The organism is Rhizobium lentis, assembly GCF_017352135.1.
GTDB classification, from domain to species: Bacteria; Pseudomonadota; Alphaproteobacteria; order Rhizobiales; family Rhizobiaceae; genus Rhizobium; species Rhizobium lentis.
Window position 1 is genome coordinate 57,672 of sequence record NZ_CP071458.1, and the last position, 115,343, is coordinate 173,014.

Sequence of the window (115,343 nt, forward strand, 5' to 3'; positions counted from 1 at the left end):
TCTGGTCTGCATCCTCTCAGCCGCATCGAAATTAAATGCGTCGATGGCGTCCTTGGGGCCGGCCGGCCGGCTCTAAGAACAGGTCCGTCAAGACAATTGGGGCGATCTCGTGAGGCCTTGATCGATAAGGATGGCAAAAAACGTAATGAAGGATGTGGCGGTCGTCCTGCTTGCGCGCAAAGATGGCCCAGCACGGGATGAGGGGCGCAGGGCTCCGATAGTGACTGACAGCCTGCTGTCCGTCGGACCCAAGCGGCTCGGGAGGTGGTGAACCGCTTGAACACTCTGAGGGTAATACTGCAATGCAGAACATTGAAGTCCCGCGCTTGCACCGCGCACATATCTCGGCCTGCAAAAAAAGGATAGTCTTGGCGAACCCGGCCTATCCGACCATTCACATGCAGTCAGACTCAGGCCTGCAGGTTGTCCGCAGACATCTTGCCGGACTTGCGATCCTTTACCAGCTCATAGGTAATTTTCTGGCCGTCGTTGCCGGCCGCGCATGCCGGCCCGCTCCACTGCGGAAATATGGACGAACACATCGGCGCTGCCGTCGTCCGGCTCGATGAACCCGAAGCCCTTCGTTGCGTTGAACCACTTTACCGTACCGGTCGCCATGACGTCTTCCTTTGATCAATCGCATTGCCGAAGCGTGCTCGGCTGACACTTTTTTTGCGGGCTGCACTGATAGACGCTTCTTGCCGCGGGGAAAGCCCATACTCACCGTCGAGGTGTCCCGGTACTCCTCGCTCTATCGCCGCGACGATGGTGCTACTTGTTACCTCGTTGTTTCACCCGGATGCTGATCGGACCGCCCTCGGCCTGGCGAATCTCGAACTGGTTCGTCTTGCGGATAAGATCGCTGAGTTTTCGGAAGCCGAATGTACGCGGGTCGAAATCCGGCGCCAGGTTCAACAACTGCTTGCCGACGGTGCCCAGGTTGACCCAGCCGTCATCGCTATCCTCCTGGGACAGTACCTTCTTGATCAGCGGCACGGCCGATGTTGCCGGCTGCAGCGGCTTGTCGGTGGAAGCAGTATTCTGCTCGTCCTTGATCGTGCCAGGAAGCAAATTTTCGGTATAGACGAACCGCCGGCAGGCCTGGCGAAAACTTTCCGGTGTCTTCTGCTCGCCGAAGCCGAATACATCGACACCCTGTTCACGGATCCGGGCGGCAAGCCGCGTGAAATCGCTGTCCGAGGACACCAGGCAAAAGCCGTCGAACCGACCGCTGTGCAGCAAATCCATTGCATCGATGACCAAAGTGATATCGGAAGCATTCTTTCCCGTTGTATACGCGAATTGCTGCTGCGGGATAATCGCGTGCTTTGCGAGTACGTCCGCCCAACCCTTGGAGCGCGTGCCGGAAAAATCACCGTAGATGCGACGCACGCTCGCCTCCCCGATTTTGGCTACCTCTTCGAACAGCCCGTCGGCGATTTTAGCGGATGTATTGTCCGCATCAATCAGAACAGCCAGGCGCGGAGATCGAGTTTCAGACGGCATTGCTCTTCCTCATTTTTAAAACGGTCTCGAAGGCCAGCAGAGCCTGGCTCGGACCAGGCAAGCAACTTCATTTAACTCGCCCATCGGACCGAGCGAAAACCTGCCTCGTCGGATGATGTCAGTAGCCGCCAGCCGAGTTGATCTACCCTTCCCCGCTCCAGCATCCGCCGATCGCAAAACCCTGACAGCTGTCAGGGTTTTGACCAGCCGACCACAAGCATAGGCAACCAACTATCCCGTCCTGCGATTGCTATCGCCATCGACCCGAAGCAGCGCCATAAGCGCCGGGCCAAGTGAAAATTCGCCCCGTGCCGCCTTCCGTGTCAGGTCTCGCAGATATCCGCCAGGCGAGTTGATGTGCCCTGCCCGCTCAAGGATGCAGGCGATCGCCGTGGCCGCACTTTCCGGCCCCATCACCTCGCAGGCCTCCTGATAGGCTGACGGGCTGACGCCCAGCATCGACCGGACGACCACCGCTGCACCCATCATCTCGCGCCAACTTCCGATCGTACCGCCCGGGCCATATATCGCGATCTCGGGGCAAGCCCGCATCACCATGCCAAGTGGGAAATTCCGGACGGGCTCCCGCTTCGGCCGATCATCGTCCACCGGCTTTGCGCCCTGCTCGTTTTCAGAGCTAGGTTCAAATTCAGTGATGGATTCGGTGTTTGAATTCTGTATGTGACGCCCATTTTGGTCACCATTGGTGCTATTATTTTCGTCTTTTTGCTGCATTTCCAGGATGTTGACAGCCTCCTGCAGCAAGAGCTCCATCTCGTCCAGGATTGAATTCACATCACTGAGGGTCGGAGAGCGCGGAATCCTGCCTACGAGACCGATGTACATCGCTTCGATGCTTTCCCAGTTGCCTGACGCACCTTCCTCGATCGCGGCAGAAATGAGCTTTCGAACGTCACGCCGGCATATCGTCAAATTTTCCTTCGCCCGACGGAGGGCGAAACGATCTGCAACGACCTGTTGTGCCATCATGGCAAGCTCATCTGTTCGCATGAGCAACGGTGACAGATCAAAGCCGAATGCGCTATCGATCGCACCCGCCTTGTCCTTCCGGGCGTAGCGCTTTCCATTCGCGCTGTCCTTCCGCACGATCAGTCCTGCCTCAACGAGAAGGGCCAGATGTCTGCGAAGGGTAGCGCCGGCGATACCGTGCGCCCGAAGCGTCAATTGTGTGTTGGACGGAAAAACGATGAGCTGCGCATCCTGGCGCAATTCGGTGTCTGGATGAAAGCTCAGGAGCGCGTCAAGGACGGCCAGGCTGCGATCCTGCAGGCCAAGCAGCTCCCTTGCTTCGGATGCGTCCCGAAAGACTTTCCATTTGTCTGCTGTCTTGCCCGGCTTGATCTTACTCGTCTCGATCTGCCGCTTCACCAGGGCAAGCGTCGCCGGCCGCCGCCCAAAGGGCGTCGTCACACTTCCAATCTGCATTTTCTTCACCTTCAAAAAGGCAAAAGAAACCTGCTCACCAAATTACGGTGCCAAAGACTCTTGACTGGGATTCGGGGAAATGCGATTCTCTAGTTGTCACACATTGAGAGAGGCTTCCACGACGGCAACGTTTGGGGGGCCTTTTTCTTTTGCAGTTCGTCCTTTTTTATCTCCAAACCCTGACAGCTGTCAGGGTTTCTCGTCTTCTCGCAGGCGGACAAAGCGCTCCGTTAGCGCTGGGAGCTCCGCTTCAACAAACTTCAAAAAGTCGACCCCGAGTGAACCCTCAGCCGAAATTCGAACCTCTTTCGAGGATATCAACAGGGCGCCAAGCTTCGTTCCGCTCTTGTCTGTAATCGGGCTTGGCTCTCTCCGACCAGCCGATACTGGCTTGATGGCGTTCAATGCACGCTGAAACCTTTGATCGGACGTCTCAACCGCATCGCCCCTCCTAACCAGTGCTGCCCTCAGGGCATCGAGCGCTCCCGTGTCGCCCGCAACCGCCTTGGCAAGGTCGAGCCAACGTGGCCGCCCGATCTTCGGCGCTCGCCCAATGGCCTCGATGATATCCGCGGGAACGATCCTGTAGACATTCCGCATCCGAGCCAGTTCTGCGTCCTCGATCGAAAGCGCAGCGTAGATGTGCCGAGGCTTGATCCCCGCATCATCCATTCGGGAGGCAAACAGCGCGCGCTCGATCCAGGTGAGGTCTTGGCGACCCGCGTTTTCGATGCCTTGTGCAAGAACTAGGTCGAGGTCGGAAATCTCGACTTCGAGAGCGCGAACAGGCCTGTCAAGCTGCATGGCAGCGAGCCAGCGTCGATGACCGTAAACGATCTGATAGCGACCTGGGGACGAAGGGTGTTTGCGAACCTGGACGGGAACCTTTTGCCCCTCAGTCTCGATCGATCGTTTGAACGCCTCGAAGCTCGTTGCGTCATCGTCCGGCAGTCTGTCCGGATAGGGGGATGGGTCGATGAGCGACGGATCCAACTCGCGAACCGAACCACCGCCTGACTCCACGATAGCCTTCAAGCGATCTCGCTCTGTTCGAATGTCGTCGATTGCTCGGTGTGCAGCACCGATCACACCTGCTCCGACACGATTTCCGGGAACCGGGGCAGCGGCCTGCGACGGCTGCTGTTGATCCGCAGCCTGATCGCTTTCCAGCTCTGCGGAAAGCAACCCGAAGCTGGCGACAATCGACTTGCGAGGGGATTTGCTCATGTCCGCCCCCAGCTCTCATTGACGAGGCGAACAATCGCCTCGTTCACAGCATCTACCGCCTCGCGGGCACGCTTGTGAGTATCGCGTCCGATCTGTCCTAATTCGAGCTCGTATACCGAGCGTTTCGCCAAGCCGGCTGCTTCAACGGCGGTGCTTTCAATGGCGGTCGGCAATAATACATCGGAGCCGAACAGGTGCCGAAGCATCGCAACGACTTGCGACTGCGGCGCGTCATTGGGGTCGTGTCGTGTAACCAGATACCGGATGAAGTCCTGGTCCAACTGAGCGCCGCTCTCGTTCAGAACACTAATCAGATCACCCATCATGAGAAGGAACTGGCTCATTGACGCGACGTCCAGCATGGCTGGGTGGACCGTAATGATCATGCTAGTCGCGGCGTATATCGCGCTCAAGGTCAGAAAGCCGAGGGACGGCGGAGTGTCGAGAATCACAATGTCGTAGTCCGCCTCGACTTCCAAAAGGGCGAGTTTCAGCCGCTCAAAGAAGATTGCGCCGGAGCTGGACTTGTTCGCCAAGATCCGTGGCGTTTCGTGCTCATACTCCATGACTTCAAGATTGCCAGGAATGAGGTCGATGCCATCGAAATATGTCCTGCGAATTATATGGCGGATGGGACGACGCTCGGCGTCATCGTAACGCAAAGCGGCATAGATCGTTTCATTCGACCCGACATCAACTTCTGGCTGAGCACCGAACAAAGCGGACAAGGATGCTTGCGGGTCCAGGTCGAGTGCGAGGACGCGATACCCATGAAGTGCGAGATAGTGGGCAAGGTGGACACAGGTTGTCGTCTTCGCGCTGCCGCCCTTGAAGTTGGCTATCGCAAGAACCTGGAGGTGCTCCCCGGCACGACGACGAGGAAGGAATCGCAAGGCGTCTGCAGGTTTCTGCATCGCGAACAATTCACGCAGTTCATTGATCTGGTCCAGTGTGTAGACGCGATGGTTATTTTCCAGCCTACTGGGAATCGGCCCACGTCCTTCGGTGGACATGAGCTTCAGGGTGGAATCGGGTATAGACGTCAGCTTCGACACTTCGTTGGTCAGAAAGGGACGCAGGGTCTTTTCCGATTTTGGCGGATACATACGAGTTCTGAGCTGCTGCAATTGCCCGGACAGAAGCCCGGCATGGCGCATGATTTTGCTGCCGGCATCTTCCTTCGAGCCAACACTTGCTTCTACTCGGTTTGCTATCGCCATCTGTCCCTCTTGGCGGCTTTTCGCCGGTTTACCGGCCATTGCCCGCTAAAAATAGAACACGATTCTCCGAACTGGTCCAGAGGTTTAGGGTTAACAAAAGGTTAACGACCGGGGACAATCTGCATAAGGCTGTTCGGATTTTTGCTTTTCCGCTCCGGGAGTTAGCCTCAAATGCCCGGCTCCCTGATCCCGGAATGTTCTCCTGTGAATCCTACAAATCCAAACAGTGTAGCAGCAAGTGGATTAGGCGGCTCTGTAGCGCCGCACCCCTTATGAGCCGCGACTCACCTCGCTACGTGCATGTTGGATCTTACAACTGCCCTCCGATTCCAAACTGTGCTGATTTCCCGCCGACCAACAACGACGGAGAAAGATCATGCGGGCTCTCGCGCTCTCAACACCCCGGACGATCCAAGAGGCGCATCTCCTACACATCCACTATCAGCTTCGTGCTCGGGTCTTTTCCGATCGCCTGGGTTGGGAAGTCGATGTAACGGCGGGGTGCGAGTCCGATCGTTTCGACGCGCTTCGGCCGACCTATATTCTCGCCATCGCAGAGACCGGCGAATTGGCGGGGTGCGCAAGGCTTCTTCCTGCGCTCGGACCGACAATGGTGGCCGACGTTTTCCCGTCGCTGCTCCCCGACGGCCAACTCAAGGGGCATGCCGCGATGATCGAGAGTTCTCGCTTCTGTGTCGACACGGCTCTCGCGGAGGGGAGGGGCGCCGGCTCGGTCCATGAAGCGACGCTGACCATGTTCGCTGGCATCATCGAATGGTGCGTGGCAAATGGGTACACTGAGATTGTTACTGTGACCGATCTTCGGTTTGAGCGCATCCTCGCCCGCGTGGGGTGGCAGCTGCATCGTTTAGGCGAACCCAAGAAGATCGGCGTGACGACGGCCGTAGCGGGCACGCTGGCCGCCGACGCAGACATGTTCCTCAGGCTTCGCCCCTCCAACTACCGTTCTGAACTCGCCCCCTGTCAGCCAGGCAGCGTAAGGAGAAATCCGTGAACCAGCTTCGCTCTCACCCTCGGCTCGTCCGCAAACTTCAGGAGGCGCTCGGCGACCAGCTTTGTGTTGCCCTGGACGACGCGAACGTCGTCGAGATCATGCTTAATCCGGACGGAAAGTTGTTCATCGAACGGCTCGGTCACGGCGTTACGCCCGCCGGCCAGATGTCGTCGGCTGCAGCGGAGATGGTGATCGGTACAGTGGCGCACGCGCTTCAGTCAGAGGTCGACACGGAGCAGCCAATCATCTCCGGCGAGCTGCCAATCGGTGGCCACCGCTTCGAGGGTCTATTGCCCCCCGTCGTCGCCAAGCCTGCCTTCACGATTCGACGCCGGGCATCACGCCTCATTCCGCTCGAAGACTATGTTCGGACCGGCGTGATGACAGAATACCAGGCCGCCACGATCCGCAGTGCCATTTCCGCGAAGCTGAACATCATCATTTCCGGCGGAACGGGCTCGGGCAAAACGACGCTTGCGAACGCAGTGATCTACGAGATCGTCAACTCTGCGCCAGAGGATCGCATCGTCATCCTTGAGGATACCGCGGAAATCCAATGCGCGGCCGAAAACGCGGTTCTCCTCCATACCAGCGATACGATCGACATGGCCCGGCTCTTGAAGAGCACCATGCGCTTACGCCCCGACAGGATCGTCGTGGGCGAAGTCCGCGACGGCGCGGCCCTTACATTGCTCAAGGCCTGGAACACCGGTCACCCTGGCGGCGTGGCGACCATTCACTCGAACACCGCCATGTCGGCGCTACGCCGTCTTGAGCAGCTCACGGCCGAGGCAAGTCAGCAGCCGATGCACGAGGTCATCGGAGAGGCCGTCGACCTGGTCATCTCGATCGAGCGGACGCCGCGCGGCCGGCTTGTTCGCGACATCATCCAAGTCGAGCGATTCATCAACGGACAGTACGAGATCGAATCCGATCAACTCACCGACGAACAGGAGGCGCGCCATGTCGCGTAAGCATACCCTCATCGCCGCCGCGCTCGTGGCGGCGCCAATCGTTCTTGCCTCTGTCGCGCCGGCGCTCGCCAGTTCCGGCGGCAGCCTCCCATGGGAAGGGCCACTGCAGCAGATTCAGGAATCGATAACCGGCCCGGTCGCGGGTGCGATCGCGCTTGCAGCCGTGGCCATTGCCGGCGGCATGCTCATCTTCGGCGGCGAGCTCAACGATTTCGCACGGCGCCTTGTTTACGTCGTTCTCGTCGCCGGCATCCTGCTCGGCGCCACCAACATCGTCGGCCTGTTCGGTGCGACCGGCGCTTCGATCGGGCTACCCGACGAGCAGGTCACGTCAATTGGTTCGAACGGGGGAGGGGAGGGAGATGATGGCTGAGTCCGTGTCCGGCTTGCGACGCAATCGCATCCATCGTGCCCTCTCGCGCCCAAACCTTCTAATGGGCGCGGACCGCGAATTGATGCTGATCACCGGCCTTGCGGCCGTCATTCTCATCTTCGTGGTTCTCACGGTCTATTCGGCGCTCTTCGGCGTCGCCGTCTGGATCGTCATCGTCGGGGCGCTCAGGATGATGGCGAAGGCCGATCCGCACATGCGGCAGGTCTATATCAGGCACATTTCCTACAAGCCCTATTACAAGGCGACCACTTCGCCGTGGCGACGGTATTGAGGAGGCGGCCATGGTAGCTCTCAAACGCTTCCGGGTGACCGGCCCATCCTTTGCCGATCTCGTTCCCTATGCCGGCCTTGTGGACAATGGTGTCCTCCTCTTAAAGGACGGAAGTCTGATGGCCGGCTGGTACTTCGCGGGACCGGACTCCGAAAGCGCGACGGACCTCGAGCGCAACGAGTTGTCGAGGCAGATCAATGCCGTTCTGTCGCGGCTCGGAAGCGGGTGGATGATCCAGGTCGAGGCCATCCGCATTCCGACGGTCGACTATCCCACAGAAGACCGTTGCCATTTCCCGGACCCGGTGACCCGCGCGATCGATGCCGAGCGTCGGGCGCATTTCGCGCGCGAGCAGGGGCATTTCGAGAGCAAGCATGCGCTGATCCTGACCTACCGGCCACTTGAGTCCAAGAAGACTGCACTCAGCAAATACATCTACTCGGATGAGGAAAGCCGGAAGAAGTCCTACGCGGACACGGTGCTCTTCGTGTTCAAGAACGCGGTGCGTGAGCTTGAGCAGTATTTTGCCAACACACTTTCGATCCGGCGAATGGAAACCCGCGAAACACTTGAGAGGGGAGGGGAGCGAATTGCCCGGTATGACGAGTTGCTCCAGTTCGCCCGGTTCTGCACCACCGGCGAAAGCCATCCAATCCGGCTTCCCGACGTTCCCATGTATCTCGACTGGATCGCCACCGCGGAGCTTGAGCACGGACTGACGCCAAAGGTCGAAAGCCGTTTCCTCGGCGTCGTTGCGATCGACGGTCTGCCGGCCGAAAGCTGGCCGGGTATTCTGAACAGCCTTGATCTTATGCCGCTGACCTATCGGTGGTCGTCACGAGCCAACGATCGGAAACCATCGATCTGGGGGAGGCTGGACCTCACGTCCGATGAGCACGCGCTCGCGGAGAGAGCGCCGAAAGAGCTGTCGGCCGTTGCGGGTGACAATGACCGACCTTGACGTCTCCTACGCGGCCGCTCTCTCGTCGGCCTGAATGGGCTGGAGACCGTGCAGGAAGCTGACAGCACGCTGGGCATGCGCCGCAGCTTGGAAGATAGCCCGCTTGTCGTCAGATAGAACCTTCAGCCACGAGTCCAGGTAAGACGCATGGTCCGGCCGTGGCTCCAGCTCCGGTGCGATCCCGAGATCGGCGCATAGGAAGCAACTCCCGAGCTCCGCAATCAGCTCTTCGCGAGCCCGCTCGGTCTTGTCCTTCGCATAGCGGCTAAGATCGCGATCGACGCGATCGGGGCGCGCAGTCCAATGGCAACTTTCGTGACTGAGCGTGGCCACGTAGGACGCCGCGTCGCGGAACGTTTCGAACGGCGGCATCTGGATGTGGTCCGTGATAGGGGAATAATAGGCCTGCGCTCCACCATGGCGGATGACAGCGCCCGTGTTGCGGAAAAAGCAATCGGCGTGCTCGATGTGCTCGATCGCATCGAGCACCGGGGTCGGTGGGTGACGATAGTGTTCGGGCAGTCCGTCGATCTGCTCGATGTTGAACACTGTGTAAGCCTTCAAGAATGGGATTTCTCGATCGACTTCTCCACCACTGCCGTCCGCCTCGGACTTGGTGAACCGGCTGGCGAAGACGACCGTCGAACCGGTCTCGCCCTTTCGCACCGCCGCCCCCAGTTCAAGCGCCTGCTTGAAGGTCATCCACATGGGTGAAGTGAAGCCGCGCGCCATCCCCTCCGACCATAACAAGAGAATGTTCATGCCCGAATAGGGCTGACCGTTGTGGCGCAGCGGCCGGGTAATCCGGCCATTGGTGTTGGCCGCATGCCATGGCTTCATCCAGGGTTTTACGCCCTTTTCAAGGTCGGCTATGATTCTATCCGTGATCCGCGCATAGATGTCGGCGCGTTCGCCTTCGGCTTTCTTGCTCATGTCGTGATCCTCCGTTTGGAGGCCGCCCCGATCGCGACCCCGTCGCGGAGGTCCGAAGGCAGGAGCGATCAGGTGGTCGGCCGCACCGGAACGGCCGGAACGGAGTGAAGGACGGCAAAGCCGTTGTGGCAGACCGGCGGCTCCTGCAGGACCGCCAACAAGGACGAGGCCGCGTGACGGGCAGGGCTCTTGTTTTTCCTTCTGTTGACATGGAAAAGGCCGGTCCCAAAGGAACCGGCCCAAGGATCAGTGAGAGGGAGATGGCGGAGCCGAAGCTCCGCCGGAAGCGCCTCAACCGAGAGCCGCCATCTGTGCCTCGGCCGCCTTGCGGTCGAGCGACTGGCCTGGATTGTCGACCGGGCGGTCGAAAGGCTTCCAGGCTTCGCCGATGACGTGGCGATAGGCTGCGACTGCGCCCTCGGCGGCCATCCGCAGCGCGTGGGACTGTATGCCCATGTCGGCAGCGAATTCGCGTTTGCGCTGGGCGGCGCTGTCGTAACCCACCGGGCCATCGAGATCCTCGTCGCGGGGATCGTTTGCCGATTTGGCGGTCGCGTCTCGGGCTTCGGAGACTGCTCGACTGTAGAACTGGCCGGCGCCGTGCGCCGAGCCGACATACGCACCGACGATACGCTGGAGATGGATCTGCATCGCCTTCTCACCGAGACCGTCCGAGAGGCTGTCGGCGGTCTCAATGATCAGGCGCTCGTGGAGTTCACGGATGCCATCGCTGTCGACTACAGCGGTTCCGAAACTCTCAGCGATCAGCATTGCCTGCGCAGTGTCCGGGCATGTGAGCCTGACCATTTCGAGGGTGGTACCCTTGCGGAGCGGCACGACGCGGGCGGCAGGTCGAGTGGTTGCGGGCTTGGCCATGGGATCTTCCTTTCGTGGTTTCACCGAAGCGGCTTCGGCCCCTGCCGGTCTGCCCTTCGATGCGGTCGACAGGAACCGGCTAAGGACGGGCGCTTTCACAGGTCCGGGACGGCCGGGCGAGCGAAACGGGTTTGCGGACAAGCGGGGTAAAGCCCTGCGAAGGACGCGAACCCGTTTTGCGAGGGAGGCTGCACCGGCCGCTTCGCGGCGCGCCAGCGGCCTTTAAACGACCGGCCGCCGGTTCAGACCGCAGCGAAAACGAAGGGCAGACCGGCGGGGGCGGGCTATGGCTCCGAACCCCCGGAGGAGAGAACCTCTTGCGAGCGACAGCCCGCATCCCTTCCTCCAGCTCGGACCGGCCGCCACGAAAGCCCCCATACGGTCGGACTCACGCCGCCGCACGCCCTGCGACGGTCCCCATGGCGTCGAGCAGTTCATCCGAACAGTCTGCCGGTGAAGTGCCCGGAGCTCGCGGCTGTGCTCGGCCTGTTCGAACATCCGTCCTTGAAATTCCGTCTCATCCGCAACGGCGCCATGATGCGAGTAGAAGTCGTCGCGCTTAAGCTCGGAAAGCGGCCGTGACACGCGCCAGGCGCTGATAGAGCCGATTGGGGCGAGGTCGTAAATCAAAGACGCGGACATGCGTATTCTCCTGTTTTGAGGTGAGGAAACAAAGCCGCCGCCGGTGATGGCCGGCGGCGGTATCGATCAGTACGGAGTTGTGGGGCAGGGTTACTCGGCCGCAATTCCGTAAGCGGTATCGGGATCCTCAGTGCCGGTGTCAGCGTCGGCTTCATCCAGCTCTTCGAGCTCGGTGTCGGCTGCGTTGCCTCCGACCTCGCCTTCCGGATCATGGGGTTTGTCGACCAATTCGGCTTCGATCGAGGGATCAGACTCACCGTCGGCACCGTCCTCGATGCCGCCCATCGGCCCGTCGGCGGGTGCATCGTCGTCATCGCCCCCATGCTCCATGTTCTTGGCCAACCATTCGCCCATCTTCACGTCATCGGGTGCGAAGAGGCCAGACGGATGCACGAAACCCTCTTCCTTGAAGTGCTCGACAAGGGCAGCCCGGGTGTCCCTGACGCGCGGGCGGGGAGCGACACTCCTACCGCCGCAGGACGCTTCCAGTGCCGGACGCGATAGGCACGCGAGGAATTGCTCCGTGCCCATGTTCGGAAGATAGGTGTCGGCGCCTATGGCATCGCCGGCGATCCGGGCGACAATGCCGCTGTCCGTGCGGTTGGTCCGCGCCGACAGTGCGTCGATCAGGGTCGACCTGGCCACGACACGAAGCGTATCTGTATCGAACTGCAGCTTGCCGCTTTCACCGATCAGCCGGACGGCGTGCCGGGCGAAACGCTTGGAGCCGTAGAGATGGTTGGAGGTTTCGGAGCCGGAATCGACCGAGACGTTCTGCCCGGCGAATGCGAGGACGAGCAGCGCCAAGAGGGTATCGTCTTCGATCGGCGCTCGTGCCAGTGCCTCGTGCAGAGCGTCTGTGCGGAAATCGCCGATCATGTCGAGGCCGTTTCGGGTCACGTCGGGACGGGTCTTCCCTGCAACGTCGATGGCCTCGTTCGTGTCCTCGCCGCCGGGCGCGGTCGGATCGCCCTTTCGCTTCGCCTTCTTGATCTCCGGCAACCGGAAATGGGCGGACTGCACCTTGCCCTCACGATCGAGATACATGGCGGTGCAATCGCCTTTGCCGGGCTTGCCGTAGATACGCTCCGCCTTCGGCGGCAATTGGGGTTGGCCCCAATTGTTGAGCTCGACGATGGAGCCCTCCTTGGGAAGATTGCTACTCATCCATTCCTGCTGCGCACCGAGGAATGCTTCGACGTTGGTGGTGTAGCGGTTATCCTCGTCAGCCGGTCCGAACAGGTCTTCTGCCCACTCGATGCCGTAGGCCCGGCGGAGATCATCGCCGAAACTCGCATCGCGCGCGAACATGCGGGTCTTGGTGAGGCCGTTGGCGATCGCCCACCAGGATGCTGTCTCACCCTTCTTCGGCTTGTGTGCCTTCCAGACTTCCTTCTGCTCGTCGAGTGACGCTGCGGAAATCGGGCGAAGCTGCTGCTCGCTCGGCATGTCGCCCTTGGCCATGTGATCTAGCATCGCAGGCAGCACACTGGCGAGCAGACGAAGCTTGCGGATCTGTCTGACCGGCAGGGCCAGCGCAATCGCAATAGCTTCCTCGGTCCAGCCGAGAGCAACGAGGCGCTCGATGCCGCGCCATTGATCGACGGGGTTGAGCGGTTCGCGCGCGATGTTTTCGATCATCGAACGCATCGCGCCATTATCGTTGGCCGCCTCGACGACGATAACATCGATTTCCTCGATGCCGGCGGCGATGGCCATGCGGGTGCGCCGGTGACCGGCTTCGATGACATAGCCGTTGCCGCCGGCTTCGGCGAAAATGACGGGCGGCTGGATGACGCCGACGGCCTTGATGGTCGCAAGCAGCAGCGCGTCGGCCTGGGGCGTCGACTGCGACTGGCGCGTATTGTCGGGATTGTCCTTCAGCGCACGCGGATCGACCTTCATGAGTTGCATGGGAGTGTTCCTTTCCGGGGATGCGGACGCGGCCTCCTGCCGGTCCTTCCTGTCTTCATTTTTTCCTGAAGACATCTCCCGGAGCGCAAAGCGGCCTGACCGGCGCAACTGCGGGCGAGCTGCCCTGCCGCGAAGGACAAGCGGGGCTAACAGCCTTGCGAAGTACGAGTGGCCGGGCTGCGTAGGCCGCGGTTGAGCGCCAGCGGCGACGGGAGGACCGATCTGCGACCGGTTTTTCTTTCACCCTCTTTCCTGTTTTTTCAGACGGGCGATCCCATGCGAAGGTCAGAATTCGGGTTGAGCGGGAACAAAAAAATGGGCCGTCGGAAGAACCGAGGCCCATGAAGTGTGAAGGTTATTTAACCTCCAGAGGGGAACAGCCGTTGCGGCGGCACTGGGAGGAGACCGCCATGTGCATCAGCTGTGTGCACTATGATGATATTTTGATCAGATGGAAAACATTTATTGTGCAATGCACCTATGCACATGCTGCACTGCTTCCAAAATCAGGCTGACTCCCTGGCAGAGGCCCCTGCCTCGCGCGCCTCGGCCGCGAGTTCCGCCTCAACCTCCCGGAGCTGGCGACGCTTTTCGGCCAGCTCACTCGCGAAGGTAAAATCGCCACCCTGACGGGACTGGTAGGAAGCAAGACGCCGGCGCGCTTCCTCCAGCCGCTGGCGATAGCGTTCCCGCTCCCCGTCGAAATCATCCAGCGCATGCTCGAGGCGGAAGACGGCGCCGATCGGCGTCACCGTGACGGCGAGATCGATCTCGTAGTCCGCGCCCGTGCGCTGAAGCATGGTGGTGTAGCGATAACCGTCAGACTTGCCGAAGCGCTCGCCATCGTAGACGAGATCGAAGCCACCAATGGAGGCGACGACGATCTCGCTCTCCTGTTGAAGCTGGACGAGGGTGAGGATTTCCTTCATCAGCGCGCGGCCGGCTTCCTTTCGCTCGTCGTATGAAACGCCTGTGACGGTCATCGTAAAGGCATCTCCCGCAGTCGGAACCAGCCGCGCGATGTCCTTGCCGATCTCGCCGATCCGCCGGAGCGATACCTCGATGTCGCGTTCGGCGTCCCGGACCTGGCGGCGCACCGCGAACAGGTCGTCATCATGGGCGGCGCGCAGCCGTTCGAGCCGAGCGATATCGGCTTCGAGCCCGGCCTTCTGCATCAGGCGCTCGTCGCCCGAGGCAATCGCCTTGGCCATGGCAAACTGGTTGGCCTGGCCCTCCCCAAGGTCGTCCAACCTGCGGATCGAGATGTCGCCGGAAAGGGCGGCGGCGATGAAGCGAGCCTTGCGCTCGTTGTTCTGCCACATCGCAGCATCAAGTGACCCTCGCGTGGCGTAGGCGAAGACGTCGACGACATCGTGCTGATTGCCCTGGCGTACGATCCTGCCCTCGCGCTGCTCGATCTGCGATGGGAGCCACGGCACGTCGAGGTGATGCAGCGCCTTCAACCTGAGCTGGGCGTTGACGCCAGTGCCCATGGTCTCAGACGAGCCGATCAGGAAGCGAACCTTGCCCGAACGGACGTCACCGAACAGTCGCTGCTTGGCCTCGGTCTTCTTGAAGTCCTGCATAAAGGCGATTTCCGACGCGGGCACGCCTAGGCGGATCAGTTCGTCACGAATCCAGCGGTAAGCGGAGAAGCCGCGCGTCTTCTCGACATTGATGGTGCCGAGATCGGAGAAGATCATCTGCGCCGCGCCTGGAAGTTCATAGGGCTTGCCGTCCGGACGAAGATAGGTGTTTTCGCTCGTTTCCGTCCAGATGCGAAAGGCGTTCTCGATGAGGAGATTGAGCTTGTTGTCCGGCTCGTCGTCGTTTGCCGGAATGACCAGGCGCAGGTCGATCGCCGCGTGTCGGCCGTCGGTGATGACGGACAGCAGGATATCGTCGCCGGGCTGCGCTGGCCCCTCTCGCATCTCAATCGCCTTGATGCGGCTGTCGAGGATCTGCTGATAGAGTTTGAAGGCCGGCGTCGGTTGCGCCGTCAGGATCTGCCGCCGTCCGGTCGAGACGTCCGGAACCTTGACATATTGCTTCAGGTCCTCCGGCATCACGACGTCGGCGAACGAGCGGAACATCGCGATCAGCTCCGGCACGTTGACGAAGCTCGCGAACCGGCTCACCGGCTTGTATTTGCCCGACGGCTGGATTTCGAGTTCGGTCGTCGTGTCGCCGAAGGTCGAGGCCCAGGCGTCGAATTCGTGAAGCCCGCGTTCGCGCAGCGCCTCGTGGCCGAGCAGGCGCTGGATCGAGAACATCTCACCGAGAGTGTTGGTGATTGGCGTGCCGGAGGCCAGCACGAGCGCGCGGCCGGGATTCTTGGTCTCGATATAGCGGGACTTGATATAAAGGTCCCAGGCCCGCTGCGATCCGTTCGGGTCGATGCCTTTCAGTGTCGACATATTGGTCGCAAAAGAGAGTTTGCGGAATTCCTGCGCCTCGTCGACAATGATCTGATCGACGCCAATTTCCGAGATCGTGAGAAAGTCGTCCTTGCGGGTTGAGAGCGCTTCCAACCGCTCTTGCAAGCCTTCCTTCAGGCGCTCGAGCCGCTTGCGCGACACCCGATCCTCGCTGTCCACCTTGGTCAAAAGCTCCTCGTAGAGCTCCAACTCTTCTTGGATCATGTGGCTTTCGAACGCCGACGGCACGGCGATGAACCTGAAGGCCGAATGGGTGATGATAACAGCATCCCAGTTGGCCGTGGCGGCTCGCGACAGGAAACGTGCCCGCTTGTCTTTGGTGAAGTTGGTTTCGTCGGCGACGAGGATACGAGCGTTCGGATACAGCGCCAGGAACTCGCGCGCCGCCTGTGCGAGGCAATGGCTTGGCACGACCAGCATCGCCTTGGCGATTAGGCCGAGCCGGCGCTGGTCCATGATCGCGGCTGCCATCGTCATCGTCTTGCCGGCGCCGACAGCATGGGCGAGATAGGTCGAGCCGGAGGAGATGATCCTCCAGATTCCACGCTTCTGGTGCCCATACAAAACAAAGGCGCCGGAGGCGCCGGGAAGCTTTAGATGGGAGCCGTCGAATTTTCGAGGCGCGAGGTTGTTGAAGCGGTCATTATAGACCCGCGCAAGCCGGTCGGTGCGGTCTGGGTCAGTCCAGACCCAGTTCTGAAAAGCCTCCTTGATCTTTTGCAGCTTGTCGCGCACTGCTTCCGTGTCGACGACATTCAGAACGCGGCGTTCACCGCCAACATCCTTGAACACGTCGAAGATCTGCGAAATCCGGCTGTTCAGCGCGTCGGCCAGCAGTTCGCCCGCATGACGGCGGCTTGTGCCCCATTCGGAGGTGCCGCCGGCGCTATAGGCAAACTGGCGTGCCTCGACGGTCCATGACCCGAGTTCCGGCATATGGTGAATCCTGATGTCCACATCCATCGTTTGCTTGACGAAGGCGACGACATCGGCAGCCGGAATCCAGGGTGCGCCGAGACGGGCGGTGATATCCGACGGTCGGAGGTCGGCAGGCTGGACGTCCTGCAGCGCTCGGACATTGCGCTCAAACGCCGGATCGAGCGCAGCCGCCGCTTCGGCGACCGTGAGCTTCGTGCGGACCGGGCCGGAGAGATAGGCGTCGGAGGTCTGCCAGGAGCCATCCGCGGGATCGCGGAAGATGGCGTCACCGAGTTCGTCGATCACAGCATCCGGATCACGGTGCAGCAGCTCGGCAATATGCTCGGGATCGACGCAGCCACGCTCGTTGAGAACGACGGCGAGCGCGTCGGCAGCCGAAGTTATGACCGGCGGCGCGGGAGGAGAAATCACCCGCTCGGTGAAGATCGGACCAGGCTTCGCCGTATCGGTTTCGAGGTCGTAGTCCTCGATCGAGGCCACCAGCCAGCAATCGGGATCGTCCAGGAACGGCTGGAGATTCGGCCGACGATGGGTTTCGCGGACCTCGCCGCTTTCCTCGTCCTCAGAGATCGAGACCGTTGTGTGGTTGATCGGCCCGAAGTCGCGGATGAAACTCGACCAGGCGATACGCAGCCGAACCTGCAGATCGCGCCACGGCTGGTCGCGTTCCTGCGCTTTCAGCACCTCGCGGACGGCGTCGCGGATCGGAATCAGCTTCTTGATGATCCGGACATGTTTTTCGGACAGGCCTTCGCCTGACCTGCCTTTTCGCACCGAAACCGCGAGCGGGGCTCCGTCGATCATTTGCATGAGACCGTGGCGGTTATTGAGGAAGAAGCTGCCCTCGCGGACCTTGTCGTTGGCGGGGCGGAGGTCGACGATCTCGCCCAACTCCTCTTCCAGATCAATGTCGACCGACGTCGGCTCGCCGTCATACCGATCCTCAGGGAGAAGAGCGATCACGGCCTTCATTGCCGTTTGCAGGTCTTCACCGGCGCGTGGCCGGCATGTATAGGTCTCGCCGAACGGGCCAGACGTTGAGGCGTGCTCGCCGAGCACGAAATCCGGGTGCCGCGCGAACCAGCGGTTTACGCGGATCGCCCCCTCGTCGGATGTCGCAGGACGAACCTCTTCGAGTTCGAGCCATGACAGATCACCCTCCGGCTCGCCGGCCTTGCGCTTGCGAAAAAACAGGATGTCCACGACCACATCCGTGCCAGCGTCGCGGCGGAAGCTGCCCTCGGGGAGGCGGGCCGCTGCGATCAGATCGGCAGACCTGGCGATATGCTCTCGCGCTGTGCTGTCCACCTTGTCCATCGTGCCGCTGCTTGTCACGAACGCGGCGAGTGCACCGGGCTTCAAGAGATCGATCGACCGGGCAATGAAGTAGTCGTGCAGCCGCAGACCGAGCGGACGGTACTGCCGGTCCGACCGAACTGTTCGATCGGAGAAGGGCGGATTGCCGATCGCGAGATCATAGATCGCGTTGAGATCGGTGCGCGCGAAGTCGGCGTTGATGATGCGTGCCTTCGGCTGAAGAAGCCGGACAATGCGCGCTGTTACCGGATCGAGTTCGACCCCGGTGACATAGCTTGTGTCACGGAGCGCCGTTGGCATCAGCGCCGGAAAAAGGCCCGTGCCGATTCCCGGCTCCAGCACGCGGCCCCCGCGCCATCCGAGCCGCCGCAAGCCCGCCCAGATCGAGCGGACGATGAACTCGGGAGTGAAGTGAGCATATTGGATGCCACGCGCGAGCGAAGCATAATCGGCGTCGGTGACGGCGCTTTCCAGCGAACTGCCGAGGTCACCCCAGCCTTCCTGGAAATCGACGTCGCCTGGACGCCGGAACATGCCGTTTGCGAGTTCCGATGCGCCAAAACCGGTAAAGCGGATCAGTTTTGCCTGTTCGTCACTGGTGGCGGGTCGATCCTGCTTTTCGATTTCGTTGGCGGTCAGGATGGCCACAAGGTTCGCCTTCGCCCTTTGCTTCCAGTCGATCGCAAGTCCACGATCGCCATTGTCGAGATAGAAGTTACCCCGCAGGCCGTGTGTCCGCGGCGCCGGCTGCTTCGCAACTGGTGGAGGCAATGCCGGCGCAGGGGAGGGCGGCGGCGGATCGGGATCGTCGTCGTTGGCGGCGAAACCGCCAAACGCGGTGACGCCCAAGCCAAGGCCGGACGACAACGCGCTGCTTACAAACATATCGAGGGTGAAGGGATCGTTGGACATTGAAGACTCCTTTTCGAGGATATGCGCCATCGCCCGCAGGACAGGTCCCGCGGGCGATGGCGGATGAATGAGGTGAGGAATTTGGATCTGGTTCGTCCGGCTGCAGCGATCGCCAGCTACGAGCGCGTGACTACGGAGAACTGCATGGTTTCCGACGTAAACTGCGCCCGCAGATGCGTGGGTTCCGGGGTTGTGGAAAGCATGGCTTCCAGGCTCGCGCCGGCGATGAAGACTATCCCGTCGTCTCCCTCGAAATACCGACGCTTGTAATGCCAGCAGTCCGGATCGGTCTGCGGATCGCACTCAGCGTCCTTTGACCTTCTGCCGGTTTGCCATTGGACAGCAGATAGACGCCTTCGTCGCCGACGATCCACAGACCTGGCCGTTCGACCCGGGAGTAGACCATAGTGGGGGTTGCGGAAGCCGCCATTGGCTTCCGCGTCGGTACGTCCGTGCACGATCACCGCACTGACCTCGACCACGCTGAAAGTGAACATGGCCTCCCCCTCACGCGGCGATCTGGGAGGGAAGGTGGCGAAGATGCACCGGCAGCTTCGCAGCAGTCTCCCCGTCCGTGAGTTCGTCGAGCAGCTTCAGCAAGGTGCCTTCGTTGCCGCCATAGAGTATGACGGTGCGCTTGCCGCGAGCGGACTGCGGCCACTCGTCTCCGGCATAGCCGCGGTAATCGCCGGCAGTGATGCTCCAGATATGCTCGAGCCGCTCTTGCCGCGTCATCGCCCGGACCGCTCGGCTTTCGCGCTCGATGATGGCGACGCGCATCGTTTCGACGGATGCCTTACCGGAAAGATCGCAGTAGCCATGGAAATATCGGATGGACGCCTCGATCCTGAGCGCGAAGAATACTGATGTCACCGAGCCAGTCATGAACTCGCGCATCGCAAACGTGGATCCTCGGATCCACAATGGTGGAAGGACCTCGAACATGTAGTCATGTTCGGTCTCGCCGATCTCGAACCATTCGCCCGAGTAGAACGGCGCGGCATCACCATCCCAACGCTTTGGGCGCTCCGCGTGGCGGTCAAACATGCGGAACATCTGTTGGCGGCTTGCGACGCCCTGGAAAACCTTGGTGGTTGCGGGAGAGGGGATCATCTGCGGCTCCTTGCGCGTTTTCGGACCGAAGTGCGGCGCCGTCCTATCGACCTCGCCATCCCCTTCAGTCCTTCATGACCCCTTGCCTGGCGCCGGCATCGCGACTGGCTGGGTCAAGGGCCGGCTCAGCCGGGCGAAGCCTCCCTTGACGCGGGCGGTGCGAATGCGGCACGCTTCCTGCCTTTCTTTCCCCCTTTTCTTTCTCCCTGACCTTCAGGGTTTCGTTCCAGTCCTCCTCGGCCGGGCGCAACCGGGTCCACTCGCAACCGGCATCCTCGGCAAGCGACCGCAATCGCGTGGCAAACAGATCCCCTTGTGCATTGGCGTCCGTCGCAGCGACCAGCCGGGCGTCCGGTCGGGAGGCCAATTCCCGCAGCGCGGCTTGCGTGGCCGGCGACCACCCGCCGCCGGTGCTGAGATAAAGCGTGCCGTCATGCAACCCTTCGATTGCCGCAAGGCTCATGGCATCGATCGCAGCTTCCGTGACGGCCAGGCGCAACGCAGTATCCAACCCTAGACGGAAGAGAACCTTCGCTCCTCCAGAGGCGAAGCCACGGTATTGCGGTCCGCGCGCCTCCCATCCGGTCACCACGCCGGCATTATCCGTATGCGCTGCCCATATGCTGCCACGCGGGCCTTCCCGAAGAAGCCCCGCTTTGATCGCCTCACAGAGTATAGGTGGTGGCAGCCGGCGCTCGCCGTTGAGGTAGCGCCACGTCGATGAACCGGGCCATGGGCTGCGGCGCGCTTGCCAGCGCTCGACAAGAGAGAGGTTGCATCCTCTATCGCGGCTCGCAGGCTGCCACTCCGGTTCCGTGATCTCGAAACCAACGAGATCCGCAACCCTATCGGCGCCTTCGAGAAAACCGACATGATCGAGATGCTCGACAAGCCCGAAGACATCGCCTTTCGCATCGCTGAGCGGATCAAACCATCCGCGCCCCTCATGCGCGACGATGACGATTTCACCACCACGGCGAAACTTGACTGCCCGCCGGGTGCTTTCCTTGATGTCGATGGCGAACCTCGCCTGTTCAAGAACGGCCGCGCAGCTCACCTGCTCACGCAGCTCCTCTATCTCTCTTCTTTTCATTTTGCTCCCGATCGCACTGCGATCGGCCTCCATTGCCTTTCCTTGCCCGTCGCTTCGTGGGCACCGTTCGGCCCACCGCGAAGAGCAAAGACTGCAAGGGCGCGGCTGGCAATTGTCGGATCATGCAATGCACGGCCGCGGCGAAGCCTCCCTTGCGGCCTGCTGCTCGCAAGCGGCACGCCAAAGGCCGGCTCGATGCGCCGGCCAGGGGAAAAATTCATGAGCGATCTCAAGGTCGTCGTCGGCATCGATCTCGTCAGAGGGAAAGACGCTGTATTCACCCTCGACTTCAAGGACGGTGACCGGACCATCAGGTCATGGGAGCTGGAAGGCGCGGGACTGTGCGAGGAAATGATCGAGCGAGTTTAGAAGGGCTCCAGTGGGAGCGGGCCAATTCCCGCTCGATGGCTCCTCAAAGGCTCGGGACGGGCGCGATCACCGCGCCGCGGAGCGGCAGCGGCCGCAGCTTGCGAGCGGACCTTTCAGCGTGTTGTTCGTGGAATCCGGAACTCGGCAAGGACCCATCACAACCGCGCGGATTGGCTTGCTTTCGTGGTCACCTCGGTTCGGCTGCGTTCCGCCGAACGCAGGAGCCATTCTCTCCGTGTTTTCAAACCGATGGCGCGATCTTGCTGCGGGCCTGACGTTGCCAGAACGATGCATTTGCAGGCAGCATGCAAGGCGAGGTGAAAGCGTCCGGCGCCCGCAACCACACTGCGATCAGCCTGATCGCGCAAGCTTCACTTTCTCAAGCGCCTGTTCCACTGATTCGGCGTTGAGCGATTTAACCGCACGCTCCACGCACGCCTGAATTTCAGCGGTATCCTTTCCCTCGATCAACGCGATATCAGCCACAGTCCAGCCTCTCGATATCCAATGGAGACAGGTTCGTTCAAACGGCGAGAGCATTGCTATCTTCATGGGGCGCTGGTTCCACTCAGCTAAAGCCCAGCAGGTTTGCGGAAAACATCGACCTTACCATTGGAGAACCTGTGCAAATTTGATCCGAAATCGCCATGACCGCTTGCCTCAACTTCAACTCAAACTCGGGAGTCAACACCACGAGATCTGCGTCGTCTTCAGGTACAAGCCGACCTTTGTGCTCAGCATGCTCATAGCCTTTGCGGGTTCCGCAAGCGGAGGCTTATTCGTCAGAGCGATCGAGGCTGCGATGACGCGCGTGGCTGCCTCGGCAAGGCAGCGCCGCGACCAAAGCTGAGCTCGATATCGTAGATTGAGGGGAGTGACCCTCGAATCGAAGCGGCGGGCAATTTCGCCCTCAGCTCGATGGACTATTTCAGGGACATAGTCGGACAAGCCGCACGCGACTGTGACGACGACTTCGGAGTCCTCGGCGCGCAAAGCCGCACCGGTGGCAGCGAAGTCTTTCGCTAAGCGATCGAGCAATCTGGCCGCAGCTTCTGGAATTTCGTCGATCTCACGGCGCATGTTCGTTTGCACGGTGGCCTGCATGATAGGATCCTGTCTTGTAAGAGAGCGGTCAGTTTCGAGAAAGGTGAGCTCGCTGACAAAACCTTCGGCATCGCCTCGAAAAAGTGAGCGGGTGAATTCGATTGCACGGCCCGAAGCAAGATAGGCGACGCGCTTTGTCAAAAGACCAGCCGTTCCAATCGCGACGCCAAGCAAGGTGGCGTCCGGACCTTCGATGTTGGATGCGAAAGTGCGCTGGATCGCACGAACGGGTCTGAAGTTTGCGTCCGCGAGTGTGTTGCAGATAGAAGAGGTAACGGCACGAGCGTGGGGCAGGAACTCCGAGGAAATGCATGTGCGTTCGATCGCAAGCGGCTGGCCCGCCGAGCTCCGCAAGTGGGTGATGCGCACGACGTGACTGTCGCCTGACAAGCCGAGTGTCATCATCTCCTCTGGTGCGGGATGAGACGTGCTGCGCCCGATGCACTCGACTTTCGTGTCCGATCCACGCCAGGAAATGTCACCCGTCAAAGAGTTAGCGCATAACGGAGGCCGATCTGCGCGCACCGCCGATCCGGCAACGAAGGTTCCTGAGCCGCGCCGGCGGACCAGAAAGCCGTCTTGGACGAGATGGTCGATTGCTTTGCGGACCGTTACACGGCTAACGCGGACATGTTCAGCGAGGTCTCGTTCGGGATAAAGAACGTCGCCCTCTTTGAGTTTACCCGACAGGATCGCCTTTTCAAGCGCCAGGCGAAGTCTATGGTAGAGCGGGCCGGCGCCCTTGATGTCTATGCCCCATCCTGGAAGCATGGCCGCAAGCCTGTCGCTCATTCGATCGCTTTCAGATGCCCGAAGCGCGACACAGCCAGGGCCACGGCCCCGCTCAGTGCATCGCCTTCGGGCGTTACCAATAGACTTTGATGCCGTGCAGCGATCCAGGACGAATACAGCGGCCCCAATCCCCCGAGCAGGCAAATCTTCTGCGTTCCTCGCGCGACTAGACGATCAAGTGCTTCGTCAACTGAAACAGCAGCTTCTTGCAACAGGCGCGCGGCGACGGCATCGCCCTGTTTCATGTGCTCGAATACGCGCGGCGCATAGCGGCCGAAGGCGCCGGGCTTTGCCTGCCGCGCAAACTCGACGATATTGCGTGGGTCATTTTTGAATTCGGCAAGGACGGAGGCGGTCATCGCGGACATGTCGTGAATGCCGTCATATGCGAGCAGCGTTTCTTGCAAAAGCGCATGTCCAATACGAGCGCCGCTGCCGAGGTCGCCCACAGTAAAGCCCCATCCGCCGACGTAGGTCACCGTTTCGCAGTGGCGGGAAATGTAGATCGTGCCTGTTCCTAAAATGGCGACGGCTCCGTCTTTATCACCAAGCGCGCCTTGTAGCGCGATCAGCCCGTCTGACTCGATGTCCGCCTGGGCGAAGGGTAGCCTGTTTTTCACGTAGTGAACGGCCTCGCCGACATTATTGCCCGCGACCCCAAGTACTGCACGCGCCGAGGCGATGCTACGCGCATTGATGCCAGCTGCGTAGAAAGCCGCGTGGGTCGCACTGGCAATGTTGTCGAGGGCCGTATCCGGATCGGAGAGAATGTTGGCTGGCCCGGCTTGAGCCCGCGCAAGGATACTCCCGTTCGCACCGGCGACTGCAGCACGGCAGCTGGTGCCACCGCCGTCGATTCCGATTAGGTAGACAGTCATCCGCGCTTTCCTTCAGGAGGTCATCTGACACAGCGTCGATCGCCTTCGGGCCGCACCAGCTGCGCGCATCTTGTTCGTACGTACGTCGCACAAACATACCGGATTGTCAACTGGAAACCGGCTAGAGAGAGTATGGGCGACCCAGCTGAAGGAACCCGTAATGCCTTTCGACCTGAATCCTTTCCCCGTCGCGAGTAACCGGCATGCAATTTGGGAAATGCTCGTGCGCAAAGACGTCGGCGGCTTCGTCGCCCAGGATTGGAAGATCTTTGCTCCGTCGTTCAAGTTTGAAGGATTGTGCGGGACGGCCTCGTGTCGAGGCAGGCGCTATCCAAAAACAGCCATGGCACCGAAACTTTGATCTGGATCAACTCGCGGTCCCGGCGAAATTGGTAATCATCAAGCCGCGCCGGAAGAAATCGGGATAGCCGAACCCGCAATCGCGGCGTAATCGTCTGGGGTATGCCCAGCATGCGCAGCCACATCATGGCACACGCGGATTTTGAAGGGATCAGGAAATGGACGTTGCACGCAGTAAGGTTTCCGACGCCGGCGCTCCCGTCGCTTGCGCTTCCTGCCAAGCGCGGCACGGCGTCGTCTGCGGCGCGCTGTGGAGCGGCCAACTCCGAGAGCTCGGCCGCCAGTCGCTGCGCCGCACGGTCGATGCTGGCTGCGAGATAATCGCTCAAGGGTCGGAAAGCTCTTTCTATTCGAACATCATGCGCGGGGTAGTAAAGCTCTGCAAGGTGATGCCGGACGGGCGCCAGCAGATCGTCGGCCTGCAATTCGCCCCCGATTTCGTCGGCAGGCCCTTCGTGCCCGAAAGCATGCTGTCGGCTCAGGCTGCGACCGACGCCGAAATCTGCGTCTTCCCCCGCGACCTGCTCGACCGCATGATATCGGAGACGCCGAAGCTGCAGCGCAGCCTGTACGATCAGGCGCTGAAGGAGCTGGATGCGGCGCGCGAATGGATGCTGACGCTCGGCCGGCGCACCGCCGAGGAGAAGGTCGCAAGCCTGCTCCACCTCATCGCCACCCACGCCGAACCGCAGACCGCCACGACCACCTCTTTCGACCTGCCGCTGTCCCGCGCCGAGATCGCCGATTTTCTCGGTCTGACCATTGAAACCGTCAGCCGCCAGTTGACCAAGCTGCGCAAGAGCGGTGTCATTCGCATCGAGAACTTTCGACATATCATCGTCCCCGACATGGATGAGTTGGAGCGGATGATCAGCGCATAGAACGGGATCAGCTGCCGAATTCGGGGTCAGCGCGTGATCACGACGCGGGTATTGGCGAGGCCAGCCTGTGCGCCAGCGAGAAGAACTGGGCGGCATTGTCGGAGTGCAGGCGAACGCAGGCATGCGAGGCCGGCCGGCCCAAGCGCTTAAGGTCGAAGGTGGCATGAACGGCGTAACCGCCGTAGGCGATCGAAATTGGCTGAATGGGTATCCTGCTGGTGAAATTTGCAGTACCGTTCACCAGATCGATCAGCCGTTAGATGACTGTCGCGCTACCACCTTGCCAACTACAAGGTGGTCTGAAACGTCGTTGGCCAACAGTCGCCGGCGAGGATTTCTGCCTGTTGGAGGATCTCCGCCTATTGATTGACGGCACCGACGTAGCCGACAGATTCTTTCGTCTCGACTGTCCATCCATCTGGACCGCGGAACTGTTCAGGGGTCAACGCTGCTACCTTTGTCACGACGTAGTGGAGGATTGTCGAGGGTAAGCGCATTCGCCATCATGCGCTTTTCCTCTCGCGCGCCTCGGCGACCATCTCCTCGAGCCTAACAGCAACACTGTGAGCGCGGCGATAGTAGGCGGATTCTGGAATCCCATACCGGTCCATTGGCGTCTCGATGTTGAGCGGAGTCTGATAAGGAGTTGCGGCGATCGCCGAGGTGATCGTGTGCCAATCTAATCGTCCGTCGAATGGCAAGAGATGGTTATCCATTGCTCCGAAATTGTCGTGAATGTGAGTAGCGATGAGGCGATCCGCGAAACGCTCTAGCACGCTGAGCTTGCCTGGCTCGATCAGTTCCCAGTGGCCACAATCGAAGCAGACGCCGATGAACTCCTTGCCGTATCGAACGAACAGCCGATCATAGAGGTTGAGGAAATTCTGAGCGTTGGCGCAAAGGAGAGTTTCCGCGGCAATCTGGATGCCCTTTTCGACGCAGTAAGGCCTGATCTCGTCGAGAGACTGGAAAAGGGGGTCGAAGAACGCTCGTTCGGCGGCTTCGCTGCCGAAGACGTTGTCGTTGATATCGATGTGCAGAACAATATTGGGGGACTGGAACGCGGCCGCCAGGTCGACACGGTTACGCAACAGCTCGACTCCGCTGCGGCGCTGCCATTCATGCGGCGACAGGAAGTCCTTGCGCGTCTCCATCGCGAAAGGGCCAGGGTTTTTGTGGCCGATCTCGGTGATAGGATTGCGGCCATTGCTGCCATGAACCGAGTGCACTTTCAGCCCAGCATCGGCCACGATCCTGCTTGTAAACTCAATCTCGGCGTCGGCCAGCCAGTACGAACTGCCGGAGTCGGGATTCCAGTTGATGTGTGTGAAGCCAGCTTCCTTGATGAGGGTCAGCGAGTTGCGAATGCCTTCGTCGTACCAACGCTCCTGGTGCGGCCAATGCCAGACGGTGATGCAGGTATCCAATGGATCAGTCTCCGGTTCTACAATGTTGTGGTTTCTGGACCTTTGCCAAGGCCGATGCGCTCGGCCAACAGAATGATCGCCAGTGAAAACGCCATGATCAGAGTGACATAGACAAGATTGAGCGCGGCCTGCTCAGGATCGACAGACAGCGAGCTGTCTACGATTGCAATCGGCAGCGGTTTGTTGTTGACGTTGTATAGAAACGCCGACAGGGGGTATTCCGACAGGAGATCGTTGAAGGCCATCCCGGCGACGAGGATTACAGTCGGCGCCACAATCGGCAGAATGATGCGGCGATAGCGATAAAGACCAGTGGCGCCCATCGAGCGGGCCGCCTCGTTATAGGCCGGATCGATTCCTACGAAGGCTGCCCGCAGGAACCTCACCATAAGCGGCAAGGCGACGATGGCGTAGCCAATCGGCAGGAGCCAGTAGCCGCCGAGGAGGACTGCGTTTCCAACGAGCGGGTTTGGCGTGTCGAAGGTGACGATCAGCCCGACAGCGAGCAGAATACTAGGAACTACCCATGGCAGGAAGAAAGTGATGTCTAGAAGGCGCGTCAGCCAACTGCGCCGGCCAAGAATAACCGGGACAGCAAACAGCGTAACGACCAGCGCCGCCGATACCGCGGCAAGGCTCATCACTATGGAGTTGAAGAACGGAAGAAAGGCAGTGCCTTCGGTAAAGACGCGGGCATAGTTCTTCAGGGTCAGGCTGGATGGGATCACTTCGATGCCGATGCTCGCGGCCGGGGCGAAGGAGAAGAGTACGACAAGAGCGATCGGCACCGCATAAATAGCCACAAGAAGATAGGCAAAAAAATGTAGCACTGTATTGCCGATCGGGCTGCAAATTTTGCGTAGCTGGATGGGCGCAGTCGCTTTCGCGCCGCCGACATAGGAGCCGCGCGCTTCGTAATATTGAGACAGCAGGATAAGCGCCATGAGACACAGTCCCATCATAAGCGCCAGTAAGGCGGCCATGTCGGGACGGCGCAGGCTGTTCAGAGTCAGCACCATCTGGCTCAGCATGTGGAAATCGCGACCGCCCAGCACCTGAGGGGCGGCGAAAGAGCTGATCGCGGTGTAAAGGGTGAGAAGGGTGACAGCGAGGAGCGTCGGCATGATTGCGGGCAGTACCACACGCCACAGGATCGTATATTCCCAGGCACCCATACTGCGCGCGGCTTCGATGGTTGCGTAGTCGACGCGGCGCATCGCAGCACGCAGAAAAAGATAGTAAAAGTTGGTCATCAGAAAGGTATGCGTGAAGAGCACGCCAAACCAGCCGATGAACCAGTCTTGCGGGAGGCTGGAAACGATCGCCTTCACCAGATGTGTCACCGCACCGCCGGGACCATAGGTGAAGTTATAGCCCGCCGCCGCAACGACACCGCCGAAGACCAGCGGCGTTGCATAGGCGATTTTCAAGAGTGCGCGACCGCGTACGTGAAAATATTCAAGGACGACCACCTGGAAAATCCCGACAATGGTCACCGTGACCATGGTCGCTGACGTCATCCAAACCGTGTTCCAAAGGGCAGCGCGCACTCTTCGTGATCTTGAAAGTTCGCTTAGGGTCTGACCGACCACCAGGCTGCCGTCCCTGAAAAATGCCGTTTGAAGTGACGCGACGAGCGGCAGTATCAGGAAGGTGACGACGATCCAGATCAGGGCCGCCAACCCGATCCAATAGACTACGCGCTCGACGGCAGCCGCGCGGTTCATCTGTCCGCTTCCTCGAAGATATGCACCGAGCCCGGCCGGATCGTCCAGGACACGGTCTCACCGATTTCGGGTAACTCGTGCCCCATCCTGGCGGCCGAAATGAAGTATCCGCCGGTATCCAGGTCGATACGGCTGTGGGCGCCAAGGAATTCCACATGACGGACGGTCGCCGGCAACCCGGCTGGTATCACTTTCCCAACGAGTACATCTTCGTGGCGAACAAAAATGCGCCCCCGAACGTCGCTGCCCAGGATTTGCCCGGCAAGCGGCGTGGGCAGTTCGTTGGCGGTGCCGATGAACTCGCAGATAAACGGCGTCGCCGGCTCTCGATAAAGAGTACGTCCGTCACCGATCTGTTCAACGCCACCGTTCGCCAGCACGACGATCGTGTCGGACATCGTGAGTGCATCTTCCTGATCATGCGTGACAAAGACTGCCGTGAAGCCAAATTCCTGCTGGAGCCTCTTGATCTCGCGGCGCATCGTCACTCGCACCTTGGCGTCGAGATTGGACAATGGTTCGTCGAACAAAAGCACCTTGGAGCCCGCGACAAGCGCGCGCGCAATCGCGACCCGCTGTTGTTGCCCGCCTGACATGGTCGCTGGCTTCTTGTGCAGCTGCTCCGTAATCCCGGATGTTTCGGCGATCTGGGCGACGCGCTTGCCGATCTCGCTCTGCGGCATCTTCGCCACACGCAAAGCAAAGGCGATGTTTTCGAACGCCGTCATCGTTGGAAACAGCGCATAGTTCTGGAATACCATACCGACATTACGGCGCTCCGGCGGCTCGTTGGTGATATCTTTTCCTTCAAGAATAATCCGCCCGCTCATGACCGGATGAAAGCCGGCGAGGGTCCTTAGAACGCTGGATTTGCCGCTGCCGGAGGCCCCGAGCAGAGCAACGAACTCTCCTTCGTGAACCTCAAGCGAGAGGTCGCGGATGACCACCTTGTCGCCATAGCCAATATGCAGTTTATCGATGATGAGGATCGGGGTCGGCATGATCATACTCCTGTGAAGCCTGGCGATCTGTGTCGCCCGGTCCTGCATCCTCACCGGATTTCAAGCTCGATCTTCTGCAACCAGCCGTCCAGTTTGGGCGCGACGGCATCCCAGTCGATAGGCTGCGCCTTGACTAGTTCCGCATTCGCCTGCACCTCTGGCGGTGATTTCGCCAGCGCCGCCGGTAGCACCGGAACCTGACCGAACTTTTTGGCGTAGCCGGCCATGACATCGGCAGAGCCGAACCAGTCGACGAATGCCTTTGCCTGCTCCAGCTGATCGGTTCCCGCCATGATCGCCACGCCTTCGGAGATGACGGGCGTGCCACCTTCCGGGTCAATGACCTTGACTTGCATGCCGAGCTCCTTGGCGTCTTTGATGACGCCGCCGAACCAGTTCAGATTGATGATCGCACCGCCCGATTTGAAGGCTTCTTTGCGCGCATCGGCGTCATCGACAACGATGGCGTTCGCATAGAATGCGCCAAGAAAATCCCATCCAGCCTGAGTGACTTCGCCCTTGTCGTCGAGGAACCGGGCCAAGATGCCGGCAAGATAGACCCTTGTCGTCTGCCAGGCGGTGTTGCCGATGACGTATTTGCCTTTGTATTCGCCCCTTGTCAGGTCCAGCCAGCTTTTCGGCGCCCGCTCAGCGGCAAGCTTGTCGGAATCATAGGCGATGACAACCGGTGTGCTCCAGAATTTGTAGACAATGCCTTCTTTGTCCTTGTATTGCGCAGGGAGGTCCGCTGCCCAGGCTGGTGTGTATGGTTGGAACAGGCCGTTCTTTTTGAGCAGAGCCATAGACGTGTCGACCATGCCGAGTACGACATCGGCCTGGGGGTTGTTCTTCTCGGCGACCAGCCGATCAAAAAGTTCTCCTCCGGGTGCGCGCAGAAACTGCACATCGTGACCGGCGGCTTTAGCCTGGTCGATTATCCACTGAACGTTCTCTTCTCCCTGAGGTGAATAGACGACAAGACTATTGGCCAAGGCCGGAGAGGTGACCGCGATCAGGACGGCTGCGAGGGTCAATAAACGTTTGATCTGATGCATGGTGTTCCTCTCGTTTCAGTTTGGCCGGTCATCCCCGGCTTGGCGCCTTATTACCGGAGCTACATGACAGTTTAATTACATTGCGTAATTTAATATATATTGCAATAGCTCTTTGGCTACTAACGATTTGAGGCACTCTTGGAACCAATGGACCTTTCACGGAACGAACGACGACTGGTCGAACTGATTTTCGTGGGCAAGAAGATTGCGCGCGTCGACCTGGCCGAACGGTCCGGCATGACAGGCGCTTCTGTCACTCGGCTGATAGGTCGCTTACTTGAGATCGGACTTCTCATCGAGGTGGTCGAGCGGACCGGCGCCCAAGGCCAGCCTCGGCGCTTGCTGAGCTTGCGGGCTGACCGGTATCTTTCCGCGGGGATAACATTCTCGGTCTCCCGAATGGAGGTAGCAATTGTTGATCTAGCAGGTAAGATTCTTACCTCCCGATCAGTCGACATCGAGACCAGCACGGCTTTGTCTGTGGCAGGCGCCGCGCAGGCTGCTATCGCGGCGATGCTGACCGACCTGGGTACGCCTAAGGATCGCCTTCTCGGGGTCGGCTGCTCTGTGCCCGGCAATTTCGGCACGATGTCGAACATCCTCAAGGCCCACAGCTTCTTCCCGGCTTTCGATGATGGTGAGGTGGACCAAGCTTTTAAAGCGACTTTCGAAGCGCCCTATTACATCGAGAATGATGGAACAGCTGCAGCGCTCGGAGAGTATGTGTTCGGCGGACGCATCCCGCAGCCTGATCCGATGTTCTTCATTCACATTGGACACGGTGTCGGGGGAGGGGCGGTTATCGACGGACGGCCGTACCGCGGTGTCAATGGAAACGCCTGCCTGCCCGGAGTTCTCTACCCGTACGACCAGCCGCGCCCATCCGGCCAAGACCTTTTTGCCACCCTCAACGGTGCCGGCTTCGCCATCCACGACTTCATCGACCTCGATCGGTTGCCAGATAGCGCCGAAGCGGCGTTAGAAATCTGGGTTGAACGCGCCGGAAAGCAGCTCAGCGAGACGGTACGTGTAGCAACGGCGATGTTCGACCCCGCGCTGATTGTCCTTGGGGGACGGCTGCCAGAACTCGTGACAGACAGGCTGGTACGCGCAATTTCCAGTCAGCCAATCCTTGGCCCGTCGCGCGGTTTGGAGGCTGCCGCAGTCGAGGCCTCTCGACTTGGCCCTCGCGCCGGCGCGATCGGGGCGGCCTGCATTCCGTTCTTTGCCTCTCTCTTTTCCGCCGCCGTCGCAGACGATGGCAGTCCTTACCTTAACGGTCGCAAGCCCAAATCCCGACCTTAGAAAATTTGATTGCGCGCCTGAGTCTCTTTAAGAAGTCAACCGGGGCAGGCCCAGGCGCGAACCGCACCTTGCAGGTCCGCAAGCCCTTCCTTGCAGATCGGTGCCGCTACAAAGCCTCAAATGACCAGCTTGAGGTGGCTGGATAAAACCAGACCCGCGGCGCCGCGCAGAGCCGTATGGCCTTCGCCGATACCATTCACCGTGATCGATATCTCCTGACCAGGTCTCTTCACCACCAGTTGCTCGACATGCTGCCTGATCAGCTCTGCTGCCTTCAATCCGCCTCCGGCGACGTCTCCATGAAGGACATAGGAGTTGAGGGAGAGTGTTTGCTGCAGATTGACGATGCCGAAGGCTACGTTCCGCGTATAACGGTCGAGAAGCTCCTCTGCCGCCTTCGAGCCTTCGTCTGCTTCCTTGACAAGCCTGGCACAGGTGACGCTCTTGGGATGCGGAAAGCTCAATCGGGCGGCTTGTTTTCGTAACCAAGGAAGGGCAGCGACGGTCTCCCAGCAGCCGTGCTTTCCGCAATTGCAAAGGGCACCATCGATCTGCACCACGCTGTGACCGAGCTCGCCGCCGGATCCGGCGAGTCCACGATAGACCTTGCCGTCGATGAAGAAGGCGCCGCCGAGAACCTCGCCAGTATAGACTGCTGCGAAATTTTGTTGGCCGCGACCGGGTCCGAACCATCTGTCCCCAACAAGCAAGGCACGGGGGTGGTGATCGATGACAACCGGAAGAGAGAAGCGTTCTTGTAGTATTGCTACGAGGGGAAGTCCCGTTAGAACGGGAGCAAGGTTGACGGTAAGAATGGTTCCATTGTCACTGTCGATCATTCCAGCCGAGGCCACGCCAATGCCGAAAGGCGCCTGTTGGGCCTGAGACAGTGTGGCAGTAAGCGTCTCCGTCATGACCGCGATGAATGCTTCTGTGTCGCCATGCGTATCAAACTCAGCTTTCGCAACGGCCTTGATCTCACCGGTTAGCGCCACGAGGCATGTTTGTATCGTGCCGGGCAGAAGGAGGACTGCGCCAAGCATCGGTGCATCGGGGTTAAAATAAAGCGGACGAGCCGGCTTGCCGCCTTTGACGTCGGAAGGTGACGCATCTCCCTCAACAAGAAGCTGGTCTTCGATCATCGGCTGCACAATACCGGTTATCGTGGTCCGGTTGACACCTGCAAGTCGAGCGAGATCTGCCCGGCTTTTGGGTCCGTTATCATATAAGGCCTGAAGGACGCGACCGCGGTTTATCGCGCCAAGTGCCGATTGGGAGACAAGTGTCACGTTGCCGCCGTTCTCGCCGGCGGCGACTTCTCTGCTTGCAGGGGTGCGCTGGCCCAACGAATAGGACGGCTGGCTCTCAAACTTCAATTCTCTTCTCCAATCTACCGGATCCTTTTAGCCCGTACATTATCGAACGGCCATACAACATAAGGCCCTTTCCGGTGATGCAAGCAGGACGTCGATGACAACCGCGGTACAGCGCAGAAATTTTCGCCGCGACAACTTCTTGACACTAACATAAGTTTGTGCGAGGTACAAACTAACTGCTTACAAAAAGCACATTAGGGGTAACAATCTCAGTATCGACAAGCGGAAGCCCAGGGCTGCGCTGAAGGGCCGGGGTTGGGATACGAAGCAACTGAGGAGGCTGTTTATGACAATCGATATCGGAAATATGTCGCGACGTGACCTGCTGAAAAGCGCTTCCGTCGCAGCTCTTGTGGCTGGCGCGGGATCATTGGCCGTGCCACGGCGAGGGGCGGCACAGGATGCGAACACGGTGCGCGTCCTGTCCGTTGAAGACCCATTCTTTTTCTCAATGAAGGCGCTGGTGCCAGAATACGAGAAGGAAACCGGCATCAAGGTGGAACTGGAAAGCCTCTCGTATGACGCCCTTCAGTCGCGCCTCGTCTCTGCCTTTGTCGCCAAGACCTCCGACGCCGATGTCATCGTTGTCGACCAGATGTGGCTCGGGCAGTACCTCGACAATGGCTGGATCATCTCGCTGAATGATTTTATTGCCAAGGACAACGAATTCGACCTCTCAGACTTCATCCCGGAGGTCCTTTATTCCTCGAATATGTGGCGCGGCCAGGTCGGCACATTGCCGGTCGCCGCCTATGCCCAGGGGGTTATGTACCGCAAGGACGTCTTTGACGAACTCGGCATTGCAGCGCCGCCGACCGAGACGTCGGAAGACTGGACCTGGACGAAATACGTCGACACCCTGAAGTCGATGGAAGGCAAATCATTTGGCGGCAAGCCGCTCTTCCCAACCGTCGTTTGCGGTTCCCAGCCGTCGCCGATCGTCCACATGTTTACGCAGGTCTCAGCAAGCCACGGGGCGAACTGGTTCAAATCGTTCCCGACCGCCCCGTGGGATTTCTCCCCGCAGTTGACAAGCCCGGCCTGGATCAAGTCTGTCGAAGTCTACAGGCAGCTCTACAAGCTGTCTCCGCCTGAAGCCATCAATTATGTCTGGTTCGACGCCGGCACCCGTTTCGCCAAGGGCGACATCGGCATGTTCTATTGGTGGACCCCGTACTTCTATCTGATCAAGAATTCCGGTTACATGACCGGTAAGAAATCGGACGTCATGGAGAAGTATGCAACCGCAGCCTTGCCGAAAGCTGAGGGCGTGCCTCAGACGGTCAGCCTCGGTGGCTGGAGCCTTGGCATCCCGTCCAGTTCCGAAAGGCAAGAGGCAGGCTACGCCTTCATCAAATGGGCGACCTCGAAGGCCACGCAGAAGAAAATGGCTCTTTGGCCGGACCTCAACTACCAGTTCTCCGACTTTGCGCGCGTTTCGCTCTATCAAGACGAGGAAGTCAAGGCGATCTATCCCTACCTCGATGTGCAGTATGCGATGATGAAGCAGGGCAACGGCAAGGTCACACGCCCGCCGGTCCCGGGTTACACGGCTGTCGAAAGTGTGCTGGGCCTGACCTTGAACCAGCTATTGACCGGAACCGAAGAGCCGAAGACCGGCCTCGAGCGCGCCAACAGCCTGTTCGAGAGCATCCTGAAGGGCAATCTCATGATCCCTTATCAAAGGGACAGCTACGCGGATTCTCTTGACGGGGCCAAAGCCCTGATCGCCAAGAAGTAACAGAGTTCTCCTCGGGCCGGCGCGACAGCGATCGCGCCGGCATCCACTTGAAGAAGAACTGGATCTGGCAATGCACACGACAACTGTTCGCTCTCCGCGAGCCTTCGGGCCTGCCCGGAAGAGCTTTATCCGACGAAACCTGCCATACTTGCTGATTGCGCCTTCGGTGGTGATGCTGCTCGCTCTGATCGCCTACCCCTTGCTGTTTGCCCTAAGATCGAGCTTCTACTTCTGGAACCTGCAAATCGGCCCGGAGCCGCTCCAGTTCGTTGGCTTCGAAAATTATGTGCAGGCCTTCAACGCATTCGACTTTCGCGCCGCGCTCACCAATACCCTGATCCTGTCGATCCTTGGCACGGCACTTGAATTCATATTCGGCCTGGCGATTGCACTCATTCTGCTCAAGGCACTGCCTGGCATGAACATCGTGCGGGCCCTGCTGATCTTGCCCACCACGATCGCGCCCATCGTCGTCGGCTTTTTGTTCCGCTACCTCTATGATCCCGGCGGTGGACTGTTGAGCTGGCTGTTGCAGTCGCTCTGGCTCCCCGTTCCCGCTCAGGGAATTCTTGGCTCGCCATCGACAGCACTCGCGGCCATCCTCTTCGTCGACATCTGGCAGTGGACGCCGTTCTTTGCAATCGTTCTCTATGCGAGCCTTTTGGCCGTGCCCGACGAGATTTTGGAGGCCGCACGCCTGGATCGCGCGTCTGCATGGACGATCCTGATGCGGATCAAGCTGCCGCTGATCAAGCGCACCGCAATCATTATCGTCATGCTGCGCTTCATGCAGATCTTCAACACCTTCGACACAGTGCTTGTGCTCACCCGCGGCGGACCGGGCACGTCGACGCGCACCCTTGGATACTCTCTCTACGAACAGGGCCTTGTCAACTTCAACATCGGCCTGGTCAGCGCCATGACCTGGATCACCGTGCTGATCGTCAACGTCATCGTTGCCCTCTACGTCTTCTTCGCGTTCCGAAACGAGGAGTGGTAAAATGTCCCGCCGCCACACGAGCTTCAACACGGCACTCACCTACGCCGCCGGCCTCCTCTTCCTGGCAATCTTTGTCGGTCCGATTCTGTGGTTCATCGCTCTTGCGATCCGGCCGGCCGAGACGGCATTCACCATGCCGCCGCAACTTACCTTCGAACCCAATCTCGATGCTTTCCGGCACATCCTCGTCGATCCGGGTACCAACGCGCCGCAACTGGTCAACAGCCTCATCGTCGCAATCGGTGCTGTGCTACTCAATCTGCCCTTTTCGGTTCCTGCGGCCTATGCGTTGTCCCGTTTCAAGCTCCGCGGCAAGAAGAACATCATGTTGTGGTATCTCGGGCTGTTGATGGCCCCGCCGGTCGCGTTCCTGATCCCGTATTTCATCCTCATCACGCGCATCGGTCTGCAGGGTTCCTATTTCTCCATGATCCTGGTCCTGCAGACGCTGACGATCCCGTTTTCCGTCTGGTTGATGAAGAGTTTCATCGATGAAGTGCCGGTGGAACTGGAGGAGGCTGCCCGGGTCGACGGCGCCCGCTGGTACACGATCATGTTGCGGATCACGCTGCCGATCGTTCGTCCCGGCATCATTGTCACCTCGATGTTCGCCTTCGTGTTCGCATGGAACAATGCCGCTTTTCCGCTGGTGCTGAGCTCACGCTCGACCGCCACTCTTCCGATCGGAACACTTGGATATTTCGCAACGAGCGGAGTGACCTGGAACTACATCGCCGCCGCAGCAGTGCTCGCGATGATACCTCCGATGATCATCTTCCTTGTTTTCGATCGATACGTCGTACGAGGCCTCACCTTTGGTTCGGTGAAGGGCTGAGCTTTCCCTTTATGAATGGAGTAATGAAATGAGCAGACTGCGAATGGGCGTCATTGGCGCCGGTCTTTGGGGCGGCAATCACGCCCACACCTTTAATGTCTTGCCGGAGACCGAGCTGGTCGGCGTCTGCGACCTCGATGAGGGCAGGGCGCTGAAGATGAAGGAAACCTACGGCGCAACGCGGGCCTTCACCGATTATCAGAAGCTGATCTCCAGCGATCAGATCGATGCGATCTCGGTTGCGACACCCGACTTTACCCACACGCCGATAATCCTCGCCGCTCTGAAAGCTGACAAACACGTGTTGAGCGAAAAGCCGCTTGCGACGACGGTGAGTGAAGCCGAGGAAATTGCGGCGGCTGCCGCAAAATCCAAGGGCAAGCTGATGATTGATTTCCACAACCGTGTGAATCCGATCCTCGCCCAGGTTCGCGACATGATTCAGGACGGTCAGATCGGCTTGGCAAAGCACGGGACCGCGCGTCTTTCGAATACGACATTCGTTCCATTCGAAATGCTGAGCTGGGCTGCAAAGTCTTCGGCACTCTGGTTCCTGGGAAGCCACCTCGTCGATGTCCTGCGTTTCATTCTCGCAGACGAGGTCGTGCGTGTTTATTCCGTCGCCCGCTCTGGGACACTGTCTGCCGGCGGCGTGGATACGAAAGACTTCCATGCGTCGATCCTTGAATTTTCCAAGGGCACGGTCGTGACCATGGAGAACAGCTGGATCCTGTCGCGCGACAATCCCTCGCTCGTCGATTTCAAGGTCGAGTTCGTTGGTGAAAAGGGCCAGATCCAGGCAGACCCGACCCATAGCGGCGGCCTGCGCCGTATCGTCGACGGCGGACTGAAATACAATGACTACATCGGCATAACGCCAACCGGCGCGACGCGTATCGGTGGCTTCGTGTTGGAATCCATCGCTCGCTTCGTCGATAGCGTGGTGCGTGATGCTCCTCTGCTGGCAGATGCACAGGACGGTCTGGAAAACACCAAGATCCTGGCGGCGATCGAACAATCGGTCGCAAGCGGCAAGGCTGTGAACATCGGCTAATGCCGCACCCAAAAGCTCGGGGCAAATCCGTGCGAACAGTTCGGCTTGCCTCGCCCAAAAATACTGGGAGTAGATAAAAATGGCGTCCATGACCTTTGATGGGATAGGCAAGACCTTTCCGGACGGAACCGTTGCTGTTGCGAATGTAAGTTTTTCGGTCGCGGACGGAGAATTCGTCGTTTTGGTCGGCCCGTCGGGTTGTGGCAAGTCAACTTTATTGCGGATGGCTGCGGGTCTTGAAACGCTCAACAGCGGTCGGCTGCTCATGGATGACGCCGATGTCACCGAGACCGAGCCACAGGACCGGGATATTGCGATGGTTTTTCAGAACTACGCGCTTTACCCTCATATGACCGTTTACGACAACATGGCTTTTGGCTTGCAGCAGCGCAAAATGCCCAAGGACAAGATTGACAAGCTGGTGCGCGATGCAGCCGAAATGCTTGATCTCGCGCGCTATCTCGAGCGCAAACCGGGGGCATTGTCTGGTGGTCAACGCCAACGCGTGGCGATGGGTCGAGCGATCGTTCGCCATCCCATGGCCTTCTTGATGGACGAACCTCTTTCCAACCTGGATGCCAAGCTCCGCGTGCAGATGCGCGGTGAACTGAAGCTGCTTAATCAGCGGCTCGGCGTCACAACCCTTTATGTGACCCACGATCAGGTCGAGGCTATGACCATGGGCGATCGCGTGGCTGTGCTGAAGCCGGTGTTTAACGGACAGCAGAGTAATCTTCAGCAGATCGACACGCCGCAGAAGCTTTACGACAAGCCGTCCAATCTGTTCGTCGCGGGGTTCATCGGTTCGCCCGCCATGAATTTCGTACGCATCGAGCTGACAGCGGAAGCCGGGACGCTGAAAGCTGCGATTACCGGGACGAATATATCCTTCGCCATCCCCGCCCAGCCAGCATTGTCGGTCTTTGCCGGGCGACAAGTCATTGTTGGAATTCGCCCGGAGATGTTCAAGGTTTGTCCCGAGGCCGAGGCGTTGTTCAATGAGCAGATCCCGGTTGCCGAAGCGCTTGGAGCCGACACTTTCGTGTTTTTCGACATCGCCTCACCGCCGGTCAATATCAACGATGCTGAGGATACTGAAGACTTTCCCAACAAGGGTAAGAACCGGCTTGTGGCGCGTATACCACCGGCGCTGACACCTCGACCCCATCAGGTGCTGCCATTGACAGTCGACCTGGAGAAATTGCACTGGTTCGACCCAGTAACGGGGGCTGCGATCCGCGACTGACAGAACGTGCACGAAATATCGCCAGCTGGGGTTTCAACTCTTTTCTCCTGCCCTCCCAGGCAACTTGGCTGTCGTCGATTACGAGGTCGGCGGCAGCCATTTTTTTAAAACTCGAGACATCAAACCATCAGAATCTGAACATCCATCCGCCGTAAGTGACACCGAGCTTAGAGGAGTGGCCCGTGAAACACATTTCCATTGTCGGTAAGTTCTTTATCATCATGGCCGTCTTTGGCGTCATGGCACTCGGTCTGACGTTCTATCAGAGCCGGCAAATGTTGAAAGTTAACGACAGCTATCAGGAGCTTCTCGACAAAGATGCATCTGCAGCACTTCGCTTGACCCAGTCGAACCGAAGTCTGGAAATAGCGCGTGCCAGCATCAGCGACATGGTGATGACGCGGTCGAAAGAGGCGAGGGCGCGCGCAGAATTTGGCTTGAATGACGCACGAGAAAACTTCGTCAGGTTCATGGATATGGCGATTGCCGCAGTTCCTGAGCAGAGCGAACTGCCGAAGTTGAAGGCGGATGGATTCTCCGTCCTGACCGATACGTGTGGTGCAGCCATCGCTGTTGGTCGCGGCGCAACTAGTGAAGCCGAGCTTGCCATGGTGCAGCAACTCTATCTCACTCTTTGCCAACCCGCCTTTGCTGCCATCTCACCGAGATTCACATTCGTCACGGAAAAACTCGCTTCGGACGCAGAGCAAAAGCGTGCTGACGTTTCAAGCGTTGTCCGTGACACGTCTGTGCTGAGTTTGGGAACAGCTATTGTGGCCCTCTTCGCTGTCTCGTGTTTCGGCCTTCTCGCAATTCGCTCCTGGTTGGTCAAACCGATCAAGCAGATGGTTACGACGATGAAGGTCATAGCCGACGGCGATCTTACTTCGACTGTTGAGGGAACGATTCGCCGCGACGAGATCGGATCGATGGCCCGGGCAGTACAGATCTTCAAGGACAACGAGTTAAGGGCGCGCGATCTCGGAAAGGATGCAGAAACAAGTCGTGGCGCAAATGAGATTGAACGTGCGCGTCTCGCCGAGACCGAGCGTCAGCGAGCGCGGGATATGGCGGAGGCAACGTCCGGGCTTGCAGAGGGCCTAAGGCATCTCGCCGACGGGAACCTCGTGTTCAGCCTCGACGACAAGTTCGCCGAGGACTTCGAACCGTTGCGGGCGAACTTCAATGCTGCTGTTGCTCAACTCGCTGAGAGCTTGAGAGCTGTGTCGAACGCAACCGAATCGATAGATGATGGCGCGCAGGAAATCAGTTTGAGCGCGCAGGACCTGTCACGCCGCACAGAGCACCAGGCTGCTTCACTGGAGCAAACCGCCGCCGCGCTGGATCAAATTACCCAGAACGTCGCCAGTTCCTCAAAGCGCACAGCGGAGGCGCGACATGTTGCGATCGAGGCAAACAAGTCGGCGCGCCACTCCGGGGGAGTGGTCTCCAGCGCTGTCGCGGCAATGCAACGCATCGAACGGTCATCCTCGCAGATCTCCAGTATTGTCGGGGTCATCGACGAAATCGCGTTTCAGACCAATCTTCTGGCGCTCAACGCAGGCGTCGAGGCGGCACGATCCGGCGAGGCAGGAAAAGGTTTCGCAGTGGTTGCCCAGGAGGTGAGGGAGCTTGCTCAACGCTCTGCGCATGCAGCAAAAGAGATCAAGGATCTTATCCTCAAATCGGTTGATGAGGTCAGCAGTGGCGTCAAGCTGGTCCGCGATACCGGCGAGGCGCTCAAGATCATCGTGGACCAGATAGTGCTGATTAACACTCAGCTTGATGCCGTCACGGCCGCTTCCAACGAGCAGTCCGCAACCCTTTTTGAGGTCAACCGGACAGTCAATCGAATGGATCAGGTTACGCAGCAAAATGCAGCCATGGCCGAGGAATCCACGGCTGCAAGCACGGCACTTGCCCTTGAGGCAAAACAGTTGCGCGGGATTGTGGCGGAGTTTCAGATTGAGAATGCACTCTCTGAGCAGCAGACCAGTCAAAGCAACCGTGAAACAGCGTCAATATCTTTGCCAGCACGCCGGATGCTGGCAAAGGTCGCGAACGAACTCGGCAAAGTGAGTGACGGTCGAGTTGCAGATAGATCCCGGCAATGACCGCGGACCTCCCGCAGGAACGTATTGCGGATGTCCTTAGATGACGAAATTCAGCAATTCAGAAAGAAGCAGACTGGCGGCACCGCGTAAAGCCGCCAGGCATTCGCTATCTTCGAAAGCAAGGGCAATTTCATCGCCCGGGCGATGGAATACCAATTCCCGGAAGCTTTCCTGGATTAAATGAAGCATGGGGTTTCCCCCTCGTACGATGTCGCCGTGAATAACGATAAAATTGGGCGCCATGAACTGCTGGAGGTTCGCCAGGCCGACCGAAATGTTGAACGCGTAGTCGCGAAGTAATTCTCGTGCGCCTGGGACGTCGTCGTTGGCCAGAGTCAATAATCGGCTCACATCCAGGGAGTGCGGTTGTGGCAACCGCCTAACCTTGGCCTCGTCCGTTAACCACTTCGAGCCGGCGATTGTTTCCCAGCATCCACGTCGGCCGCACTGGCATATCCGACCTTTGATGTCTACGGTCGTATGACCGATTTCGCCGCCTGCACCTGCGGGTCCCCGATAGAGATGCCCATCAAGGTAAAGCGCTCCACCCAAAGTCTCGCCGATATGGACGGAGGCGAAGTTTCTCCGGCCGCGGCCTTGTCCAAACCATCGGTCCCCAACCAGCAAGGCTCTGGTATCCTGATCGACACACACGGTAACGCCGAACCTTTTGTGCAATTCGGCTTCGAGCGGTAAGCCGTCCAGGAATGGCCCGAGACTGGCGGTCACAATTGTGCCCGTCTCCGTATTGATCATTCCTGCAACTGCTACACCTATCCCTAAGATCGGTTTGCCAGATGCGATGGTTTCTTCGACACAGGTGCTTATAATTCGGAATGCGTCGGTGGGGTGTGTAAGGTTCTTCGGAAAATCGGCGGCGTGTTGAGCATAGACCTTGCCCTCCAAAGAGACCAAACAAGCACTCACGCGGTCGTGCATCAGGAGCACCGCGCATATTGGCCTTGCATCCTTGGAAAACCACAACTTGGTAGCCGGCTTGCCGCCTGCTTCGTTGGGAGGTATCACCTCTCCTTCCGCAAGAACACCCTGATCGATCAGGGGCTGCACAATCCCTCCGATAGTCCCTCGAGTCACACCCGCAAGGCGGGCCAGGTCCGCCCTGCTGGATGGCCCTATGTCGTACAAGGCTTGCAGCAATCGGCCCCGATTCGCAGGGCCCAAGGTTCGCGTTGGAATCAGTTTTTGGGCCGGGACTATACCCTTAGCGCTCTCATCTTTATGGCGATCGTCAGAACTGCCCTCACTTTCTCCCAGTCGGTGAGCTTCGAGTCTTCTTATCAAAGAGTCCATAGCATCCAATCCTGTTGGCCGAACCAATTGCGCCGCCAACGGCCAGCACTATCAGGGGGCTAACCGCTTCTTCGCAATCTGGTGAGGCTCGGGTTATGATCTGGGGGCCATGTGCTGTTCTTCCAACGCATCTTATGATCGGCACCTGGCGTTTACGGGAAACTTTGGCCGGTTCCCGTCCCAAGCCTTCATTCAGTGATCTTAGTGTCCGCCCAATCGTTAAAAACTATTGAAATATCCCAAGCGCTCCGTGCAGAAGCTGACCAAGGTGACGCCCAAGCGGCTGCCTGACCATACACGACAGAATCGAATATTATACTTATTTTATCTCGCGTATCTTGAATATAATTTAGCATATACTTTTTTATATACTTAGTTTGAGCTATCATACCGGGGAAAGCAGTGCTAGCGTTTGTGTGGGCTGATCAGCATTCTAATGAGCATGATTGGAGATCGAGATGAACGGATTCGGTGCACTACGGCTCATAACTCGCAACGCAACTGGTGCTTTCTCAGTCGAGAAGCTCGCCGTTTTCGGTGGGAAGCCTGTGGTCCCCCAGGGACGTGTTACACCTTGGCCCGCCGCGGAGAAGAAGCACTCGGATGCCCTGCGTGGAGTTGTGGATGGTGGAAGATATCACCGCGTTAATCATCCAATTGTGAGCGGTTTGGAGGAAAGCCTTGCAAGGTGGACCGGGAAGTGGCAAGTGCGCGCTGTCGGCAGCGGAACGGCAGCCATTCACATCGAACTCGACTACGTCAAAGAGCGAGGCGAGCAAGTTGTTACCGCAGCATTGAATTGGCCGGGAGCGGTAGGGCCAATCACGATCAGCGGTCTTCAACCCGTCTTCGTTGATGTCGACATGAACTTGGCCGGGATTGATCAGCGCGCCGCCGCTGAAGAGTTCGGCCCCAACGTGGCTGCAGTTTTAGTCACTCACCTTTTCGGAAACAATGTTCTCGTCCCCGACGCGAGGTCTGCAGCGCGAGCTCAAGGCATTGCTGTGATCGACGACATCTGCCAATCGATCGGCGCCGCGAAACCAATCGTCGACGGTGCGCATCTTGATGCAGACGCACTCGCTCTATCCGGAAACGGCGCCAAGCACCTTGGGGCTGGGGAGCTAGGATTTGTCATCACGGAAGACGCCAACTTGATTGCACATGTTGATCGCGTATCGCTGTCCAGCTCGTCTCGGAGCGGAGCGCGAATATTCTCGCCCTATTCCCAAGGGTACAACTACAGGCCCAACGTATTCTCTTCATCTATAGCGAACTTGCGGGTCACTGAGATGGATACGCAACTGCAAATCCGAAGAGACAATAGCAAGCTTTTATGGGAGATGATCAGCGAGCTTGTGGGTATATTTCCTCTTTTCAACCCATCTGACTGCGACCATTCGATGCTCAACTTTCCCCTCCGGATCGAACCTGCGGCACTTGGCTTCGCGCCAGGCCCGGCTGCAAGGGATTTCGTGGTGAAATCGCTGCAGGCCGAAGGCGTGCCTATCTGTGTTTGGCTCACGAAGCCCGTATTCGAATATCTTCCAGACATTCGCGACAACTGGAAGGCCGCCGATTTTCCAAATACAGTGAAACTCTTGGATACGATGTTTTACGTTTCCGAGATTGCGCCACCCAACGATGGCGAATTGATGAAGCTTTATGCAGAGGCGTTTCACAAGGTTTGGAATGCTCTTCATAAGCAAGGTCCGAAGGTCGCCGCAGGAGCAATTTCTGGCTGAGCCCCGCGCGTCGCACCAATTTCCCAGTGCCGCAATGGTCAACATCCGATCCTTTTCAATCATACTTTGCTCAATGCCCGGAAGATTGAAAGCTGCGCTGGGACAAAACTCAGAGCGATTCTACAACGAGGACTCCTTGTATGTCTTTTTCAAAAAGTCCGGAATTACTGATCTTCGACTGCGACGGGGTTCTCGTCGATAGCGAGCTTATCGCAACCAGGGTGCACATCGAAGCTTTGGCGAAATGTGGCTATATCATATCCGCTGAAGAGTATAACGATCGCTTCATAGGAATGACTGACCAGCAAAGTTATTCAGTCATAGAATCCGAGGGCGGCTTGCGCCTACCGGAGGATCATCATGAACGTGTGATGGCCGAAGTTGCAAATCGATATGCTCGTGATCTGCGTGCAACCAGCGGCGTTCGGCAAACCTTGGAAGCTATCGATTTAAGGAAGTGCGTGGCGTCGAACAGTGATGCTGCGAAGCTCTGCTTGGCTCTTAAAGTCACAGACCTGCATGATTTCTTTTGGCCCCATGTCTTCAGCGCTTCGCAAGTTGCGCGTGGTAAGCCAGCGCCGGATCTCTTTCTGTTTGCAGCACAGAATATGAACACACCGGCTGGCAGTTGTCTCGTTATTGAAGACAGCGTTTCTGGAACTCAGGCGGCAGTGGCAGCCGGGATGATGGTGATTGGCTTCGTAGGTGGCTCTCATTGCCTTGCTGGGCATGGAGACAAACTGATGGAGGCAGGTGCCACAAAGCTGTTTAGCCGCATGACGGCGTTGCCACAAATCTTAGCAGGTTTGTGATCACGCAGTTGCGCGCAGGCGAAGCGTCTTGAATCGCAGCGTCACTGTCCAGGATATATCGTGGGATCCGATAGCATCGGTTGGTGCACGGGCTTCACCTCAAATTGACCGATCCTCGCTCGATTGCTCGGCCCGCCAGAAGAATGGAGATACTATGACCGCGAAACCAATGGTAGCTGCAACTCCGGTAACGATCGAGTACCTGGAAAGACTTCCGAATTTCATTTCCATTTGCGCAAGTTGGACTTTCGGACAATGGGGTTGTCAATCAAATGGCTCGTACGAACAAACGCGAGGCGAGTTTGAGGCAGCAACAAAAAATTCGATGCCGCTAACACTGATTGCCATTGAAAACGCATTGCCAGTTGGGATGGTCACGTTGGCTGGTCGTGATTTCGATGGAAAATCTCATCTATCCCCATGGCTTAAGTCGCTCTTTGTCCATCCATTTCACCGCAAGAAAGGAATAGCCACGTTGTTGATCGAGCGGCTGGAGCACGAAGCATCGCGCCTCGGTTACAAAAGCCTTTTCTTGATAACGGAGGACGCGCGAGTTCTTTACGAAAAGAGCGGCTGGCAGGCAATTGATTGCGTCCAAACACCCTATGGCGCAGCAGCTTTGATGGAGAAAACCCTGCCAACGCCTCCTCACCTGAGAACCGCTGCACCAGCATGAAAATAATCGTGTCGAGCTCCAAGCTGCTTTCACCGAAACTCTCTCAACCCTTGAGCACGCTATGTCGCGACCCGGCAACGCAACGCCTTTGTTAGGCTCCGCTTTTATGGATCATCTTGATGTCGAACAGCCTGTTATTACAGCCATAGAGCAAGGGGGGAACCAGGCGGTCGGCTAACAAATCCCATCGCGTAGCGAGGCCATCTCCCCTCTTTCGTTCCCAGCCCAGGCCTTAGCCACTGCTGAGGCGGTTCGTGCTGTTGCAAAAAGCCCCAGGAACAGGCCGTACAACGTAGCGAGCTACCCAAATTCTCATCGAAAGGTTCTGAAACCTTATGCACACCAGCAACAACGTAGCATCAGCGATCCTAAATTCTTACGCCTCGCGTTTTGGTTACCTCGGCGGCCGACGGGATCTGCGGGCATCGCTCATTTTGACTTCTTTTTTTGCTTTCGCTATTCCATCCTATGCCGAAGCAGAGGCGCTGCTTCCGGTAAAGCCTTCACCATATCTTGTAAGTGCGATTACAAGAAACATGTTTAAGCTGCCGAAACCCGACGATGACTTGGTCCTGCTATCTGCGCACCGCGGATCTTGGGAGATCTATCCCGAGAATTCAGCCTATGCCTTGCAAGACGCCTGGAATTCGCAGATCGAGAGCGTGGAAGTCGATGCCCGCTTCACCGCTGACAATGAAGTCGTTCTATCTCACGACTACAGGATTGAGCGCGAGTCAACTGGAAGCGGCCTATTATATAATCAGAACTTTTCGCAGCTACGACAGGCCGATCTACGGGACCGACATGGCCGCGTTTTTACGGATTCACAAGGGCGAAAGGCGAAGTTCCTAACGTTCTCTGCCGCGCTCGATCTACTCGCCCGATATGTCTCCGATGATGGTCATGGCTACGTGATGATCGTCGATATCAAGGCGGCAGTCGATGATCAGGACCCTACTGATCCCATCGAGCTCATGCAACGCTGCCTTGACATTCTCGCGACCAAGGGAAATGCGAAACTCAGCAAAGCCGTTGTATTCAAGCTCAAAGCAAAGGATGCGGTGGATGTCGGCACGATTTTAAATCGGACGACCTACGACCCCAACCTCATTGGCGGGCTAATTGTCGTCGAAAACCCGGATGACGAGAATGTGAAGGATTCCAGCTACGATCCCCACGAGGACTCAATCTACGATCAATGGAATGTGGCGCCGTTCTCCATTCAGTTTGAAATGAACCAATTCTATAAAGGTGACGGTCTGCAGGCATATTTCGACTATATCGACCAGAAGCAGGGCTTCGCCACCTATCATGAAAGTAACTACTTTCCAGAGGGCGTCGCCAACAGCGCCGGAAAATGCTGCTTCGACCACAACACGGATCCGAAATCGACCGCTCAACGAGGGATCGTGCCAGATTACCGAGGAGATCCGGAGATGGCGATCGTCAATCGTACCAATCTTATCACCACTGATTGGCCCGACGTAGTCGGCGATATGTTGCGCCAGATAGGGCGCCGCAACACCACCGAGCTCACGCGCTAGAGCAAGACCTCCGCTTCCAAAAACGGGATTGTTTTGATGAATAATGGAATGAAATTCTTCCTATTGTTTTCCACGCTGGGCTGTCTTGTCGCTGGCGAAGGGCAAGGGGCATCATGCACCAATGAAGCCAATTGTCTTAGAAGCGCGTCGGACAAAGTATCTCAGACGCTCACACCGAAGGTAGTGCCAATTTTCTGGGAATTTCCAAAGCTGTACATCCACGACTCGGCGGCAGAAGCGGATTATCCGGTGCCCGAAGATACGAGGCAGGCATTTGACTTCTATACCAACAAGACTTCCTTCAACTTTCCACCGCACGCGTCAATCGTGACTAGTCAAAGCGCGTCGATCAGACCGGACACGGGGTTCACTGTCCTTTTGGTCGAAAAGACCCGTGAAAATACCGCTCCTAATGGCGGTAGCGCCTTATCGCTTCTAAGTTCTAATTCGAACGATGCTTACCTATCATTCGCGTTGGGAGCCACGCCCAATCCGAATGGTCAAAAGTGGTCTTTTGCGAAAAGCCTGCTTCAAAGCGACATGGCGTCTATTGCATGGTGGCAGAAGCCCTGGGATATGAACGTCGTGGGGCCAACAGGGGCATTCGCCGGCACAGAGTGGATTTACTATACCTTTACTCCAGACGGCAAAGTGCGCATCGACCGTTTTGCTCCGTATACCTATTTTCTAGCTTTTACAGCTTACCAATGGGATGAGGCAGTGCTCGACAGTGGGTTCCCGCATTCTCCTTTCAGCTCTGGTACGCCAGCCGATCGTCCGAAATCCGTGATTTTCGGATCGGTTGGACCATGGGTTATTGGCGCTGCAGCCGCGCCCGGTCAGGCGTCGCCCATGATTGAGCCAATAGAGGCGTTGCCGGGATTTGAGGGAGCGACGATCTTCTCGACCCCGATGTCGATAAAAGAAGTTGTAGCGTATCAGAACTCCCTGAAGAGGAGCGACTTTCTCGACGTCAACATGCTGCCCTGCAACAGCGGCCAGTACCTTTCCGGCGAGATAAGGACTCCCTGCGGCACGGCTCGCCCTGGTAATCCCCCGTCGAATGTAAAATCGGTGGCTGGTGATGGGATCCGCACCAATATCGAACGCTATGACTAGCGATGTTGGACGACTCTCATTTGTTCCGACGGCGATTAGACGGCATCAGATTCAGCTACCGCGATGCCGCAATCCCGGCGGCTTGCGCAGCAAATGTCTGAGCCAGATCGAGCAAAGATGGTGACCACTCAAGCTGTGACATGCCCGCGCAAAGATATTCTAGAACCAAAGCAGGATTAAGCCGTCTTGAATTTCTCGAGCATTGCAGCAGTGAGATTTTCTCCGGCGCGGCCCCAGGTGGCCGGCGTACGATCACTCAAAATCGTATCGACTGCGAGATCCGTTTTGCGAAACGCCATTTGAACTCGCTAAGCGACTTGAGCGTAGGTCCTCGTCCGGCCCTTATTCATCTTTGGCCCAGCCCTTGCTGTCGGCTGTCTTCGCGAGGAGGAATGCATAACACCCGCTGATCTCGTCGAGCTTTCTCACCAACTCGCCGTCCGATCCACCGAGCAAAGTTTGATAGCCCTCGCCTCTTGTTGACCTCTGCCAATCATTCCCAATAAAGCGCGCGGTCGCATTGCCGAGGGAAGAAACCATTGGTTTGGGGCTGCCAAACGATACGGCTGCGCGTCTCAATCCGTCTTGGAAGCTTGCGTCATCGAGTCCGCTATAAGGCTTTCCTTCGGAATTCGTTGCATTAAGGAAGATCTGCTCGTCACCGAACACGGCATATCCGCCGCCCAAGCCTTTTTTCGTTGCGTCCGCTGCCTCGAAGAATCTCTGCGCGACGGTGGCGTTAAGGCTGCCCTGCGGAAACCGCACGACAACAAAGCCTGTCTTACCTGTCATGTCGTTGAGGCGAGAGGTAAGGACGCGATATTGGCGGAAGACGTAGCCAAGGGAGCCGGCAAGTCGATCCGCCGCGGCGTCATCGAGATCACCCTCGGTCTGAAGCGATGCATTCGTTTTGAGGAGATACCCGCCTGGCGTAACCTCTGTCCTCAAGGTCGCAGCGTCGACCCCGTTGGCTGTTATTATCTTTGGCACAATGTCTTTTGAGACTTCGGCTGAAAACGTCGCTCGATCATCATAGCTGGCCTGGGCAAGCCGCGGCAAATGGAAACCTGCGGAGGGCGTTGCCCGATAGGACACGAGCAACTTTCGCTTTGCCAGCGCTGTATTCTGGAATGCTGAAGGGATGGTGGCAGCCTCTTTGATTTGGCAACATAATTAAAATGCTGGTGGGTAATGCCGACGTCGGCTTTTGGATTGCCCGCAGCAGCCGCAGATATGCGCGGCACTCGACAAGATTCATCGGGTTCGTTGATTAGAATCATTCGTCGAGATGACGGTATGCGATGTCACAAACTTCTCGCAGGCCCCGGAAAACCTGTTAATCCACGTTCGTTCACCTCTTGTACAATCCTTGAGACGGCACCCTGTTCTAGATCAAGGTGGTTCACCAACGCGGACTCCACCAGGGTCGTCGCCGTGCCTAGTTCAGACATTGCGGCAATTAGCTTCTCGAGGCTTTCGACAAACGCGGGCCGAAGTTCCGACGCAGTTATTTCCATTCGTAGAGGGTGAGTGCAAAAACAGAATCGGTGGACGATTTTGCAAGCCTCGCAATTCGATGCTTCTTGGGCGACTTTAGTGAATATCGCTTCTGCCCTTAAGGCGAGTTCGTCAGGGGACAATTTATCCGTCACGGTCCAGCTCTCTGGGACCTGCGGCCGCATTCGATTTAATGCCGAGATCAGGGTCTCACGTCCGACAACATAAAGATCTAACAGAGTTCTTTCCGACATCGGTCTCGTGAAAAAGCCTCTTTGAGGGATGTATTGGATCTTCCCTTCAGCTGCAAGCCGCTGAAGTGCTTCGCGAACTGGCGTTCGACCAAGATCGAGCTTAGACGCTAGATCCTGTTCCCTGAGATGTTGCCCCGGCACACGACCGTTACTGTGGAGAATTCGTCGAATAGCCTCGTAGGCAATATCGGCCTTTGCAGGTTCTGGTTCAGTAGAAAAATTTGGGTCACCCCCACGACCTTGGGGCGCGTTCTTGCAACACCGCATTTGATAGTTTTCCTCTGTCGATATCCTTCAAGGACCCTACAGGAGCTTCTTGCATTGAGACCGGACGGTCGCTTCGAATTGAAGGTCGAACTAGTCGGCCCTTCCAACACCGGCACCGCGTTTCGCGCCCGAACCAGATACGGCATCAACCACCTGTGTTACAGCCGCGGCCGTAATTGGCAGCGATCGCATTCTGCCACTAATTTCAATGCCATAGGCACAAGGCTGCGTCGGGATGGCGCGCTGGTCCGATGTCTACCGGCTGTCGTATTTCGCGGAAGCGGCCGGCTTTAAGCGAACCGTGTCTCCAAGGCCTGCAAGTGCCATCAATGTGGTGGCAGTTTTCGAAATCAACATGTTCATGATAGTTCTTCGGTGGACGTGTGTCGGCCTCATCGTCAATGAGCAATTTTTCCGATCGGTTATTCCTATCAACCAGCCGATAATGGGCATCGGGGGTGTTGGAGTATCCGCGGTTCGCGAGAGCCTCGACGTGTCCATCAGTAGCAATGGTTTCGCCGTTGTCAGAATCACCTCCAGCGCAATCAAAGACAAGTTCAGATTTTGAAAACCATGTGATCTGGCCCATTCGTTCCGGTTCGTGGCTGGTGGCGAGAAGTGCTTTGGTTAGGCCCAGGCCTATGCTTGCCTCGTGTTCGGCAGATGGTTGTTGCAATGTCGGCAATTTTTCAAGGCTCGGCTCCATGCCGGTCACCACGGGACGGTTAATCCGATAATATCTTCCGCTATCTGCGACTTCGCGAAGCGCATTCAGATGGTCGTTCCGTGCGGCCGGCCAGCGTATAGCTCTCCGTGGAGCAACCACACGTACGCAATCGAGGAAGGCGAGCCTCATTTCCGGGCTATCACGCCTGGCTTTGTTTGGATGCATTTTGTCACGTCGGTTCATCTAAGCCTCCCGTCGCTGACCAGGGTAGTCCCCCTGGCGCGTGTTGAGCAGGTCTAGACGGCGCTCCGCCATAGATCAATATATAGCAATAATATATTTTTTTATATATTTGGCCAATCGCACTAGCGTAATTTTATACTTTAATCGTCAAATACAAAACTCGAAACGATATAGTCTTTCTCATACGAGCTGAAGGTTTGATTGAGTCCGCGAATGTTCGAGCTGACAATCTCCGTTGGTGATGGCCAAAGCTCGAAGTGGTCATGTACGGCTATGCCTCCCTCAAGCAGCACGAAAAGTTCCCCTCTATCTGACAACTCCGAAAAGTTGGTCGGATTGAGTATTTCGTCACCATCGCGCCGATCGCCAGTGAGTTGAATTTATTGGCAGAATCGGAGTCTCGAAGACACTTCCTTCGCTCTTGTATTGAAAGTCGAACACAGATCGCTGACAGGAGAACGCGTGGGAAGAACACCGGTTACGCCGAAGTCGGTTTACTCGGGCCACCATTATATTCGGCCGGCACAAAAAGCGTTCTCGGCAGGTCGGAAACGATGACATTCTGGCTCCCTTGCGGTGGACCCGACTAGTTTCGCTGGGCGAGCGACACACCGCAAAGCAAAAACGAACGGCATTCTTATCGCGCCAGTCACCGGCGCTCGCTCCCGGACCATTGATACTTTTATCCCCGCGACACAGGCGGTCTCATAGCCACAACACGTGGCTGCCGTCGAAACAAGTTCGACGACAACCACGCTGCCTTGGGAGGCGAAAGGTTTTCCCGAGAATCTGGTCTTCCGGATGAGGTAGCAGGGTCAGCTACTATTGGTGCACATTCGACGAACGCAATTGTCGCCGCGAGAATCGTTAGGCGCGCCACGCTAGACTATTGCGCCGGCGGTATCCTACTCCCCCATGGCAGCCACGAGCCGACGCACATTCGCCGATGTCGAGAAAAATACCGGTCATTTTCATAATTTCTTTGCGAGTGACAGAAAGCGAGGCGTGTTCGTCGGGCCCATATTGCCCACAATCGGCGTACGAATGCGGTATCCAGATTGTAGGTAGTCCGAGGACATCGGCGAAGAGGTCGTGGCAGCGAGCCTCCCAGATTTGGCAGGAGTGAGGGCTCTTGCGCATGGTTTTCTCATCGAGTCACAACGAAATGCACCCCGTGATGACTAGGGGAAAGACGGGTGGCCATGATGACGATACCAGTCCGCATTCCAAAACAAGCGCCTGGTATCGCCAATGATCGGATGACAAGCGCAGACAGGTGCTGCGACAACTACTGATCTATAGCGCATGATCGCGATCATCGCCTCGGCCGTTCAATAGGCGGTTTCTGTCATGCGTGGGCCGGTGTGACGGCGGGCTACCGCCTCTGTTCCACCCGATCGCAGGAAAGCTCTTGTCCTGTCGATCTGGCAGACCGTAGTGCCGCTGGCTCATCGAGAAATCTCGATTTTTTCGTGCGTCGGTGGACGCCCATCCCAATGTCGCAGTGGGCTCCGGGTCAAGGATCAACTTCAACTTTAACCGTGTGCACCGCATTTCTCGCGTCAGTCAGCGGCTGTCCCGCCCCACATTCATCCGTGCACCGACATAGCAAGATATTCTGGCCTGATGTAGGGGTCCACGACAACTCGAACCGTTGCCAACTCCTTCCTTCGCGCGGCCCTACTGAGGCAGTCCGCCAGGAGCCTCCACCGTCCACGCTGACCTCGACGCTGGAGATCTGGTGATCTCCCCAAGCCCAGCCCCATATTTTCGTTGGCATGTCCGCTGACAGCAGATCATTTGGGGACGGCGATACGATAACGGACTCCGGGGCGACGCCCCAAACCGGCTTCATCCCCGACGCCGCAGGGTCATTGTAGAAGCGCGTCGTATAGGCGCCGCTAGCGCGCCGATCCGCAGCCGTGATCGAACCAACCCATTTTACGGAGTTTGTACCATACCAACCTGGCACGACCAGTCGAACCGGTCCTCCGCGCTCTGGAGTGAGTGGCCGACCGTTGATCTCAAGTGCGAGGATAACTTCTTCTGCAAGTGCTTTGCCGATCGGCAGGTCTTTTTGATAAGCTTCTTCAACATCTGCGTATTCGCCCCACTCGAGGCCGGAAGTCCAGATGTAGGACGCATGGCTGCTGATCTTTGCGCGTTCCAGAACAAGCGACAGCGGCACACCTTTCCAAATTACATTTCCGATCCTGCGTTTAGGCACTGTCGGAGCAAGCGGACTTCCAGCGCATTCGTGAACCGACATGTACTCGCGCTGTGGCATTGCTTGAAGGTCAGACAGATGCAATCTCGTCGGGTTACCCACGAGGCCATCGACATCCAAATGCCAATGCTCGGGGTCGATCTCCAGGAACCCCATATGCGTTACCAGAAAAAGATCATCTTCAGGGGTGATCCACGATTTAAGGGCATGAACGCCGTCGGCAGGGCCCTGGAAGGAGAAACCCTTCTTGGTCATGTGCATACCCGTCCGCGCCATCACCTTTACTCCGGCATGGCCACGGCCTCAGGGCTCGTTAGAGCGTCCTCAGCGCGGCCTTCCAAAAATCTGATTGGGTTTCGACGCATCCGGTTCACGGTGACGTCGAAAATATCGAATCGGTTGTAACCAGCAACGACGTCGTGAAATCGTTTCGGCTCAACACAGTCGTCGAGATCGATTTGGGCATAGCCGATACCTTCGTCGGTCATTTCGTCACCAGTTGCCGCTCCAGTCGGCCCTAGGAAAAAGCTAGTGGCCCGCGGACTGGCATCTATGATCGCTTCGATCGCAGGATCATCCAAGGCAATGGCTTTGCGTGCGACTTCGTCCAGGTGCCCCGCCACGATGATCCCGAAGCACTTGGCCTCGAAGCAGTGCGCAGAGGCACGGATGCGGTTGGCAGCTCGGTTGTCGTAGTTGTCGCTTTCTGTGGGAACGCGAGTGGGCCAGATCGGCGGATAGCTACTTATATGAACTTGCTCGCCTTGCGTCATCAGACTGTAGCGCGCGAGCGGATTTGTATTTTCCCCGCAAATTAGGCCGCCAATGCGACCGATTCTCGTGTTTGCGACGACCAACCCTGCGCCATCGCCCGGATCCCAAACTAGTTTTTCAAAGAAGGTTGCGACCAGTTTTCGATGGTGGATCAGGATTTGGCCGGTATCGGAAATCAGAACATTACTATTCCACAAACCTCCGACACTTGCCGGGTTGCGCTCGGAAAAACCGATTGAAACGAAAACACCGTTATCGGAGGCGGCCTTTCGCACACGCTCAATTTCCGGGCCGTCAATGTACACCGAAGCTTTCAAGAAGCGTTTGAAATGTTCGTGCGATTGAATGGGCGGGTAAAGTGCTGCCCAGACAGGGAAACCGGGTAGAAAGCTCTCCGAAAATACCACGAGCGACGCGCCGTTTCGGGCAGCCTCTGCTATCACCGAGCAAGCTTTTTCCGCGCTCGCCCCAGGATCGAGATAGACGGGGGCAATATGAGCAGCCGCGGCCCATAATTTCATGTTTCCCATCGACATTCCTCTACAGATCCAGGCTCGCCATCAGCCATCTCGACTAGCTCGGCAAAGGCAGGCTCAAGATTGCCGCTTTGCTGTTAGACCGATTTCAATGCGTGCTCCAAGCGGCAGGCTGGCGCAGCCGATTGTGGTGCGGGCCGGGTAGGGCGATGAAAAACGCGTCGCGTAAATCTCATTCATCTGGCCAAAGTCACCCATGTCGGTGAGATAGACATTGACGGATACGACATCATCCGACCCCAGGCCCGCTGCCTCAAGGACTTGAAACAGATTATCGAAACACTGGCGTGTCTGGTCGGCTACATTTCCGTCGACAAGTTTGCCGGTGCCGGGGTCTAGCGGTGTCTGGCCGGAGCAGAACAGAAGATCGCCGGCCCATGTCGCGTGCGAATACGGTCCCACTGCCGCAGCGTTTAAAGCATTCACAGTTCGTCTGGACATGCGTTCTCCCAAGGTAGGTTCAAGTAGTGCCGGCTGCTGGCGATAAGCGTTTCCGCAAGATACTTTGCTTCACTGCGCACCACACATACAGCGGCACAGCACGTTTGAAACTATCAAAACGAATTTGCGAGCCAACCCGAATAGGATGCACTACCCTGTGCAAAAATAGACGGAGGTAGCATGGCGACTGCAATCGATCATCTTGATTGGGACGATCTCAAACTCTTCCTCATCGTCGTCCGGTGCAAGAGCGTGACCGGTGCCGCTCGCGAACTAAAAGTCAGCCATTCCACCGTATCTCGCCGGCTTGCTCGCCTGGAATATACGGTTGGCGGTGCACTCGTCGAGCGGACCAAGGACGGACTTCTGCTGACACCGGCCGGCCTGGTTACAATGCGGCGAGCGGAGGAAATCGAGAACGGCGTGAATGCTCTTCGCAGCGACGTAAGCAATCGTGACGAAATACGCGGCACAGTCAGATTGGCCACCATGGAAGGCATCGCAACGCTTTATCTCTCCGAGCGCCTCGTTGAACTCAGTAGCCGGCACCCTGATCTTGACCTCGAGCTTGTAACGTCGCCGCAAACGGTTCGGGTCGCTCGCCGGGAAGCGGATTTATTCCTAAGCTTCTTCAAGCCCCATGGAACTTCTCTGGACAGTCAGCTGATCGGACGTTTCAAGACTGGCTTATTCGCTTCGCAGGCTTATCTTGAGCGCAATGGAGTTCCCTCTCAAGCGGCGGATCTTAGCGAGCACCGCTTTGTTGGCTATATCGAGGAGCTGATTCAGCTTGAAAGCGTGCTCTGGCTAGAGGAACTCGTACCCACCCCAAAAATAGCGTTCAGCTCAAATAGCATGATGTCGCAGATGTTCGCGGCGTCTGCGGGCGCAGGAATTGTAGCCCTTCCCGAATTCGCACGCAGTCTAAACCTGGGTCTCGTTCCAGTGCTCGACGAACTGAGCGGCGAGCGCGAGATCTGGATGTCAGCACACCAGGATCTAGCTTATCTTCCAAGAGTGAGAGCCGTAAAGCAATTCGTGAAAGAGCTGGTACGTCGTGACGAACAACGCCTTCTGAGAAACTCACCTTGGTCTTCGTGAAGTTTCGCAAATCGGACTGTGCGGAGCGCTCTGGCCGGCTGAATTGGCGGACGCTTACGCCCCGTCGCTCAATTCTGCACATCGGGTTGCGAAGTTGTCAGCTTCCGTGACAACGCCGATTGCGTCAACAAGATTGACGCTCAATCAAAGGAAGGAATCCCTCATGTCGCAAATCAGCCGCAACGCTCGCAAGACTTTGGACCTTCTTCGCTTGCGTGCTGATACCCCCGGCACAAAAAACAGAAACCACCTTAACAATGCTGGCGCTGCGCTGATGCCGAGCCCTGTTATTGAAGCGGTGGTAGGGTACCTAAGGCGGGAAGGGGAGATCGGCGGATACGAAGCCGCGGCTGAGTCCAACTCTCTACTGGAGGGGACATATGACAGCTTGGCTACATTCGTAAACTGTGGCCGCGACGAGATTGCGATAGCTGAAAATGCGACGATCGCCTGGCAACGAGCCTTCTATTCCCTCTCTTTCCGACCTGGAGACCGGATCCTGACGGCAAGTGCCGAATTTGCAGCCAACTACATCGCCTTTCTGCAGGTTGCCAAGCGCACCGGCGTATCGATCGAAGTCATTCCGAATGACGCTTCTGGGATCCTCGATCCGGACGCACTAGCGAAAATGATCGATGATCGCGTTCGGTTGATAGCGGTTACCTGGATCCCCACCAACGGCGGGCTTATCAATCCAGCAGCAGCGATCGGTCGAATAGCGCGAAAAAACGGCATCCTCTATCTTCTCGACGCATGCCAAGCTGCGGGTCAAATCCCGATCGATGTCAACGCGCTCGGGTGCGACATCCTGACTGCTACCGGCAGGAAGTTTCTCCGAGCGCCACGCGGAACGGGATTCATGTACATGCGTAAATCACTCGTGGATAAGATCGAGCCAGCGATGATCGATCTCTATGGCGCGCCCTGGACTGGTCCGGATCGATACGAATTGCGACCTGATGCCAGGCGTTTTGAAACGTGGGAGAAGAACTATTCGGTTCGTCTCGGCCTGCGGGCAGCAGTGGACTACGCGCTCGACATTGGGCTCGAAAATATCGAAGAGCGCTGCAATCACCTTTCGTCAAAGCTTCGCGAAGGCCTGAGGGGAATGCGTGCCGTGTCCGTACATGATCTCGGGACGCCCCTTGCGTCCATCATCTCATTCACTGTCAACGACTGGGACTCGTCAGCTGTCATGGCTTATTTGACAGGCAAGGGAATCAACGTCTCAGTTTCCCCTCCTTCCAGTACACCCGTCGACGCCTCTACGCGACAACTCCCGCCCGTGGTGCGAACGTCGCCACATTATTACAATACCGAGGAAGAGATCGATGCATTCCTGGAAGCGATTGCTGGTATTGCCTCGTAGCTGATGTGCTCGCCTGACGAATGAGCGGATTTTTTCAAGAGGCAAAGCAGTTGATGCGACCTTACATCAAGTCGTGACTGCATGCTAAGACCAAGCCCTAACTGTCCGTACCTGTTAGGCAGATCATGGCAGGCGCATCTGCCAATCCCGCCGGCATCGTAAACTTAAGGGATGAAAGGCCAGCGAAAGACGCCATCCGCAGATATCTCTCATGCTCGGGCAATTTTCGCCCACAGGCTCATCGCCGCCGTGCGCAGTTCGCGATGGTGGCCGGAGGAGATATCGTGGCGCGGGATTTGAAATAGGTTGGCGATCGGATCATGGATGGAGACGAAGCGTTGTAGATGTCGCTGTGACTTGAAGCCCTTCATGATCCGCTCTCGCCGCCGGACTGGTTGGTGAGAATTCCCCGCCCGATTATTCAACCATTTGTGGGAGCGATGCTCTACACCCGGCATGATCTCTCGCTTTGCTGCGCCGTAGGACTGCAGCTTGTCGGTGATCATCGCACGCGGCGACCGTCCCTGACCCTTCAAGAGCTTGCGCATCAGGCGCTTGGCGGCCTTTGCATTTCGGCGGCTTTGTACGAGAACCTCCAGGACGAAACCGTCCTGATCAACTGCGCGCCACAGCCAATGCTTCTTGCCGCGGAATTGAAACAACGGCTTCATCGAGATGCCACTTGTCCCCAAGCCGACCGGATGATCGACGACGGATCTCGTTGGCAAAGGTGTGGCGGAATTTCTCCGCCCACAGCCGGACGGTCTGGTGCGAGACAATGATCCCACGGGCAGCCAGCAAGTCCTCGACCATTCGCAGGCTCAGAGGGAAACGGAAATAGAGCCACACGGCGTGGGCAATAACTTCAGCGGGAAAGCAATGTCGACGATAGAGTGGATCACGGTCTGTCATCAACCTTCATCGCACATCGAATTCCACATTCCGTTAAGTTGACGATGCCGCTTCCGCATCGATCTGGCCGTCGCGATCCATGGGCGTGATAGGGAACGCGGACAGGCCGCTCAAAAATTTCATTTTATACTCCGGGGTTCGTCTCATTTGCCGAGACGTTGGTTATCGATTGAGCCCTGCCACGTCATAAATCTTGCAGAGCCTGACGCAGATCGGCGACGAGGTCGCTGACATCTTCAAGCCCGACCGAGAGACGGACGAGGTCTTCCCCAACTCCTTCGATCAGATGAGCATCTTTCCGGAGCGCCTGGCGCGCCCGGGTTATGCTGGCCGGATGATAGATGAGACTGTCCGTGTCCCCCAGGCTCACGGCGCGCGTCAGCAGTTGAAGCCGGTCCAGCATCGTCCGTGCACCGTCGAAGCCCGCATGAAGGCCGAAAGCAAGCATGCCGGCCCCCTGCGTCATTTGCTTGTGGGCGATCGTATGATCGGGATGGGAGTCCAGGAAGGGATAGCTCACCCAGGCAACGGCGGGATGCGCCTCAAGCATGTGCGCGATTATCAGTGCCGAAGCACTGTGTCGCTCCATCCGCAGAGACAGCGTCTTCAGGCCGCGCAGGATCAGGAATGCAGAGTGCGGCGACAATGTCGCCCCTGTGATGTAGCGCAGGCCGGTTTCGTGCAGCGTATGGAGTGTTTCAGCGTCTCCAAGCAGCGCTCCGCCCAGGGTATCGCCGTGCCCGTTGATGTATTTCGTCAGCGAATGCAGCACAATGTCTGCGCCGTGCTCGATCGGGCGCTGCAGTGACGGCGAAGCGAAAGTGCTATCGACCGCGACCTTTACATTCCGCGCATGGGCGCGCGCTGCGATGGCGGAGATATCGAGGATGGCGCTTAGCGGATTTACCGGCGTCTCGAAATAGACCAAACGGGTTTTATCTGTGATCGCCGCGTCGAGATTGTTCGGATTCGATAGGTCAACCGGGACTACCCTGATCCCGAAGCGAGGCAGACACTGCTCGACCATCGCAACCGTATTCGAATAGAGCGTCTTGTGCACGACAAGCTCATCTCCCTGCGACAGCAAAGATAGGACCAGGGTGCCGAACGCGGCCATTCCGGTCGATACCACAAGCCCTGCCTCGGCCCCTTCCAGGTTGGCGAGCCTCTTCTCGAGGATCTCTGTGGTCGGGTTATATTCGCGGGCATACAGCCTGCCCCCGAGCGCTGCGGCGGCATCATTTGCCGCAACGCTCTCAAAGCCATAGGTCGATGTCAGAAAGACAGGTGGCTGCACTGCTCTTGAGAAGTCAGCAGGATCGAACGCGTGATGGATTGCGCGGGTATCAAATCCGAGACGCGCGCCATGCGACGGATCGGAGTGGTCCTGGACATTGTCTTGTTCGCTGCTGGCCGTCATTGGTTCGGTATCCTCTTTGCTTCCTACCACAGTGGCAGCATACTGGTCCGCTCGAAACATCCAGTTCTGCGGAAAGAAAATGGTCCAGTTGGAAAGCCAGGCAATAGCCAAGCACGCGAAAATGGGAGCACGCCAGATCTACGAGGCGCTCAAGGATCAGATCCTGAGCCACGTTTATGAAGCTGGCGGTCAGTTGCCATCATCGCGAAATCTGGCGAATGAACTTGGTGTGTCGCGAACGACGGTGACAGTCGCCTATGAGCAGCTTGCGGGGGAGGGCTTCGTGGAGCAGCGCCAAGGTGCCCGCGCGCGGGTTGCAGCGTTTCCATTCGGACAGCGTCCGAGCGATGCCAGGCTCAAGCAGCAGGGTGCTCAGCGCCTGTCGGCCTATGGCGAAAGACTTCGGGCGACACCGCCATGGCTCGATTGTTTGCCCAACTCACTTATGATTGATTTCCGTTACGGAGACCTCGCTCCATCCGATTTTCCGGCGCTTGCCTGGAAGAAAGCTGTCAATGCGGTCATCGCTCAGCGACCGAGCCGACTTGCCTATGATGACCCGCGAGGATCGCGGCGTTTACGGCAAGCCCTGCGAGGATATCTTTGGCGCGCCAGAACATTGCAGTGCGATCTGGAGCAAATCATCATCGTGAACGGATCCCAGCAAGGCTTAGACCTTTGCGCACGGCTTCTGCTCGACCCTGGCAGCGAGTTCGTCATCGAAAACCCTAGCTATCGAATGGCTCGTCAGATCTTCGCCAGCACCGGCGCCTCTCCGGTCCCCCTCGCCGTCGACGGCGAGGGTCTGAAGACCGAGCTCTTGGAGGGAGTACGGGCTCATCTGGCCTATGTCACCCCTTCCCACCAGTTTCCGCTTGGCGGCGTGATGCCGATTTCTCGCCGTCATCAACTTCTCGAATGGGCGCGGGAAAACAACGCCTACGTGATTGAGGACGATTACGACAGCGAATACCGCTATGACATCAGTCCGGTGCCTCCTGTTCATAGTCTGGAGGCTGGAAGCAACGTCATCTATCTCGGTACGATTTCCAAAACGCTGTCGCCGATGATGCGCATCGGATATCTCGTTGTGCCGCCGAAACTGCAGGACGTGTTCGCAACCGCCAAGCAACTGTTCGACAGACATTCGCCGGTGACCGAGCAGGAAGCCTTGGCGGCTTTCATCGAACGCGGCGGTTATGAAGGCCATGTGCGCCGCGTACGGCGGCTGAACAGAGACCGCCGTGAGACGTTGTTGAAAGCACTGCAGTGCGCATTCGGCGAGCGGGTCACGGTGGAAGGCGCTGATGCCGGATTGCATGTTGTGGTCTGGTTCAACGAATTGCCGAAGTCGTCCGAGACGGCTTTGCAGGAAACCGCACAACGCGCCGGCATTGGAGTTCATGGCATCTCAGCCCTTTATGAGCCACAACCAGATGAGGCGACGGCAGACAAGCTCGGGCTTGTAATGGGGTATTCAGCCCTGACCCCACAGCAGATCGAGAAGGGGGTTCATCTCCTTCTGGCAGCGGTCGACACAGTGAAAGGGCAATTCTGACAGTTGCATTCGGCATCGCCAAAACCGAGGAAAATGCGAGAGGCGGTGCTGCATGACAGCCACTCGGATGCAAAGTGGGAGACTGGACCAGCAACAAGGGATCAAACTGGCACTGTGCGGAAGGCCAGTTCCCCGCGCCTGAGGCCGTGCTGGACATGGTCGAAACGTTCAAACCAACCGTACTTTTTGGGTTGCCGACCCTCTACACTGCTCTAGTTCGCGCAAATTCAGCCAAGACAACGGATCTCTCGTCGCTGCGGCAATCGATGTCGGCGGCCGAAATCCTCCCGGAAGACGTCTACAATGCCTGGAAACATCTTACCGGGCACGGTCCGACCGAAGGGCTGGGTTCGACCGAGCTTTTACACATCTATCTTTCCAATCAACTCGACGATCACCGTATCGGTGCCGCCGGCGCGCGCGTTCCGGGCTACGAAATCAGGCTCGTCACGCCAGATGGTGAGCCGGTAGAACCGGGCGAGGAGGGCGCTATGCTCATCCGCGGTCATTCTTCCGCGCCTTGCTATTGGAACCGCGCCGACAAGACGAGCGAGACGATGCGTGGAGACTGGATGGTTATTATTACTTTCTGGGTCGCACCGACGATTTGATCAAAGTCTCCGGGCAATGGGTCTGGCCGATGGAGGTTGAACGCTGCCTCAACGAACATCCCTACGTGCATGAGTGCGCCATCCTCGCACATGAAATTGGAGGATCGCCGTATGACATTGCGGGCCGCGGTGAAATTGCGCGATGGCGCAGTGCACGGCGATGTGCAAACCCGCATCCTGCGCGACTACGTGAAATCGACTTTGATGCCCCACAAATACCCACGCATAATTCAGTATGTCGCCGAACTGCCGAAGACCGGAACAGGCAAGATCGACCGGCAATCATTGTTAAAATTGCCGGTCCCCGTGGATTGAACGGCCCGCGGCCCGCGCGGTTTAGTACGGCTCGGCTGTCGTGCGATCTCCCATCTGAATGCGAAGAGGAACAGTGATTTTATGTCTTATGTTTTCTGGCGTTGGTGCACGGATGTGGAACTGAACGGATGGGGCAAGGTGACGAAGGGCGGTGAGCAGCGTGTCGGCGACCTCGCTCCCGACCACCGTGTCGAGCGTGTCGAGAGTTCCGCCAGGCCCCCTCCCAAAAGATCGAAGCGGGAAAAGGCCGTCAATTCGACAGAAAGGTCGAGAAATGCATCGAAACGGCTACTCATGCGATCACCTCCGCCTGCCCGGTGACAGCTGCCTGTTTGGCACTGTGGGGAATCTCGTAGGTGGGGCTGCTGTACTTACCGGGATGGCCCGGCAGGGGATTGCGGATCAGTTCAACGATTATATTGCGGAATTCGAACATGATCGGAACGGCTTCCAGCAGCAAGCTCGGCTGGCCATTATAGGCACGCGTCAAAAGCTCCAGAAACTCGCCATAACATGTATTGAAGTCGGTCGCCGCCTCACGCAATTCCGAGCCTTTGGATATTTCCGCCACCTTGAGGTTCGGTTTGATGGCATAAGCGCCTTCCCAGTCGACCTGCAAATGCGGACCCGTGGGGTGGTCGGGCTGATCACCTTTCCGGTAATAGCGGCCTTTGACCAGTTCATCGAAACGATAGTAATGGGCCAGTTCGTGCTCGTCATCGTCGTAGATACCACCACCGTCACCTTCGCCCTGTTCCATGATGAGCTCTATGGCTTCGAGGGCGCTTTTCAGATCGGTCACGGGAAACAACTCACCGCCGCCCGAATAATAATATTCCGAGGTAATCTGGCGAAACTTGTCGCCGATAAAAATCGTTGTGCCCGCCCGGCGCGCTTCGGCTTCTAAGTATTTGATGCCGTCTGCGATTGCCGAATAGAACTCGCCAATACTGTAAAAATGGAGATCTTCGTGCCTCGGATCACTGCCAAGCGCTGTGATATGCGGGGAGTTCTTGCGTTGTATCAGGCCCTTGCCAGCGAGATGTTCGGGGCGCCGGGCCGGCCGCTCGATTTTCAAGAATGTCGCCAGCGCTTCACGGCTGAAAGCCTGTATGCTGACCTTAAAGTCGGTCTCGCCGTCAGGGAGCGAGGCGGGATAGTTAACCGCGAAATCTGGCCTAGTAAGATCCGGCGTGCCACCGATGGCATTGAGGATATTGGCCGCAATGGTCAAATCCAGCATTTCTTCCACGACGATCACGCGAAGAACTTGCGCCGCATCCCGGTTTACACCGGGCTTAATCGAGTAAAGTGCAGTCAGATACGGCGGAATCGTCGCATGTTCGAGCTGCATCGCACGGTGGAGAAACTCTTTCAGCTCATCGAGCGTCTTAATGCCATAAGGATCCATCCTCAAGCTCCCTGGAATATAGTTAGGTGCACAGTCCGGCTTCGTGTCGCTTGCGTCGAGTCCCGCAGTTCGTTCCGCGTATCGGATATTGGTCTTTGTTCAGTGCAGAGACTTCAGAATGTCGCGGCCGCTTCGGAAGCACATGGCGGCCAGCGTCAAGGTGACATTGGCCGTGCCGATCGTCGGCATGCTGCCGCCGCCCACCAGATAGAGGTTTTCGTGGTCCCAGCTGCGCTGGTTCTTGTCCACGACGGAATTGGTCTTCGTCGTTCCCATGATGTGGGTGCCGGCCAGATGATTGCCGCCGCGGATCGCATAGCCTTGCCTCATAGGCCACACAGCCGAAATCGCTAGGGTCGTAATGGGTATGATCCTGCGCGCCCAGACGCGTAAAGACGGTGCGCGCAAACTGGCGGCCATAGGCGGCACCCTTCATGGTATATTCCGGAACCGTGAACGACAGGATGGGCCGCATATTGCCGCATAAGGTCCGGATTGAACGATATAGGTCGAGCTATCGGTTTCCCCCGCCTGCAGCTTGCGAAGCTGCGTGCTGCGGGGCATGGCCGCGTTCGCATTCAGCGGAAAGGGCGACTGGTTATCCTTGGTGGCTGCCGAATAGAAGGTCGTCAGCAGATCGTTATAGCCTGCCAAAGAGCTATTGGCACCGGTTCCGGCTTCAAGCACAAGGACACGCTTGCCAGCTTCTGCAGCCTGCTTGGCAATTATAGCTCCGGAAATGCCGGAACCAACGACGACGATATCGTAGTCGCCAGACGCTGCGACAGACTTGGAATCCGCCTTCAGCGCTGATTCGAGTGGGAAAAGCACTTTGATCCTCCATCATTCCCGCAAAGCCGCATCAGGAAAATAGCGCGACAACGCAACCAAGTCGGTCTGCGCGAAGGCAGGTGTCAGAGTAACCACACGCGCAAGAGCGCCGATGGCCACGCCTGTACTGGTCAAATCCGCAACTGTCGTCGGCTGACTCCAAAACGCTGCTGTCATCGGCTGACTCCACAATTGATTGAAATTTGGCGGGACAAGACGCCGCTAGACTAGCTATATTTGTGATGTCGTAAATAAGTACTATTGCTCAGTTTGTTGCCGTTTCCGATGAGGTCGTCCTTTGTTTCGAGATGATTGCGCCGCCGGCTCCCGGATGGGCGGTGTCACGTTGTTTGAATGTGGCCACGTGAGGCCGAGCCTGCGCTTTTCAGGCAGGCCGTGCACTCACGGCTTCCCACGCGGCCATTGCCTGGCGTCGATGGGTTCGAATTTGTGCTGCGGAGCGGTTGGTCTGGGATGGGACGAAGAGGTTTCGGAGGGACTGTCAGGATGCTGGCGATGTCTCTCAAGTTGCGCCACTCCTGGACCAGATTGGCGGTCCGATCGGACAGTTCACAGCCGACGGTGCCTATGATGGAAAACCTACATACGAGGCAGTCATCGATCATAGCGCGGCGGCGGCTATCGTCATTCCGCCTCGCGCCAACGCGGTCGAGCCAAGCGACGATAGACCTCCCGGCCAACGGAACCGGCATATCGCCGCAATCAACAGTGACGGCCGGATGAAATGGCAGGTCTCTAACGGCTACGGCTAACGCTCGCTGGTTGAGACGGCAATCGGGCGATACAAGTCCGTCATCGGGCGGCGTCTGCGGGCCAGGTCGCTGCCTGGTCAGCAGACCGAAGTCGCCATCGGCTGCGCCGTCCTCAACCGCATGCTTGCTTTCGCACGCCCGAAAGCCGTCCGCCGCAAGGCAGCCAAGCCATAATCAGCCGTTTCAAAGATCCCCATCCCTTCAGTTCCACATCCGTGCACCAACGCCATCGCCATTTGTAAAATGACGCCGTGCTCATGCCATGTTCCCGGCAAAGCTCGGGTACAGGGACACCGCCTTCCGCCTGGCGAAGAATGGCAAGGATTTGTGGTTCGCTAAATCTGCTCGTCTCATCGAAATCTCCTCGATCATAAAGCCGGAGAAAATTCCACTTTTGAAGCCCCTTAATGGCGGGGAGGGTGTAACCGCCCGATTGGAACCGCCTGCCGCCTAGCGCCCTGATGGCCTAAGACACGTGTTTAACGACGTCGTTAGCGACGTGTCTTAGGCGAGGATTGCGATGCGCGTTGAAATTCTTGGGCAGGAACGTCGACGGCGGTGGCGCGAAGAAGACAAGCTTGCAATTGTCATGTCGGTTGGGGTTTCTGGAGCCACGATCACAGAGATTGCTCATCGTCATGATGTAACGCGGCAGCAGATATACGCCTGGCGTAGCGAGCTCAAGAAGAAGGGGCTGCTCCCGGTGTCTTCGAATGCATTGTTCATTCCCGTCGATCTGAATGCCGTGCAGAACGATGCCCCTGAATTGAGGGAGAGCTGCTCCGGGATGATTGAGCTACGATTGATCTGCGGCCGCACGCTTCGTTTCGAGAGTTCTATGGCTCCCGATGTCCTGACGCAGATTATCCGGGCAGTGGAAGCAGCATGATTGGGCCTGGGACCGGCGTTCGGGTGTATCTTGCGTGCGGGATCACGGATATGCGCAAGGGAGTAGAAGGCCTTGCCGCGCTTGCGCAGGATGTTTTGCGTCAGAAGCCGACTGGCGGCGCGGTCTTCGCCTTTCGCGGCAACCGTGGCGATCGTTTGAAGCTGCTGTATTTTGATGGCCAGGGCTTCTGCCTGTATTACAAGATCTTGCAGAAGGGGCGGTTTCCTTGGCCTTCGGCATCCGACGGGACTGCCCGGCTGACGTCGGCCCAACTGGCGATGTTGTGGGAAGGGATCGATTGGCGTCGTCCTGATTGGGGTGCGCCACCGGCCGTGTCGGGTGATTTTATCCCACTGAAACCACTGGTTTTTATGGAAATTTATCCTGGCTCGTGGTAGTCAGGATCATGTCTAGCACGACGACAAATCTTCCGGACGATCCAGCCTTTCTCAAGGCAATGATTGCCGCTTTGCAGGCGGAAAACGCGAAGATGTCGGCCACATTGCAAGCGCATGATCAGTTAATCCAAACGCTGCGGCTGCGCATTGCCAAGCTGAAGAAACAGGTCTTCGGCAAGTCCTCCGAAAAGATTGAGCGTGAAATCGAGCAGTTGGAACTAGCGCTTGAGGATCTGTTGATCGCCGCCGCTGAAGGCAGTACGGCGCCAATCGATGAACCTGATGAGGCGGCGTCTGTTGTTCCCTTGGCGGATACATCTGAAAAGATCATGCGCCGGCGCCCACGCGTCTCGGACAAGGCGGTTCGCGAGCGCCGAGAGCTCGATCCTGGCTCCTGCTGCCCGGAATGCGGAGGTGAATTGCGTCTTGTCGGTGAGGACGTCAGCGAAATCCTCGACATGATCGCCGCGCAGATGAAAGTCATCGAAGTTTCTCGACTGAAGAAGTCCTGCCGCTGCTGCGAGAAAATGGTGCAGGTGGCAGCACCCAGCCGCCCGATACCGGGCAGCATGGCCGGCGCTGGCCTCTTGGCGTACATTCTGGTCTCGAAGTTCGACGACCATTTGCCACTGTACCGTCTGAACGAGATCTTCGCCCGCATGGGCGCCGACATTCCCGACAGCACGATGGTTGATTGGTGTGGTCGCGCCATGCAGGTGCTTCAGCCTCTCATCGAGCGGATCGAAACGGCGGTCATGGCAAGTGACCTGCTTCATGCGGACGACACCCCGATCAGGGTGCTGGATCGCTCGCTGCGAGACAAGGGGTTGGGCAAGGGTGTGAAGAAGGGCAGGATCTGGACGTATGTCCGCGATCAGCGTCCATGGGCAGGCAGTTCCCCGCCCGGTGCAGTCTACTATTTTGCTCCTGACTGGAAAGAAGAGCACGTCCACCGCCACCTCAAGCAATCAAGCGGCATCCTTCAGGCTGACGGCTACAAAGGATATGGCAAGCTATACGCGCCTGGAGAAAAGGGAGAATCTCGCTTCAAGGAAGCCGCCTGCTGGGCTCATTGGCGACGAGACTTCCACGATATCTGGACATCAAACAAGTCCGAGATCGCGCGAGAGGCTCTCGATCGCATCGGAGCGCTTTACGACATCGAGCGTGGCATCAATGGGCAGCCTCCTGAGATCCGGCTTGCCGCGCGTCAGACCCAGAGCAAGCCTAAGGTCGATACATTCCGCCACTGGGCTGAAGCTCAACTAACGCGCATTCCGGGCAAAAGCGATCTGGCGACAGCTTTCCGCTACGGATTGAGCCGATGGTCTTCACTCTGTCTGTTCCTCGACGACGGCCGCGTCGCGATCGACAACAATTCCGCCGAGCGGGCACTGCGTCCGATAGGCGTGGGAAGACGGAACTGGCTCTTCGCGGGAGCCGATACGGGAGCGGAGACCTTGGCACGCGCCATGACGATCATCGAGACGGCAAAGATGAATGGTCTTGATCCGCAGGCCTATCTGGCAGACGTGCTCGATCGCATCCACGATCACAAGATCAATCGGTTAGACGAATTGCTTCCGTGGAACTGGTCGGCGATCACCACAATCGACGCGAAGGCAGCCTGATGGCGACAGTCACCTACGTCCGTACGATCAAATTTGTTGCCGAAATCCTCGAAGAGGACCCGGAGCTTCTTCAGGCAATTGTCTCCAACGATGATAATCTGAGCTACGGCAGCATCATCTCCGTGTACACCGGAGACGACGAATCGGTGACCGCACTGACAGACGACGGCATGGACGAATTGGAGCAGACGCTCAAAGATGCCCGTCGCTCACCCCAAGAATGGAACGACTTCCTCGACAGCTTTGTTGACGACGAGCTGCTCGTCGCTCGCATCAAAGCAAAATCTCGGCGGTAGCAATCGGGCGGTTACGGGAGGGTTACCAGTACCGTCAGGGATCGTAACTGGCAAATTCCAATTGGCCTATTCAATTGGGGTACGTCATGACGTTGCGGCATTGTCGCTACCTTTGTCGCTACCTTTGTCGGTTACGTGACAGGCGCCCTTGTTCTCAATCGCGTATTTTCGCGCCACATCACTGGAATCGCAGCGAATTATTGTTCGTCATCTCAATCGGCCTGCCTGGCACGAATCTTGAGAGCTATTGCGAGGCAGCGGAACGGCCTCCGCATCCGCATTGCGGGATAACCGCATTGCTTCGAACACATGAAGGAACGCCAAGCATGCCCAACCTAAAGGTAGGTGAAACAGCTCCCTCAATGGACTCCGCTGAACAATCCCTGATCGATCGCATCTGGACGGCGATAGACGCGAAGGATTGGGAGACGGCACGTTCGTTACTAGAAGATGGCATCAGTGTTATGCCGGACAGCCTCAACCTACTCCAGTTATGCAGACAGTTGACAAATTGCAAGACATGGAGGCCGGCTGCCTGATTCTACGCAAATTTGTCCGCCTTGCAATTGAGAAGGTCTCAAAAGACTGGCTTCTTGGAGCGATGGATCAACTTTTGGAGGATGTAATGAACGGCAGACTTAGAAAAGCACGCATCTTAACATTTGAACCAATCACGAATGTCGGAAGAATAGAGACAGTACTGCACCATATTTCTGTATTTAGATCCGATCCGGCCGTTGAGAACGGAGTATCAATTACCTCCTACGGTCGCGGACAGCTCATAGGCGTGATGTATACAGTGCCTGCACATGGGCAAATTGATGTCGCCCTAAATATTAAACTTCAGTGTGTTACTCCATCAGACGTGATTGCATTGAACAACATGATAAAAGGAATGCTTGACGCTTCGCATTCTCATAAATTTGAGGAAACAGAATCGACGAACGTTAGCGGAGGCTTAGGATTCTTCGCTTTTTGGTCGGGCGGCGTGTCAGCAAGTTATAGTGATGTCAAACACACGTTGGACGGTTGGGGCCTGAGTGCGGAGGACCAGCGGAAAATCGTTAACGGCATGATGGAGATCGCTCAGAACGAGTCAACGTTCAACTACAAGGGCACTATATATAACCGCGACTTCGATTATGACGTGACCGGTAGTCTCTTTGCAATCGTTATGGATGCAACAATCCAACAAGGGCAATATCACAAGCAACTGCGATTTTTGGCCCCCAAAGTACACCTCAATACAAATGACGGCGACAGCCTGCCGGTAGTTGGCACACTATACTCCTGATGTATCGCGCTCGCCGAACGTGGCTTGGCTCCTGTATTGCGGACAGACGATTCACAAACCATGGCAGCACTAAAGCCATTAAACGTCGTCAGAAAGGAGTTGTACGGGCATGGATTACTACCCAGCGCAGATAATATCTAAAGGCGTAAATAAAAGCGTAAAGATCTATCGTCTTCATGGGATCGATAAGGCGCAAGCAATACAGCGGCTGAAGGACGGCAAGGACGTATATACGACCAAATCAAAGGCTAATACCCTGGCGAAGGAGCTCAGCCGAGGCCAGGGCATTTGGAAGGACGACGCCCATGTGATCGGTGGCTATCGGCACTACCATGACGTAGATCACCACTACCGCAGCCACATTTTTTTTGGCGAACCAAAAGTCTAAATCCACGAAGATTCCTCCTGAAGGGTTAAAATCAATGGCAGTTCAGAAAATACAATTTTCGCTTTTGCATGGGGTGTTAGCTCCTGATGGCGCTCAAGGCCCGTAAGCGGAAGATTCATTATCGGTCGATGCTCATGGCGACGGAATAAATTCGGGCATCGACTATACGATCCAGCGCATTCAGAGGGCTGGGTGGACGCAGAAATTAAGGTCCCAGCACTGACGAGCCAAGAAGCTCAGGATATTGACGCGCTGTTCAAAATCCCTTCTTTCGGCATCAGCTCGTGAAGAGGTCCAACATTATGAAAGCGTCCATGGAAAGGGGAACCTGAATTTCTTCCGATATCTTTTCGGCGGCGTTGAGGCAGGTTATGATAAAATACGCCACCTTCTAAAGAACGTAGGCCTGTCAGAGGATAACATTAAAACACTTGTTTCGACGATCGCAGATATGGCGGATCGTATCGCTCAAAGCATCAATACCGGCAACGACTATTCAGTGGCCGGTGAACTGAAGATCTCGACGATTCAAGGAAAGGTCATCTCAGGCAAGAACATGATCCAATATCGTGTTCTGGCGAATAAGGGGACCGCTGGTTCGGACGGTGCAACAGCTCCGGCGAATGTGGAAGCGATCCTTTGCGGGAGGGCCGGACATAGGCTGCCATGAGCTTGGGTTCGTAGGTGAGCGTGGCCCGCCCCCGGTAAGCTAAATCGGGGGTTGCTCTCGAAAGGCCAGAGCCGAACCCTAATGAGACAAAGCAGTAAAAGAATTCAGCGGCCAACCACCAAAACGCAGTGGTGACAAACATGAAGTTTGAAGGCGCCTCAAGATTTCCCACTCGTAATTTTCCTTACCACCGGAATGCCTCCGGGCTGTCTCGTGACGGGCTCGCCGATCCCCTAAAGGATACACCGACCGGCGCCGCGGCGCGCTTTATCCTAGGGATCGACCGTAAGGCGTCGGTGCTCGATCCAAGGGCAGAAGCTTCACCAGTCAATGACGCTTTTGCGAAGCTGGTCCTTGCTCCCGGGCACCGGCCGGAGACCCTGCTTGAATTGCTGGCTGTCCTTGATGCTGTTGTCGGCCCAGATGCGCTCCCAGATCAGCGGATCTATCGGGTCGCAGACGGCGGGCAAATTGCCTGGGATCCTTCCACTGCAGATCTAGATCTGCCATTTGAGGCTGGTTGTGACACGGCACCGCGAACAAGATGCCGAGATATTCGTATCGACGGCGCCTCCTTTCAATTCCAGCGGCATCTTTTTACAGGTTTTTGCCTAGGATCCGGTCGCAGGCGCTTATAATTTTTACGAGCGGCGTAGTGGAACCTGGTCTTGGGCTGGGAACTCGTGGCATTCGCTACAAGCGCCAACCCGGGGGCGCGGTCCGTTCGACAGCCATGTAACGGCGGACCGGTCATGAAAGAGCTGAAAGTGCCATGGCTACACTGGCACTCTCAGGCGTCGCCGATTCAAGACGAGATCTTTGCTCCTGACGATCCGTTGCGATCAGACACTCTCTACCACAGTTCGCAGGTCAAGGGTGCTGAGGATCTCGAACTTATCGTGCGCTCTGGCACCTCCCGTTGGACGAAATCGAGATTCGATCGTGAGGCTCAAAATGGCATCCTTTCCAATGCCCAGAGCTTCCTACGACAAGTTGTCACGACGACGACGGTCAATCTTACATCCTCTCCTCAACAGTCGGCATCACTGGCGCCAGATGAGCTGCTTCGCTTGCCCACGACGTTCTTCTTGAACACAGAGTGCCTGCTTGATGAACTGAACATACCTGCGAACATCCAGCGTCTGAAAGTTCCGGGCGCGTTCTATACGAATTGCCTCAGTCGATACGCCGTCCAACGGCAGGACGGGGGCGTCGTGGTTCAAGGGGATGTCGATTTCGCCTTCGCCGTTCCGGAGCCGTCTCTGGAGGACCGGGTTATTCTAGCCGGCCTGCTGGGAAGAGGTGTTCTGTCCCGTCGCCTGGCAGCCTGTTTGCTTATGGTCGATTTCCAGAACCCGATCTTTTCCCGAAAACGAGAATATCTGCTGCGGTTTTTCCCCACCCAAATGAAGCTGGACGGCAGCGGCGAGGCGCTTTTCGTTCAGGCCGTTCGCGATCCCGGAGGCGAAATGGGGGCAGAGTTCCTCTCCCTATGGGACGTCGATCCAAGCGGCTGGGAACAGTCGTTCGCAACGATGATCGAGACCCATTGGACGAAGCTCACCGAGAAGTTGGGTACGGCAGATGGCTTTGACGAAATTTTTCGGCTGGCCGAATCCAGACGTCGGCAGTTCCGTAAGCGCCCCTTGTCGGAGTTCGGTCTGACATTGCCGATCGCCAGCACTCTTGAGATCACTGATTTTCTACGCATGGATGTCGACGCCCATGTTTTACCCGACCCGGAGGAAGCGTGATGCCAAGTCTTGACCCACCTGGATTCTTGCAGGACTTCAACCAGCAGCAACAAGAGGCTTGGAGTGACTGGATGTCGCAACAGCTTGACGATGCGAAGGCCGGACAGCCGGACGTACGATTTTGACGCCCCGCGCCCACGCTTCTTCAACGTCGCTAAGACGCCGTTGGCGGCAGATGCTGTCGAAAAAGATATAAGCTGGACCGCGTTTCCCCGCCTGGTGGCAATCGATGCGGCCACCGACGAAGAGCGTTGGAAGACCGCTGACGGAAGCAGGGACGTGCAGGACGAATATTGCGAGTGGAGTGTAACCCGCTTGGCCGACGGGCGTATTTCGCGCGTGACATTTACCTGCGAGGGGCCCGAATACTGGCAATTTCTCGCGGCAACCGATCCAGCTAAAGTTTTGGACCTTTACCGTGGCCACATAGACCCTGCGGTTCAGCCGAATGATCTTTTGACCTCGGCCGGAACTTATAATCCGAGAAACAAGTGGAACAGCGGGACGTCTAAGGGTGCCATGCACCTGATCCAACAGAACAACACTCTTGGCGCAGAGATTGAACTCGCCGCCGGGGCGAGCAATACGCGTGCGCCCAAAGGCGTGTTGTTGACGAACGACCAGGACCTCATTCGATGCGGCGCTTATGGGCAAGCGGAAAGGCATAGTGACCCGACCATCGGGGGCGGCGTCAATTTATTGGCGCGGACTGACGCAAACATTTCACTCGCCAATCCGGTTGGTATCTATTTCGCAGGTTTGAACACGGCCGGTTGGGCAAGCCCCGATGGGACGCAACCGGCCCTCTTCTGGAAAATTACGCGTGGAACAGCTGAAAAGGCTGTCCGCGCTGTTTTTGAAGTACCCGCCGATCGGGGCTATTTGGTCAGCGACGTCACGATAAACGGCAAGCCTATCAAGTTCGGTGGACAAATTTCTGATTTCATTTCGATGAAGTTGACAGGGGTGGCTATGAACATCGGCAAAAGTGCTCACCCCTCCGATCGCGGGATGCAAGAGTAGGGCGGCCAAAACCGCGGGGTTGACGAAGATTGACGTCGCATCGACGCTTCGGCGACCCGCTACCCCCGCCAGATACTAGGATCAGGGCCTTCCTCGCGGCCGCGCTCAGAAGAAACGGGGGCTCGCGCGACCCGAGCCGCCGAAGGATGGGCGCCTTGATGCCCCGCTGGCCAATACCCGTTGGCGGGTGGACCAGCACACGATTCGGCACGAGCGACCTCACCCTGTTGCGAGATGCGCCCCGTCGCCGCAAGCGCCAAACATTTACGTACACACTGGGGATGTACTATTTGGAAAGCCTAGGATATAGTACATCCACGTACACACAAGGTTAATGACATGCACACCACTAAAGCTTTCAAGAATGGAAATTCCCAAGCGGTTCGCATACCGGCGGAACTGGCGTTTGAGCGAACCGATGTTGAGTTGGAGATCGAGCGCATCGGCGACGAGCTTCGCATCCGTCCTGTGCATCGCTCCCTGGCCGGCGTTCTGGATGTATTCGCCCGCTTCTCTCCGGATTTCATGCGTGACGGAAGAGAGTCCCATGAGCAAGACGAGCGGGACAAGATCTGATGGCGCGCTACATGCTCGACACGAACATGTGTATCTACCTGATGAAAAACCAGCCGGAGCAGGTCGCTCGCCGCTTTGCCAGTTGCTATGTGGGGGACGTGGTGATGTCCGCCATCACCTTCGCGGAACTCGAGTACGGTGTTTCCGCATCCGATGATCCGGAACGAGAACTTGATAATCTCACCGCCCTGGCCGAGCTAATCACGGTAGAGCCGTTTGGGATCGCAGCAGCGCGTGCCTACGGTCCGGTTCGAATGGCGACGAGAGACCGGAAGAAAGATCATCTCGACAAACTGATCGCATCGCATGCGATCGCTCTGGACACGGTATTGGTGACCAACAACACGCGGGACTTCCTGGCGTATCCCGGACTGAAGCTCGAAAACTGGCTGGACGCGGAACGCAGAGAAACCAATTAACCCGTCCCAGCGGCTATGCCGTGAGGGGCGGGCAGGAGGGGACCTTGCCGGCGCTCGTGCCGGTAAGAGGGCGATGTTAGAGGTTAGTTTTCGCTCGATGAAAATAGGTTTCTGGAGACAGCCTCCAGTCGGAGCGCTTAATGCTGAAATCGATATCGCTGTGTCGTCAGCGATGGAAACGCTAGCAGATCAGGGCGCATCCATCATCCCATTTACACTTCCAATCGATGACGTCTTGGACTTGTTCGATCATCATTGGATGTGGCTTTAAACGGCGTGGACGTCGTTATCTCGCCCGCCGCCGCCCATCTCCCTTTTGCAACGGCCATGAACGCTCCACCCGATACCGGAGTCAAGAGTTGGACTGAATGGACTGGCTTTAGCTACCCGCTAAATTTGACAGGGCAACCTGAATGTGTGGTCTCCTGCGGTTTTAGCGCCACGGGGCTACCTATCGGTATTCAGATTATTGGTGCACGAGGTGCGGACGGCCGGGTTCTATCTGTAGCGAAGGAAATCGAAAGTCTTATTGGCCGGTATTGCGAGAGTAATCACGATCTGCCTCGCGACGGCACCAGGCGGAATTGTAAGGGAACTAATTGCAGGCGTGTCGAAGTCCCGATGGGTGATCTCCTTCAAGTTCCGTCAATTCGCCGAAGCATGTGTTCAACGTTAATTGCGTGGAAGATAAAGCCAAGCTCGCTAAGCGGAGAATCGTATCGGATGTCGTCTATTGTGGCGATCAGGCGGTCAGCATCGATCAGCCCCAGTTCATGCAGCAGGCAACGACGGGATAATTGACTAGTGATCTCGCTAGCACCGATAATCAGCGAGCCGGTCAGATAGTGTTCGAAGTTTTCTCTTATAGAAACGCCGAAAAACCGTTTGGGATATCCAAGCCGTTCCAACATCCGGCGATGCAGCGCCTTTTCGTGCCTCCAGGCAAAAGGCAAACTCCGATAAAATCGTACGGCTTCTGGCTGGGCGAATGGGCTAATTGGCCATATGCCATGGCTCGCAAACAAAGGAGCACGCGCGGCGTGTGCCTCCAGTACCGAGATTGGCAGGATAGGGAAGGGTGCCCGATCGCAGCTTGCTGCATAGTCGGGCAATCGGTTTTTGAGCACCAGCGTCATGGCGGAGGGAAGGATCGCAGGAAGGAATGCATCGCTAATATTACGAGCGAATTGCTCGTGATTTTGCTCGAAAGCATGGGCCATTAGCAACTCATCACCGCCTGTACCAGTTGCGACCGCCCGCGGGGCTGAGGCAGTGGCGAGCGACTTCAATAGTTGATGGAGGGGCCGCTGCAGATCGGCATTGTAGGGAGCGGGGACGTAGTCGCTACTCACTTCGAACCCACACGGAACCATTGGTATCGTGTCAACACGCAGCGTTTGGTCGCGAAAGCCAAAGTGCTCGATTGCTATTTCGCGCCGCGAAGTCTGTTGACTTCGAGCTGGCCCCTCGACCTCCAAGGCATAAGTTTGCAGGGCGTCAGGTTGCTGCCCCGCCAAAGTGGCGGCAACGACTGCCGAATCCAATCCTCCGCTGAATTCGCTAGCCGTGAGGGCCGGCGTGAGGGGCCAGCGACGCAGCAGGGTGTCGATCAAACGGCATGCTGCGGCTGCAACATCGGCCTCATCCACAAGCGGGGTCGGGATGAAGTACGGTGCCGGAGGGGGATATTTCGTCTCGACGGCTCCCGTCCTGCTGATGCAAAGTGACGCGCGCTCCGTCAGCATGAAAACACAGCGAAACATCGTGGTTGTTGCATAGGGGAGCGTCCCGACAAGACGCAGGCCAGTTCGGTCCGTGTCGACGTCGGCGAGAGTCATGCCCGAATAAAAGTCCGCTATCGACCAGGAGAGATCAATGCGCTCACCGCTGACCTTCAGATAAAGTGGCGCAACACCTCCATGTCCGGCGCTGAAGGTCACCGTGCCGGAATGGCGATTGATCGAAATTGTCTGATAGTCCAATGGCCATTGCCCAAAAGCACAGAAATCATGTGCTCGTTCTATCGGCCAATCCCTGAGTGCTACAACCTGCCCACCCGCTTCGGCGGAACGCTCGCGGCAGATCAGGATGATTTGATCAGTGGTGTCCCAACGGAAAGTTTCGAGTAAAGGATGGTCCAGGATCTTGATAGAGATGTTGGGGTATGACGACGGGATCAGCGGTTCATCCACGCACTCGAGATGACCTCGGTCAATCGTTCCCTTGAACATGGGTGATCGCCTAGTTGATGAAAATCTAAAGGGGCAGTGACCGCCGCCTTGGCGACGGTCACACGGATGAGACTTAGACGTCGAGTTTGTCCATGTCGCCCGGTTTTCCCCCCTTGATCATGGCAGCAATTTCTGTGGTCGAAGGGGTCGGTCCGACGCGCGGCGCCTTGGCAAACACGCTCAACTCGCCACCGATGAGTTTAACGGGCTTGCGGGTAGTTATCGTTTCCATGTTATGATTCTCCGTTGGTTGCTTTCCTCGCCGTTCCCTTAAAGGGGTGCCAATGACGCGAGTGACTGAGTTACACTGACTGTCCCATACCGTTCTAGGGTGGCATAGGCTGCGGAATCATTAGGCTACAATCGATCCGGGCGGCTACGTGACTGGCTCTCTGACCTAAGCATTGATTGCGATGTAGCACCGCTTGTGCAAAAGAATTCCAGGCGGTGACTTGTGTGCGCTTATGAGCCGGACTGGCGGCGAATTGGTGACCAAAACTTCCTGAGCCGTAAGGTTCAAACATCGAGCGGAATTTCCTATGCTAGTTAGTTGCCTACAACGTCTGGGGGGCGGACGAGGGGATGACTTCGAGTGGCACGACTAACTCGTTTTCGAAAATGCTAGGCTCTGAGAGGATGTGTGTTTGCCACCCGTTGGCGCGCAAGGTGTTTATCAGCTTTGGGTGCGTCTCGCCGATAAGCGAGGTGATGCCAGCAACGCGGCAAAACTCCATCAACCCGATCATCAAAACACGCGATACTGGAACCCCGTCAATCTTTTCATCACCGCTTGCAACCGCCCACCGCGTCCATTCGAAAACGTCGTGCGACCTTGGCCACTTTTGGCCCCGCATGATTTGCGGGTAGACGGTTGAAAGAAGATGTGGCTGCACCGTAGGAAGGAGCCGAGAATACCCGATCACCGTATCGTTCTTGAGAACGCTAAAATGAATAGCGCAATCGTGATCAAACTGATCTATTTCCCGTCTGTCACTCTTGCGTAATGCCTGCCACCCACGTCGCTCCACAAATTGCTGGTGTCGAAATCGCCAGATTTTCTCCATGATTACGGCGTTAGCCCGAGAGTCCCCAATGCAAATCTTCATCATCGTTTCTGACCCCCGGGGATCACTATGCGCGATCTTTCTGTCCTTCAAAATGAGTAGAAATACTCATTTCTGAGTTAGGTCGCGGATGTTTAACGTCGTTCGTCGCGCTACCATGGTTTTAAATCAAACAATCTCGCGCGGCATGGGAAATGGCGGCAACGGAAAGATCGGCCAACGGGTTTAGAATGCCAATATCTCGTGCCGCTAGAGTGAATTTGCAGAGCATCGGTGTGCTCAAAGACCCCTAAAGGCTCGATCGAGCCGGCTCTCAGGCCGCTTTTCGTTTGATGTGATTGCGTTAGAAACCCATCTCGGCCGGTGCTTATCTGCTACCGACCAAATAGGCTTCGACCGCTCTTACCGTCCCGGGTCTCGGGGGCATGACTATGGGTTAATGGTAGTCTGTCAGGGAGTATATCTACTCATTTACGTCACCCAGAAATACTTATAGCTGAATTGGTGTCTCCAATAACACTCGCCTCAGTTGGAGCTGGGCAAAGAAGCGGTCCAAACGATTGGATCAGTCCTGGCGTGAAGACAGAAAATCAGCGGAAAGGGAGAATCAAATGTCCTTGCATGTCAGCTACGTAGACAAGGAAATGACGGATCATGCCCGTGCATCACAGCCGGGAAGCGCGGCGCTTGCCCAAGGAACGCAATATTCGTTGCTGTTGAAGAACCGATCGGCGCAACCTTGGACCTTCTATGTCTATCAAAAGATGCCTCAACCTGTTGCCAATGTCTTCTCTTTGGCATGGTTCTGCTCTCCGTATAAAATTCGGGTTGGCAATCAAATCAAATTCAGTTGGGAGCTCGCCTATAATTTCGTCTGGAGCGACACGGGACAACTGATTCCTGGCGTGGACTTTCTTTCCTCCGGGGTGGAGGACTGCAGCCCCAGCGGGAGAAACACCACTACTTTTTCATTAAGTGATGGACCTGGCCTGACCGCGCCGATCAAGGGTGATCCTGCAGGATCACTGGTCATTAACGATGCTGCCAATGTGCCAAACAACCGGTTCTCCGTGGGCATCGGCATGTCCGGAACGGGAACTTATGTTGCACAAGCGGGCACCAATCTGCTCCACACGTTCACGCCGACTCCGAGCTATTGGATTGCGGCGGGAACAAATGTGAATATCGGCTCGGTGCTCAGTATCGACACGATCACCCAGACCAGGGAAGCCAAGTTTCCCTCTGCCGTCTTCAATCTCGTAGGCGTGCTCCAAGAGGACAATACCTGGGATATCAACCCGGCTTGATGGCAAGGTGAATAGGCATCAGCTCCGCCCGTCAGGGCGGAGCTGATGCTTGGGAGTACCTGTTGTTGCTGATAATTGGCATTCCTTCCCTCACGCATCAATCTTGACCGAGGAACCAAAGATGTTTGCAGGGCCTCCAATCGGTGCGGTCTGTCCCTTTGCGGGGCAAGTTGCCCCCTTCTCGAGCTCGGTCAATACAATCTGGAGCAACACACCATGCGCAAGCTCTGGCGTGGCTGCGGGTACAAATGCGGAAGCTCCTATCAGCTACGTCGAAGCCCAGGGATGGATGCTTTGCGATGGACGCTATCTCAGGGCAACCGCCTATCCAGAACTCTACGCCGTTCTCGGCGGACTCTATGGAGAGCGGAATTCTACGGCCGATCTGGAATTTCGGATTCCAGACTACCGTGGGTTGTTCCTGCGTGGTTTCGATGCCGGTGCCGGTATGGACCCTGACGCGAAACGACGGCTGGATCCAACCGGCAATAATGTTGCGAATGTTGTTGGGTCCCTCCAATGCGATGCTATGCAAGTTCATGCGCATCCCTATGAGATAACGACGCCGGCGGGAATTTCGCAACAGGGCAGTGCCGCCGGAACTTCCATTTCAAGCAAATCGACAGGCTCACCGGAAAATCCGGCACGCACAGCTCTTGAGACGCGTCCCAAGAACGTGGCCGTGAACTACCTGATCAAGTTTCGGTAACTTGAAAGGGTCGCAGATCCTTTCATTCGATTCGGAGACATCGGTCCGGAAGTGACATCTTGCCGGCCGGCAAAAGAGGAGAAGCTTAATGACTGCTACTTTGAGAGCTTTCGGATACCTAGCTGCTGTCGCCCTGACCGTCACCTTCGCGCAGGGAGCCGCGGCTGAGGAGCACCAAAAAGGCAAGGTCGCGGCGAAGCCCGTAGAAACTGGCGTTGTGATCCGCGGCGTCACGCTTGCCGGCCCGGTTGGAAATCCGGGTACGTCAACCGGGAAAACATGCGACTTCAGCGGTGAGCCCGTGGATCCATCCGGACGTTTGGAGGGGGCAAGCGTCAACTGCAGACCAAATGGTAACCTGGCGAATACATTGCCAGGGCTACCCGCACGCTTTAACGCGTATTGCATGATAAATGCTCCGGTCAAAAGTGCGCGGCTAATCCAAGCTGCCCGACCAGAAAATGCCAGCCACTGCGATCTGTCGGGGATCACCCCAAAAGACGCGACTGGTCAATTCGGGGGGGCCGTCTGGCGGTAGGTGGTCATTGGACGACTTCTGAGGAAACAAATTCAAAACACGTCCTCGCAGCCACCCAATGGATCCTGTCTGCTCGACCTACCGAAAACTGTGTTGCGCCTGTCTATCAATTCAGGCGCAAATTTAGCTCTGCATTTCAACGGGCTACCATCAGATCATGATGGCTGTCGTGATCCAATAGGCCCAATCTTTGAAGTGCCCGAAAACTCCACATGTTTCAGCGAATAATTCTGAGACGAAAGCTTTCGGCAATCATTTGAGGTGTATTAACCACATTGAGCTTTCGCTGGATGTTCAAAATGACATTTTGAATGGTTCGATGGGATCGTCCGAGAATCGTTGCGATCTCTATTGCTGTTTTGCCTGCGGCACACCAATGGATGATTTCGCGCTCTCGCGTTGTGGTCATGGGTAAGGCCATAACTTTTCGACTGGCATCATTCCCAATTTGGGCGCGGAGCAAGCTGTGCGCGTAAGCCGCCATCACATAGAGCGCGCTTCGGTCGCAGGTTGAGAGCTCCACCTTTTCCGCTCCAAAACTGACAATCGATTGAAACCCGCCGGCAGTGTGTAAAGGAACGCTAAAGCCGTCAATCAACTTGAATTCGCGTGCCTCATTCATGACACGACGGCTCTGCCGAGCGAGTTTTTGATCTCGCAGAGCTTCCGACCAAACAAATGCGTGATCACATGTCTTGCTAAGCTGCACTATGGGGTCGGCGTGGACATAGTTGTTTTCACGATAGCGATCAAACCACCCGGCGGACCAATTGCTAAAAACGAAATAGGGATCAATTCGCTCCGGAGGCGAGGGGATGCCGGATATCGCGAAATAGCTAAACCCGAAATATTGTGAAATTTTTCCAAGTAAGAGCAACACATCGTCTTTGCTCTTTGCACTGGCTGACTCTGACAGGAAATCGAACACCAGATTCGAGACCGCTGAGGATTCTTCCTTCACGACAACCTCCCGGTTCGGCGCAAGATTAACGTCGTCACATCTAAGCAGTGAGTGCCCAGTTCCGTGGGCGGCTAAACTCTGAAAACCATATTAGATACCCTTGATACATACAACCAAAAAGCGCATCTTCCAGGCGGGATCGTCGTCGGCAAACCGTTTGGCGCCGCTCGTCTGAAAAACAATTCGAGCCGTCAATTTAACCGAGTGCATCAGCCCGATCGCTATAGCTTGGCATCCACTCGGAACCGTACGGCAGACGACTGACAACTTCGCAGCGGGGCATGTCGCAAATTTCGGCGCTTAACGGTATGTTGACCATGGGAAGAGAGATTGCCGCTCCGAAAGTTGTGGAGCGAGCCGACGATTCTGAATGCTATTGCCGAAAAGCTGAAGCGGCAATCGATCGATGATTTCAAGGGCCGGCATTTCGAGGCATGGCCGATCGTGCGGGCGGTTGCCTGGTATTTGGGTTTGCTCAAGGCTTCAGACGAGTTCGTCAGAAGCGAAAGTTAAGGCCCGCCTTAATTACATTATCGTTGAGGTCGGACTTCGAGCTGGTGCCTCCGCTCGGGGTCGGGACAGCGTTGTTAATGACGTAGTTGTACTCGATCTTTGCCGACACGCCGCCCGAAAACGCGTGCTCGACGCCGCCACCGCAGAGGTAGCCCTGTTTCCAGCTATCCGGTCCGGATTTCCATTTGTCCGATCCGGATACGAGGCGGCGGCCCTCGAACTCGGTCGTTGTGACGCCCGCGGTGCCGTAGACGAAAGTGCGATCAAAGCCCAGGCCAGCCTTCGCTTTCGCGGCACCACGGAAGCGGCTTTCCACCCTCCCGCCGGGCACACGCACTTCGTTGTTCATGTAAGAGCCTTCCAGTTCTGCGCCGAAAACGCCCGGTCCGGCCTGGAAATTGTAACCTACCTGAGCGCCCACCGCTGGGGCGCGATCATTGTTGAACGGGTTGAATTTGGAGGCCGCGACACCTCCGTGAAGACCGGCGTAAGCCCCGACCCACGAGAAGGTTCCCGGTGCGTCATAAGAGGGGGCGCTCGGAACGCTGTGGTCAGCTAGATCGGCCGCCGACGCGCCGCATGCCATTAGGGTCGAGACGCCTACGAATAAGATTTTTCTTTTAATTAGCGACATATATAACTCCGTAACGAGCGAAACTAACATCCGGTTCTGGGCTGGACGCCAAAGGTCTACAAACCCCGCCTGACCCGCGATAGCCGCGGAGAAGGCATCATGAGCTTCCATGAGAAAAGCCAGGTCGCTCGACTGGATCAAGTTTCGCATCACATCCGTTGGATCTTGTGTGGACCCAACGCTCTTTGGGACATGGGGGGCGTTGTCCCTGCTGTCCCTGACCCTACCTTCTGGACCATAGCCCCCGACGTTCCTCACTGCGACTGCCCTTCGCCTTTTGAATATTTCAGCATCGTCATACCTCCTTCATAAGCAGACTCTCTACAATTGCCTGATTTAAGACAAGGGGCGCGGAGGATATATTTAAATATATATTTGTCTACGTTATGTCAAAGAGCGGCAATACATTGATATTCCACCAAGACTGGAAAACATACGGACTTATATTTACGAATATATTCTGGCTAATTTCCCAGCTGGCGGCATTTGCCGCGCCAACGTAGGCTCGCACAACGAAAGCGCGACTGTAGCTGAGCTTATGCCACGACGGAATTCACGGCGCCCGTCCGGGCGGCCAGATCCGGAGAGCGTCCCTGCAACTCCTGGTCCAGGAGCCTGTAATCCGCAGTGATATGATCGTCGGTCAGCCAATGGGTGGGGCCGAGCGGCTGCCGACCCTGCGGTGCGATGCCCGATCCCGAGGCCGGTTCAACCGTCTGGGCAACTCGCGAGTGATGGGTGAGACGCCCGTCCGACTCCGACCCCGCCGTGTTGGGCTCACCGTTGGTGGAGAAGCGTGTCATAAGGACGCGACGGTCGGCTCGAGGATATTCACAACATTAACGGCGTCGTCGGGACCAGTATCTCGGTGCTGTTCCTGCTGGTGATCAGCATCGCCAATTTGTTCTTCCTGAACCGTTGCGGAAGCCCAGATCGTTACCGCCGAAGCGAAGATCCTCTCCACTGAAATCGCGATTGCAGCCACCAACAAGTTGTTCGAACTGGCAGGAACGCGCTCAACCCTTGCAGAGCACGGGCTTGATCGCCACTGGCGCAACGCCCGCACCCATACTCTGCACGACCCGGTCCGCTGGAAGTACGCCATTTTGGGTAAGTATTTCCTGAATGGCGAGAAGCCACCGCTCCATGCCTGGAGCTGAGGATTCCGATCTGCAAAGCACCCTAAGATCAGGTGCTCTGCAGATTATGTCTGCAGCGCATACGAGGGAGGAAGCTTTCGCCTTCGTCAACGAGGTGTCGCGGACATTGTTGCCGCTGCTTGGCCGCCGATTGTCATAGCCGCAAGCCTTTTTTATATTCTGCCGGCCATCTACGAAGGGCGCTCAGTGCATCCGGACGATAAACATTTTAGCATCCATCATTCAAATCGTTCGGATCAAATCAATGGATTTCACTAATAGGCTCTTAGAAAACATAAGGGGTGCTGGCAGCTTCGGCTGCCTCATAAGGAGTATATGTGATGATGATCAAAGGCACTGATAAAAGCCCCTTTATTATTAATGGATCCGATGACGACGACACAATCTATGGACTCAATCGCAATGACTGGATCAAAGCCGGCGGCGGCGATGATCTGATTTGGGCTGAACGCGGACACGACAGGATCGAGGCCGGTCCCGGCCATGACATCATCTGGGCCGGGGATGGCTCAGACGCTATCCATGCTGGTGATGGTGACGACCTCCTGTATAGCGACGGCTCATTCGCCGCCTTCAACCCCTTCGAAGTGCACCGCGTAATACCACATAGCGGCGAGAGCGACGACTGGCTCCACGGCGATGACGGGAAGGATACTCTGGTGGCTGGTGACGGCGCAGATGTTTTGGCTGGCGGCGAAGACGCTGACGCCTTCGTGTTTCGGTTCCACGATCCTATGGTTGGAACAACGCACTGCTATACGACTGTGAAAGATTTCGACCCGAAGCAAGACCGTTTTGTCATGGACGCCGATCACTTCGGTAAAGGGGATCTGTTTGGCGCAAATTTCATCAACCACTCGAAGGGTTTCCCAGGCCAATTTGTGGACACTTTCTACAATGGCAAGGCCGCGAACGCGCACGGTGAGCACGTTGTGGTAATCACAGATCGTGGGTTCACGTCTAGCTCTGCCGCCGCGACCGCTATTCACGGGGAAGCCCGCGGTGACATCATTGTCTACTATGATGAAAAAACTCTCGGTCATGATGGCAAAACTCACGGTGCGACACTAGCCTATGTCGATTCCGCGAACCACGCGCATGCCTTCGCTCATGTCGACAATCTGCACGACATGTCAGATCTTACCTCGTTTACGGGGGAAAATTTCGGCTTCATTTAATTCGAAGACTCGAGGAGCGTTCCACCCTTGGGGCGCTTCTCTTTTCCAACGTGGCGCAGTACGGAAATAGAAACGACGTAATTTTGTGATCGAATGCACCGGCCCGTGAACAAGGTCCAATGGCCGGTCGCGTGCGTCCAATGTCGGCGTTGTTCAACCGAAAAGACGCGACCCTGGTCGAGAGGATGGTGAGATGCTGGCGAAGTTGCCCTGCTGCTGAAGACCAGCGTGGTATCAGGAGCGACGCCTGCGTAGCGTCCTCTTCTGTACAGGGCCGCGAAGCAATTCCATCTTAGTGAAAGTCCGCGTTGAGGGCCTTAGCAGGATTACGTCCCGTTTCATGGCTCCATGGCGAGGGGCCACGCGGTCACATCCTTTTGGTAGCGGTGCGTCTTCCCTCGAGGAAGGTTAACAGTGCTGTCGTCAACATACTGGCGTTGGCGACAGGCTTCGGTGATCTGCTCGGCCGGAAATGAGTAACCGCCATTACTTCAACAATCATTTACGTTGAACGAGCCTGGTGATCTCGCTGATAACGGTATGTCGCGCATGATGCCAGTCTGCCGCCTTGCTTGCGGCGCAAGTCTAGTCAACCGGCTGAAAGCAATAGGCGTTCGTAAGGGAAAACAGACGCTCAATGCAAAAAAAGCGCCTAGGTCCATGGCGGTACTATCCGTAGACCAGGCAACTGGCGCGGGCTGGCGTCAAATTCCTTTAGGCCTGTCGTTTGGGTCAAACTGAATGATCGTGATCCAATTGGCAGTGAGTGCCGGTCGGCTCTCGTTCTCGATCTCGACCGTCACCTCGTAAGTGGTCACCAGCATGCTTGCGCCGCGAAATTGACATTCAGAGAGAACGAAGCGACCGCGCACGCGGCTACCGGTCTTAACCGGTGACATGAAACGCACCCGGTCTAAGCCGTAGTTAAGGCCCATGGTCTGCTCGCGGATCCTTGGCATGCCGCTGAAGTTCATCGCCGACAGAAGCGAGAGCGTCAAGAAGCCATGAGCGATAGTGCCACCAAACGGGCTTTCGACTGCTGCGCGTTCCGGGTGCACGTGGATGAATTGATGATCGTGTGTCGCATCGGCGAAGAGATCGATTGTGGTTTGATCGACGGTGATCCATTCGGATTTACCGAGTTCCTGGCCAATTCGCGACGGCACGTCGGCGAGCGAAAGTTCGTGCATACGACCTCACTTATTTGATGTCTGGTCAAGTCTTGGATTTTCTCGGAGGCGAGTTGCGAATTAAATCGTCACAATCATTCGACTGTGACTGATTTAGCCAGATTCCGCGGCTGGTCCACATCTGCCCCCATGACGACGGCCGTGTGATAGGCAAGAAGCTGCAGCGGCAGAGAAAAGATCATCGGCGCGATAATCTCCTCAACATTAGGCAACACGATGGTGTGCATGGTGGGGAGTTTCGACATCGACGCACCCGTCTCGTCGGTGATCAGAATGATACGGCCGCCGCGGGCGGCCACTTCCTGCATATTGGAGACAGTCTTATCGAAGAACCGATCATGTGGCGCGATGACGATGACTGGCATATTTTCATCGATCAGGGCGATCGGACCGTGTTTTAATTCTCCTGCCGCATAACCTTCAGCATGAATATAGGAAACCTCCTTGAGCTTCAGCGCACCTTCCATGGCCAATGGGAAATTTGTGCCACGGCCGAGATAGAGCACGTCGCGGTAATGCGACAATTCCCGTGACAAGAGCTCGATCTGCGGCTTGATGTCGTTCAGCACTCGTCGCATAACGCCGGGCAACGTCGCCAGACTTTGGACCAGCGCCTGCTCCTCGTCGTCCGTGATTGTGCCCCGCGCCTTGCCTGCGCCGATGGCTAGTGCAGCGAGAACAGCAAGCTGGCAGGTGAATGCCTTGGTAGAAGCAACGCCGATCTCTGGCCCGGCGAGGATCGGAAAGATGGCATCTGCCTCGCGGGCAATAGTTGATTCTGCGGTATTGACGACAGCGCCTACTCTCAGACCTTGTGCTTTGCAATAGCGTAGCGATGCAAGCGTGTCAGCCGTCTCACCAGATTGAGAGATGAAGAGCGCTGCCGACCGCAGCGACAACGGGATTTCGCGATAGCGGAATTCAGAGGCGACATCAATTTCAACCATTAACCGTGCGTAGCGCTCGAACCAATATTTGCCAACGAGCCCCGCTAGATATGCAGTGCCGCAGGCAGAAATTGCGAGGCTCTCAACCCTGCCAAAACCGATGTCGGTTGCAATGGCATTGACCTGATTATCGTTGACATTGATATAGTGACCAAGAGCACGGGCGATGACCTCGGGTTGCTCGTAGATTTCCTTCTCCATAAAATGCCGGTGATTGCCCTTGCCGACCAGGTCTGCGGTAGCAAGCGATATGTGCCGTGGGCGCGTAACGACGTTGCCTTCCGTATCGAAAACCTGGACACTCGTTTTGCCTACAGCAGCCCAATCGCCATCGTTCAGATATGTGATGTCGTTGGTGAAGGGAGCAAGAGCGATCGCGTCGGAACCTAAAAACATCTCACCATCGCCATGGCCTATCACTAATGGTGGTCCATTGCGCGCCACCATAATGGTCGCTGGATCATCCTCAAACAGGATGGCAAGAGCAAATGCGCCCTTGACGCACTTCAACATGGCATGCATGGCCTCAAGGCATCCCATGCCATCCTGACGGAATTTTGTCAGGAGATGCGCAATCACCTCGGTGTCAGTGTCGGTCTGGAACTTGGCCCCTACCTCTGCCAATTCGTCCTTCAGCTCGGAAAAATTTTCGATGATGCCGTTATGAACAACGGCTACGCCATCGGCAAAGTGGGGGTGAGCGTTGCATTCTGTCGGTGCGCCATGGGTCGCCCAGCGGGTGTGGGCGATGCCGACAGTGCCGCTCAGGGGCTCTTTTTTCAATCTCGCTTTAAGGTTCCCGAGCTTGCCTTCTGCACGGCGTCGGTGCAATTCTCGCTCGAAGATCGTAGCAATCCCGGCTGAATCATAACCGCGGTATTCCAGCCGCTCCAAGGCTTCGATCAGCCGCTCCGACACGGGCTTATGTCCCACTATGCCAACAATCCCACACATGCTTGTCACCCATGTCCCAAGAGCCCCCGACCGGTAATCAGGAAGGCGGACGCCGCTCGGTGCGTGTCCTCCAGCGGGTGCTATTAAATCCAAACAGATTAGTAAAATTGATTATTGCGATAGCTATCATCCACGATATGGATGCGACTCCCTCAGTAGGGTCGATTGACGCTGTATGCGGTGAATGGTGCCTTCTGCAAAGTGTCGATGATAAGCTTCGCCCGGGTTTTGGGCGCCTGCCTCTGAAAATGTTCGAGCCAACAGGAATTGGTATCTGCCGACGACATGCCGCGCGCATGTCATTAGTAAGCGCTGTTTTCAGGCCACGGCTTTGAGTTCATGCGTTGCGGCGTAGACCCAAGGCAGCAGGTCGTCGACGACAGGCGTGGTCATCGATATCGACCACGACCTCGATGCGCGGCAGGTGCGCTGGTAGCGAGCCCCGGTTCGTGCGCCGCTTGGCAACTTGCGACTGGCGAAAAGCCGTGGCAGCCTGTTCCTTCTCTTCCAGTCCGTCGGCTTCGACCTGCTCGGCTTCTTCAAACCCAAGCAGAAGCTGATCCTCGGGAAGCGTCTCTGCCCGTCGACCAAAGCGGTGGCGCTGCAATTCCTTGATGATCTGACGCAGGCGGGCATTCTCCGCCTCACGCGAAAGCACCATGGCTTTCAGCGCGTTCAGGTCATCCGGAAGTTCGTCCGCCGTTATCGTCATGGATCGAGAACAGCATATTTTACCGCTCGGATCGAGAGGCTGGATGGTGCTGATTCAAATGGTCGCGGCCGTCATCCAGCCCTTACCGGCGTGCGCGTTTCGCTCGGCGCATGAACGCGTTTCCAGTCCAGTCCCTCGAACAGCGCCGAGAACTGTGCGGCCGTCAGATGCATCGCGCCGTCCTGCATTCGAGGCCAATGGAACTCGCCATCCTCAAGCCGCTTGGCGACCAGGCGCACGCCGCTGCCATCCCAGAAGATCAGCTTGATCCGGTCCGTTCGTTTGGCGCGGAACACGTAGATCGTGCCAGAGAATGGGTCAGCACCCATCTCCGCCTTCGCCAGTGCTGCCAATCCTTCAGCACCTTTGCGGAAGTCGACGGGCTTGGTGGCGATCATCACCTTTACCGCACCGGACGGACCAATCACGACTGAGCCTTCAAGGCCTGGTTCACGGCAGCAATGGTCGCGCTGTCCGTGCCAGATGCGATCCTGACGATCGCGCCGCCAACCTCCAGCTCGATTGCCGCAATTGGAAGTGCGCTCCTCGTTATCGTCTTTCGCCGTGTCGGGGGTGGCTCTGCCGGACGATCAATTACCGCTGGCACAAACATTGACGGCGAGTCTTGCTTCGCCTGACTTCGCACCTGCCGACGCCAGGTAAACAATTGTCCGGGCGACAACCCATGCCGACGCGCAACAGCACTGACCGACATCTCGCCGCTATAGCTCTCGGCGACAATGCGGTCCTTCTCCTCGTCGCTCCAGTCGCGGCGACGGCCTGTTCCCGTGAAAACCTCAAACCGTTGCAACGGCACATCTTCACTGGTGCCATGCGTAAATCCTGTAATCGTCATATGTCGAAGCCTCGTTCGGCAACAACATCAACAATCACACGCTGATCCGGAAGGTGGGGTCAAGGCACCGCTTACTGTCATTCGGCACGACCAATTGTCTTTCATCATGTGCACGGAGGCAATTCGTTTTTCTGCAGGTGAAGCGGTATGGGTCTGCGGGTTGACCCTAAGTCGTAATTGCCCCTTTGCATGCAAACGTGATCACGAATCGGTCAGCAGGGCTGCCCAGCCGCATTTGCAAAGAGGTTTGCGTCAGATTGAAAGTGCCGACAGTTGGAACCGCAAGGGCCATGGCGGCCCAGAAGTTCCGTTCGCACAAGCAAAGAAACTACCCCTTACCGCCGGATTTACCCCAACGCCTGCTTTTATGATTTCGGCAAGCGTCCACCAGCCTTGACCCGAGCTGGATTTCCCATGGCCGTGCTTCCTGCAGGAATATCTCGCGTGACCACACTACCAGCGCCAACGACAGCGTGATCGCCAATTGTCACGCCCGGGAGAATGATTGCTCCACCGCCAATCCAGGCGTGCCTGCCAATGCTGACAGGCCGTCCCAACTGCAGTCCAGCCTGGCGCTGCTCTGGATCATGTGGATGGTCCGCAGTATAAATCTGCACAGCAGGGCCAATTGCGGTTCCGTCACCGATAGTTACCGCTGCCACGTCAAGAATGACGCAGTTGTAATTGATGTAGACCCAAGCTCCGATCCGGATGTTAAACCCGTAATCGCAGTGGAACGGAGGACGAATAACCGCTCCAAGCCCGACTGCTCCCAATCGTTCTAAAAGGAGCGCATTCCACCGCTCGGCGGAGTCGCCCAGCGTGTCATTATACCGCTTCAACCAAGCCCCGGTGAGGAGCAGCTCGGCTTGGATCTCGGGGTCCGCTGCGTTGTACATTTCGCCTGCCAGCATCTTCTCTTTTTGGCTGCGTTTCATCGTCACTTCTCAGATCTTGTTAGCGGGAGGACGGTACTTGAGTGCGACTACTTCGCGATCAAGCTAGCTAGCACCTGGCACGATATCGGGCGGAGGCGGAGGTGGAATTCATAGTAACACTCCTTGTTCGTGGCAGAAAGGATGAGGCGTCAACTTTAGTCGACCAGCGAGCCGAGTGAGAACTCCCGCGACGAGAATAGTCAGGCTCCAGCTCCCCCGCGACACGTGAAAGCTGAATAACGTGGCTGGGCGGAGGACCATTTTTCAGATGCGCGAGTATCTGGGGAATTGGAGCTAGACCTTGCTGACGGGAATCGGGGTGCTTGCTTCAAGCATGTGCCGCTGGCCTTACAACGGTTAGTCGTGACGGTCTTCACTTCATTGCACCTGCTTAAACGCAAGGACAGCATTCATGCCGCCCATGGCGAAGGCGTTGCTCATGGCCACGCGCACCCTACGCTCCCGGGGCACATTTGGCGTGATGTCCAGGTCACAATCGGGATCCGGCTCGCGATAGTTTGCGGTCGGCGGCACGACATCTTCTTGGATCGCCATCACGCAGGCAATCATTTCGAGCGCACTTGCTGCCCCGAGGCAGTGCGCGTGAGTGGATTTGGTGGAAGAGATGGACATCGATCGAGCATGGTCACCGAAGACGCGCTTAATCGCCATCGTTTCGATCTGATCGTTGGCCTTGGTGCCGGTGCCATGGGCGTTGAGGTAGTCTACATCCTCGGCATTTAAACCCGCATCAACAAGGCAGGCGCGCATCGCCGCCTCCGGCCCATGCACAGCTGGTGCAGCGATGTGGTAGGCATCGGCGGAAAGGCCAATGCCGGCGACCTCGGCAAGCATTGTTGCACCGCGGGCGGCGGCATGCTCATAACTTTCCAGCACCGCCATGCCCGCACCCTCGCCCAAAACTAGTCCTTTCCTGTCGGCGGAGAATGGCCGGCAAGTATCTGGAGCGAGTACGCGCATTGCTTCCCATGCCTTAAGCACGATCCACACGAGTGGCGCGTCGCTTCCTCCAGCTAGCATAACGTCCGCCCTACCGAGCTTGATCTGGTCTACCGCTGAAGCGATCGCATGGTTGGCCGAGGCGCAGGCGGAGGTGGCACCGAAGACTGGCCCCCGCAGCCCGAGGTTCATGCTTACTTGACAGGCAGCCGCGCTAGGCATTGCCTTTACCCCAGTGAATAGCTCAGTGCGGGTCGCGCCGCCCAGTAGGAGGGTGCGGTAGGCCTTCTCGGTAGCGTCCCAGCCGCCAAAGCCAACGCCCACTGTCGCGCCGAAACGGTGGGCATTTTCTTCATCGCACGAAAGGCCGGCCTGTCGCATGGCTTCTCTAGCTGCAAGCACGGCAAGCAGGCTGAAGCGGTCCATGGAGATGAGCTGCTTGCGATCAATGTCGTGTTGAGGCAGCACCTTGATCTCGGTCCCGATCATCCCCTTCAGCTCATGAATCTCTGAATTTGAAATCGGGCCGATGGCGGAGCGGCCTTCGCGCATCTCCGTCCAGATAGAGGAAGCATCGGTGCCCAGTCCGCACAGTCCGCCCAATCCGGTGATAACGACGCGCTTGTCCATTCAGACCTCCCTAGTGAGCAAGCCACGGACGGCTTCCACCACGTCGCCGATATTGTTGAGGTTCGACCAGGCATCCGCCGTATTCATCTCGATCTTGATGCCGTAGATTTGCTCCAGATCCCAAAGGACATCGGCCAAACCCAGCGAATCGATGCCAAGCGAAGTCAACTCCGTGTCAGTCGTTATTTCGCCGAGCGCTACGGTCGTTCTCTCGCCGTTTTCAGCTTTGACGAGCTTATTGATCGCACTGATAATTTCCAGTGTGAGTTGATCAGCCATTTGTGTTCCTTTCCATCATGCCTAATTTCGACAAGCCGCCGGCCTTGCGAGAAGACCCGATCCAATTGCTGCTAACATCGGAAGATGTTCCGGCTCGTCTGCGAAGTGATGACAGAACCGACAAAATTACCCAACCTCACCGCGCGGCTGCCTTGCTATGGATCATATGAAATGATTGGTAAAATTGATTGTGTGGATCAAAAGCATCCACGCCATGGATCGTGGCTCGGCGCATTGCGCGGCTGAATTCATTAGCGGGCGGCGTTTCAAACCCTCCAGGAAAAGCGTGATTACGCGGATCGAAAGTATTGAGCTTTGGCCCTTCCCGGGCCGGCGCGTTATCAGTGCGGCGCAGGAAGCATGTGCGGGAGGTCGATGAAGTCGCCGTGGCGTGATGCTGGTTTTCAGCATTGAGCCGAACATAAATGACAGGAATAAAGTTTTGAATCACTTTGCATTAGGCCAGGTAAAGCATACATGGCACCTTCTCAGGTAGAAACGATCGCTCTCGGCACAATGGCTTAAATCGCTGGATGAGCTGAGGCACCGGGACCCGCCTATAATGCGTTGCCTCGTTAGGGGACCGAATGCATCGGTTCCAATGATCAGCGCCCATCTAACTACTGGGGCTGTGGAATGAACCCGGGGGTGCCGCTTACGACGTGCAACTTTGCATCTCAGATTCCATGCGCGAAGCCTCTTTGATCATAATCTTGCGCATCCATATGTTTCCAGGATCAGTGTTGTGAAGAGCCGGCCATTGGACAGCCTCAGTGAACGAAAGCAGTGGCAAAGGATGCTCGATGATCCGTAAGGGGATAGTTTGTTCGTAATGTTTGACCAGCCGGAGCGGGATGGTTGCTATTCGGTTAGTGCCTGACAGCAACGGCGGGATCAGGTTAAACCCCGGCACGACGAGTTCAATACGCCTCTTGAAGCCGTGCTCCAGCAATAACCATTGCTCAACAGAAGGCTTAAGACCACGTCCGAACTTAGCCGCAACATGCCCCATGGACATATATTGCTCCAGGGAGAGCTTCCCTGGCAGCTGCTCGTTCGTAGGGCAGCCGACACACACCAGTTCCTCTTCGAAAAGCCTTGCTTTTGGGTGGGCGCCAGACATGAACAAATCCGGAAGGATCAGAAAATCAACATCCCCACGGCGGAGAAGCTCCTCCGGATCGTCGTCAAGTGGCAGCAACTCGAAGCTGACCCCCGGCGCCTCTCGAGCTAAGCGCAAGATGATCTTGTCGAAGAAGACCAGTGCCATGAAGTCTGAAAGGATAATTCTGAATCGGCGGTCGGACTCCGCAGGGATTATTGGATCCCATGCGATGACGGAGAGCTGAATATGCAAGAGAGCATCGCGAACAGCGGGGGCGAGTGCCTCCGCACGCGGGGTCGGAATTAGCTCCCGTCTCTGCATAATAAAAAGCTCGTCGTTGAAATAGGCGCGCAACCTGGAGATGGCAGCGCTCATGGCGGGTTGGCTGAGGTTGATGCTGCGTGCCGCTGCTGTGAGCTTGCGCTCGGTCATTAGAGCGTCGAGCGCTACAAGAAGGTTGAGATCAAGGCCTTTAAAACGCATGAGTGTATATCCATTCCATAGATGATTGCCATCCAAACAATCGATTTTACCAATCTTTCGGATCACTTATAGAAAAGCCGGAACTTGATCAATATCAAGGCCGGGAACGAAAAATCGAAATGCCGGGCAAGGGCCCGATTTCAATTCTTTACTTCTCCTAACCGCTCGATTGTCTAACCGGCAATCCAATAGTCATGCGCAACAATCTCGCGCGGCTTTGATCGTGGCTGGGTGAAGGAACAACGTGGAGCTTTTGCATGTCTTCTGAAGTGCGATGGAAAATATGCTGGGAAAATGAGTTGGAAGCTTCAGACCACGCGGAGCTCGCTGATTTTTTTTGCAAGACCTATGGGCCGACGGGAGCTTTCAATGCCAAGCCGTTCGAGACTGGCCGAAGCTGGGGTGGTGCGAGGCCCGAACGCCGCGCAATCGCATATGACTCGCGCGGTGTCGCTAGCCACATGGGCTTGTTACGCCGCTTCGTAAGGGTCGGTACGACTGATTTGCTTGTGGCCGAGCTAGGCCTGTACGGAGTGCGACCGGATCTAGAAGGATTAGGCATCGCTCACTCGGTCCGCGCTATGTTTCCGGTTCTGCGCGAGTTGAGCGTTCCATTTGCTTTTGGAACAGTTCGCCACGCCATGCGGAATCACATGGAAAGATACTGCCGAGACGGAACCGCCAATATGATGACGGGGCTGCGTGTGCGCTCCACGCTTCCAGACGCGCATTCCGACCTGCCAGCCACGCGCACTGAAGATGTCCTCGTATTGGTAGTTCCCGTCGACCGTCCGATGACTGAGTGGCCTGCGGGCTCGTTGATTGAACGAAACGGGTCGGAACTATGAAGCGGCCTGCCTATATGAGCGAAGTACCGGTCAATCACACAAACGGACCGGAAGATCGCTGCGTTTACTTGACGTTCGATGATGGTCCCAATCCATTCTGCACGCCGCAAATCCTTGATGTTCTAGCTGAGCACCGCGTCCCGGCAACATTTTTTGCTATCGGTTCCTACGTGAAGGATCACCCGGAACTCATTCAACGCCTTGTGGCGGAAGGTCATGATGTCGCCAATCATACCATGACGCATCCCGACCTCGCCACCTGCGATCCCAAGGATGTGAAACGTGAAATAGACGAGGCGCATCAAGCTATTGTCTCGGCCTGTCCCCAAGCCCAGGTCCGGCACTTACGAGCGCCTTACGGGGCGTGGACTGAAGACGTGCTCTCAGCATCGGTGAGGGCTGGACTTGGAGCCGTTCACTGGTCGGCCGACCCTAGAGATTGGTCTTGCCCGGGCACCGATGTGATCGTTGATGAGGTGCTTGCTGCTGCTCGGCCTGGGGCAATCGTACTTTTGCACGACGGGTGTCCGCCCGATGAGGTTGAGCAATGCTCGCTTGCCGGACTGCGTGACCAGACGCTTTTAGCACTCTCTCGAATTATTCCGGCACTGCATAGCCGCGGATTCCAAATTCGTTCACTTCCCTGAAACACTGGACAAACGAGAAACCATGACCCTGCTCGCAACAACCAGCATCGCCGCCGTCTCGCTTTATGCAATGCTCTCCACTGTTTATAAGAGCGCGCAGGTCTTTCATGCTAGGCGGACAACGATCTCAACAACACCTGCGAAACATATCGACGCCACCTCTGTGCCAAGCGTTGATGTCATTGTGCCGTCCTTCAACGAGGACCCAATCGTTCTTTCGGAATGCCTCGCGTCGCTTGCGGAGCAAGATTATGCCGGAAAATTGCGTATTTATGTAGTAGACGACGGTTCCAGAAATCGCGACCCGGTTGTGGCTCAGCGCGCTGCCTATGCAGACGATGAAAGATTCAGCTTCATAATTCTCGCTAAAAATGTTGGAAAGCGCAAAGCGCAAATCGCCGCTATCACCCAGTCCTCTGGGGATCTCATCTTGAACGTGGACTCAGACACCACGCTCGCCCCCGACGTCGTCTCCAAGCTCGCCCACAAAATGCGCGATCCAGCGGTCGGTGCGGCGATGGGCCAATTGAAAGCCAGTAACCAGGGGGACACTTGGCTGACTCGCTTGATTGACATGGAGTACTGGCTTGCCTGCAACGAGGAGCGCGCGGCGCAAGCTCGCTTCGGTGCAGTTATGTGCTGCTGCGGCCCATGCGCGATGTACCGGCGTTCTGCTATGCTCTCGCTGCTGGATCAGTACGAGACGCAACTTTATCGCGGCAAGCCGAGTGACTTCGGTGAAGATCGCCATTTAACGATTCTCATGCTGAGCGCAGGTTTTCGAACTGAGTATGTTCCGAGCGCCATCGCGGCGACAGTTGTTCCTGACACAATAGGTGTTTATCTGCGTCAACAACTACGGTGGGCACGCAGCACTTTTCGGGATACTTTGCTTGCGTTCCCCGTACTGCCTGGCCTTGATCGATATCTCACGCTGGACGTAATCGGGCAAAATGGCGGCCCTTTACTTCTTGCGCTGTCGGTGTTGACGGGTATTGGGCAGTTTGCGATGACCGCCACAGTACCATGGTGGACGATCATGGTCATCGGCTCCATGACTCTTGTGCGATGCAGCGTGGTTGCCTATCGCGCCCGCGAACTTAGGTTTCTGGGCTTTGCTCTCCACACGCTCGTGAACATCTTTCTCTTAATTCCTTTGAAGGCCTATGCCCTTTGTACCTTATCCAATAGCGACTGGCTGTCGCGCGGATCAGTCGCGATTGCGCCGAATGTTGGTCAGGGAGCTACCAAAGTGCCAGGGCGGGCGACATCTGAAATTGCCTATAGTGGCGAGTGATGGACGCGTCACTGCACCTCAAAATTTGGGACAAGAAATGAACGGGCAATTAGCGAATTTGAAGACGGCGATCGCTGATCCGCACCAGGATCATATCATCCTATCGGAGCGGCAGGGCCAATCAAAAAGTAAGTCAATGGATTCGCCTTCTGGGTCCTTGTCTTCAGTTGCAATCGACCTGGCCGGTGTTTCGAAATCATATGGTGGTAAAGTCGTCGTCAATGACTTGTCGTTTACTATCGCCGCCGGAGAATGTTTTGGTCTTTTAGGGCCGAACGGCGCAGGTAAAAGTACGATCACCCGTATGATCCTAGGGATGACGTCGCCAAGTGCAGGCACAATCACTGTACTCGGAGCACGGGAACCGCGCCAGGTTCGCTTGGCACGAGCGAAAATCGGGATCGTGTCTCAGTTCGATAATCTCGACCTGGAATTCACGGTCCGCGAAAACCTTTTAGTATACGGCCGCTACTTCCGCATGAGCACCCGAGAAATCGAAGCGGTCATCCCGTCTCTGCTTGATTTTGCGAGACTTGAGAGCAAGACGAATACGCGTGTGGCAGACCTATCTGGAGGAATGAAGCGGCGCCTCACTTTGGCGCGTGCGCTCATTAATGACCCACAGCTACTCATTTTGGACGAGCCGACCACTGGTCTCGACCCACACGCACGACACTTGATCTGGGAGCGGCTTCGATCGCTGTTGGCACGAGGCAAGACAATTCTTCTGACCACCCATATCATGGAAGAGGCGGAGCGCTTGTGCGACCGGCTGTGCGTGCTTGAAGCTGGGCGAAAGATCGCCGAAGGCCGACCGCATGCCCTGATCGAGGAGCAGATTGGCTGTCCCGTGATCGAAATTTATGGTGGCGATCCGCAGGAGCTTAGTCTTTTGATCAGGCCAAACGCTAGGCGACTGGAAATCAGCGGAGAGACCCTGTTCTGCTACACGCCTGATCCAGAGCAGGTGCGCGCGCAACTGCGTGGATATTCGGGCCTGCGCTTGCTGGAGCGTCCACCAAATCTAGAGGATGTCTTCTTGCGGTTAACCGGACGCGAGATGGAGAAGTAGACGATGAGCGTAGCAACATTACCCGCTGGCGGTTTGAACTGGCTCGCAGTTTGGCGCAGAAACTATCTGGCTTGGAAAAAAGCGGCGCTGGCATCCATTCTCGGAAATCTAGCCGATCCCATAATATACCTATTCGGGCTCGGCGCTGGATTGGGAGTGATGGTAGGGCACGTTGACGGCGTATCGTACACCGCATTTTTGGCGGCTGGAATGATCGCGACAAGCGCGATGACTGCTGCAACTTTCGAGACTATCTATGCGGCCTTTGGCCGAATGCAGGGCCAGCGCACCTGGGAAGCAATGTTGTACACACAGCTCAGGCTAGGGGATATCGTCGTTGGGGAAATGGCGTGGGCGGCAACTAAGGCGTCGCTCGCAGGCACCGGCATTGGTATCGTCGCCGCCATGTTGGGATACACTCACTGGCTGTCTCTTCTCTATGCTCTTCCGGTCATTGCCCTTACTGGCTTTGCCTTTGCGAGCCTCGGTATGGTGGTCACGGCCCTCGCGCCCAGCTACGATTATTTCATATTTTATCAAACGCTTGTCATCACACCGATGTTGTTCTTATCAGGCGCAGTCTTTCCCATCGACCAATTGCCTGTAGCATTCCAGCAGCTTGCGGCGTTCTTGCCCTTGGCACATGCGGTAGATGTTATCCGCCCGACGATGCTGGGCCAATCAATCACCAATGTCTGCCTGCACATCGGCGTTCTCTGCATCTACATAGTCGTACCATTCTTCTTGTCTACCGCATTGCTTCGGCGGCGACTGATGCGGTGAAGAATGCTGCTTAGCAAGTAAAAGGGCACATCGCGTCTCCGCGGCCATCATCGCTAACCATATTGGGGCAGCGACGACCCCCGGCACCAGCGGCGTGATGCCGCCTCACCAATTTGCTACGGCTGCCACCGTCAGCACCTCACTACGATTGCGCGGCCTAATGCCAAGGTCAAACGACCATTTTTCCGGCCTCGGCCAGCATGGTCTGCGTGAGCCCAGCGATGCCGCCGATGACGACCGTGCTGTCGAGCCCCGTCAGCTGATCAATCAGGGTCGGCGATAGCCGTTGGTCTGTACGCGATCTTGCGGTTTCTAGGGACGACACAATCCTCGATGGCATGACCCACAGAAACTAGGCCGGAACCGCCACGTTTTCGGCTAGAGAAAGCAACAGACAGCCTGGCAATTCCCCTAAACCAGCCTTAATCTGATCGTCACAAAACTGTTGGAGGGAACTCCAAAAAAACTTTGGAGCAAGGTCGGCCGGGGCTCCTTCGGGCCGACTCCTTGATTCAATTGGTGTCGTGGAGGCGGCATGGGATAACTGGTGTTAGTTGCGGAGTCCACGGGGAAAGGTCAGGCGGCGCGCCAAGTGGTTGCCGAAGTCAACCAACCCGATCCATAATGTCGGACTGAATGGTCATAGCAGTGTATATTGAAGCGTCCAATGGCAGATCTCCAAACGCGAGTTGACACAGAAGATAGTTGGCGCCTGCCTCTTCCAACTGATCAAGAAGAGACCGTCGCACAGAGGCTGCCGTTCCTACTACGCACAATTCACTCTCAATTGCGGCATCCAAGGTCAGCGGCAGGTTTGACGGAACTGGGATCGCATTGATATCGTATAGAAATTTGAAGCTCTTAACCCATCGTTCGTAAGCAGGTGCCGCGAGTGAATAGGCATGCGCGGCAGAACGTCCGACCACCACCATTCGGAGCAATCCGAGAAATGAGGCTTGGTCGTCCGTGCCATCGTAGTCCTCTCGATGGGAATGGAAGGCATCAGTAATTTTGCGAACAACAGACGCGGGTCCTAGGCACGCGATATTCGCGCCATTTGCGGCGGCCCAAGCTGCAGACTCGGGCCGGTTGGTGGCGATCCAAATGGGCGGATGCGGACGCTGATAAGGCTTCAGCGTCAATGGTACGTTGTTTAGCTCAAAGTGATCGCCTTGGTAGGATAGCGTACCGCCCTTCATTGCCTTGACAAGGATTTCACTGGCTTCGACGTAACGCTCCGGCACCGCGTCCGCATCAATTCCAAAGTAACCCAATTCGATTGGGAGTGATCCGCGGCCTATGCCCAACTCGAGCCTACCACCGCTCAACTGGTCAAGCATACAGATCTCTTCAAACGCGCGTAGCGGATGACACAGGCTTAGCAGCATGACCATGGGGCCGACGCGAAGATGACGAGTGCGCTGTGCCACGCTCGATAAGAACAAATTCGGCGATGGGCCTCTGCCATGCGGAGTACAATGGTGCTCTGCGAGATGATACGCATAAAAACCGAGCCGATCGCAGGTCTCTGCTAGCGTAAGGCGATTTGCATATTGTTGTGCGAGGTCGCGACCATCCTCGTCCAAATGATCAAAGATGCCGAAGCTTAGCTTTGCAGGAAAGGCGTTTCTCATTCCGTATCTCCAACGTTCATGCACATCCTTCAGGCACCGATCCAAATTTAAGACTTGGATTGCTGAGCGGACATGATCTCATGCTCAGGGCGAACTTACCTCTGAGCTTTGCGTCTGCGAGGGCAGATCATTGAGATCTCGAAATTGCCCGCAGCCATCTGTGATTTTGCTGTTGCCGAAAGTCCACCGTCAGGCGTCGGCCCGCTCTACATCACCAAGACCTAGAGAATGCCGACCCGGTGGCGTCGTCGACGCTTTGCAGGTCGTGCCGACGCGCGCCTTTTGTGAAGATGGTTCCTGATTTGACTTTGATGGCCGGTCCAAACCGGGCGGATAGTATCGAGCAGCGGCCTCCCGTTGCCCGCCATATCATGTTTATGCAACGCATAGAGCAGAGGCAGCGTTGCTTTAAGGCCGGCCTTCGAGATCCTCAGCTCCCATAATATCGCTGACCGCCGCAAGAAATGCATCCATCTGCGCTTTTGTACCGATGCTAACGCGGATGGAATATTCCAGTCCTCTATCGGGGAAGACAGCAATGAGTATCTTTTTCCGCTCCAGGGAGGCTTGCCACCAGACGCTATCTCTTCCTGCTGGCACACGGGCCAGCAGGAAGTTTGCATGCGAGGGAGTTACGGTGAAACCAAATTGCGAGAGCGCTGCGCTCACTCGCTGTCTCTCATACTTAATTTGCTTGTGGTTCTCGTCGTAGGCGGACCGATTCGAAAGGATGCTGACGCCAACAGCATGGCCAATCACGTTCATGTTGAAGACGTTCTGTATGTTTCGCAGTCTGCCGATGACCTCAGGATGACCGAATCCGAGCCCAACTCGAATGCCCGCAGCAGCATAGCTCTTCGAAAATGTTCTTAAGAGCAGGAGGTTCGCATGACGCTTAACCAGACGTAGAGCATCGTCAGGTGCAAAGTCGACATAGGCTTCATCCAAAACAATCAACCGATCCGATTGTGCCACAAGGAGTTCGATGTCAGCAATCGGAATAAATGTTCCGGTTGGGTTGTTCGGATTAGCCAACAGAATGAACTTGGCATCTTTTGCTGGTCCGAGGAGTAATTGCTTTGACAGCAATGAGTGAATTTCCCCCCACCCAATTTCCAGAAAATCAGCTCCTTGCAAAAAGGCCAGTTTGCGGTTGAATGAAAACCCCGGCGACACCATCGCGACAGTGTCACCCGGAGCAAGGAATGCCCTGTAGATAAGCCCGAGAAGTTCAGATGATCCGTTCCCGGCGATCACCTGATCTCTGGAGAGGTCATAGGTAAGGGCGGCTGCTTCCCTCAGACTGATGTTGTCATTTTCCGGATACAGATACTGCCGTTCGAGGGCAGCAATAGCGCTCTGCATGACAACTGCCGGCAACGCAAATGGATTTTCATTCGTGTTTAGCTTGATGCAACCAGCATCCGGCGCCTTACTGGAAGGCAGAGCGTTCAGCTGTCTGGGCACTTCCGCAAGAGCCGAAAGCACGCTCTGCAATTTTGCATCCGACATGTTTTTCTCCGTTTCATTCGCTGGGGCGATCACATTGTGCCGGTACAAATACTCCTGTTCGTCCATTCCATATCGGCTCGCGACTTTTTTATTGGATTTTCATACGGTTGGTAAAATCATTTCTATGCATGGCATCCATCCACGCTATCAATTGACTGGCAGGCTGTGCGGGAAGGGACAGGAGAGCAGGGACGTTGCCGACTGTCCGCGAGCACATGTTTCGAAAATGGCAGCGCGATAGGAAGTCGATCGAAATGGCCTTCTCGAAACTTACCCGGCCAGCGTTACGATACAATTGGCGTGGCTCATCTAATCGATGACATCGATTTCGACATAATCCTTGGCGACAACTAATTCCGCGTCATACGGGTTCTTTCTAAGGATACGACAACGGCTGTCAGGTGCGCCTCGCGCGGCAAGAACGCCGAGGGCTGAGGCGATAAATTTTGAATCGCCGGCTTCCATTGCCTCGTCTGAATCGAGCAGATTGGCAATGTCGAAATCCATGATCTTTTCAGTCGTCGTGTTACCAGTCTAGCCGATAAGCGATGACCCTGAACAGAATCTCAGTAGGCTATCGACACTTCAGAACGGCTTTCATTGAGATTGTTCAGGGATTTTCGATATCGTTGCTATAGCTGACGATAAATCGGACCACGACGCTTCCCAGACATAAGCGATCACCGGCGTTTATGATCATAGGATCAACAACCGTTGCGCGGGAGGAATAACGATCACGCCTGAGGCCAAAGCCCCCTTGCACAATGTTTCGGCATTAAATCGAGGCATTGGCAGCCAGACATGAAAACCATCGTAAGCGGGCGTTCGTAAATCATTACCAACAACTGAGCGAGCCATCTTCGGACGGTGTCTCGCCTCACTTTCAATTGCCTCTCGAATACCGCTACGGTCCCGTCAGAAAGCCACTCGGCTAAAATGGCGCAGGATAGAGGCGATACAGTCAACGACGAAGCACGCTGGGTCCAAGGCACGCTGGACAAAGAATGCGGGTTTGCGTTGCAAGGCCCGGCATCTCGCAAGATCGTGTGAACGCTGGGCAACGCGGCGCGTCTCTTGATCAACGACGCTATGACGGCGAGGAATATGTGGCTGCCGTCAAAGCTTGCGTCGACGCATTGAGCGGTAAGACTGCCCCGGAACAACTCCGGTAAGCGCTTCTGCATGTGGCCGATGAGGCGGGTATCGCAGCTCTCTCTCGTCCGGCAGGGAGTTAGAGCGCGATGACCGGATCTGCCCTCGAGCCCCAGGATAGTCCGAATCTCAAAGGCTACCCGCTTTCGACGTCACGTCTGCGCGGAGCGCCCGCCCCAGCTGGCCGGACACGGACGCGCCACTCCTTGCCATCAGGTTGCTTCGAGCACCATGTTGAGCGAGCTCTGGGCCGCGCGCCTGATATGGGTGAAGCCGCCGGACCGGATCACCTCGGTCAGCCGCCGTTCGCCTGCCTGCGCGCCTAGCGCCAGCCCTGTCTCCTGCGCAAGCGAGGTGGGAACGCAGATCATCGTCGACGCCGAGTAGTAGAGGCGCCCGACCGGATTGATGTTCTCCTCCAACGTATCTCCCGCGATCGGCTCGACGACCATCCACGTGCCGCCGTCCTTCAGCGCCTTTCTGATATGAGACGCCGCGGCTTTCGGGTCGCCCATGTCGTGCAGGCAGTCGAAGCAGGTGATCAAGTCGAAATCCCGGCCGTCGAAATCTTCCGCTCGGCCCACCTCGAACTGCACGTTCGTCAACCCGTGCGCCTCAGCGTGCGCTTTCGCAGCCGCGATCGAGCCCATATGGAAGTCGTAGCCCACAAACCAGGAATTGGGAAAGGCCTGCGCCATCAGCACCGTCGATACCCCGTGCCCGCAACCGACGTCGGCCACCGTTGCACCCCATTTTAACTTGGCGATCACGCCATCGAGCGCCGGCAGCCACTCCTGGACCAGCGCATTGACGTAACCAGGGCGGAACAGCCGCGCTACAGCGCAGAACATGCAGCCAGCCTGGTCGCCCCAGGCAACGCCTTCACCGGTCTTGAAGGCAGACTGCACCTTCGGCTGATTTCCGACCATCGCGGCAGCGGTATCGAACGCGCCAATCAGGTTGAACGGGCTGTCGGGTTCAGCAAACACATAGGCCTGCTCCGGCGTGAGCGAGAACTGGCCATTCTCGTAATGCACATAGCCCGAAGCCGCCTGCGCTGCCAGCCACTCGCGCACATAGCGAGGCGCGCATCTAGCGGCCACGGCAACCTCCTCGGCCGTCGCGGGTCCGATCTCCTTCAGCGTCTTGTAGAGGCCGAGGTCATCGCCGATCCGCACCAGCGGCACGCTGAATGCACCGCCAAGGTCGCCAAAGATGCGGTCCACGAGCTTCTCAAGCGTTGTGTCGTTGAGTTGGGTCATGTCGGACTCCTCCTTATTTACGGGCGGCCTCTTGCCGATGGCCGCCTTCAAGGGATCGGGAACTCGATGCCCTCTATTTGGGGTGTATGCCCGCTTGCACTTGGAATCGACGCTCATCTATCGACCCGCGCACACGCTAACTGGATAGCCTCCTCGCGTCGACAGTAACGGGCAGGCGCCTGTTCTGCGATAGGTCGGGGAGGGCTATCCGCCATCCATTTTTCAGCAAAATGAAGCCGCCCCATAGGTTTTTGTGCTCAACCGAGATGATCGGTTCCTCAAGGTCTTTCTTGTGAATATAGACCGATAAGCCGACGTCAGTTCTGCTGATTGTCACTCTCATGCATGTCCCTTCTCGCTACGGCGGCTTTGAAGATCGAAAGTCGAGCGTTATCAAAGCCTATTATTTTGGTACGACATATGACCAGGCCGACACCTCCGTTATGGCTCTGTCTTGGACGGCATCCGTTCCGGGGCCCACGTCGGCTACTCAGGTTGCGCGCATCGCTCACTGGATGGGATATTGGTGGTACGTGAATTTTTAACCTCATATTCGCCTAGGAGACCACTGGCCACTCGTCCCATTCTTTGCGCTTTAGTCTGGTGACGATCAGGCAGGGACGCAGGTCTTCGGCATCGGACACACCGAAGCGCATTGTTGCGTGTCGAACTCACCCCTGCACTCGGTACATTTTTTTGAATCCACAACATATCCCTCACCTTTGAAACTGATCGCATCTGAGGGACATTCAAATTCGCAAGCGCCGCACTGGGTGCATTGGGATATAATGATCTTGAAGGCCATGTTTTAGCTCCTGATTCAATTAGAGGGGCCTAAAGCCGTCGGCATCGCCGGTTTGCCGCCAAACTCGGCGGCGTATAGCGCGCCAATCGCAGTCTCGATGTAATCATAGGAAAATGCGTCACTGGCTCGCACGCCAGTTTCTGCCAGCCGCTTCTTTGGGCAATCGCCGATTTTGGAAGAAAGCAGAATGTCGATGCCGTCGAGTGCAACGATAGTGTGATCGAGAGTGGCCTTCTCGCCTAAACCACCGAGGCAATACTGCTCGACCTTGCGGTGTCCCACCAAGTTGATCCCCTTTCGTGAGACTGCATACACTTGGAATTCTCTTGCCTGACCGAAATGTTCGTTGATCCGGCCGCCACCTTTAGTCGCCACGGCAACAGCAAGGGTTCCCGAAGAACTCAGTGACTTGACTGCTTTGTTCGCGTCCAATTTTGCTGCCAGTTGATCCCCTCGCTCGTGCTGGACCAGCTTGCGATAGGCCTCGCGCTTGCTGGTGTCGAATTCAACTTTGGTGGAGATCTGGTCGAGGGCAAACTCTCGCTCGCGATCATCGCCCAACAAACCGATGGCGTCGGCCCGGCATTGTTGGCAGTGACGCATAAGCTTGACGTTGCCATCGAGACAATCTTGAAGTGCCTTCAGTTCGAACGGCTCCGGGCAACGCTGACCCGTAAGACCGTAATAAGTACCATGCGAAGGCTTGGAAATCAGGGGCACCACATTGTGCATGAATGCGCCGCGGTCTCTGATCCATCGGTTAACTTCGACGAGGTGCGTGTCATTGACGCCTGGAATCATAACCGAATTGATTTTGGTGAGGATGCCGCGCTTGGTCAGCAATTCCAAACCCAACATTTGGCGCTCGTGAAGGATCCTGGCAGCTTCTATGCCAGTGTATCGACGATGCCCGTGGAGTATCCACGGATAGATCTTCGCCCCGACTACCGGATCCACCATGTTGATGGTGATCGTCACGTGATCGATATTCATGTCAGCTAGCTCATCGACATGATCCGGAAGCGCCAATCCATTGGTGGAGATGCATAGTTTGATGTCAGGTATTTCTCTCGCAACTCCTTCAAACGTCGCTACGGTCTTCCTCCAGTCGTAACAAGCGTCGCCCGGTCCGGCAACGCCGATTACGGAAAGCTCCGGCACTTTGCTGGCGACGGCAAGCACCTTGCGTAGTGCCTGGTCGGGAGTTAGCTTTACTGATGCGACCCCGGGACGGCTTTCGTTGGTGCAATCATATTTGCGATTGCAGTAGTTGCACTGGATGTTGCACGCAGGTGCGACCGCGACATGCATGCGAGCGAAATAGTGATGGGCTTGCTCTGAAAAGCAGGGATGATCTTTGATTCTCTCCCAGATCCGCGCATCTATGTCATCCGTCACCGAAAGGTCATAGGACGAAGATGCGCGGCCGCCGTGCATAGCGGGAGCCATCGGCGCCCGGTCGAAGGGGGCACTGGTGGTCGTCCCGACCTTTATCTCCGGTTCCGACATTGCACTGTTCCACTGGTGAGGAATGGTTACAGCTCCAAAAGCAAGAGAGATTCCGGTCGACGCGACATTGTTGTTTCAGCGCTTATGTCGCCTTTACCGCCCTCTTTTCCCGCTTGCTGCCGGAGATGTTTTGTAGAAATCAAGACAGGATCGCGCCCGAAGTCGTTAGGCCGACTCAACCAAAGCTTACGACATTCTTCATATCGTTCTCCGCTTAGTCTTTCTTCACATCGATACGATGCCGGCGTAGCGCATAGCCGACCTGCCGCGGCGTCTTACCCAGGATACGAGCCGCTTTGGCCTGTACCCAGCCAGCCTTCACCATTGCATTGATCAGCCGATCACGCTCAGTGAGACCCGCTGCCTCGATTGTGGCTGCGGCACCGCTGGGAGTACCTACGTTGGCCCCCAGTCCGCCTAACATTGTATCTCGCGGGTTGAGACTATGCACCGGGCCGTTGCCAGTGCCGTCGCGGGCGTCTTTCCAGAGGAGCGCCGAAGAACACTGGTCTTGCTGACAGGCAAAATCCGATGAAGTGATGGTATTTGAACTGGCGAGAGTGGCGGTCCTTTGAACGCAGTTGTCCAGCTCGCGAACATTGCCGGGGAAGGCGCATTTCGACAAAATGTCTATGGCCGACGGGGCGAAGTCGCAATTTCGATCATTTGCCTTGTTGAATTGCTCGAGGAACACTTGCGCTAGAAGCGAAATGTCTCCGTCGCGCTGCCGAAGTGGCGGCAAAATGATCGGCACCACATTGATCCGGTAATAGAGGTCGGCTCTGAACTCCCCTCGAAGGACGGCCACTTCAAGGTTTTTGTTGGTGGCGCATATAACTCGAACGTCTACTTTCAATGTCTTCGTTCCGCCGAGACGTTCGAATTCGCCTTCCTGTAACACGCGCAATAACTTCGCCTGGAATTGTGGTGATACATCGCCAATTTCATCAAGCAACAGCGTTCCGCCATTGGCCAGTTCGAAACGTCCAGCTCGTTGAAGGAGAGCGCCAGTGAAAGCGCCCTTCTCATGGCCAAACAATTCGGATTCCAGAACGGTTTCCGACAGCGCAGCGCAATTCAACTTAATAAACGCCTTGCTTTTCCGTATCGATAATGCGTGTATTGCTCTAGCAAAGCATTCCTTGCCAGTGCCGCTCTCTCCTCTCAAGAGCACCGCGGAGTTCGTCGCGGCCACGATATTGGTGGTAGCTAATACCCTCTTGATCGCGGGGCTCTCCCCAACGATCCAGTCGATTTTATCGAGTTGGGTGGGATGAGGCTTCGGTTTGATTTTCGGAATCTGTCCTGCTTGTTGTTCCTCGGCGACTGCGCCGCCATCGCTGCACAATTCGCGATCGCGCTGGCAGGTTAAGCCGATCAGGACGGCAATCATTGCCAGAAGGGTTTCGTCCTGATCTCCGCTTTTCTGCGCGAAATCAATCCACAATGCGCCGATTGCTTTCCGGTTTACTTTAACGGGGAGAACGACAGAATTTTTCCCAAAGTGCTTCTCACCGCTAGCGATGACACGATCTATTGCGTCCGCCTGTTCAATCGTCAGAGAACGTGAGCGAACGTCGTCCCCAATGGGAGCCCGTACGTTTATCCAAGGCTCTCCTCCCGAGCCGTGAATCACGATTCCGCCATCGCGCAATCGCAGATGCTCGACGAGGGCGTTCATGGCAGCCTTCAGCAAGTTGTCTAGAGGAAAAGAAGAGATAAGCTCTTTGGAGATGTCGTAGAGAATATGGAGCCGCGCCTCTGGTTTAATCATGCCTACAAACAGGGGAGGGTGCACTGCTTTTTACCCTGGTACGCGAAATATGCTAACGCATATTCCTAAGTTAAAAATACGTGTTATCGACGGCGTAAAAATTAGCCTTTCGAAAGTTTGAGTGGATGCACATTTAATCGCCGCCGCTAATGCAGCTGCATCGATCGCTGCTATCCCGCCGGAGGTAGGAACTCTTCATCCGAATTTGAAGAGGACCCCGAACCCGCCCCGGGGATAATTCCACTTTATGTCGCCACTCGCTTCGCATAACACTCTGCATGTGCCGCATTCCAAGCAGCCATCCGAAACAATTGCCACCTGACCAACATCGTTCACCTCGTAGCATTTGGCCGGACAGATTTGCGTCAAGGCGAGCAGGCTTGGGCTTGGCGACCGATGCGGCCGCACCGTAATGTGTGGGCGTCCAGTATCGACGAGATATCGGTTTTGGTACAGCTTATCCTCAATGCGCTCAATGGTGGTCGCCTTCATCGAATTTTCCTTTTAACGCCAAGATACGGCGGAGCGGACCGCGTCGCTAATCAACCCCCAACGGGATCGTGCGTTGATAAAGGAGGCAGCTGTGGCCTTCTCCCTGTTGATTTTAGGTGCACCGTCGACGCGCACAAAATTTTGCGCCGCCTGAGATATAAGCGTTGGATACGTCATGAGAAAATTGTGACTGTCGGTGTGGAGGAGGCTTGGAAGATCTTTGTGTTTCATCAAGTCTTTCATGACGAACGACTTATCCAGCATACCCTTATAGAGAGAGAGATTGTGCTTCGTCATGAGACCGCCGCGGCTCTTTATCTGGAAGATCGCTTCACCCGCCATGAGGCCTGATGTCATCGCAAGGTTTGATCCCTCCCTATGCACGGCATTGTTTAATTGCGCCGCGTCGCCCACGACGACCCACCCGTTGCCAAAGAGCTGTGGGATTGCCTTGAAGCCTCCCTCAGGGATAAGATGTGCGGCGTATTCTTTGATCTCGGATCCCGCCAGTAATGGTCGGATGGATGGATGTTGCTTGAAGGCGTCAAGAAGGCGGTACGGATTTTCCATGCTTTCCGCTAAACCGGAGACGAGACAGCCGATCCCCACAGAGATCGACTCCTTGTTGGTATAAAGGAAGCCCAGTCCGGCCATTCCGCGTGAAATCGTGCCGCCGGCTTCGATCACACAGCCTTCGCCACCGGTGAGGCCGAAGCGCTCTGCGATGACCTCTTCCGGCATAAAATGCATTTCCTTGACAGCGAGTGCCACATTTTCTGGCTTCGGCATATCGCGCAAGCCGGCTCGTGTTCCAAGCAGTCCGTTCACGCCCTCAGCGAGGACGACTACGTCCGCGAGGATCACACCGCCCTCTCGGTCCGTGTAAACGCCTATTACACTACCGCTCCGATCTCGAGCAAGTTTCGTCGCTGTCGTTTCACAAAGGACTGTGCCGCCCGCCTCGCGCACCTTGGATGAGAACCATTTGTCAAACTGGGCACGGATGATCGTATACCGGTTTGGCTTCAGTTCATTAAAGTCATCAGAGCGATAGTGCACGCCCGTGTGCGACGAGTCATCCATTAGCCAGAATCGTTGCTCGACCAGATGCCGTTCCAGGGGAGCGTCATCTCGGAAGTTTGGGATAATCGCCTCCAACATGTTCGCATATAATATAGCCCCCTGAACATTCTTAGAGCCCGAATGTTCTCCGCGCTCCAGTTGCAGCACTTTTAGACCGCGACGAGCCATCGAATACGCTGCGGCGTTGCCGGACATACCGGCACCAATGACGATCGCGTCGAACTTACTCTTGGTCATCTAGCCTTCCTCGATCCATACCCTTGATAGAGTTGTGCGGTGGCATTCGCCTGGCGAAAGCTTCTGTCAACGCCGGCAAGAACTCCAGCGCGCAAGCGACAACGCCGATGTGGGCGAAGTCAAAGATCGGAGCCTTCTGGTCGAGGTTGATAGCGACAATCAGATCGGCTCCTTCGACGCCAACGCGATGCTGGACCGCGCCAGATATTCCCGCCGCGATGTAGAGCTTAGGTCTAATGGTATGGCCGGACTGACCAATTTGTCGATCAGCAGGCATCCAGCCTTTTTGGACCAGTGGGCGCGAGCACCCGACTCCCCCGCCGATCGTCGTTGCAAGGTTTCTCAAGTGCTGCAGGTTTCCTGCAGCGCCGAGGCCGAGTCCGCCCCCAACCACGATGTCGGAGTTGGCCAGATTGGATTGCTCAGAACCATCGTTGCAGAGGAATGCGAGGACTTTGGTGACGATCGCTTCCTCGACCATTGTGAGTTCGTGCTGGATAACGCGCCCAATTGGCTTATCCGCACGTTGCGGCGTCGCCATGACCCTGGACCGCACCGTTGCCATTTGCGGCCGGCTGTTCAGCGTGTAGATCGTGCACAACAAGGACCCGCCGAAAGTTGGCCGCGTCGCTGCGAGTGAACCGTCTCCATCAACATCCAGCTCGGTGCAATCAGCCGTAAGCCCCGTTTGTAAGGTCGTTGCTACAGCACCGGCGAGGTCGCGGCCGAGCGTGGTCGCGCCAAGAAGGAGAATTTCTGGTTTGTGAGTAGTGACCAGATCCGTCAAAGCCTTGGTGAAGGGTTCGTTTCGATAGTTGGCGAGGAGCGGCGACTCTACCAGATAGGCGATATCAGCTCCGTAAGCGAAGGCCTCTTCAATGGCCGGCTTGGTCCCCACGCCTTCAGACGAACCGAGGATTACCCCGGCAAGTTGGACACCCAGTTTGTCAGCTAGCCTGCGGCCTTCGCCGAGGAGTTCAATCGATACGGGATGAACCTTGCCGCGCTCAAGTTCCATGAAGACCCAGACGTGCCGGTGATCTTCGAAACACTTAAGCAGCTTTTTCCCTGAGCTGGCGCGGCCGACCGCGTTTGCCGGCGTTTCATTTTTTCTAGCGACCAAAATCTACTCCTCGCTGCTCACCGATTGCCATGGGACGTGAGCTTGCGTTCCAAAACAGGCTCGCGGGCAAAAATTGCAGCGACCGTGTCCGCGGCGACCTCGGCCAACGTTTTGTCGTTAATGTCCATTTGCATAGCTTTTTCGGCGCGAGGACCAGGAGCGAATACTCGCTTCACGACCGTCGGCGATCCCCTTAGGCCGCATTTGGTCAACTCCCCAATGCCGGCGTCAGCGGCCCCCCATTTAAGAACCGGGCTTCGCGCGGCACGGAAGGCGTCATCGAGAGAGCCCCGGCGGATTGCATTGACACCTTCCAGCACAGTGATGAGACATGGCAACGTGCTCTTCAGCATCTGCGTGCCGCTCTCCGCGTGTCGTTCAACCATGAGCTCGCGCGAAGTGGGATCAATGGAGACAATCTTCGTTACGTAAGTGAGTTGCTGGAGGTTCAGCCTCTTTGCAATTCCGGGCCCGACCTGGGCCGTGTCGCCGTCAATTGTCTGCTTTCCGGTAAAGACGATATCTGGCGCCCCATAGCTCTCGCCAATCTTCGCTACTGCTTGAGAAAGAGCATACGAGGTCGCCAGCGTGTCAGATCCAGCAAAGTGGCGGTCGGTGAGAAGCACTGCGCGATCTGCGCCGTGGGTGAGGGCTTTGCGTAGCGCTTGCTCAGCCATGGGCGGCCCCATCGTGAGAACAGTCACCTCGCCCCCATAGCGGTTACGAACTTGGAGTGCCTCTTCGAGAGCAAACAGGTCGTAAGGGTTAATGATGGTCGGTACGCCTTGGCGCATGATCGTATTTGTCACCGGGTGGACGCGTATCTGCGCAGAGTCCGGCACTTGTTTGATACAGACCACGATGTGCATAGTCGTTTAAGCTCCCAATCGGATTTGGCCTTTAGGGACCCGGCTAACTCTTAGCACTGCTCGTGCCAATAAAGTTGCGCCGCAAGAAGATGCTGTCCGGGCTCAGGTTGATGCCCTCCTCAATGGCCGAGAGCGCCGTCTTCCAATTCTTAATCTCTATCGCCGCCGAGACTCGATCATGAAACTATCTGCGCAGCATAAGTCTCGCCTTCAGCAATCCGCTCCTCTTCGGCATTCTTTGCTTCCGCGCTGGCGCGCCAGCTGCCGTCAATCACTTTTGGCAGAACGTCCTCGAGCATAACCAGATCACCGATAAAGGCGATGCGACCGTCTCGGTCGACAACGAACGTCTTTGGAACGTGGAACGACAGGCTGTCTATGAGCCAATCCTCATCCATTTCGCCTGAGTGGTCGAGTCCGATCCGCATGTTCGTATTCGGGAGCGATTTGGTTATGGACGCGTCCACCTGGGCTCGGGCGTCGTCAGCCGTCGCAGCTTCCTCACGTGCTGCGATCCCGATGAACTCAACTCCCGTGTCGATGAATTTCTTGTGCAACTTCGCCAGGTCGGATAGCTCCGGCTCGCAATAACCGCAGGTAGTCGAAAAGAACTCAACAATGTATATCTTGCCGAGCTGGAAGTTGGAAAGCGGATCGCCGCGCAGCCAGTTCTGCACTTTGATAGACGGGGCTGGAGAGTCGAGATTTAAACTAGAAGTCACGTCTTGTTCCCCACAGTGTTTTAGCCGGCGTTTCGCGCGCCAGGAATGAGCTTGTCCTGCCAAGTGTCAGGTCGATTTGTTTTGATATTGAAAGGCCATCGCGGCGAACGTTCCATCGGTTGGACAAAAGACGTTTGTGATCTCGTCTTGTGAAATGGCTTATGCGGGTGCGCGCCATTGCAAATTCCTTCTTATGAGAGCGTGACGATAGTCACCGTCGTGACGGGAAGGTGCCGAGGTCTAAAGCAGATGGAGCAGGAGGCCATTCCAGAGCTCCTCGCTATGTAAGTCGATTGCTGGAGGTTCGGCCTCCTTCCGATGCCGGTCAGACCGGGGCCGTGTCGCAGTCAATTGTCTGCTTCCCGACGACGACGATACTAGGCGTCTGATGCCCGGCACTTGTTTGATACAGACCACGATGTGCATAGGCGTTAAGCTCCCAATCGGATTTGGGCTTTAGGGACCCGGCTTACTCTGAGCACTACTCGTGCCAATCAGGTTGCGCCGGTAAACCTCCGAGATTGCACATGTTTCGTTGTCGCTATGCGGAGGGGTTTTGTAGGGTTGCCGACATGTCGTGTCGCAATCCGCTCCGATCACAACCGCGAACGGAGGGCGGTTCGATGGGCTTCAGGTCGGCAACTCCATGATAGCTGCGCCACTAGCCGGAAGATTTAAACGCCAAACGATGCGCCGGAAGATAGCACGGGGACTGAAGTTCTGGTGCCGTGGGCGTGTATCGAGCTTCGGTTTACCGTTGATAATCTGACTAGCGACACCGTATGCGCGATCAGAAGCACAGCGATCGAGAAAATAACGCTGCGGGCGCCTAGTGAGGTTGGACAAGCGGTTTAGCTGATGTTGCGGCGTGAGCAGGATCATTGCCAGAAGCGTGGAGAAACCCTTGCTGGAAATATCAATCGAAAGCCGTCCATAAACGCTGCTGCAGCCTGCCGAACTCTTGAGTCCTCACCGCCTCAATCGTCATATCAACGCCGTTCTGATCGGTTGGGCTACCGTATCCCCAAATGAACAAGCGGAAGCCACATGATCTGACGCGACTTGCTGCATTGAGCCAGCGCCAGTTTGTGGTCCTTCAGACGCATGACAACAATTTGCGACGTTGTCTTCACCTTTGTCAGATCAGCGACAAAGGCTACCTCCTCGATTGCGCGGCTTTTCCGCGTCAACCGGCGCTCGAGACATGGCGACCTATGGGAGAAGATTACTTTGTGGGCGGCGGCTGAGCGCGGGGCAGGCTGGTGTCGTTCGTAAGGACGAACGGATCAGGCGGTTGGAGAAAATGGTCGCGCTTTCGCGCGGGCTCCCTGTGGCCGCAAGTTCGAGAAGGTCGATCCTGGGTAATTGATCTCGCAGTGAAGGACCTTGAGAAGATGGAATAGGAAGCCGACGCCATTTGCGCATATGTCCAAGACAAGGACAGCACCTTGCGCAGCGCAGCCCAAGTTCATGCGCTGTCGCGGCATTCGGAGGCTATGGAGGCGCGCGGCACGCGGCAGATCTTTACCCACTAGGTGTGGCGAATGCCCGCTCGCCGGGCGGTGGCCGACCGCAGTGGGAGGACGGCTGCATCCGACGTCGCCAGACAACGGCTCCCCTTCAACCAAGTGAAGGGCGGAAAGCATGACGGCTCTGGATGAGGACAAAATCTGCGCTACCGGGAGATCATTCTCCGCTTCAGATCTGGCAATTTTGGGTTGGAAACCTGCAGTCGCCAAGGGCCGCGTCACTTAGTGCATTTCCGAATTCCAGAGCGCTCCGCTTCAACCGCGGACAGGCTTTCATGCGAATCAGGGAGGTAACGGACATGCGTGATGGCATTTTCGCTAACCCAAAAAACTGACCTTTTAACGCTAGCGCAGCAGTCGGCGCAGGGCGCTCTTCGACAAACGGGCAAGAAGGGTATCGGCGATGGGCCACGGCAAGGGCCGGCAAATCCAAGCG

The 115,343-nt window shown here is 56.8% G+C and carries 99 protein-coding genes and 17 pseudogenes; 50 read left to right on the forward strand and 66 right to left on the reverse strand.

The window, feature by feature from the left end; all coding sequences use genetic code 11:
* Positions 1-410: 410 nt before the first annotated feature.
* The 5 genes and pseudogenes from J0663_RS31670 to repA form a co-directional block, all read right to left on the reverse strand.
* Positions 411-618, reverse strand: a pseudogene (locus tag J0663_RS31670) (cold-shock protein).
* Positions 619-771: 153 nt separating this feature from the next.
* On the reverse strand, positions 772-1,506 hold the full coding sequence (locus J0663_RS30090; protein WP_138397127.1) for an NYN domain-containing protein: 735 nt from the start codon (positions 1,504-1,506) through the stop codon (positions 772-774).
* A 231-nt stretch (positions 1,507-1,737) separates the two neighbouring features.
* Positions 1,738-2,952, reverse strand: a complete 1,215-nt coding sequence (gene repC, locus J0663_RS30095) for a plasmid replication protein RepC (RefSeq protein WP_138397128.1) — start codon at positions 2,950-2,952, stop codon at positions 1,738-1,740.
* A gap of 189 nt (positions 2,953-3,141) precedes the next feature.
* Positions 3,142-4,179, reverse strand: coding sequence for a plasmid partitioning protein RepB (gene repB / locus J0663_RS30100; protein WP_138397129.1), 1,038 nt, complete (start codon positions 4,177-4,179; stop codon positions 3,142-3,144).
* Entirely contained in the window at positions 4,176-5,399 is a 1,224-nt protein-coding gene (gene repA / locus J0663_RS30105; RefSeq protein WP_065276670.1) for a plasmid partitioning protein RepA, read from the reverse strand. The genes repB and repA overlap by 4 nt, the downstream gene beginning before the upstream one ends.
* Positions 5,400-5,775: 376 nt before the next feature.
* Between repA and traI the strand changes: the two genes are divergently transcribed.
* The 5 genes and pseudogenes from traI to J0663_RS30130 all read left to right on the forward strand — a co-directional run.
* Positions 5,776-6,414, forward strand: coding sequence for an acyl-homoserine-lactone synthase (traI, locus tag J0663_RS30110; protein ID WP_138397130.1), 639 nt, complete (start codon positions 5,776-5,778; stop codon positions 6,412-6,414).
* A complete protein-coding gene (gene trbB / locus J0663_RS30115; protein ID WP_138397131.1) occupies positions 6,411-7,388 on the forward strand; it encodes a P-type conjugative transfer ATPase TrbB in 978 nt (325 codons plus the stop codon). The genes traI and trbB overlap by 4 nt, the downstream gene beginning before the upstream one ends.
* Positions 7,378-7,761 carry a TrbC/VirB2 family protein gene (locus J0663_RS30120; RefSeq protein ID WP_138397132.1) on the forward strand — a complete coding sequence of 128 codons (384 nt, stop codon included), beginning with the start codon at positions 7,378-7,380 and terminating at the stop codon, positions 7,759-7,761. Before trbB ends, J0663_RS30120 begins: the two co-directional genes overlap by 11 nt.
* Positions 7,754-8,053 (forward strand): conjugal transfer protein TrbD, encoded by a 300-nt coding sequence (locus tag J0663_RS30125; RefSeq protein WP_138397133.1) that lies wholly within the window; start codon positions 7,754-7,756, stop codon positions 8,051-8,053. Before J0663_RS30120 ends, J0663_RS30125 begins: the two co-directional genes overlap by 8 nt.
* Positions 8,054-8,063: 10 nt before the next feature.
* Positions 8,064-8,894, forward strand: a pseudogene (locus J0663_RS30130) (VirB4 family type IV secretion/conjugal transfer ATPase); the annotation flags it as partial.
* Positions 8,895-9,020: 126 nt separating this feature from the next.
* On the opposite strand, the gene J0663_RS30135 reads toward J0663_RS30130, so the two are convergent.
* From J0663_RS30135 to J0663_RS31520, 9 genes and pseudogenes are all read right to left on the reverse strand, one after another.
* The gene (locus J0663_RS30135) at positions 9,021-9,947 is read right to left on the reverse strand and encodes an ArdC family protein (RefSeq protein WP_131714242.1); all 927 of its coding nucleotides are present in this window, start codon (positions 9,945-9,947) and stop codon (positions 9,021-9,023) included.
* Between the two features lie 291 nt (positions 9,948-10,238).
* Positions 10,239-10,823, reverse strand: coding sequence for a hypothetical protein (locus tag J0663_RS30140; RefSeq protein ID WP_131714243.1), 585 nt, complete (start codon positions 10,821-10,823; stop codon positions 10,239-10,241).
* Positions 10,824-11,225: 402 nt separating this feature from the next.
* Positions 11,226-11,423: pseudogene (locus J0663_RS31510) on the reverse strand (DUF7007 domain-containing protein); the annotation flags it as partial.
* 132 nt (positions 11,424-11,555) lie between these two features.
* On the reverse strand, positions 11,556-13,379 hold the full coding sequence (locus J0663_RS30145) for a ParB N-terminal domain-containing protein (RefSeq protein ID WP_207246317.1): 1,824 nt from the start codon (positions 13,377-13,379) through the stop codon (positions 11,556-11,558).
* A 506-nt stretch (positions 13,380-13,885) separates the two neighbouring features.
* On the reverse strand, positions 13,886-18,985 hold the full coding sequence (locus J0663_RS30150) for a DEAD/DEAH box helicase family protein (protein ID WP_207246318.1): 5,100 nt from the start codon (positions 18,983-18,985) through the stop codon (positions 13,886-13,888).
* A gap of 116 nt (positions 18,986-19,101) precedes the next feature.
* Positions 19,102-19,482 carry a DUF3085 domain-containing protein gene (locus tag J0663_RS30155; protein WP_425504993.1) on the reverse strand — a complete coding sequence of 127 codons (381 nt, stop codon included), beginning with the start codon at positions 19,480-19,482 and terminating at the stop codon, positions 19,102-19,104.
* A 10-nt stretch (positions 19,483-19,492) separates the two neighbouring features.
* Positions 19,493-20,098, reverse strand: a complete 606-nt coding sequence (locus J0663_RS30160; RefSeq protein ID WP_028755880.1) for a DUF1419 domain-containing protein — start codon at positions 20,096-20,098, stop codon at positions 19,493-19,495.
* 64 nt (positions 20,099-20,162) lie between these two features.
* On the reverse strand, positions 20,163-20,597 hold the full coding sequence (locus J0663_RS31515) for a toprim domain-containing protein (protein WP_246590489.1): 435 nt from the start codon (positions 20,595-20,597) through the stop codon (positions 20,163-20,165).
* Positions 20,598-20,660: 63 nt separating this feature from the next.
* A pseudogene (locus J0663_RS31520) lies at positions 20,661-20,918 on the reverse strand (DUF3991 domain-containing protein); the annotation flags it as partial.
* On the opposite strand from J0663_RS31520, the gene J0663_RS31525 reads away from it, so the two are divergent.
* Positions 20,847-21,560, forward strand: a complete 714-nt coding sequence (locus tag J0663_RS31525) for a hypothetical protein (RefSeq protein ID WP_246590492.1) — start codon at positions 20,847-20,849, stop codon at positions 21,558-21,560. The pseudogene J0663_RS31520 and the gene J0663_RS31525 sit on opposite strands and share 72 nt — an antisense overlap.
* Positions 21,561-21,911: 351 nt before the next feature.
* Here the strand turns inward: J0663_RS31525 and J0663_RS31675 are convergent, their stop codons facing one another.
* The 3 genes and pseudogenes from J0663_RS31675 to J0663_RS30185 form a co-directional block, all read right to left on the reverse strand.
* A complete protein-coding gene (locus J0663_RS31675) occupies positions 21,912-22,046 on the reverse strand; it encodes a hypothetical protein (RefSeq protein ID WP_259664032.1) in 135 nt (44 codons plus the stop codon).
* A 651-nt stretch (positions 22,047-22,697) separates the two neighbouring features.
* Positions 22,698-23,456, reverse strand: a pseudogene (locus J0663_RS30180) (GntR family transcriptional regulator); the annotation flags it as partial.
* Positions 23,453-24,334: a glucosamine kinase nucleotide-binding domain-containing protein gene (locus J0663_RS30185; protein ID WP_018482063.1), complete on the reverse strand. Its 882-nt coding sequence runs from the start codon at positions 24,332-24,334 to the stop codon at positions 23,453-23,455. The gene J0663_RS30185 and the pseudogene J0663_RS30180, both read right to left, overlap by 4 nt.
* Positions 24,335-24,494: 160 nt before the next feature.
* On the opposite strand from J0663_RS30185, the gene J0663_RS30190 reads away from it, so the two are divergent.
* Together J0663_RS30190 and J0663_RS30195 are read left to right on the forward strand one after the other, a co-directional pair.
* Positions 24,495-24,695, forward strand: a complete 201-nt coding sequence (locus J0663_RS30190; RefSeq protein WP_018482064.1) for a hypothetical protein — start codon at positions 24,495-24,497, stop codon at positions 24,693-24,695.
* A 157-nt stretch (positions 24,696-24,852) separates the two neighbouring features.
* Positions 24,853-25,575, forward strand: coding sequence for a Crp/Fnr family transcriptional regulator (locus J0663_RS30195; RefSeq protein ID WP_131613978.1), 723 nt, complete (start codon positions 24,853-24,855; stop codon positions 25,573-25,575).
* A gap of 26 nt (positions 25,576-25,601) precedes the next feature.
* Here J0663_RS30195 and J0663_RS30200 read toward each other — a convergent pair.
* From J0663_RS30200 to J0663_RS30220, 5 genes and pseudogenes are all read right to left on the reverse strand, one after another.
* Positions 25,602-25,756 (reverse strand): annotated as a pseudogene (locus J0663_RS30200) (L,D-transpeptidase); the annotation flags it as partial.
* 322 nt (positions 25,757-26,078) lie between these two features.
* Entirely contained in the window at positions 26,079-27,002 is a 924-nt protein-coding gene (locus J0663_RS30205; RefSeq protein ID WP_138396897.1) for a sugar phosphate isomerase/epimerase family protein, read from the reverse strand.
* A gap of 17 nt (positions 27,003-27,019) precedes the next feature.
* A complete protein-coding gene (locus tag J0663_RS30210; protein WP_018482067.1) occupies positions 27,020-28,729 on the reverse strand; it encodes an ABC transporter permease in 1,710 nt (569 codons plus the stop codon).
* A complete protein-coding gene (locus J0663_RS30215) occupies positions 28,726-29,730 on the reverse strand; it encodes an ABC transporter ATP-binding protein (protein ID WP_026236765.1) in 1,005 nt (334 codons plus the stop codon). The genes J0663_RS30210 and J0663_RS30215 overlap by 4 nt, the downstream gene beginning before the upstream one ends.
* A gap of 50 nt (positions 29,731-29,780) precedes the next feature.
* Entirely contained in the window at positions 29,781-30,785 is a 1,005-nt protein-coding gene (locus J0663_RS30220) for an extracellular solute-binding protein (RefSeq protein ID WP_018482069.1), read from the reverse strand.
* Positions 30,786-30,932: 147 nt separating this feature from the next.
* Here J0663_RS30220 and J0663_RS30225 point away from each other — a divergent pair, with 147 nt between their 5' ends.
* Complete coding sequence (locus tag J0663_RS30225; protein ID WP_018482070.1) at positions 30,933-32,090, forward strand: ROK family transcriptional regulator; 1,158 nt, start codon at positions 30,933-30,935, stop codon at positions 32,088-32,090.
* A 116-nt stretch (positions 32,091-32,206) separates the two neighbouring features.
* Here J0663_RS30225 and J0663_RS30230 read toward each other — a convergent pair whose 3' ends face one another.
* Positions 32,207-33,466 (reverse strand): ROK family transcriptional regulator, encoded by a 1,260-nt coding sequence (locus J0663_RS30230; protein WP_018482071.1) that lies wholly within the window; start codon positions 33,464-33,466, stop codon positions 32,207-32,209.
* 286 nt (positions 33,467-33,752) lie between these two features.
* Here J0663_RS30230 and J0663_RS30235 point away from each other — a divergent pair, with 286 nt between their 5' ends.
* The 6 genes from J0663_RS30235 to J0663_RS30260 all read left to right on the forward strand — a co-directional run bounded on the left by J0663_RS30235 (position 33,753) and on the right by J0663_RS30260 (position 41,456).
* The gene (locus J0663_RS30235) at positions 33,753-35,207 is read left to right on the forward strand and encodes an ABC transporter substrate-binding protein (protein WP_131613974.1); all 1,455 of its coding nucleotides are present in this window, start codon (positions 33,753-33,755) and stop codon (positions 35,205-35,207) included.
* A 70-nt stretch (positions 35,208-35,277) separates the two neighbouring features.
* Positions 35,278-36,207, forward strand: coding sequence for a carbohydrate ABC transporter permease (locus J0663_RS30240; protein WP_131613972.1), 930 nt, complete (start codon positions 35,278-35,280; stop codon positions 36,205-36,207).
* 1 nt (position 36,208) lies between these two features.
* Positions 36,209-37,042: a carbohydrate ABC transporter permease gene (locus J0663_RS30245; RefSeq protein ID WP_027681768.1), complete on the forward strand. Its 834-nt coding sequence runs from the start codon at positions 36,209-36,211 to the stop codon at positions 37,040-37,042.
* Positions 37,043-37,070: 28 nt separating this feature from the next.
* Entirely contained in the window at positions 37,071-38,096 is a 1,026-nt protein-coding gene (locus J0663_RS30250) for a Gfo/Idh/MocA family protein (protein WP_027667923.1), read from the forward strand.
* A gap of 79 nt (positions 38,097-38,175) precedes the next feature.
* A complete protein-coding gene (locus tag J0663_RS30255) occupies positions 38,176-39,342 on the forward strand; it encodes an ABC transporter ATP-binding protein (protein ID WP_138396895.1) in 1,167 nt (388 codons plus the stop codon).
* Between the two features lie 182 nt (positions 39,343-39,524).
* Positions 39,525-41,456: a methyl-accepting chemotaxis protein gene (locus J0663_RS30260; protein WP_138396894.1), complete on the forward strand. Its 1,932-nt coding sequence runs from the start codon at positions 39,525-39,527 to the stop codon at positions 41,454-41,456.
* Positions 41,457-41,492: 36 nt separating this feature from the next.
* On the opposite strand, the gene J0663_RS30265 is transcribed toward J0663_RS30260, so the two are convergent.
* Complete coding sequence (locus J0663_RS30265) at positions 41,493-42,767, reverse strand: ROK family protein (protein WP_138396893.1); 1,275 nt, start codon at positions 42,765-42,767, stop codon at positions 41,493-41,495.
* Between the two features lie 458 nt (positions 42,768-43,225).
* On the opposite strand from J0663_RS30265, the gene J0663_RS30270 reads away from it, so the two are divergent.
* The 5 genes from J0663_RS30270 (at position 43,226) to J0663_RS30290 (ending at position 48,663) form a co-directional block, all read left to right on the forward strand.
* Positions 43,226-44,512 carry a DegT/DnrJ/EryC1/StrS family aminotransferase gene (locus J0663_RS30270; RefSeq protein ID WP_018482084.1) on the forward strand — a complete coding sequence of 429 codons (1,287 nt, stop codon included), beginning with the start codon at positions 43,226-43,228 and terminating at the stop codon, positions 44,510-44,512.
* 140 nt (positions 44,513-44,652) lie between these two features.
* Entirely contained in the window at positions 44,653-45,324 is a 672-nt protein-coding gene (locus J0663_RS30275; protein ID WP_131588169.1) for an HAD family hydrolase, read from the forward strand.
* A 154-nt stretch (positions 45,325-45,478) separates the two neighbouring features.
* A complete protein-coding gene (locus J0663_RS30280) occupies positions 45,479-46,000 on the forward strand; it encodes a GNAT family N-acetyltransferase (RefSeq protein WP_246590486.1) in 522 nt (173 codons plus the stop codon).
* Between the two features lie 335 nt (positions 46,001-46,335).
* Positions 46,336-47,544 carry a glycerophosphodiester phosphodiesterase family protein gene (locus J0663_RS30285; protein WP_245503424.1) on the forward strand — a complete coding sequence of 403 codons (1,209 nt, stop codon included), beginning with the start codon at positions 46,336-46,338 and terminating at the stop codon, positions 47,542-47,544.
* A 48-nt stretch (positions 47,545-47,592) separates the two neighbouring features.
* Positions 47,593-48,663, forward strand: a complete 1,071-nt coding sequence (locus J0663_RS30290; protein WP_018517068.1) for a hypothetical protein — start codon at positions 47,593-47,595, stop codon at positions 48,661-48,663.
* A gap of 342 nt (positions 48,664-49,005) precedes the next feature.
* Here J0663_RS30290 and J0663_RS30295 read toward each other — a convergent pair whose 3' ends face one another.
* From J0663_RS30295 to J0663_RS30320, 6 genes are all read right to left on the reverse strand, one after another.
* On the reverse strand, positions 49,006-49,758 hold the full coding sequence (locus J0663_RS30295; RefSeq protein WP_246590487.1) for a hypothetical protein: 753 nt from the start codon (positions 49,756-49,758) through the stop codon (positions 49,006-49,008).
* Positions 49,759-49,967: 209 nt separating this feature from the next.
* Positions 49,968-50,681: a GntR family transcriptional regulator gene (locus J0663_RS30300; RefSeq protein WP_018517071.1), complete on the reverse strand. Its 714-nt coding sequence runs from the start codon at positions 50,679-50,681 to the stop codon at positions 49,968-49,970.
* A 205-nt stretch (positions 50,682-50,886) separates the two neighbouring features.
* Positions 50,887-51,591, reverse strand: a complete 705-nt coding sequence (locus J0663_RS30305; RefSeq protein ID WP_165504291.1) for a Bro-N domain-containing protein — start codon at positions 51,589-51,591, stop codon at positions 50,887-50,889.
* Positions 51,592-53,107: 1,516 nt separating this feature from the next.
* Positions 53,108-54,094 (reverse strand): molybdopterin-dependent oxidoreductase, encoded by a 987-nt coding sequence (locus J0663_RS30310; protein WP_028734623.1) that lies wholly within the window; start codon positions 54,092-54,094, stop codon positions 53,108-53,110.
* A 5-nt stretch (positions 54,095-54,099) separates the two neighbouring features.
* Positions 54,100-55,122 carry a carbon-nitrogen hydrolase family protein gene (locus tag J0663_RS30315; protein WP_138396823.1) on the reverse strand — a complete coding sequence of 341 codons (1,023 nt, stop codon included), beginning with the start codon at positions 55,120-55,122 and terminating at the stop codon, positions 54,100-54,102.
* A 63-nt stretch (positions 55,123-55,185) separates the two neighbouring features.
* On the reverse strand, positions 55,186-55,569 hold the full coding sequence (locus tag J0663_RS30320; RefSeq protein ID WP_018484256.1) for a RidA family protein: 384 nt from the start codon (positions 55,567-55,569) through the stop codon (positions 55,186-55,188).
* 180 nt (positions 55,570-55,749) lie between these two features.
* Here J0663_RS30320 and J0663_RS30325 point away from each other — a divergent pair, with 180 nt between their 5' ends.
* Both J0663_RS30325 and J0663_RS30330 read left to right on the forward strand, forming a co-directional pair.
* Positions 55,750-56,670 carry a LysR family transcriptional regulator gene (locus tag J0663_RS30325; RefSeq protein WP_138396822.1) on the forward strand — a complete coding sequence of 307 codons (921 nt, stop codon included), beginning with the start codon at positions 55,750-55,752 and terminating at the stop codon, positions 56,668-56,670.
* 163 nt (positions 56,671-56,833) lie between these two features.
* The gene (locus J0663_RS30330) at positions 56,834-58,039 is read left to right on the forward strand and encodes an aminotransferase class V-fold PLP-dependent enzyme (protein ID WP_138396821.1); all 1,206 of its coding nucleotides are present in this window, start codon (positions 56,834-56,836) and stop codon (positions 58,037-58,039) included.
* Between the two features lie 209 nt (positions 58,040-58,248).
* Here J0663_RS30330 and J0663_RS30335 read toward each other — a convergent pair.
* Both J0663_RS30335 and J0663_RS30340 read right to left on the reverse strand, forming a co-directional pair.
* Positions 58,249-58,954, reverse strand: a pseudogene (locus J0663_RS30335) (IS6 family transposase).
* Between the two features lie 181 nt (positions 58,955-59,135).
* Positions 59,136-60,371, reverse strand: a complete 1,236-nt coding sequence (locus tag J0663_RS30340) for a trans-sulfuration enzyme family protein (protein ID WP_131624170.1) — start codon at positions 60,369-60,371, stop codon at positions 59,136-59,138.
* A gap of 79 nt (positions 60,372-60,450) precedes the next feature.
* On the opposite strand from J0663_RS30340, the gene pdxR reads away from it, so the two are divergent.
* Both pdxR and J0663_RS30350 read left to right on the forward strand, forming a co-directional pair.
* Entirely contained in the window at positions 60,451-61,929 is a 1,479-nt protein-coding gene (gene pdxR, locus J0663_RS30345) for a MocR-like pyridoxine biosynthesis transcription factor PdxR (RefSeq protein ID WP_138396819.1), read from the forward strand.
* A 131-nt stretch (positions 61,930-62,060) separates the two neighbouring features.
* Positions 62,061-62,855, forward strand: a pseudogene (locus tag J0663_RS30350) (AMP-binding protein); the annotation flags it as partial.
* 292 nt (positions 62,856-63,147) lie between these two features.
* Here the strand turns inward: J0663_RS30350 and J0663_RS30355 are convergent.
* The 4 genes and pseudogenes from J0663_RS30355 to J0663_RS30365 all read right to left on the reverse strand — a co-directional run bounded on the left by J0663_RS30355 (position 63,148) and on the right by J0663_RS30365 (position 65,274).
* Entirely contained in the window at positions 63,148-64,266 is a 1,119-nt protein-coding gene (locus J0663_RS30355; RefSeq protein ID WP_138396818.1) for a ferritin-like domain-containing protein, read from the reverse strand.
* 99 nt (positions 64,267-64,365) lie between these two features.
* A pseudogene (locus J0663_RS31865) lies at positions 64,366-64,747 on the reverse strand (GMC oxidoreductase); the annotation flags it as partial.
* On the reverse strand, positions 64,699-65,097 hold the full coding sequence (locus J0663_RS31870) for an FAD-dependent oxidoreductase (RefSeq protein ID WP_245518324.1): 399 nt from the start codon (positions 65,095-65,097) through the stop codon (positions 64,699-64,701). The gene J0663_RS31870 and the pseudogene J0663_RS31865, both read right to left, overlap by 49 nt.
* 12 nt (positions 65,098-65,109) lie before the next feature.
* A complete protein-coding gene (locus J0663_RS30365; protein ID WP_164054955.1) occupies positions 65,110-65,274 on the reverse strand; it encodes a hypothetical protein in 165 nt (54 codons plus the stop codon).
* Between the two features lie 323 nt (positions 65,275-65,597).
* On the opposite strand from J0663_RS30365, the pseudogene J0663_RS30370 reads away from it, so the two are divergent.
* Positions 65,598-66,044, forward strand: a pseudogene (locus J0663_RS30370) (transposase); the annotation flags it as partial.
* A gap of 55 nt (positions 66,045-66,099) precedes the next feature.
* Here the strand turns inward: J0663_RS30370 and J0663_RS31540 are convergent.
* Positions 66,100-66,195, reverse strand: a pseudogene (locus J0663_RS31540) (transposase); the annotation flags it as partial.
* Positions 66,196-66,390: 195 nt separating this feature from the next.
* Between J0663_RS31540 and tnpA (J0663_RS30380) the strand changes: the two are divergent.
* From tnpA (J0663_RS30380) to J0663_RS30440, 13 genes and pseudogenes are all read left to right on the forward strand, one after another.
* Entirely contained in the window at positions 66,391-66,759 is a 369-nt protein-coding gene (gene tnpA / locus J0663_RS30380) for an IS66-like element accessory protein TnpA (protein WP_138396816.1), read from the forward strand.
* Entirely contained in the window at positions 66,756-67,157 is a 402-nt protein-coding gene (tnpB, locus tag J0663_RS30385; protein ID WP_138396815.1) for an IS66 family insertion sequence element accessory protein TnpB, read from the forward strand. Before tnpA (J0663_RS30380) ends, tnpB (J0663_RS30385) begins: the two co-directional genes overlap by 4 nt.
* Before the next feature lie 8 nt (positions 67,158-67,165).
* The gene (gene tnpC, locus J0663_RS30390) at positions 67,166-68,788 is read left to right on the forward strand and encodes an IS66 family transposase (protein ID WP_207246319.1); all 1,623 of its coding nucleotides are present in this window, start codon (positions 67,166-67,168) and stop codon (positions 68,786-68,788) included.
* Positions 68,788-69,084: a hypothetical protein gene (locus J0663_RS30395; protein WP_138396828.1), complete on the forward strand. Its 297-nt coding sequence runs from the start codon at positions 68,788-68,790 to the stop codon at positions 69,082-69,084. Before tnpC ends, J0663_RS30395 begins: the two co-directional genes overlap by 1 nt.
* Positions 69,085-69,709: 625 nt before the next feature.
* Positions 69,710-70,378, forward strand: a complete 669-nt coding sequence (locus J0663_RS30400; protein ID WP_131624552.1) for a hypothetical protein — start codon at positions 69,710-69,712, stop codon at positions 70,376-70,378.
* Positions 70,379-70,487: 109 nt separating this feature from the next.
* Complete coding sequence (locus J0663_RS30405) at positions 70,488-70,766, forward strand: hypothetical protein (protein ID WP_018068327.1); 279 nt, start codon at positions 70,488-70,490, stop codon at positions 70,764-70,766.
* A gap of 244 nt (positions 70,767-71,010) precedes the next feature.
* Positions 71,011-71,436 (forward strand): hypothetical protein, encoded by a 426-nt coding sequence (locus J0663_RS30410; protein WP_138396813.1) that lies wholly within the window; start codon positions 71,011-71,013, stop codon positions 71,434-71,436.
* 140 nt (positions 71,437-71,576) lie between these two features.
* The gene (locus J0663_RS30415; protein WP_138396812.1) at positions 71,577-72,074 is read left to right on the forward strand and encodes a hypothetical protein; all 498 of its coding nucleotides are present in this window, start codon (positions 71,577-71,579) and stop codon (positions 72,072-72,074) included.
* A 114-nt stretch (positions 72,075-72,188) separates the two neighbouring features.
* Positions 72,189-73,190: a hypothetical protein gene (locus tag J0663_RS30420; RefSeq protein ID WP_077988171.1), complete on the forward strand. Its 1,002-nt coding sequence runs from the start codon at positions 72,189-72,191 to the stop codon at positions 73,188-73,190.
* 84 nt (positions 73,191-73,274) lie between these two features.
* Positions 73,275-74,213 (forward strand): hypothetical protein, encoded by a 939-nt coding sequence (locus J0663_RS30425; protein WP_138396811.1) that lies wholly within the window; start codon positions 73,275-73,277, stop codon positions 74,211-74,213.
* A 339-nt stretch (positions 74,214-74,552) separates the two neighbouring features.
* A complete protein-coding gene (gene vapB / locus J0663_RS30430) occupies positions 74,553-74,789 on the forward strand; it encodes a type II toxin-antitoxin system VapB family antitoxin (RefSeq protein ID WP_018496487.1) in 237 nt (78 codons plus the stop codon).
* Positions 74,789-75,208 carry a type II toxin-antitoxin system VapC family toxin gene (locus J0663_RS30435; protein WP_018068333.1) on the forward strand — a complete coding sequence of 140 codons (420 nt, stop codon included), beginning with the start codon at positions 74,789-74,791 and terminating at the stop codon, positions 75,206-75,208. Before vapB ends, J0663_RS30435 begins: the two co-directional genes overlap by 1 nt.
* A gap of 255 nt (positions 75,209-75,463) precedes the next feature.
* Positions 75,464-75,697: pseudogene (locus tag J0663_RS30440) on the forward strand (amidase family protein); the annotation flags it as partial.
* Positions 75,698-75,843: 146 nt separating this feature from the next.
* On the opposite strand, the gene J0663_RS30445 reads toward J0663_RS30440, so the two are convergent.
* From J0663_RS30445 to J0663_RS30455, 3 genes are all read right to left on the reverse strand, one after another.
* Positions 75,844-77,439 carry an asparagine synthase-related protein gene (locus J0663_RS30445; RefSeq protein WP_138396810.1) on the reverse strand — a complete coding sequence of 532 codons (1,596 nt, stop codon included), beginning with the start codon at positions 77,437-77,439 and terminating at the stop codon, positions 75,844-75,846.
* Between the two features lie 73 nt (positions 77,440-77,512).
* Positions 77,513-77,671, reverse strand: a complete 159-nt coding sequence (locus J0663_RS30450; RefSeq protein ID WP_018484260.1) for a hypothetical protein — start codon at positions 77,669-77,671, stop codon at positions 77,513-77,515.
* 322 nt (positions 77,672-77,993) lie between these two features.
* A complete protein-coding gene (locus J0663_RS30455; RefSeq protein ID WP_028734672.1) occupies positions 77,994-78,548 on the reverse strand; it encodes an acyl-homoserine-lactone synthase in 555 nt (184 codons plus the stop codon).
* A 566-nt stretch (positions 78,549-79,114) separates the two neighbouring features.
* Here J0663_RS30455 and J0663_RS30460 point away from each other — a divergent pair.
* Positions 79,115-79,810 (forward strand): protein rhiA, encoded by a 696-nt coding sequence (locus tag J0663_RS30460; protein ID WP_077988165.1) that lies wholly within the window; start codon positions 79,115-79,117, stop codon positions 79,808-79,810.
* Between the two features lie 49 nt (positions 79,811-79,859).
* Entirely contained in the window at positions 79,860-80,519 is a 660-nt protein-coding gene (locus tag J0663_RS30465) for a tail fiber protein (RefSeq protein WP_131624562.1), read from the forward strand.
* Between the two features lie 755 nt (positions 80,520-81,274).
* On the opposite strand, the gene J0663_RS30470 is transcribed toward J0663_RS30465, so the two are convergent.
* Positions 81,275-82,018: a helix-turn-helix transcriptional regulator gene (locus J0663_RS30470; RefSeq protein ID WP_207246250.1), complete on the reverse strand. Its 744-nt coding sequence runs from the start codon at positions 82,016-82,018 to the stop codon at positions 81,275-81,277.
* A 363-nt stretch (positions 82,019-82,381) separates the two neighbouring features.
* Between J0663_RS30470 and J0663_RS30475 the strand changes: the two are divergent.
* A pseudogene (locus J0663_RS30475) lies at positions 82,382-82,486 on the forward strand (IS6 family transposase); the annotation flags it as partial.
* Between the two features lie 28 nt (positions 82,487-82,514).
* On the opposite strand, the gene J0663_RS30480 reads toward J0663_RS30475, so the two are convergent.
* Both J0663_RS30480 and J0663_RS30485 read right to left on the reverse strand, forming a co-directional pair.
* Positions 82,515-83,165 carry an outer membrane protein gene (locus J0663_RS30480; RefSeq protein WP_138396827.1) on the reverse strand — a complete coding sequence of 217 codons (651 nt, stop codon included), beginning with the start codon at positions 83,163-83,165 and terminating at the stop codon, positions 82,515-82,517.
* Between the two features lie 799 nt (positions 83,166-83,964).
* On the reverse strand, positions 83,965-84,150 hold the full coding sequence (locus J0663_RS30485; protein ID WP_206106380.1) for a hypothetical protein: 186 nt from the start codon (positions 84,148-84,150) through the stop codon (positions 83,965-83,967).
* On the opposite strand from J0663_RS30485, the pseudogene J0663_RS30490 reads away from it, so the two are divergent.
* Positions 84,080-84,325 (forward strand): annotated as a pseudogene (locus J0663_RS30490) (SfnB family sulfur acquisition oxidoreductase); the annotation flags it as partial. The gene J0663_RS30485 and the pseudogene J0663_RS30490 sit on opposite strands and share 71 nt — an antisense overlap.
* 320 nt (positions 84,326-84,645) lie before the next feature.
* Entirely contained in the window at positions 84,646-85,503 is an 858-nt protein-coding gene (locus J0663_RS30495; RefSeq protein ID WP_138396808.1) for a calcium-binding protein, read from the forward strand.
* 704 nt (positions 85,504-86,207) lie between these two features.
* Here the strand turns inward: J0663_RS30495 and J0663_RS30500 are convergent.
* From J0663_RS30500 to nodD1, 10 genes and pseudogenes are all read right to left on the reverse strand, one after another.
* Positions 86,208-86,693, reverse strand: coding sequence for a MaoC family dehydratase (locus tag J0663_RS30500; protein WP_138333862.1), 486 nt, complete (start codon positions 86,691-86,693; stop codon positions 86,208-86,210).
* Between the two features lie 74 nt (positions 86,694-86,767).
* Entirely contained in the window at positions 86,768-88,594 is a 1,827-nt protein-coding gene (gene glmS / locus J0663_RS30505; RefSeq protein WP_138396807.1) for a glutamine--fructose-6-phosphate transaminase (isomerizing), read from the reverse strand.
* A 379-nt stretch (positions 88,595-88,973) separates the two neighbouring features.
* A pseudogene (locus J0663_RS30510) lies at positions 88,974-89,306 on the reverse strand (transposase domain-containing protein); the annotation flags it as partial.
* Between the two features lie 71 nt (positions 89,307-89,377).
* A complete protein-coding gene (tnpB, locus tag J0663_RS30515) occupies positions 89,378-89,734 on the reverse strand; it encodes an IS66 family insertion sequence element accessory protein TnpB (protein WP_207246251.1) in 357 nt (118 codons plus the stop codon).
* Positions 89,731-90,162, reverse strand: a complete 432-nt coding sequence (gene tnpA / locus J0663_RS30520; RefSeq protein WP_138396805.1) for an IS66-like element accessory protein TnpA — start codon at positions 90,160-90,162, stop codon at positions 89,731-89,733. Before tnpA (J0663_RS30520) ends, tnpB (J0663_RS30515) begins: the two co-directional genes overlap by 4 nt.
* 365 nt (positions 90,163-90,527) lie before the next feature.
* The gene (gene nodL, locus J0663_RS30525; protein ID WP_138396804.1) at positions 90,528-91,100 is read right to left on the reverse strand and encodes a nodulation O-acetyltransferase NodL; all 573 of its coding nucleotides are present in this window, start codon (positions 91,098-91,100) and stop codon (positions 90,528-90,530) included.
* A gap of 378 nt (positions 91,101-91,478) precedes the next feature.
* The gene (locus J0663_RS30530; protein ID WP_138396803.1) at positions 91,479-92,690 is read right to left on the reverse strand and encodes a beta-ketoacyl-[acyl-carrier-protein] synthase family protein; all 1,212 of its coding nucleotides are present in this window, start codon (positions 92,688-92,690) and stop codon (positions 91,479-91,481) included.
* A complete protein-coding gene (locus J0663_RS30535; RefSeq protein WP_138396802.1) occupies positions 92,691-92,969 on the reverse strand; it encodes an acyl carrier protein in 279 nt (92 codons plus the stop codon).
* Between the two features lie 136 nt (positions 92,970-93,105).
* Complete coding sequence (locus tag J0663_RS30540; RefSeq protein WP_138396801.1) at positions 93,106-93,420, reverse strand: hypothetical protein; 315 nt, start codon at positions 93,418-93,420, stop codon at positions 93,106-93,108.
* A 204-nt stretch (positions 93,421-93,624) separates the two neighbouring features.
* Positions 93,625-94,557: a transcriptional regulator NodD1 gene (gene nodD1 / locus J0663_RS30545; protein WP_151519978.1), complete on the reverse strand. Its 933-nt coding sequence runs from the start codon at positions 94,555-94,557 to the stop codon at positions 93,625-93,627.
* Positions 94,558-94,814: 257 nt separating this feature from the next.
* Here nodD1 and J0663_RS30550 point away from each other — a divergent pair, with 257 nt between their 5' ends.
* Genes J0663_RS30550 through J0663_RS30570 form a run of 5 tightly spaced genes read left to right on the forward strand, consistent with a single transcriptional unit; the run spans position 94,815 to position 99,204 of the window.
* On the forward strand, positions 94,815-95,405 hold the full coding sequence (locus J0663_RS30550) for a NodA family N-acyltransferase (RefSeq protein ID WP_017958626.1): 591 nt from the start codon (positions 94,815-94,817) through the stop codon (positions 95,403-95,405).
* On the forward strand, positions 95,402-96,052 hold the full coding sequence (gene nodB / locus J0663_RS30555) for a chitooligosaccharide deacetylase NodB (RefSeq protein ID WP_138333873.1): 651 nt from the start codon (positions 95,402-95,404) through the stop codon (positions 96,050-96,052). Before J0663_RS30550 ends, nodB begins: the two co-directional genes overlap by 4 nt.
* 22 nt (positions 96,053-96,074) lie before the next feature.
* On the forward strand, positions 96,075-97,349 hold the full coding sequence (nodC, locus tag J0663_RS30560; RefSeq protein WP_207246252.1) for a chitooligosaccharide synthase NodC: 1,275 nt from the start codon (positions 96,075-96,077) through the stop codon (positions 97,347-97,349).
* Between the two features lie 37 nt (positions 97,350-97,386).
* The gene (nodI, locus tag J0663_RS30565) at positions 97,387-98,421 is read left to right on the forward strand and encodes a nodulation factor ABC transporter ATP-binding protein NodI (RefSeq protein WP_138396798.1); all 1,035 of its coding nucleotides are present in this window, start codon (positions 97,387-97,389) and stop codon (positions 98,419-98,421) included.
* A 3-nt stretch (positions 98,422-98,424) separates the two neighbouring features.
* A complete protein-coding gene (locus J0663_RS30570; protein WP_138396797.1) occupies positions 98,425-99,204 on the forward strand; it encodes an ABC transporter permease in 780 nt (259 codons plus the stop codon).
* Between the two features lie 605 nt (positions 99,205-99,809).
* Here the strand turns inward: J0663_RS30570 and J0663_RS30575 are convergent.
* The 3 genes from J0663_RS30575 to J0663_RS31545 form a co-directional block, all read right to left on the reverse strand.
* A complete protein-coding gene (locus J0663_RS30575) occupies positions 99,810-100,838 on the reverse strand; it encodes an LLM class flavin-dependent oxidoreductase (RefSeq protein ID WP_105009920.1) in 1,029 nt (342 codons plus the stop codon).
* Between the two features lie 408 nt (positions 100,839-101,246).
* Positions 101,247-102,350: a pyridoxal phosphate-dependent aminotransferase gene (locus tag J0663_RS30580; protein WP_138396826.1), complete on the reverse strand. Its 1,104-nt coding sequence runs from the start codon at positions 102,348-102,350 to the stop codon at positions 101,247-101,249.
* Between the two features lie 309 nt (positions 102,351-102,659).
* Positions 102,660-102,857 (reverse strand): helix-turn-helix domain-containing protein, encoded by a 198-nt coding sequence (locus J0663_RS31545; protein ID WP_077988149.1) that lies wholly within the window; start codon positions 102,855-102,857, stop codon positions 102,660-102,662.
* 486 nt (positions 102,858-103,343) lie between these two features.
* Between J0663_RS31545 and J0663_RS30590 the strand changes: the two are divergent.
* Positions 103,344-103,595: pseudogene (locus tag J0663_RS30590) on the forward strand (DUF982 domain-containing protein).
* Positions 103,596-103,714: 119 nt separating this feature from the next.
* Here J0663_RS30590 and J0663_RS30595 read toward each other — a convergent pair.
* From J0663_RS30595 to J0663_RS30640, 10 genes are all read right to left on the reverse strand, one after another.
* Complete coding sequence (locus J0663_RS30595) at positions 103,715-104,764, reverse strand: class I SAM-dependent methyltransferase (RefSeq protein WP_207246325.1); 1,050 nt, start codon at positions 104,762-104,764, stop codon at positions 103,715-103,717.
* A gap of 136 nt (positions 104,765-104,900) precedes the next feature.
* A complete protein-coding gene (nifT, locus tag J0663_RS30600; RefSeq protein ID WP_017958633.1) occupies positions 104,901-105,107 on the reverse strand; it encodes a putative nitrogen fixation protein NifT in 207 nt (68 codons plus the stop codon).
* A 267-nt stretch (positions 105,108-105,374) separates the two neighbouring features.
* On the reverse strand, positions 105,375-105,569 hold the full coding sequence (locus J0663_RS30605) for a 4Fe-4S dicluster domain-containing protein (protein WP_018484288.1): 195 nt from the start codon (positions 105,567-105,569) through the stop codon (positions 105,375-105,377).
* A 15-nt stretch (positions 105,570-105,584) separates the two neighbouring features.
* On the reverse strand, positions 105,585-107,078 hold the full coding sequence (nifB, locus tag J0663_RS30610; protein WP_207246253.1) for a nitrogenase cofactor biosynthesis protein NifB: 1,494 nt from the start codon (positions 107,076-107,078) through the stop codon (positions 105,585-105,587).
* A gap of 214 nt (positions 107,079-107,292) precedes the next feature.
* Entirely contained in the window at positions 107,293-108,852 is a 1,560-nt protein-coding gene (gene nifA, locus J0663_RS30615) for a nif-specific transcriptional activator NifA (RefSeq protein ID WP_168325745.1), read from the reverse strand.
* Between the two features lie 195 nt (positions 108,853-109,047).
* Positions 109,048-109,344, reverse strand: coding sequence for a ferredoxin family protein (locus J0663_RS30620; protein ID WP_027667869.1), 297 nt, complete (start codon positions 109,342-109,344; stop codon positions 109,048-109,050).
* A 12-nt stretch (positions 109,345-109,356) separates the two neighbouring features.
* Complete coding sequence (locus J0663_RS30625) at positions 109,357-110,664, reverse strand: FAD-dependent oxidoreductase (RefSeq protein ID WP_207246254.1); 1,308 nt, start codon at positions 110,662-110,664, stop codon at positions 109,357-109,359.
* Positions 110,651-111,787: an electron transfer flavoprotein subunit alpha/FixB family protein gene (locus J0663_RS30630; protein ID WP_207246255.1), complete on the reverse strand. Its 1,137-nt coding sequence runs from the start codon at positions 111,785-111,787 to the stop codon at positions 110,651-110,653. The genes J0663_RS30625 and J0663_RS30630 overlap by 14 nt, the downstream gene beginning before the upstream one ends.
* A gap of 17 nt (positions 111,788-111,804) precedes the next feature.
* Positions 111,805-112,656, reverse strand: a complete 852-nt coding sequence (locus J0663_RS30635; protein WP_018484294.1) for an electron transfer flavoprotein subunit beta/FixA family protein — start codon at positions 112,654-112,656, stop codon at positions 111,805-111,807.
* Between the two features lie 176 nt (positions 112,657-112,832).
* Positions 112,833-113,378: a TlpA disulfide reductase family protein gene (locus J0663_RS30640; RefSeq protein WP_221109222.1), complete on the reverse strand. Its 546-nt coding sequence runs from the start codon at positions 113,376-113,378 to the stop codon at positions 112,833-112,835.
* A gap of 1,204 nt (positions 113,379-114,582) precedes the next feature.
* Here J0663_RS30640 and J0663_RS31875 point away from each other — a divergent pair.
* Positions 114,583-114,769: pseudogene (locus tag J0663_RS31875) on the forward strand (hypothetical protein); the annotation flags it as partial.
* Positions 114,770-115,343: the final 574 nt, after the last annotated feature.

Bases quoted from the DNA above. Each gene is read 5' to 3' on its own strand.
- J0663_RS30090 (WP_138397127.1), bottom strand. From the start codon at position 1,506: ATGCCGTCTGAAACTCGATCTCCGCGCCTGGCTGTTCTGATTGATGCG.
- repC (WP_138397128.1), bottom strand. From the start codon at position 2,952: ATGCAGATTGGAAGTGTGACGACGCCCTTTGGGCGGCGGCCGGCGACG.
- repB (WP_138397129.1), bottom strand. From the start codon at position 4,179: ATGAGCAAATCCCCTCGCAAGTCGATTGTCGCCAGCTTCGGGTTGCTT.
- repA (WP_065276670.1), bottom strand. From the start codon at position 5,399: ATGGCGATAGCAAACCGAGTAGAAGCAAGTGTTGGCTCGAAGGAAGAT.
- traI (WP_138397130.1), top strand. From the start codon at position 5,776: ATGCGGGCTCTCGCGCTCTCAACACCCCGGACGATCCAAGAGGCGCAT.
- J0663_RS30120 (WP_138397132.1), top strand. From the start codon at position 7,378: ATGTCGCGTAAGCATACCCTCATCGCCGCCGCGCTCGTGGCGGCGCCA.
- J0663_RS30125 (WP_138397133.1), top strand. From the start codon at position 7,754: ATGGCTGAGTCCGTGTCCGGCTTGCGACGCAATCGCATCCATCGTGCC.
- J0663_RS30135 (WP_131714242.1), bottom strand. From the start codon at position 9,947: ATGAGCAAGAAAGCCGAAGGCGAACGCGCCGACATCTATGCGCGGATC.
- J0663_RS30140 (WP_131714243.1), bottom strand. From the start codon at position 10,823: ATGGCCAAGCCCGCAACCACTCGACCTGCCGCCCGCGTCGTGCCGCTC.
- J0663_RS30145 (WP_207246317.1), bottom strand. From the start codon at position 13,379: ATGCAACTCATGAAGGTCGATCCGCGTGCGCTGAAGGACAATCCCGAC.
- J0663_RS30150 (WP_207246318.1), bottom strand. From the start codon at position 18,985: ATGTCCAACGATCCCTTCACCCTCGATATGTTTGTAAGCAGCGCGTTG.
- J0663_RS30155 (WP_425504993.1), bottom strand. From the start codon at position 19,482: ATGTTCACTTTCAGCGTGGTCGAGGTCAGTGCGGTGATCGTGCACGGA.
- J0663_RS30160 (WP_028755880.1), bottom strand. From the start codon at position 20,098: ATGATCCCCTCTCCCGCAACCACCAAGGTTTTCCAGGGCGTCGCAAGC.
- J0663_RS30185 (WP_018482063.1), bottom strand. From the start codon at position 24,334: ATGACTGTCTACCTAATCGGAATCGACGGCGGTGGCACCAGCTGCCGT.
- J0663_RS30190 (WP_018482064.1), top strand. From the start codon at position 24,495: ATGCCTTTCGACCTGAATCCTTTCCCCGTCGCGAGTAACCGGCATGCA.
- J0663_RS30195 (WP_131613978.1), top strand. From the start codon at position 24,853: ATGGACGTTGCACGCAGTAAGGTTTCCGACGCCGGCGCTCCCGTCGCT.
- J0663_RS30210 (WP_018482067.1), bottom strand. From the start codon at position 28,729: ATGAACCGCGCGGCTGCCGTCGAGCGCGTAGTCTATTGGATCGGGTTG.
- J0663_RS30215 (WP_026236765.1), bottom strand. From the start codon at position 29,730: ATGCCGACCCCGATCCTCATCATCGATAAACTGCATATTGGCTATGGC.
- J0663_RS30220 (WP_018482069.1), bottom strand. From the start codon at position 30,785: ATGCATCAGATCAAACGTTTATTGACCCTCGCAGCCGTCCTGATCGCG.
- J0663_RS30225 (WP_018482070.1), top strand. From the start codon at position 30,933: ATGGACCTTTCACGGAACGAACGACGACTGGTCGAACTGATTTTCGTG.
- J0663_RS30235 (WP_131613974.1), top strand. From the start codon at position 33,753: ATGACAATCGATATCGGAAATATGTCGCGACGTGACCTGCTGAAAAGC.
- J0663_RS30240 (WP_131613972.1), top strand. From the start codon at position 35,278: ATGCACACGACAACTGTTCGCTCTCCGCGAGCCTTCGGGCCTGCCCGG.
- J0663_RS30245 (WP_027681768.1), top strand. From the start codon at position 36,209: ATGTCCCGCCGCCACACGAGCTTCAACACGGCACTCACCTACGCCGCC.
- J0663_RS30250 (WP_027667923.1), top strand. From the start codon at position 37,071: ATGAGCAGACTGCGAATGGGCGTCATTGGCGCCGGTCTTTGGGGCGGC.
- J0663_RS30255 (WP_138396895.1), top strand. From the start codon at position 38,176: ATGGCGTCCATGACCTTTGATGGGATAGGCAAGACCTTTCCGGACGGA.
- J0663_RS30265 (WP_138396893.1), bottom strand. From the start codon at position 42,767: ATGGACTCTTTGATAAGAAGACTCGAAGCTCACCGACTGGGAGAAAGT.
- J0663_RS30270 (WP_018482084.1), top strand. From the start codon at position 43,226: ATGAACGGATTCGGTGCACTACGGCTCATAACTCGCAACGCAACTGGT.
- J0663_RS30275 (WP_131588169.1), top strand. From the start codon at position 44,653: ATGTCTTTTTCAAAAAGTCCGGAATTACTGATCTTCGACTGCGACGGG.
- J0663_RS30280 (WP_246590486.1), top strand. From the start codon at position 45,479: ATGACCGCGAAACCAATGGTAGCTGCAACTCCGGTAACGATCGAGTAC.
- J0663_RS30285 (WP_245503424.1), top strand. From the start codon at position 46,336: ATGCACACCAGCAACAACGTAGCATCAGCGATCCTAAATTCTTACGCC.
- J0663_RS30290 (WP_018517068.1), top strand. From the start codon at position 47,593: ATGAAATTCTTCCTATTGTTTTCCACGCTGGGCTGTCTTGTCGCTGGC.
- J0663_RS30300 (WP_018517071.1), bottom strand. From the start codon at position 50,681: ATGCGGTGTTGCAAGAACGCGCCCCAAGGTCGTGGGGGTGACCCAAAT.
- J0663_RS30305 (WP_165504291.1), bottom strand. From the start codon at position 51,591: ATGAACCGACGTGACAAAATGCATCCAAACAAAGCCAGGCGTGATAGC.
- J0663_RS30310 (WP_028734623.1), bottom strand. From the start codon at position 54,094: ATGGCGCGGACGGGTATGCACATGACCAAGAAGGGTTTCTCCTTCCAG.
- J0663_RS30315 (WP_138396823.1), bottom strand. From the start codon at position 55,122: ATGGGAAACATGAAATTATGGGCCGCGGCTGCTCATATTGCCCCCGTC.
- J0663_RS30320 (WP_018484256.1), bottom strand. From the start codon at position 55,569: ATGTCCAGACGAACTGTGAATGCTTTAAACGCTGCGGCAGTGGGACCG.
- J0663_RS30325 (WP_138396822.1), top strand. From the start codon at position 55,750: ATGGCGACTGCAATCGATCATCTTGATTGGGACGATCTCAAACTCTTC.
- J0663_RS30330 (WP_138396821.1), top strand. From the start codon at position 56,834: ATGTCGCAAATCAGCCGCAACGCTCGCAAGACTTTGGACCTTCTTCGC.
- J0663_RS30340 (WP_131624170.1), bottom strand. From the start codon at position 60,371: ATGACGGCCAGCAGCGAACAAGACAATGTCCAGGACCACTCCGATCCG.
- pdxR (WP_138396819.1), top strand. From the start codon at position 60,451: ATGGTCCAGTTGGAAAGCCAGGCAATAGCCAAGCACGCGAAAATGGGA.
- J0663_RS30355 (WP_138396818.1), bottom strand. From the start codon at position 64,266: ATGGATCCTTATGGCATTAAGACGCTCGATGAGCTGAAAGAGTTTCTC.
- J0663_RS30365 (WP_164054955.1), bottom strand. From the start codon at position 65,274: ATGACAGCAGCGTTTTGGAGTCAGCCGACGACAGTTGCGGATTTGACC.
- tnpA (WP_138396816.1), top strand. From the start codon at position 66,391: ATGCGCGTTGAAATTCTTGGGCAGGAACGTCGACGGCGGTGGCGCGAA.
- tnpB (WP_138396815.1), top strand. From the start codon at position 66,756: ATGATTGGGCCTGGGACCGGCGTTCGGGTGTATCTTGCGTGCGGGATC.
- tnpC (WP_207246319.1), top strand. From the start codon at position 67,166: ATGTCTAGCACGACGACAAATCTTCCGGACGATCCAGCCTTTCTCAAG.
- J0663_RS30395 (WP_138396828.1), top strand. From the start codon at position 68,788: ATGGCGACAGTCACCTACGTCCGTACGATCAAATTTGTTGCCGAAATC.
- J0663_RS30400 (WP_131624552.1), top strand. From the start codon at position 69,710: ATGAACGGCAGACTTAGAAAAGCACGCATCTTAACATTTGAACCAATC.
- J0663_RS30405 (WP_018068327.1), top strand. From the start codon at position 70,488: ATGGATTACTACCCAGCGCAGATAATATCTAAAGGCGTAAATAAAAGC.
- J0663_RS30415 (WP_138396812.1), top strand. From the start codon at position 71,577: ATGAAGTTTGAAGGCGCCTCAAGATTTCCCACTCGTAATTTTCCTTAC.
- J0663_RS30420 (WP_077988171.1), top strand. From the start codon at position 72,189: ATGAAAGAGCTGAAAGTGCCATGGCTACACTGGCACTCTCAGGCGTCG.
- vapB (WP_018496487.1), top strand. From the start codon at position 74,553: ATGCACACCACTAAAGCTTTCAAGAATGGAAATTCCCAAGCGGTTCGC.
- J0663_RS30435 (WP_018068333.1), top strand. From the start codon at position 74,789: ATGGCGCGCTACATGCTCGACACGAACATGTGTATCTACCTGATGAAA.
- J0663_RS30445 (WP_138396810.1), bottom strand. From the start codon at position 77,439: ATGTTCAAGGGAACGATTGACCGAGGTCATCTCGAGTGCGTGGATGAA.
- J0663_RS30450 (WP_018484260.1), bottom strand. From the start codon at position 77,671: ATGGAAACGATAACTACCCGCAAGCCCGTTAAACTCATCGGTGGCGAG.
- J0663_RS30455 (WP_028734672.1), bottom strand. From the start codon at position 78,548: ATGATGAAGATTTGCATTGGGGACTCTCGGGCTAACGCCGTAATCATG.
- J0663_RS30460 (WP_077988165.1), top strand. From the start codon at position 79,115: ATGTCCTTGCATGTCAGCTACGTAGACAAGGAAATGACGGATCATGCC.
- J0663_RS30480 (WP_138396827.1), bottom strand. From the start codon at position 83,165: ATGTCGCTAATTAAAAGAAAAATCTTATTCGTAGGCGTCTCGACCCTA.
- J0663_RS30495 (WP_138396808.1), top strand. From the start codon at position 84,646: ATGATGATCAAAGGCACTGATAAAAGCCCCTTTATTATTAATGGATCC.
- J0663_RS30500 (WP_138333862.1), bottom strand. From the start codon at position 86,693: ATGCACGAACTTTCGCTCGCCGACGTGCCGTCGCGAATTGGCCAGGAA.
- glmS (WP_138396807.1), bottom strand. From the start codon at position 88,594: ATGTGTGGGATTGTTGGCATAGTGGGACATAAGCCCGTGTCGGAGCGG.
- tnpA (WP_138396805.1), bottom strand. From the start codon at position 90,162: ATGACGATTACAGGATTTACGCATGGCACCAGTGAAGATGTGCCGTTG.
- nodL (WP_138396804.1), bottom strand. From the start codon at position 91,100: ATGAAACGCAGCCAAAAAGAGAAGATGCTGGCAGGCGAAATGTACAAC.
- J0663_RS30530 (WP_138396803.1), bottom strand. From the start codon at position 92,690: ATGGACAAGCGCGTCGTTATCACCGGATTGGGCGGACTGTGCGGACTG.
- J0663_RS30535 (WP_138396802.1), bottom strand. From the start codon at position 92,969: ATGGCTGATCAACTCACACTGGAAATTATCAGTGCGATCAATAAGCTC.
- nodD1 (WP_151519978.1), bottom strand. From the start codon at position 94,557: ATGCGTTTTAAAGGCCTTGATCTCAACCTTCTTGTAGCGCTCGACGCT.
- J0663_RS30550 (WP_017958626.1), top strand. From the start codon at position 94,815: ATGTCTTCTGAAGTGCGATGGAAAATATGCTGGGAAAATGAGTTGGAA.
- nodB (WP_138333873.1), top strand. From the start codon at position 95,402: ATGAAGCGGCCTGCCTATATGAGCGAAGTACCGGTCAATCACACAAAC.
- nodC (WP_207246252.1), top strand. From the start codon at position 96,075: ATGACCCTGCTCGCAACAACCAGCATCGCCGCCGTCTCGCTTTATGCA.
- nodI (WP_138396798.1), top strand. From the start codon at position 97,387: ATGAACGGGCAATTAGCGAATTTGAAGACGGCGATCGCTGATCCGCAC.
- J0663_RS30570 (WP_138396797.1), top strand. From the start codon at position 98,425: ATGAGCGTAGCAACATTACCCGCTGGCGGTTTGAACTGGCTCGCAGTT.
- J0663_RS30575 (WP_105009920.1), bottom strand. From the start codon at position 100,838: ATGAGAAACGCCTTTCCTGCAAAGCTAAGCTTCGGCATCTTTGATCAT.
- J0663_RS30580 (WP_138396826.1), bottom strand. From the start codon at position 102,350: ATGTCGGATGCAAAATTGCAGAGCGTGCTTTCGGCTCTTGCGGAAGTG.
- J0663_RS31545 (WP_077988149.1), bottom strand. From the start codon at position 102,857: ATGGATTTCGACATTGCCAATCTGCTCGATTCAGACGAGGCAATGGAA.
- J0663_RS30595 (WP_207246325.1), bottom strand. From the start codon at position 104,764: ATGACCCAACTCAACGACACAACGCTTGAGAAGCTCGTGGACCGCATC.
- nifT (WP_017958633.1), bottom strand. From the start codon at position 105,107: ATGAGAGTGACAATCAGCAGAACTGACGTCGGCTTATCGGTCTATATT.
- J0663_RS30605 (WP_018484288.1), bottom strand. From the start codon at position 105,569: ATGGCCTTCAAGATCATTATATCCCAATGCACCCAGTGCGGCGCTTGC.
- nifB (WP_207246253.1), bottom strand. From the start codon at position 107,078: ATGTCGGAACCGGAGATAAAGGTCGGGACGACCACCAGTGCCCCCTTC.
- nifA (WP_168325745.1), bottom strand. From the start codon at position 108,852: ATGATTAAACCAGAGGCGCGGCTCCATATTCTCTACGACATCTCCAAA.
- J0663_RS30620 (WP_027667869.1), bottom strand. From the start codon at position 109,344: ATGAAGGCGACCACCATTGAGCGCATTGAGGATAAGCTGTACCAAAAC.
- J0663_RS30625 (WP_207246254.1), bottom strand. From the start codon at position 110,664: ATGACCAAGAGTAAGTTCGACGCGATCGTCATTGGTGCCGGTATGTCC.
- J0663_RS30635 (WP_018484294.1), bottom strand. From the start codon at position 112,656: ATGCACATCGTGGTCTGTATCAAACAAGTGCCGGACTCTGCGCAGATA.